Here is an 88,038-nt window from a genome sequence, read left to right on the forward strand (position 1 = left end):
TCAATTCTACTTGACGCTGACAATGATGCAACTTGTAAATATTTATTATATGATTCATGGGATGAATCTAATAAAGAAGAGCATTTCACAAATTTACTGATAAAAAGTGATTTAGAAAATGATCGTGCGGTAAATTTAGCTGTTTCTTTAAATGATAAAGTAATCGGTGTATTTCATGCATGGTTTACAGAAATGAAACAAATGATTGAAGTGGGATTTAGTTTTTCAAAAGAATTTGATGGTAAAGGATATGCCACAGAATCGTTATTCGCCATGCTTGAATATTTATTTAAAAACTATGAGGTGCATAGAATTCAAGCAGTCTGTGATGATAGAAATATTGCTTCTGAGAAATTATGTTTACGAGTAGGCATGAGAAAAGAGGCCCATTTCATCAAAGATTATTGGAGTAGAGGCGAATGGACAAGTAGCTTCGTTTTCGGCATGGTAAAATCGGAAATGCCTGCAGAGTAAGGAAAATAATGTTTTTTTCACAAAGTTGAAGCGTGTCCCGTTCAAATATCAATTTAATGATTATTCCTATCACAATTAACGAAAGTACTTTTTTCACAATAACGCCATGTTTTGCTTGCATATACCCTTACATGGTGGTATTATTTGGGCAAGGTAAGAAATAGATTACCTGCAAATTTAAACATATAAGAACAGGCGGTAGGTTCGAAAGGATTTATGCAGCCGGGCTACAATAGTAGCAGCAAAACATGAACTATACATTTATAGGGCATACTTGTGAGACAGTTAAACACTGTCCATGAGTATGCCCTTTTTCTTTACCCAGAAAAGGAGTGAATCTGATGAAAAGACCGCAATGCCAACCATAATCCAGAATTCTCAACAATTTAGCTCATCTCAAAATTTCATTTATAGAAAAGGAGTACTACCATGAAAGACTATATTTTACACAACCGCCAAGGACAATTTGTTGTCATTGGGACGATCTTTTTACTACTAGGTTTCGCAACAGCAAACTTTAACGGCGGCCTGTCTACCGGAGCTTACTATATTTCAATGTTCTTCCTGGGTTTTTATGCCGCTAAAAATGCGGTGGTTGAAACGATCAACGAAAAGTCACCAAATGTTGACCTGCTGATGATCTTGGCGGCAGTTGGTGCAGCCTTAATCCAATACGAATCTGAAGGGGCGGCGCTTCTATTTGTTTTCGCGGTTGCTGAAGTCTTGGAAGATTATGCGACCAATAAATCTACCGCTGCTATTTCTGAATTGATGTCTCAAGTCCCAGAAAAGGCTAAAGTGCTACAAGCCAATGGGGAAGTGGTCGAAGTCTTAACCGATGACTTGCAAAAAGAGGACGTCGTTGTCGTGGCACGTGGGGAACAAATTCCTATCGACGGTTACGTTGACCGACATGTGCTAGTCAACGAATCTGCCTTGACGGGTGAATCTATCCCTGTCAGCAAAGATATTGATGAAGAAGTATTCGCCGGTACCATCAATGAAGGCAATGCCTTCCATATCCGTGTCAGCAAATTAGCCAGCGAAACAGTTTTCTCAAATATCATTCGTATGGTGGAAGAGGCCCAAAATCGTCCGTCTAAAATTTCAAAATTTATCGACCGTATCGAAAGTAAATACGTGATTTCAGTCTTGATTGCGGTGCCGATTTTCATCTTCATCTTGATGCAATTCCAAGGCTACAGCTTCGACGTTGCCTTCTATCGTGGCATGGTGCTGCTTACTGTAGCGAGTCCGTGTGCCTTGGTGGCTAGTGCGACGCCTGCGACACTTGCGGCGATTTCTAATGCAGCGAAAAATGGGATTCTCTTCAAGGGTGGGGCAGCCATGGAAGCCTTGTCTACCATGGATACCTTGTATACCGACAAAACGGGTACCCTTACCTATGGCGATTTCCAAGTCGTTAGCTACCAAGTCGATGATGATTTACTCAAAGAAGTTGTCTACATGGAACAACAATCCAGTCATCCAATCGGTGGCGCGATTGTCCAAGCCTTCAAAGATATCGATTTGACCCGTGTTGATCACAGTGAAGCCGTTGAGGAAATTGCGGGTAAAGGTGTGAAAAAAGGGGCCATTACAGTCGGCAAACCTTCTGCTTTTGACACCTACACAGACCCTCAAAATTTCAGAAGCCTTTTACATGCGGCGAATACCACGGTTTTTGTGGGGAACGACCACGAGATTCTTGGCTATATTTCGCTGGCTGACCAAGTGCGACCACAATCTGCATACGCCATCAAAGCCTTCCAAAACGACGGCGTGGATGTGGTGCTCTTGACTGGCGATAATGAGGCGGTGGCTAAGGAAGTTGCGAGCGAATTGCATATTGACCACTACAAAGCGGGTATGTTGCCTGAGGACAAGATTGCTTTCGTGCTTGAGAGCCAAGATAAGGACCAAGTGGCGGGCATGATTGGGGACGGGATTAACGATGCGCCGGCCTTGGCTAATGCGGATATTGGGATTGCGATGGGTTCTGGTGCGTCAGTGGCCATGGAATCTTCAGATATTGTAATCGTGAAGAATAATCTGGCAAAATTGTACTTCTCATATGAACTCAGCAAAAAGTTAAATCAATTGATTCTACAAAATGTGATTTTCGCCGTGGGAGTGATTATCACGCTGGTTTTATTGAACCTTTTCGGTGTTCTAGGCTTGCCGTTAGCGGTTTTATGCCACGAAGGGTCTACGATTTTGGTTATTCTGAATGGTTTACGTTTGTTGCGCTATAAAGATGCCAATATTGTAAATTCCGAAGAATCTGTCAAAGTAGCGCAAGCGGAATTGAATTAAGGTGCATCGTTTCGTGCCGGGATTTTGGGTGACCTGTGCTAAAATTAAACTACTATTCAGCAAATTGGAGGCTATACAATGTCCGTACTATCAACGATTCTCATCACTTTGGTTGCCCTTGAATTCTTCTATATCATGTATCTGGAAACTTTCGCGACCACATCAGCCGCAACTCAGCGCGTCTTCAAGATGAGCGAAGCCGAGCTCAAAGGCAAGTCGCTCAACACCTTGTTCAAAAATCAAGGTATCTACAACGGTTTGATCGGCGTTGGCTTGCTATATGCAGCCTATTTTTCTAGCGCCCCAACCGAAATCAGCCGTCTGCTCCTGATTTACATCATTCTCGTTGCTATTTATGGCGGTCTGACTAGTGATAAAAAGATCATCCTAACCCAAGGCGGATTAGCCATTATCGCGCTGATCACCACCTTCTTCTAGTAGTCCTCAACTCGCCAACCACTAGTGGCCTTGGTATTCAAAAGCATCCTCATTGAGAGGGTGCTTTTTGATTTTCGCCAAAACAGATGGCATCAGTTTGTGTTAGTGGATTTGGATTTTTGGGTGCTATAATGGGCATTATCAAGATTTGAGGAGGATCGCATGTATATTGAAAAATTAAAGTACTTTATTGACCTCTATGAATGTGGCAATTTTACGGAAACAGCGCGGAAAAACTTTATTTCCCAAGCATCTGTTAGCCAATATATTACGGCTTTGGAAAATGAGTTTCAGACCAGTTTATTTAACCGGCATGTAACGCCAATTCAACCGACAGAACAAGGTAAGTATTTTTATGAACAGGCACAGATTTTACTGCACCAGTATCAGAATATGCAGCAAAAAATGGCTGATTTCTCGACGAATACTTTACCCACGTTAAAATTGGCCTATACTTCATATGAAGATTTGAGCCAACTCATTTCCTTTATGTCCTATCTGAAAGAAAAGGAATCTCCGCTACGGTTTGAACTGGTTAAAATCTCTTGTAAAGACGTGGATTATTTTGTGCAAAATGAAGTCTGTGACATGGCTTTATCGTTTTTAGATGAATTCCAATCTAAGGATTTATCAACTTTTACGATTACGAAAGGACAGTACCAAGCGGTTGTGCCAAAAGGACACCCCTTATTCGAAAACGAAGTGATTGCTTTATCAGACTTATATGAATATCCTTTGGTCTTATTGAGTGAAGAACGTATGGGACCAAACACATTTGCTCTAATGCAAGAACGGTCACAAAGGGATGGCTATAAAGCGCAAATAGCTAAAACGATTGAAGATTTTGAATCTGCATTTTTCTATGTGATTGCTGAAAACTTGATTGGCTTTGTGACAGAAGAATATGACATGAGTCGCTACGGTGATCAATTAAAGAAAATCCCATTAGCAAGTTCCAATCATACCTATGAAATTGTGTTGGGTTACCGGACCGATACCCAAAATCCTGCTATTCATTACTTTATCCAAGAATTAACCAGCTATCACAAAATCTAATAGGTCATTTGATTTCTTAATTATACAAGTGAAGTATTTCACAATATAATTAACTTGTAAATCAGAAAGCGAGGTAATTCAAATGACAAAAGTATTATTAACAGGTGTTGACGGCAATTTAGGTGGCTACGCAGCAGATTTCTTATTGAACTTAACTGAGCAAGCAAATATCGTACTGGGTGGTTATAGCGAACCAGCATTAGCAAAATATACGGATCGAGGTATTGAAACCCGCCAAATGAATTTCAATCATGCCGAAGGTTTGGCAGAAAAATTTGCCGGTATTGATACTGTGGCTTTGATTTCCATGCCATTCGTTGGTGCAAAACGTCAAGCTGCCCACCGAAATGTTGTGGATGCGGCGAAGGCAGCAGGTATAAAGAAAATCATCTATACGTCTTTAGTTAATGCTGCTGACCCTACCAATCCATCCGTTGAAAAGATTGATCATGCCTATACAGAAGCATACATCGAAGCATCAGGACTAGATTACATCTTCCTACGCAATTCACAATACGCAGAAGCTATGATCACTAACTACTTTACCTTTGTACATATGAATGCGCCTTTATCTAATAGTCAAGGTGATGGGAAAATGGCATACATCTCTAGAAAAGACTGTGCCAAAGCTGTCGCACATGCACTAGTTGCTGACGACATCCACCATTCTATCCAAAACATCAACGGCCCTGAATTGTTAACCATGGCTGAATTCGTCGAAATTGGTAACCAAGTAACAGGAAACAACATCACATACAAAGCCATTACTGATGAAGAAAACTATGCCATTTTTGACGCAATGGGTGTACCTCGTACAACTGAAGGGGAATTCAAGAAAGATTCAGAAGCCCCATATTCATCAGATGGGATGGTAACCTTCGCCCAAGCCATTCGTGAAGGCAAGATGGATACCTTCACCGACGACTTTGAAAAACTAACAGGCGACAAAGCATTAACTGTTCGTTACATGTTTGAACATAGCGACGACTTCCAAGTAGGCGAACGCCACTCAGAAGATCACTAGTACTTTTAACGAAGAGACAAGGACAATTGGTCCTTGTCTCTTTTCGTTAGATTGTGTATTTTTAAATCGATATAAGCAAAATCTGGATACTTGAAGGGGCTGTGTGAACTTTTATGAGAAAAAATGGTTCACAAAACGGCTTGTGTGATTCGTCTTCAAAAAAGAGGTTCACACAGCCCTCTGTGTGACGCAAAATTGCTCATTTTGAACACTTCAGGGCCCTGAAGTGTTCAAATAGCGGTTATTTAATATCCAATAAATACAATCCTCACCAAGCCGGACAAATTGCGCTTCCGAAGCACAGCTCAAAACATCAAAATGAAAAGAGGGCCGAGCCCTCTTTTTTCATCATAGAAAAGGCTCAGCAGCCGCGTTTCTTCCATACAAAAAACGAAACGCCGCGCTATTTAACTCCCCTCCAACCACCAACAAAAAAAGCCAAGGCTGTGAGTACAAAACCCACCAGACCTTGGCTTGCATAATGCCGTTTAATTAGGCATTACGGTATTTTTTCATATAAAGTAATTGCAATAGGATACCCAAGATTGCCATACCGATAACGATCACGAAGGCTGTTGAGTAAGTACCTGTTGCGTCTAGGATCAATGAACCGATTGTTGGTCCGAAGACTGCGGCCACACCGTAAGCTGTAAACATCCAACCGTAGTTAGTTCCGGCATTCTTCACGCCCCAGTTTTCTGCGGTAATACCTGGGAATGAACCTAGGAAACCACCGAACGAAAGGCCAACCATCATCAAGCCAGCTGTACCAGCAAGGGCACCTAGGCTAGGGCTAGAAATTGCTAGGAATAGACCAAGGGCAACAACGACGAACATTGCCACAACGGTTTGGTAACGACCAATTTTATCAGAAACGCTACCCCAGAAGATACGACCGAATGTATTGGCAATCGAAACTGCCATAACGATTGTTACAGGATCACCTAAAGCGTAGTTGGTTGCGATTGATGCACCAGATGAAATGATCATCATACCACCAGTAGCCCCAAGCGTATACACTGCCCATAGAATCCAGAACTTCGGCTCGCGCATCATTTCCTTGTAAGTCTTACCTTCCGCAACTGCGGCCGCACCAGTAGCTTCAACAGCCGGCGCTTTACGCATAAATGTAGAAGCCAAGCAGATAACGATTAACAAGATTACACCCAAAATTTTGAATACAGTGTAAATATCGTAGTTGGTTAACATTGAACGTACAACGGGTGCGAAAATTAGTGGACCAAGTCCAAAACCAGCAGCAGTTAAACCACCAGCCAAACCTTTTTTATCAGGGAACCATTTGGCCGCAACAGAAGTTGACGCACCGTAAGCAGCACCAATACCTAAACCTAGGATTAAACCGTAAGTGATGTACAACATGAAAACTGAATTTACGAATCCAGTTAGGAACATACCTACACCGAATAGAATCCCACCAATAAAGACGAAACGACGAGGGCCAAGCTCATCCAATTTTGGACCGAAGATAATCATACCCAGTGGCACCATAGCGAATGAAATAGAATATGCAATAGCAGTTTGTGTTTGTGCCCAATCAGGGTTTGCTTCTAGCAAGGCCGCTTGGAATACCGACCAGGCATAGCCTGCACCTAAACATAAGTTGGTCACCACTGCCGCGAGCAAGATGACCCAACGATTTACTTTTTTCTCCATTAATATATACCTCACAAAAAAATTTATTCTATGTATCTGCTAGATGATCAAGTTGCCCAACAAACGGACCTCCTTTCGCATCAATTTTTGACGACCTAGCAATATCACGAATAAAGCATACCGGTTTACTGAAACCGTTTACAACCATGAGAAACTTATCGTTTAATAAGTTCACTTTATGCTGAATCCGAGAAATAGCCCAAAAGCCCCATATTGTACGTTTTTTGTTCTTGTGGCAAAAAGGAAAAAGCGGGTCAAGCTGACGAATTTTCGATTAAAAAGACAAAATTTCGGCTAATTGGCCGACCAAAGAGATACAAAAAAACACGGATTGTACTCAAAATGCAGAAAACTTGTCTAATAATAGGGCGCTTTTATCGGTTTTTCAAGCCATGCTAGAGATTGAACAAATCCCAAAAATATAAACATGTGATAAAAAGCAGAGTTTTCATTTTTTACGGTCATTTACGCGAAAAGATTCGCTCAAAACCTTGAAATATAAATAATAAAGAGTATATTTTAATATAGGGTTTTATCCCTAATTTGGACAATTTCAGGCAAATAAGCGTTTGCGAATAATTGTGCAAAGTTGTATACAATTGAATAAAAGGAGGAAGAAAGATGGATATTGTAACCTTAGCCCGGTTTCAATTTGGAATGACAACAATCTTTCACTTCTTTTTCGTGCCATTCTCTATCGGTACAGCCTTAGCTGTAGCCATTATGGAGACTACATACGTGGTAACGAAGAATGAAGCATATAAGAAAATGGCTAAATTTTGGGGGAATATTTTCCTACTAAGTTTTGCTGTTGGTGTTGTTACAGGTATTATTCAAGAATTCCAATTTGGGATGAACTGGTCTGACTATTCACGCTTTGTTGGTGACATCTTCGGTGCACCGTTAGCGATTGAAGCCTTGTTAGCGTTCTTCATGGAATCAACATTCCTAGGTTTATGGATGTTTACTTGGAATAAAGTAAGCCCTAAATTGCATGCGGTATTTTTCTGGTTAGTATTTTTAGGTTCCATGTTCTCTGCATTCTGGATTTTGGCAGCCAATGCCTTTATGCAACATCCAGTTGGTTACGAAATTGTCGATGGCCACGCAGTCATGAACGATTTCAGCGCTTTAGTCACAAACCCACAATTGTGGTATGAGTTCACACACGTTATCGCAGCTGCAATTACCATGGGTGGTATTGTTGTTGCCGGACTATCTGCATACCGTTTGATCAAAACAAACAAAGACTTCGATTTCTTCAAGAAATCAATGAAACTTGGTTTGGTGATTTCATTAGTAGGTTCCATCGCCGTTATGGGTGCTGGTGACTTCCAAATGAAGGCCTTAGTTGAAGATCAAAAAATGAAATTCGCGGCAATGGAAGGTATCTATGAAGATACAACTGACCCTGCGCCATGGACTTTAATTGCATGGGCCGATGAACAAGAAGGAAAACGTATTTTCGGAATTGAAATTCCATATATGTTATCAATCTTGTCTTATAACTCACTTGAAGGTTCTGTACAAGGTATGGACTCTATTCAAGAAGAAATGGTGGCAGAATATGGTGAGGATAACTACTATCCACCAGTAAACTTATTATTCTGGTCTTTCCGTATCATGGCAGGTTTCGGTACCCTAATGTTAGGTGTATCTGTACTTGGTTTATGGTTGTCACGTGAAAAAAATCCATTGCTATTTAAACACAAATGGATGTTATGGATTGTTGCACTAACAACAGTAACGCCATTTATAGCCAACTCAGCGGGTTGGATTATCACTGAAATGGGTCGTCAACCTTGGACTGTTTATGGTTTGTTTAAAACAGAAGACTCTATTTCACCAAACGTAACAGTTGCTTCTTTATTAACATCAAATATCGTTTACTTCATCTTATTTGCAGGCTTGGGTGCTGTAATGGTTTACCTAGTCCTACGTGAAATGGACAAAGGTCCTAACTACATCGAAGAACATGCAATCGAAGATGATAATGTAGACCCATTTGCGAAGGAGGCTTTTGAATAATGTCTGATTTACAGTTATTTTGGTTTATCTTAATCGGCGTTTTATTCGCAGGCTTCTTCTTCCTTGAAGGTTTCGACTTCGGGGTAGGTATGGCTGTTCAAACCATTACCAATAACGAAGAAGAAAAAGATCAAATCGTAGAAACCATCGGACCTGTTTGGGACGGTAACGAAGTGTGGTTAATCACTGCTGGTGGTGCCATGTTCGCATCATTCCCAATGTGGTATGCAACCTTATTCTCAGGTTACTACTTATTACTATTATTAGTCTTAGTCGGTTTAATCATTCGTGGGGTATCATTTGAGTTCCGTGAAAAAATGCCAGCTGACAAGAAGAACATCTGGAACTGGACTTTAACAATCGGTTCATTCATGGTGCCATTCTTCTTTGGTGTTATCTTTGTCTCAATGATTCAAGGGATGCCATTAGACGCTGAAGGTAACATTTTCGCTAGCTTTACTGACTACATCAATGTCTTTTCTATTGTAGGTGGTATCGCAGTCGTATTACTTTCATTCTTACACGGTATGAACTACATTTCCTTGAAGACAACTGGCCCAATTCGCTACCGTGCGAAAAACTACGCTATGTTTGCTTACTGGGTGTTATATGTTGGTTTAATCCTATTCGCAATTTTACTATTCTTCCAAACAAACTTCTTTGAAACACATCCTGTGTCAACAATTAGCTTGTTAGTTGTAATGGTTGTATTGACTGTTGTTGCCCACTACGGTGTCGCAACCAACAAAGAAATGCTTGCATTCTTGGCAAGTGGGTTTACCTTAATTGCCTTAGTTGCTTTGATTTTCTCAGGCATCTTCCCATACGTCATGATTTCTTCTGGTGATCCTGCCAACTCTATGTTGATTGCAGAAGCATCATCAAGTCCATATACTTTGTCATTAATGACAAAATTGTCACTAGGTCTATTACCATTCGTATTGGCTTACTTTAGCTACTCATACTGGGTATTCCGTAAACGTATTAAACATACAGATGTTGAAGGCGCAACGGAGGGTTATTAATGCTTGATAAGGAACTTTTTAAGCTTCCAGGCATCAAGCAAATCATGATATTGCTTGCAGGACTTGCGTTCCTGCAAGCTCTATTTATAAATATACAAGCTTGGTCCCTAGTGAAGGCAATTTCAGGTCTATGGCATGGCCAAAGTCTGGATGCGCAAATTCCCTGGATCATTACTTTTTTCATCGTTTTCGTATTGAAACAAGTGGTCCAATACTACCGAGATCAAAAATTAGATACCTTTGCCTATGACCGGTCACAAGAAATCCGTGAAGCATTATTAGAAAAAGTCTTCAGATTAGGACCGCAAGTCGTGCAAAAATATGGTACCGGTAACGTTACAACCATGACCCTTGATGGGATTAATCAGGTTGAAAACTACTTAAAACTAATTCTGGCCAAAGTCGTGAATATGATGATTGTGCCATGGATTATCTTACTAGTACTCCTTTACCTAGACCTATCATCAGGTCTTATTTTATTTTCAATCTATCCATTGATCATTCTCTTTATGATCATTCTTGGATTTGCAGCCCAAGCCAAAGCTGACCGTCAATATGCCTCATATCAATTGTTATCTAACCATTTCATTGATTCCTTGCGTGGTATTGACACCTTAAAACTATTCGGTATGAGTAAAATCTACGGAAATAGTATTTTTAAAACCAGCGAACGCTTCCGTAGAGCAACCGTGGATACCTTGAAAATTGCCATTTTATCAACCTTCGCCTTAGACTTCTTCACCACCTTGTCGATTGCCATCGTGGCAGTTTTACTAGGGGTTCGCCTAATCAACGGTGAAGCAGAACTATTCCCAGCCTTGACCGTATTAACCTTGGCGCCGGACTACTTCTTGCCTATCCGTGATTTCGCTAGCGATTATCACGCGACTTTAGACGGTAAGAACGCCATGACGGCCATCATGACCATCTTAAATCAAGATGAACTGGAAGAAGGGCAAACGCCGATTCAAAACTGGAACGAGACCAGCAGTCTATATTTAGACCAAGTCGACTTCAGTTACGACGTTGAAGAAGAAAAATTGGCGCTGAACCAAGTCAATATCGCAGCGACTGGCTTCCAAAAAATCGGTTTGATTGGGATGTCAGGTTCAGGGAAATCAACCCTGATCAACATGTTGAGTGGTTTTACCAAACCCGACCAAGGCAGTATCACTGTTGACGGGCAAACGGTTGACCACCTCTTCCAAAGCGATTGGCAAGAACAAATTATCTATATTCCGCAATCGCCATATATTTTCCAATTATCCTTGCGTGATAATATTCGTTTTTATGCGAAAAACGCTAGCGACGCTCAAGTGCAAGAAGCTGTGGTTGTGGTAGGTCTAGAAGATCTGGTTAGCCAACTACCCGACGGATTGGATACCATCCTCGGTGATGGGGGACGGTCATTAAGTGGGGGCCAGGCCCAACGTATCGCTTTGGCGCGTGCGTTCTTGGACAAATCACGACGGATTCTCTTGTTTGATGAGCCGACCGCCCATTTGGACATTGAAACCGAAATTGAGCTGAAAGAACGGATGTTACCATTAATGGAAGATCGTCTTGTGATTTTCGCTACCCACCGGATGCATTGGATGGAAAATATGGACCAAATTTATGTGATGGACCAAGGGCAAATCGTAGCGTCAGGTACTTTAGATGACTTGATTGCCGACACTAATGGGCCATTTATGACATTAGCACAAGGAATGCGGGGTGATTTGCATGCCTAATATCAAAATATTAGAAGTTTTCAAAAATGATACTTGGGTGAAGCCTTTTTTTACCAAGTATAAGACAACCCTATTCTGGGCCTTGTTCTTAGGCTTCATGACCCTTTTCTCTGCAACAGCCTTGATGTTTGTGTCGGGTTATTTGATTAGTCGCTCAGCATCAAATCCCTATAATATCTTGGAAGTCTATGTGCCAGTAGTGCTGACACGTGCCTTTGGGATTGCGAGACCTTCATTCAATTATGCAGAACGATTAGTGAGTCACAACTGGGTCTTGAAAATGACATCCCGCTTACGATTAAAACTGTATGAAGTGATGGAATCAGATGCCATTTTCTTCAAACGCCATTACCGTACAGGGGATATCCTAGGGCTATTGGCAGAAGATATTAACTATATTCAAAACTTGTACTTACGAACAATCTTCCCAACGATTATTGCTTGGCTGTTATATGCCTTTGTCATCATTGGTTTGGGTTTCTTCTCTTGGACCTTTGCCTTAGTCATGCTCTTTTTATTAGGGGTTGAAGTTGTGGTAGTGCCATACTGGTCTGTTGTCATTAATGGGGCACGAAGAGAACGCCAGAAAGCCATCCGTAACGATTTATACAATCGCCTAACGGATAATATTCTAGGTGTTTCTGACTGGATTTTCAGTCGTCAAGGTGCGGAATACGTGACCTTACATGAGGAAACCGAGAAGGAATGGCGCCAGGTCAATGAAAAGATGAATGCGGAAAACCGCAAACGTGATTTTATCGTGCAAGTGCTCTTCGGTGTGATTGCAGTGCTGACACTAATCTGGGCTAGCCAACGATTTGTAGGTGTTGAAGGTGATGATGCCAACTGGATTGCAGCCTTTGTCTTGGCTGTTTTCCCACTAGCAGATGCCTTCACACCATTATCTGATGCTGCTGAAGAAACCAATACCTATGGCGATTCTATCGTCCGTTTGAATAGCTTGGAAAGTAAACCACAAGTAACACCAACAGACCAGGTCTTAGAAGGGCCAATAACGATTGACATCAAGGACCTAACTTATACCTATGATGCGGCAGCAGGACCCGTCCTAGACCACTTAAATTTAACCTTTAAAGCCGGCGAGAAAATAGCTGTACTTGGTCGAAGTGGCTCAGGTAAGTCAACCCTACTGAATCTTTTACGCGGGGATTTAAGCCCTCAATCTGGAGCCATTGAAATGAATGGCATTCCAGTGACACAATTTGGCGATGATATTGCCAAATACATTGGTGTGTTACAACAAACGCCATATCTTTTCCATACGAGTATTTTGAACAATTTACATATTGGTAACCAAGATGCTACGGAAGAGGAAGCCTGGGACGCCTTAGAACGCGTTGGATTAAAGGATTTAGTAGCGGCCCTACCGGAAGGATTAGAAACCATGATTGACGAAGCCGGCTTGCGTTTTTCCGGTGGTGAACGCCATCGTTTAGCACTGGCGCGATTGATTTTGCAAGATGCACCAATTATTTTGCTGGATGAGCCAACTGTTGGACTAGACCCAATCACGGAACAAGCCTTGATTCAAACTTTCTTCTCGACTTTATCCGACAAGACCATCATTTGGGTAACCCACCATTTACAAGGTGTCCAAATGGCTGACCGTGTGATTTTTATTGAAGACGGTCACTTGACCATGTCAGGTAATCCAGAAGCATTAGCGGCAACCAATGATCATTATCAAAAACTGATGACCATCGATGCAGGAGCCTTTTTGGATCGATAATTTATAAAATCCTTTCAGTGTACGTTCCTTATGAGCCGTGGCACCCTCTGGAGCCAAGGTCTCCAGACTTGAAATTGAGCCAAGGTCTCGATTTCATGCTAATTCACGGCTAAAGGACTGCACTACCAGTCCTTTAAGATGGTGAGAAACGGATTGCTTTCAAGGTTTTATTGTTAGAAAGAAAAATCCTTGTGAACGAAATTTATTTTAAAATAAACGAAAAAAACTAGGACGTCGTGTCCTAGTTTTTATGCGTCATTAGTATGAGCGTTCCAATAATTCTTTGGTTACGCCTTGTAAGACTTTTTTGGCTTTGATGTCAGGCAATTGTGCGATAGCATCAAGGGCAGCATCAGTATAAGAGTTGGCGTAGGCTTTGGCTTTAGTGACGCCGTCATATTGATCGACTAATTGAGCAATCGTCTTGGCATCATCATCGGTGATGTGCTGTCTTTTTCCCAAAATAGGTGCGAAGGCTTCAGGTGCTTGTGCCTTTGCTAGAAGCAGTGGTAGGGTATAAATCCCTTGGGTTAAGTCTTCAAGGACTGGTTTTTTGAGGGTTTCAGTGTCTGAAACGTAATCTAAAATATCATCCAGTACTTGGAAGGCCATGCCGATGTTTTTCCCAATTGAACCAGCAAGCTTGGTGACGTCATCGCGAGTGCCGCCGAAATGGGCACCTTCCATGGCCGCTAGCCAGAAGAGTTCAGCTGTTTTTCCAGTAATATTCTCTAAATATTCTTCCACGGTTTCGGCTTGATCAAAGCGTTTATACATTTGGTTAAGCTCGCCGAGAAGGATGCGCTCCATGGTTTGCGCGTTGATATTTAGGTATTCGCGGTCATCAACGTTATCGATGATGAGGTCGAAGAATTGGGTAAAAAGGAAATCGCCCGTATAAACGGCCACATCTTTGCCGTACTGTGATTGAATCGTTACTTGGCCACGGCGCAAGGGTGAATCGTCAATCACGTCGTCATGGATTAAGGTTGCCATGTGCAGGATTTCCAGTGATGCTGCGATATTGTTTAAACGGTCTTGGTCTTGTTTCGTTTTATCACCAAATTGGGTGAATAGTAAAAACATGGCAGGACGTAACATTTTACCGCCAGATTTTGTTAGACTAAGTAGGGCTTCCTGAACGTCAGGATTTGACACTACCATATGGTCGCTCAAAATTTGGGTAACAGCTTTTAATTGTTTATGTAGTTTGGGATATTGGATCCAGTATTGTAACATTTGTTTATTCCTTTCAGGCATCAATCATATCCACTATTTTACATGAAAAGCTTGTGATTTACTTGTTTTAGCTATAAAGATTTTTAGAAAAGAGGATGAAAAACAAAAATGACGATTCCAATATTTTTAGAACTCGTTGAAATGAAAGCCAAAACGGCGAGTATTTTCCCATTTTTCTTGGGAGTGTGTATTGCCTGGTATAACTTTGGCTCTATGCATACTGGCTACACCATAGCCTTCTTCATCGCCATGTTTATCTTTAATATGGCTGTTGATATTTTAGACAACTACAACGACTACCGTCATGCGACAAGTGTTCATGACTACAAAGAAAAGACCAATATTATCGGTCGCGAAAACCTAGATATCAACAAAATCTTTATTTTGATGGTATCAATGATTGTGGTTTCAGCGCTGATTGGTATTGTGTTAGCCTACTTTGTAGGTTGGCCACTATTGGTTATGGGTTTGTATTGTTATTTAGTAGGTATCTTCTATTCATCAGGTCCACGTCCTTTGTCTAGTTTACCAGTAGGGGAATTCTTCTCTGGATCTACCATGGGTTTTATGATCACTTTGATTAGTGTATACTTAAATACTTTTGATACAGAACCTTTTACTTTGACCATTATTTTTGACGTATTTATCGTTTCTTTACCGGTGTCACTATGGATTGCCAACTTGATGTTAGCCAATAATACCAGTGATTTAGAGGAAGACGAGTTAAATGAAAGATACACGATTGTACATTACTTAACTAAGTCTGGTGCATTGAAATTATTTGTGACAAATAATGTGATCGCATTCATTTCGGTGGTTATCGCTGTTTTGATGGGCTTAGCGCCATGGACAATGTTGTTCACATTTTTAGTTTTTCCATATATTTGGAAACAACAGGATATGTTTTTACAAAAACAGGTGAAAAGTGTAACATTTATATGTGCAGTTAAAATTCTAGCAGTAGGATCTTTAGCGCAAGTGGTTACTTATTTCATCGGTTTGTTTATTGCGATGTAGTAAGAAAAAAGAAAGATAAAAGGAGAGCGTATTAACAATGAATGAAGTCGTAATTTTAGGGGCAGGCTATGCGGGGCTTAGAGCGTTAAAAAAATTACAAGGAAACAATGGGGATTTCCATATCACTTTAGTTGATAAAAATCCATACCACTTTGAAGCGACAGATCTACACGAGGTAGCAGCAGGTACTCAACCTCGTGAAAAAATTACATATGAAATTGAAGCAGTAGTTAACCCTAAGAAAACTACCTTCAAACAAGCAGAAGTTGCGAAAATCGATCGTGAAAATTCTCAAGTTATCTTCACAGATGGCTCAAGTTTACACTACGACTACGTAATCGTTGCTTTAGGTTTCGAATCTGAATCATTCGGTATCGAAGGTGTTGAAGAATTCGCAATGGAAATGGTATCTGTTGATTCAGCAGAAAACATCAACAAACATATCCATGCTAAAATGGCTGAATACCGTACAACTCAAGATCCAAACGCTTTGAAAATCGTTGTTTGTGGTGCAGGTTTCACCGGTGTTGAATTATTAGGTGCCCTTGTAGAAGGTCGCGATGAATTCGCAGAAGAAGCAGGCGTATCAGCAGATCAAATCGAAATCTACTGTATCGAAGCTGTAACTCGTTTATTACCAATGTTCGACGAAAAATTATCTGAATGGGGTATCAACCACTTGAAAAACTGGGGCGTACAACTTTTAACGGGTAAACCAATCAAAGCAATCAAAGAAGGCGCAGTTGTATATCAAGACAACGCTGAAACTGGTGAAACAGCTGAACTTGAAGCAGGTACAATCATCTGGACAACAGGTGTATCTGGTTCACACGTAATCACTGATTCAGGCTACGAAGCTCGTCGTAACCGTGTAAGTGTTAACGCTGATTTACGTGACCCAGAATACGACAACGTATACGTAATCGGTGACGTTTCTGCAGTTATGGACCGAGAATCTAACCGTCCATGGCCAACAACAGCTCAAATCGCTACTAAAATGGGTGAATTTGCAGCGAAAAACCTTGTGAAACAAATGAATGGTCAGGCTACTGAAAACTTTAGCTTCAAATCATTAGGTTCAGTTGCCTCAATCGGTAACACACATGCCTTTGGTTTAGTATTCGACAAACCAGTTAAAGGTTACCCAGCATCATTCATCAAAAAATCTATCATGGATAAATCATTACTTGAAACAGGTGGCGTGAAACAAATGATCTCTAAAGGTCGTTGGGATTTATACCACTAGAGACTAGTGTGCGATGGAAAGCTGTTTGATTTAACGGTTTGAAGACGCAAATGATTATCAAGTTGAAAAGAGTTGACGCTTCGGCGTGGGCTCTTTTTTGTATTGGGGGGATATTGTTATGGTGGTGCGGATGACTGGTTAGTGGAATTTGGTTCCAATTGAGTTATTTTATATGTATTTGGATAAAAATACGATATTTGATTTATGTATGTAGATATAAGCGAAAAATGGACACATTGAGGGGCTGTTATAACCTTTATGAGAAAAAAGGCTCTTATAAGGCCTGGTTTGCGCCACCTTAAAAAAAGGGGTATAACGGCCCTCTGTATGAACCAAATTTTCTCATTTTTGATAGAATCACTGCCTGATGTGTCCAATTAAGATATATTATAATAAGAATAAATGCAATCAACTCTCAACAACCATGACAGAACGAAATTGCCTCACTTAGCTTCACGTGCATGCAAATGAAATGAGAATAACCTAGTAAATACCTCTAAATACACAATTGCACTATTTTTCACAACATACTTGTTCTCAATTCGTACAATCCACTAAAAATATGATATTATGCAACGAATTATTTGAAATATATTTCACAAATAAAAAATAAGTTGTAATATTTAAGCATACAAAATCACATGTACATCTTATTAGGAGGAACAAATTATGGTTAAAATTTCTGGTATTGTCGGTAGTGTCAACGAACATTCAGTGTCTCGTAAAGTATTACAAAAAACAGAAAAATATTTCTCAGACGAAGTAACTTTGGAAGAAATCGAATACACACAAGTACCATTATTCTCTGTAAATAATGAATACCCTGCACCGGATGCCGTGGTAAAAGTACGTGAAGCCATCAAAGAAAGCGACGGTTTGATTTTTATCGTGCCAGAATATAACTTATCATTTTCAGGGGTCCTAAAAAATCTGATCGACTGGATTTCTCGTCCAGAAATCATGGGCGATCCAAAACCAATTCTAGACAAACCAATCTTGGTTATCTCAACCAGCGCTGGCATTAGCGGCGGAATGGTAGCCCAAGAAGAAGTTCGCTCAATCTTAAATTACTTGGGCGCAAGTCTACTATCTCAACCACGCGTATCATTCGCCAACGTCTACTCATTACTAGACGAACGCCAACACCTAACACTAGATCCAGCAAGTGCCGGCTACCTAAAAGACACCGTCGAAGCATTCGAACAATTCGTAAATCATTTCCATACAAAATAAAATCATTTCAAATATCTTTTGAAAAAATGGTCAGCGCACCGATGTTAGGATGACTGGAAAAATCGCCAGCCCAATCAATCCGAGACTTCTCCACCTGACCAACCACTGGTATACCAGGGAATCTCATTCGTGTGACCAACTCGACTATAATCAAAGAACTCAAGATGAAAAGAGGGCTGGGCCCTCTTTTTTTCATTATCGAAAACTAATCACCAAGTTTAGTAGGACATTGAAAAGCTGATGCAAGTTTTCGCAGATTAGGCCAAGCATTTCTTGAAAAGACTAAAACTCATTTTTTTATTTATAAAAACTCATAAAGGCAAAAAACGGACACATTAATTGGCTGTTATAACATTTATGAGAAAAAAGGCTCAAAGAAATCCTTGTTTGAGTCTCCTTCAAAAAAAGGGATATAACAGCCCTATGAATGACCCAAATTTTATCATTTTTGATAAAACTACCGCCGGATATGTCCATTTTTCGCTTATTTAATATTCGATATATACAATCGTTCAAAAGCTAATGCCCTTCGAAATGAAGTGTCGTTTCCTTTAGGTATTTGATTTCTTCGGGTGTGGAGGCACGGGCAAGAACGTCGTTGCGGTGCGGATACCGACCGAAGGCTTCCAACATTTGATAATGTAATTTTTCCGCCTCTAAGAAAGATTCCATGCCTGGCTTTGAGAAATATTCGACGGCCTTCTGGTGAATTTTCAGCGACTCGGAATGCATGAAGGGCATGTAAATAAAGGCGCGTTGCACGGTAGGCAATTCGTGAATCTCCGCCTGCAAGCAGGCTTCCTGCGCCAATACCAACGCCATCCCGTCATAAGCATAGGCACGCGGATCGTTGCGGAACAAATTGCGCGAAAATTGATCAAGCACGATAATTTCAGCCAAACGACCTTGAATCGTCGCCCGCCAAGCGTAGGTTTCACCCTTCGTTACCGCCGCGTGCATATCCCCAAAATGCGCCGCAATATAAGCATCCAACTGCACATCTTTTGTAAACCATTGCGCTGACGTCAAGTCTTCAAACCAAAAGTCTAAGATATCTTGGTATTCCATGAATAACATCCTTTCCGAAAAGGCTTTATATAAGATAAGTTTAGCATATTCTTTTTGGAAAAGGACATGCGCCATCAAGACATTGCCATTTGTCTTTCAATAGCTTATATTGTGGAGGAAAAGGTTATCTTTACCCACCCACTACAGTATTTCAAGAAAAAGGTGACAATATGAATTTTGAACAACTACTTTATGCAGAAGTCCTGGCGCAACACCGTTCCATGCAGAAGGCAGCGGATGTACTTCATATCAGCAAATCGGGCTTGTCGACGGCCATCGCCCAACTCGAAAGTGAACTTGGTGTGGAAATTTTCGACAAGTCATCATCAGGAACTGTATTAACCGACGACGGTCGCCAACTATTAGCGAGCATTTCCGATATCCTACGCTATAAAAATGGTTTGGAAAAGGCAGCAGCCAAAATTGCAAATCCAAGCCAGCATCAAAAATTTACGATTCACTATATGAATACCATGCTGCGCCCGTTCATCAATAGCTTTGTGGAAAATTACGATAAAAAATATCGACCTATCCAACTCAATATTTCCTGTCATGAATTTGAGACCATCGTGAGTCAGGTTCGGGATCAAGCAATAGAAGCTGGCTTCATTGCAATCAACAATTCAAAAAATGATGCGATCAAGCATTTAAATTTCACGCCAATCTGCGATTCTAAATTGGTACTTTTGTGTGGACCGGAAAATGACTTAGCTCATCTTGAGCGGCCAATCACATTAGAAGATTTGAAAAACCAACACTTCAGCATTTTTAATGACCAATTTCATGATGACATATTTGAACGATTACAATTCCAATGTGGTCCCTTAGATTTAGTTTTACGGGTTGATGACGCATGGGCGATGGAACAGGCAATCTTGCGGTTGAATACAGTATGTTTTGGGCGCACATTGCAAAGTCAATTAGCAAGCCATACTGATTTTTCCAAACTTGTTGCAGTTGACATCGGTCATCTAATTGATGAAAATTTCAAGCTAGGATGGTTAACCAATCCTAATACCATGCTATCACCAACCATGACTTTAATTTTGGAGGATATGTCAGCCCAAATAAAAAGAGATGCCCAATCAATAGGCATCCCTCATTAAAACAGTAATTATTTCGTCCCGTCATGTGTTACAACATCATCTAATTCAATATTTGTGAGTGATTTCAAGTATTCGATACCTGGCATATCAAAGTAGCCAGTATTTGCTAGTAGCTCGATTAGACCAGGAGTTAGGTGAGATGCAGAGACAGATTCTTCGCTGAATGCTAAGTAAATTTCATCTTCTTTACCAGTCTTAATCTTTTCTGCAATTTGTGGATCAATCAATGTTGGACGACCTAGACTAACGATGTCCACATAGTTCAAGGCGTCGTTCATTTTTTCAACCGTATGAATACCCCCTGCAATCATCAAAAGTGTAGGTGCTGGAACGGCTTCACCTAATAGCTCTGCGTAATTCTTGTCAGAATCTTCAGGTGTTTGTGTATAGTCGTTTGTTGAAATATGAATGTAGTCGAAATCAAAGTCAGCAGTTAACTTGGCAACCAATTGTTGAGATTCATGCCATGTATAGCCTACGTTATCGCCGTGCACTTCTTCAGGACTGATACGATAGCCGATGATAAAATCTTTTGGCGCATATTCCGCTGCAACTTTGAAGACTTCACGAGCAGTTTCAACAGCAAAATTCATGCGTTTGTCTAAATTACCACCCCAGAAATCGGTACGAAGGTTTGAGAAGGCTGAAAAGAATTGTTGATGTAAGTAATGGTTGGCACCGTGGATTTCAACACCGTCAAAACCAGCTTCAATCGCACGTTTCGTTGCGCGACCAAAGTCACGAACAATTTCCCAAACTTCTTCTTCTGTTAATTCATATACAGGGTAGTCAATCCAGCCAAAATCCATTTGAGACGGTACTTCTACACGACCACCTAATTGATGACGATACTCAGCTTCACGACCTGAATGCACTAATTGTAAGATGGCTTTGTTGCCATCTTTTTTAAGACCAGCAGCAACTTGTTTGAAGCCAGGAATAAAATCGTCTTTATGAATTGCTAATTGTTCACGATTTGGTGCCCAAGAACGAGATGGACCACCGTTAAGACTTACGCTAGTGTATTCTACAATGACCATACCAGCTGATTTTGAACGTGCACTATAGTATTTGATTGTATCTTCGGTAACTTTTTCATCCAAACCAGAGTTTGTTAACATTGGCGATTGTACCGTACGTGTATCGATTGTAGCTCCATGTCTAAATGTGACTTTGTCGGTTAATTTTTTCATTTAAAAACGCCTCCTATTTGTTTATGGCATTAGTATATCACTTCACAAAGTTTTGCATATTTCTAAAATGCGGATGGGGTGTCCATTAAAACCGAACACTAAAAAGGTTGTTTTAATTGTTTTTTAAAGGGTGTTTACTTCATTTTGTTATCAATGTCTATATGTTATATAAATCACAATATATGTGTTAAAAACAATATCGTTTCTATCGCAATGTATTTTTTGTCGAAAAAAAGTAATAAATCTGATTTTTTAAGCAATCGGTTGCGAAAGCGTTGAAACCCTTTGAATACGTTTTCATAAAAGACTATACTACAGGTGTAAAAACTTATAAATTCTAAACAGAAAGAGGTTAGTATTATGGTAAAAGTTGCGATTGTCACAGGTGCAGGTCAAGGGATTGGTTTAGCGATTGCGAAACGTCTACATGCAGATGGCTTTAAAATTGGTATCGTTGATTATAATGCAGAAACAGCCAAAGCTGCAGTAGCAGAATTCCCAGAAGGCGACGCTTTTGCGGCAGGTGCAGATGTATCTAAACGCGATCAATTAAATGAAGCATTCGATAAAATCGTTGAACACTTCGGTGACTTACATGTTGTTGTAAACAACGCCGGTGTAGCACCAGCAACACCATTAGATACAATCACGCCAGAACAATTTGAACAAGTTTACGGAATTAATGTTGGTGGTGTGCTTTGGGGATCTCAAGCAGCACATAAATACTTCAAACAATTTGGTCATGGTGGTAAAATCATTAACGCTACTTCTCAAGCCGGCGTTTTAGGTAACCCAGAATTAGCTTTATATTCGGGATCTAAATTCGCTGTACGCGGTATCACACAAGTATTAGCACGTGACTTAGCAGATGAAGGCATCACAGTAACTGCTTATGCACCAGGTATCGTGAAAACACCAATGATGTATGGTATCGCTCACGAAGTTGCTGTAAACGCTGGTAAAGACGATGATTGGGGAATGGATCAATTCGCTAAAAACATTACTTTGAAACGTCTATCAGAAGCAGAAGACGTAGCAAACGTAGTCGGATTCCTAGCTGGACCAGACTCAGACTACATCACTGGACAAACAATCGTAGTTGATGGTGGTATGGTATTCCACTAATCTTCAAAATTTTGGTATTTGAAAACACCCTCCGAGAAATCGGAGGGTGTTTTTTTTTACCAAATATTTAGTAGACCATTCAAATTGTCTGTTACACAATATAATAAATACAATTATATTTCCGCAACTATTACAATTTCTTTTAGGTACTGTTACAAAAACAATAATGAAAGGGCATACATAATGATTAAAGTTATAACTATAATAAGTTCATGGGAGGGGATATCGTGAATGAACGTATACGAAATATTCTCACACATTTAATAATGAGTCCAAATATTAAAATGGCTCAATTAAGTAAGGAGATGGGATTAACTAGGAGACAAATTAATTATGCAATAAATCAATTCAATGATGAATTACTGGAGAAAGAGTTTCCTCAGATTGAGCGAAATCATAATGGAGATTTCATAGTGTCATTGGAAATAGTTAAATTACTTTCACCTAATCAATTTACCCTTTCAGCTAAAGGTGAAGATACTGTTTACACAGAATTTGAACGTAGATCATTAATCATTATATTTTTGATAACTAACACAACATATATAAGTTTAGATCATTTGACGGATCTGCTAAATGTTAGCAAAAGTACGGTTATGGAAGATATGAAGAGAGTAGAAGCATACGTAAGAAATTACGGATTATTAATTTCTTATAATCGGAATGAAGGGTACCAGGTAAGCGGTTCGGAACATAGAGTTTTACAACTATTATCTGATCTGATAAAAAATGAATCACTTTTCTATCAGCATAATATAAAGAACATCATGGCACCAAATGTTTTAGAAGAAGAAACTCTACATTTAATTCATAATATGGAACAAATGTTACATGTTAATTATTCCGACAAATCTATCGAATATTTGCAGTCTGCCGTTAGATTCTTAATTCAACGTGGATTGGATCTTTCAAACAAGAAATCCAATTTTTTTAAAGGTCAAGTTAGAGATTCACCAGAGTTTAAGTTCTTAAGAGTATTGCTTGATGATTACCCGTGGAAATTAAATACTAGTTATTTAGAATGGTTAGCGTTATTATTTCTTTCTTCAAATATTAATGAGCGTAAAACTACTCAGGTTTATGATTCAGACAATACATTAATTTCACTGATTACCAAAATGGTAGATAGTTTTGAATCACAAACGCTTATAAAAATTAATGAAAGAGATGCTTTTGAAAGAAGAATTTTAAACCATTTACGTCCAGCATGTTTTCGAATTAAATTTAATTTGAATTTAGGGGTATATTCTGAAAGCGCAATTTACGAAGCAAATTATATTGTTTTGAATGATTTGATGAAGGAATTAATTGTTCCCATTGAAAATTGGCTTGGAAAGGCGTTTCCAAATGATGAATTGGAGCTATTATCTTATTATTTTGGATTTCAATTAACGAATCCTAGTGAATTAAATCATACCAAGCCAAGAGCGGTTGTTGTTTGTACAAATGGTGTGATAGTTTCTAAATTAATGAGAGAAAATCTTGATAAATTATTTCCTGAGTTGCACTTTTTAGCATCATTTTCAGTGCGAAATTTTTATAAATTTGAAGATGACTACGATGTTGTTTTTACAACAACACCTCTACAAAGCAACATTTTACAATACATAATCAATCCAATTATGACATTAAAGGAACAAGTTAACCTGAAATATAGAGTTTTAAAAGATTTAGGAATAAATGAGATAGACAGTTCAGTTGAAGATTTGTTAGAGATTATTCGTGAGCATGCATTGGTAAATGATACGAAAGACTTGCGAAAAGATTTGGAATATTTTTTATTGAAAATAAAGCAAGGTTTTCCGCTTGATGATCTAAACTCATTACCAAGTCTTACACACTATTTAAAACCTCACTTTATTACTTTAACTAATGAGGATTTAAGTTGGGAGGAAGCTATTTCTCTTTCATGTAAACCTCTTATGGAAGAACAAATAATCGATGAAAAATTTATAAATGATTGCATCCAGCAGGTCAGAGATAAAAACTATAGTAGTTTTCTAGGAATGAGGACATGTATACCACATACTACTGTTGAAAATGGTGTACTAAAAGATGGGATAAGCATTCTTATTTCAAAAAAACCTATTGAATTTCCAAATGGAAGAAGGATTAATTTTATTTTCCCGCTATCATTTTATGACTTAACAATGCATTTAAAGACGGTAAATCAAATAGCAGATATTAGTAATAATGTCCCTTTATTAGATAGCTTATTAGAGGAGTCTGATGAGAAAGAGATTTATCAAATTCTTAGAAAAATTACGTAAGGAGGCAATAAAGTGATATTAGAAGACTACCCTCAATTTACTATAATAATGCGAGGCAATACATACGAAGAGGCAGAGGCAATTTTAACGTCTATGAAGGGGTATGAAAATAAATTTGCAGTTGAGATGACATTAAATACCCCAAAAGCTTTAGAAAATATTACTCGTTTGAAAAATAAATTTGGAAATAAGATTAAAATTGGTGCGGGAACCGTTAGATCGCTAGAGGATGTAGAAAATTGTATTAGTGTAGGGGCGGAATTTATTCTTGGTCCACATACATTTTCTGAGCAAATGATTGAATTAGCACATGAACATCACCTGTTAGCAATTCCAGCTGCTATGACCCCTTCAGAAATCGATAAAATGTTTTCGTATAGTGCTGATATAGTGAAAGTTTTCCCGGCAGCAGTCGTGTCCCCAAGATTTTTTAAGGATGTGCAGGCACCATTAGGTAAGTTACCTCTGATGGGAGTGGGAGGTATTTCAGCAAAAAATGCTAAAGATTATTTAGATAATGGCGCAAGTTATTTAGGATTGGGATCTGGTATGTTCAATTTGGAAGATGTAAAAGATCTAAATATTGAAAATCTGAAGAAATCATTCCAAGACTTTATGGATATGTAGGGAGGAAGATAGATGGATAAATTTCTTAATAAAGATGTTATTTTTAGAAATTTAGAGTTTGAAAATAGTGCACAAGTTATTTCATTTCTTGCGGATAAATTACTTGAAGCTGGTTATGTAAAAGAAGGTTATAAAGAAGCAATTTTAGAAAGGGAGTTAGAGTATCCTACAGGATTACCGTCAAACGCCCCAGGCATAGCGATTCCACATGCCAATCATGAATTAGTGAACACTACTACATTAGGAATAGCTACACTAAAGAACCCAGTTTCTTTTCAAAATATGGAAGATACTAAAAGCGCAGTTGAAATTCAGATTGTAATTATGTTAGCTATTGATGAGCCTCATGGACACATAGAAATGTTACAAAAAATTGTAGGTATTATTCAGGATGAAGCAACCAGAAAAAATATTTTGGCTGCTGAATCAGATAATCAATTATTTAGTTTATTAGAAAAATCATTAATTTAATTTAGTAGGAGGAATTTATTATGAAAAGAATTTTAGTAGCTTGTGGGAACGGTATTGCAACGTCAACGGTAGTAGCAACAAAAGTTAAAGAATATTTAGCAAACCACGGAGTGGAAGCGGATACAACTCAAACTAAGTTAATGGAAGTTCCAAGTAAGGTTCAAGATTATGATTTATTAGTGACAACTGGTCAATTTGAAGGACAAACAGGTAACGTTCCTGTTGTAAGAGGTCTTTCCATTTTAACGGGTATCGGTGCAGAACAGACTTTTGAACAAATTTTAGAATACTTAAAATAAGGAGATTAGCTATGAGTGTAGTAATGAGCGTATTTCAATTTTTTATAGATGCTGGTCCTACAGTAATGTTACCCGTAATTATTACTGTAATTGGTATGATTTTTGGACTCAAAATTAATAGGGCTTTCAAATCTGGTTTAACTTTAGGTATTGGTTTTGCAGGTATTAAATTAATCCTTGATTATATGACAACAAACGTTGGACCAGCTGCTAAAGCAATGGTAGAACGTACGGGTGTTTCATTGGATGCATTAGACGTTGGATGGGGATCAATCGCAGCTATTACTTGGGCATCTCCAATTATTGCAATCTTAATTTTTTCAATACTGTTAGTAAATATTATTTTATTAGTATTGAAAATGACACACACTTTAGATGTAGATATTTGGAATTACCATCATATGGCTATAGTAGGTGTCATGGTGTATTTTGTGACTAAAAATATCTTTTTGGGTGTAGGTGCTTCAATTATCATGGCTGTGATTACATTCAAATTATCTGACTGGTCACAACCACTGGTTGAAGATTTCTTCGGTATTCCAGGGGTATCTTTACCAACAGTTTCAGCCTTATCTTCACTAGTAATTGCTTGGCCATTAAACTGGTTATTGGATAAAATTCCGTTCTTCAGAAATTCTAAGTTTACTATTAAAGATGCTCAAAAATATTTAGGTTTCTTCGGGGACTCCATGATTATGGGTGGTGTTATCGGTATTGCAATTGGTGCATTAGCTGGATTTGACATTAAAGAAGTACTGAAACTAGGTGTAAGTATGTCCGCAGTTTTAGTATTAATTCCTAAAATGACATCGTTATTTATGGAAGGGTTAATGCCAATTTCTGATGCTGCTCAAAAATGGTCTCAAGAGAAATTTAAAGGGCGCAAATTATTTATTGGTTTGGATGCTGCAGTAGTTGTAGGGAACCCAGATGTTATTACGACAGCTTTAATCATCATCCCGTTAACTATTGCTACAGCCTTGGTATTACCAGGTAACCGTGTTTTACCATTTGCCGATTTGGCAGTAGTTCCTTTTAGAGTTGCTATGGTAGTTGCATTAACACGTGGTAACTTACTTAAGAATATTGTAATTGGACTTGCCGTAACTGCTTCATTATTATGGTGTGGTACTGCAACAGCACCAGTATTAACTGCGATTGCTAAAGAAGTTGGTATTAATTTAGGAGCTAGTTCAATGTTAATTTCATCATTTGCTGCTACCGCAATGATCCAAAGTTATTTAGTATTTCTAGCTTTCACTTATAAACCATTGATTAGTATTCCAATTTTATTAGTAGTATTTGCAGCAAGCTGGTACTATTTTGACTTCTACAAAAAAGTAAATCATGAAATTGAAGAACAAAATCAAAGTGCAAACTAAGGAGAAAAATATAAAATGAAAATTACTGATATTAAAGTGTATAAAGTAAAACCACGCTGGATTTTTGTCAAAGTTTCTACTGATGAAGGTATTGAGGGTTGGGGTGAGATGATTTCTGGAACAAAAACAGAAACTGTCGTAGCAGGTGCATATGAAATTGGGGAAAGGTTTTTAATTGGTGAGAATCCATTTGAAATTGAGCGATTATTTCAAGTGATGCACCGATCATTCTTCCGTGGTGGTCCGATTCACGGCACTATTGTTTCTGGATTTGAAATGGCTTTATGGGATATCAAAGGGAAAGCTTTGAATTTACCAATCTATGAGTTATTGGGAGGTGCTGCACGAGATAAAATTAAGGTTTATTCTTGGATTGGTGGAGACCGACCTAACGAAGTGGTAGAACAAGCACAAGATAGATTTGATCGTGGTTTTACAGCAGTAAAAATGAATGCAACTGAAGAATTACATTACATTGATAGTTATGAAAAAATTGAAGAGGTAGTGGAACGTGTTGCTTCGATTCGCGAAAAGTTTGGAAATAAACTAGATATCGCAGTAGATTTTCATGGTAGAGTTCATAAACCGATGGCAAAGGTATTAGCAAAAGCTTTAGAGCCATACCACCCAATGTTTCTAGAAGAAGTTGTATTACCTGAAAATGAAGAGTATTTTAAAGATATAGCAAATTCAGTAGCAGTTCCATTAGCAACCGGAGAACGATTATATACTAGATGGGCGTTTAAAAATATTTTCCAACAAGGTGCCATAGATGTTATCCAACCTGATGTAGCACTCTGTGGTGGAATCTTAGAGATGAGAAAAATCGCTGCAATGGCAGAAGCGTATGATATTGCTGTAGCACCACATGCACCATATGGTCCAATAGCATTAGCGGCTACATTACAGGTCGATTCATGTACACCAAATGTATTTATTCAAGAGCAAAGTCTAGGTATTCATTATAATAAAGGCTTTGATTTATTAGATTTCGTGAAAAATAAAGAAATTTTTCAGTATAAAGATGGATATGTTGATTTGCCTTCAAAACCTGGACTAGGTCTTGAAATAGACGAAGATAAAGTTAAAGAAATTTCAGAAGAAGGTTTAGTGTGGACAAATCCTAAGTGGAAAAATTATGATGGCACAATTGCTGAATGGTAATTGCTTATGAGTAACTTAATTGAATCAATTGTAATGTGTTTATTTATACTTCTCCTATTAGTTCACCAAATAAAAGAACAACAACAAATCATTTTATACTCTAATATGAGTATTATGAGAAGAATACTAGCCGTTGGATTAGGGATTACAATTTTATATGTTTTTTGGCAAAATGATACACCAGACCTAATCAAGTTGGTTGGTTTAGTTGTACTTTTGATATTTAGTATTTTCTCTAAGGAAGGCCTTGGAAAAGATGGCTTTGTTAAGTTTGGTATCTTCTCGGGAGATTATAAAAAATACAAAACTATAGAAATTGAAGAATTCTCAGAAAATAAGACATTAGTCATTTTCAACCAAAGTAAAAATCAAAGACATACGATATTTTTTGATATTCCAGTGAAAGAAGTGATTGAATTCTTATCGGATAAGAATCTAGATATACATTTAAATACAGCGGAGTAATTTTCTATCAGAAAAACATGATATGACTTGGACGTTGACGTTTGATCATTTTTACACCTTCAATCATTTCCTATCAAAAAAACCAGCCACTCAATTGGCTGGTTTTTTCTATTTATAAATCTATTTTATCAACCGACAGATGCTTTCCGTGGTTCGTTGGATGTTTTCTTTTCCATGTGCCAATAGTGTTTGTAGGTCGCTGGCTTGGGGGATAGTGCCGAAGACGCCGTCGAAGTCTTCTTCGCATAGAACTTCTATATTTTCTCCGATGCTACCAGCAATGGCAACGACTTTGATGTTTTGATCGACGGCTTTGGCGGTTTTCATGACGCCATATGGTGTTTTGCCGAATTTGGTTTGGAAGTCAATTTGTCCTTCGCCGGTGAAACAATAGTCAGCGCCTTGGAGTTTTTCTTTTAGACCAGTGTATGCAATGACTAGGTCAATGCCGGTTTCTAAATGGCTATTGGTGAAGACGAGTAGGCCGGCACCTAAACCGCCTGCGGCACCTGATCCAGGGATTTGCCCTACACTTTTGTGGACGTCACGTTGAATAATTTTGTCGTAGTGTTGTAAGTTTTTGTCTAGTTTGGCAACCATTTCGGGTGTGGCGCCTTTTTGCGGACCGAAGACGGCTGCAGCACCGTTTTCGCCACATAATGGATTGGAAACATCGGAGGCAATGGCAATTTCGCAATCAGCTAATCCTGGATGGACACCAGAAAGGTCGATGCTAGCAAGTTTATCAAGGTGACCGCCACCTTCAGGGATATCCTTGCCGTCTGCGTCTAAAAACCGGATGCCGAGTGCTCTGGCCATGCCACTACCGCCATCGTTGGTGGCAGATCCGCCAATACCTAGGATAATCTTTTTAATGCCGTTATCTAGGCAGGCTTTGATAAGTTGACCGGTCCCGTAAGTGCTTGTGACTAAGGGGTTGCGTTCTTCTTTTTTTACTAAATGGATACCGCTGGCACTGGCCATTTCGATGACTGCGGTTTGGCCATCACCAAGGATGCCGAGGTCGGCTACAACTGGATTGCCAAGTGGGCCAGTGACTTCTTTTTTCACCATATGACCACCGGTAGCATCGACTAGGGCTTGGGTTGTGCCTTCACCACCGTCGGCCATGGGGACTTCGACGATTTCGGCGTCGGGGAAGACGCGGGTGATGCCGGCAGCCATGGCTTGGCAGGCTTCGAGGGCAGTGCAGGATTCTTTGAATGAGTCTGGGGCGAGTACGAATTTTAAGGGCATAGTTGACCTCCTTTTGGCTGTTGGTTGACTTGTGGGTGTTTAGTTTAGGATAACAGAAATGATGGTTATAGTAAAAGGTGCGCCTAGTAAGCATCTCATTTTTAGAGTACTTTAGTTGAAAATTCACTAATCACTATAAAATAAGCTGAAATATAAGAAATTTATATGATCCTCAGATATCCTTACATTTTATCGTTTATAATTTACGGTATAATAAAGAGTAAATATACAAATTTGATTTTGAGGAAGGAATCTCAATGACAAACCAGTTTTATTCAAATAATCAAAAATACACTGAAATTGAGCAGACGGTATTAGACTACATTGCTGAGCATCAAGAAAATTTGAAACAGATTACTATTCAAAAATTGGCTGATGAAACATTTACTTCAAAATCTACAATCTTTAGACTAGCTAAAAAATTGGGCTTTGATGGCTTTACGGATATGATTTATCATTTAAGTAAAAACCAATCTATAGATGATGACGGTATGTTAGAAACTTATACTCAAGGTCTATCATCAAATGTTCAAAAGATATTTAAACAAAATGAGGCAAACTTGCAACAGTTTATCCGTCAAATTGATAAAGAAGAGTGCTTCATTTATGTAATTGGAACGGGGTATTCAGGTATTATTGGTGAATACTTATATAAGAAAGTTTTAGGTAAAGGGGAATTGGTTTACTATTCCAATGGAGCTGATTCAAATGCCTTATTTTTAAGTAATATTCAACGGATTACGGATATTATTTGTATTTCTAAAAGCGGTGAAACTGATTTAGTGAATAGCAAGGCTAAACTGGCGAAGGAAAATAAAATAGGGGTGATTTCATTTACCCATTCGCCTGATAATTCATTGGCTAAGTTATCTGACATTCCATTTATTATTGATGATAACCAAATACTAGATCGTAATAACATCAATCCAACGCAGTTTTACTCCATGTTGCTTCTATATTTAGAATATTTAATTGAAAAGTCTTTCTAGCAATTAGAAAAACTTTTCTTTTTTTTGGAAAAAATTCCATTAAGGGTTCAACGTATATAAATGTAAGCGTTTTAATGATAAAGTGAACTTACAAGAAAATCAAAGGGGGTTCATTTTATGAACAAGGGAAGCAACATTATGGATGTTATGCAGCGTTTTTCAAAAGCGATGTTCATTCCAGTATTAATTTTACCAATTGCAGGTTTGTTGATTGCGATTGGGAATATTTTAACTAATGCTAATTTATTGGCAGTATTTCCGTTTTTGGATAATCCAATTACAGTTGGATTTGGGACAATTATTTCAGGTTCGTTAGTAACCATTTTACAAAACTTAGGTCTAATTTTCTGTGTGGGTATTGCAGTAGGTTTGGCTGACAAGAAAAAAGGTGAAGCTGGATTTACGGCTATGCTAGCATTCTTAGTATTTATCAATGCAATGAACAAATTTATGACTTTGAAAGAGATGCTTGCAGATCCTGAGAATTTGCGTGGTACAGGTCAAGCAATGGTCCTAGGAGTCCAAGTGTTAGATATGGGTGTGTTTGCAGGTATTTTACTTGGTATCATCATTGCCGTTATCTTTAATCGTTTCGCAGATATAGAATTTAATAATGCCTTTAATATCTACGGTGGAACACGTTTTGCTTTTATCGTCTTAATTCCGGTGGTTGTAATTTTTGCTATTTTAATGACTTACATTTGGCCATTCTTCCAACAAGGTATTAACTCGTTAGGTGGTTGGATTCAAAATGCAGGTAATTTCGGTATTTTTGTCTACGGTGCACTAGAACGTTTATTAATTCCAACTGGATTACATCACTTAGTATATACGCCTTTCTTATATACATCATTAGGTGGGACAGAAATTATTAATGATGTTGTATACGAGGGTTCACGTAATATCTACTATGCAGAAATGGTAGAACCAGCAATTCGACAATTATCAGCTAGTGTTATCTGGGATGCCCGTGGTATTTCAAAAATGTTCGGTTTGATTGGTGCCTGCTTAGCAATGTATGTAACAGCGGATCCAGATAAGAAACAAAAAGCACGTGCGATTTTAATCCCTGCAGCGTTTACTTCATTCATTGCCGGGGTGACAGAACCAATCGAATTTTCATTCATGTTTATCGCACCAGTATTGTATGTAGTTCATGCGGCTTTAAGTGGATTAAGTATGGTTGTATTAAATGTCTTCAATGTCCGTTCAATCGGACCAAATGGTTTCATCGATTTCTTAATGATGAATGTACCTTTAGGTATCGAGAAGACAGGTTGGCCGATGTATATCCTAATTGGACTAGTATTCTTCGTCATTTACTTCGTTATCTTCCGTGTGTTAATTCAATTAATGAATTTAAAAACAATTGGTCGTGAAGATGAGGGTGCTGAAACAAGATTATATTCTAAGAAAGACTACCTAGATAAAAAATCAGGAGCATATGCGTCTGAATATACGGCTGCAACTTCAGAGTCTAATACAGGCAGCATTGGTATGACTGTTGTGGATCTGCTAGGTGGTAAAGAAAATATTGAATCAGTTACAAACTGTTACTCACGTTTAAGAACAGTATTAAAAAATCCAGATTTGGTCGACCAAGAAGCCTTAAAAAATGAGACCCAAGCTAGTGGTGTCGTTGTGAAAGACAATAATGTTCAGGTTGTGTATGGGGTTCAAGTTGGCTCAATTCGTAAATCGGTAGACCAAGTTTTAGGCTTTAGCTCTGAAGAGTAGGAATGGAAGGAAGTATAATAATGAAAAAATTCTCAGTAGTAATTGCAGGTGGCGGTAGTACATTTACACCTGGTATCGTCAGAATGTTAGTAGAGAACTTGGGTCGGTTTCCATTAGAAAGATTATATTTATACGATAATGATGGTGAACGCCAAGCAATTTTAGGTGAAGCAATCGAAATTATGTTAAGCGAAGAAGCACCAGATATTGATTTTGCATATACTACAGATCCTAAAAAAGCATTTACTGGTATGGATTTCTGCATGGCTCATATTCGAGTAGGGAAATATGCCATGCGTGAATTAGACGAAAAAATCCCTTTAAAACATGATTTAATCGGTCAAGAAACATGCGGACCAGGTGGTATGGCTTATGGTATGCGTAGTATCGGTGGCATGATGGAATTAATAGATTTAATGGAACAATATGCACCAGAATGTTGGATGTTAAACTATTCGAATCCAGCTGCAATTGTTGCAGAGGCGTGTCGTGTGTTAAGACCTGACTCTAAAGTTTTAAATATTTGTGATATGCCAGTAGGTACACTTCGCCGTATGTCTCAAATTCTTGGTACAACACCTGACCAACTAGAAGTAGATTATTTTGGTTTGAATCATTTCGGATGGTGGACATCTATTCGAGGTAAAGACGGTACAGATTATACTGAGCAAGTAAAAGCATATGTAAAAGAGAATGGATATTTAAATCAAGTTGAAATTGATACGCAACATACTGATCCAAGTTGGCAAGAAACGCACAAAAAAGCCAAAGACCTATTCGCTGTTGAACCAAGATTTTTACCAAATACATATTTACAATACTACCTTTTCCCTGAAGACATGGTGGCACATTCAAATCCAGAATATACTCGTGCGAATGAAGTAATGGGTGGACGTGAAAAAGAAGTGTTTGATACAGCACGCCGTATTATCGCAAATGGAACTGCAAAAGAAAATGGCTTCCATATTGATAGTCATGCTTCGTTTATTGTAGATCTTGCTAGAGCAATTGCGTTCAATACACATGAAAGAATGATTATGATTGTAGAGAATAATGGTGCGATTGCTAACTTCCCGGATGATGCAATGGTTGAAGTACCATGTATTGTTGGATCTAAGGGGCCTGAGCCAATTGCTCAAGGAAAAATTCCTAATTTTGAGCAGGCTTTAATGTTCCAACAAGTAACATCTGAAAAGTTATTAGTGGAAGGTTTCATTGAAGGAAGTTATCAAAAAGTATGGCAAGCATTTACTTTATCAAGAACAATTCCAACTGCTACTAAAGCACGAGAAGTTTTAGATGATTTAATTGTGGCGAATGGTGATTTTTGGCCAGAGTTAAAATAATAATGATGATATAAAACGCTGTGTTTCACAGCGTTTTTTCTAAGAAAGCAGAGGTTTTTATGCAAATTACAGTTATTGGTCTAGGTAAAATGGGTTTGTCTTTGGCTAAACAATTAACTAGAAAGGGGCATGTCATTCAAGGTTATGATGTAAATCCCAAAATATCAGATGATTATGTCCACGAAAATATGACTTATATAAGTGATTTATCAACCTTGAAAGAGGCAAGTGAGAAGAATGTTGTATTTTTATTACTTCCAGCGGGGAATCCAACTAATGAAAGCATTGACCGACTTTCCAGATTATTACATTCAGAGGATATTGTAGTTGATTTTTCTAATTCCTATTATCAAGATTCTATTAAAAATTATGATAGGTTAGAAACGATGAATATTCATTACTATGATTGTGGTTTATCTGGGGGTGTTTCAGGAGCATTAAATGGTGCTTGTATGATGTTGGGTGGTGATGATAATTTGGATCCACAAATTATATCTATATTACAATCTTTATGTGTTGAAGATGGATTTAATTATTATGGACAACCAGGAAGTGGACACTACCTAAAAATGGTACATAATGGTATTGAATATGGGATGATGCAAGCAATTGCCGAAGGATTGGAATTATTACACGCTCAGAAGAGATACACGTTTAATTTAGAAAAGGTGACAAGTAATTGGTCTAATGGATCTATTATTACCTCAGCACTTATGGATAACATACACGAAGAGCTACATGCAGATAATCAGCTATCTCAATTTCAACAAAAAGTGCATGCATCTGGTGAAGCTAAATGGATGGTTAGTGAAGCATTAAAAGAAGAAGTTCCTGTTCCAACAGTTGCCTTGTCCTTGATGAAACGTAATGCATCATTAACAGAACAACAATTTTCTAATCAAGTATTATCAGCTATGCGCTACAATTTTGGCGGTCATAAAGAATATTGATAGTGAAGAAATAACGCTTGTACGGCAGGCGTTATTTTTTGTCTAGTTTTTTGGTTCACAGATAGTATATTTCCCTGTGCTATTCAGCTACATCCCAAAGAATTTAGTCACTCTAAATGCTATAATAATGAAAATATATGCGCGAAGGAGAACAACATGGACCTACTATTTACGCTCGACGAAGGCTATCTGAGCCATTTAAAAGTCACCTTGCTATCGATTCGACAAGCCAATCCCCACACTGATTTCCGCATTTGGCTCGTCCACGAAAGTATTTCTTCTGATGGTTTGAAAAAATTACGGACGCTGACAGACCACTTAGCTTTTGATTTACAAGAAATTCAAGTAGATGGCAGCCAGTGGAATAACGCCAAAACGGAGGAACGCTATCCAAAAGAAATGTACTTTCGACTACTGGCCGGCGAGATTTTACCGGCAGATATCCATAAGGTACTCTATCTAGACCCGGACATTTTGGTCATCAACCCACTCGATGATTTATGGGATATGGATTTAGGCGACGAATTGTTGGCGGCAGCTACCCACACAGGTTTAACCGAGATGTCGACACGATTGAATAAAGTGCGACTGGATTTAGACCACGTCTATTACAACTCGGGGGTTATGTTGATGAATCTGGACCGTGCCCGCCAAGTTATTAAATGGGCGGATATCCAAGAGACCATCGACAAGTATAATAACCTCTTGATTTTGCCAGACCAGGATATACTGAACCACCTATACGGTAAATATGCCGTCGAAATTCCTGAAGAAATCTGGAACTATGATACCCGTAAATATATGCGCTATCTGACGAAGAGTCTAGCACAACATGACATTCATTGGGTCATGGCCAATACGGCGATTCTGCATTTCTGTGGTGGACCAAAACCTTGGGACGAAAAACACGACAACCGTTTCACCAGCGTGTACCTGGACTATCAGAACAAATTGGACCGGTTGGAAGGAGAACTAAGTTAAATAAAAGGTAAGTCTTTTAAAGAGGAGGACTTAGATTTATAGCATTGAGTTTTTACGACATAAAATAGATGAAAACTGGAAACCAGAAGGGGTTCTGCTTATATTTATGAGGAAAATTTAAAAGTAAATAGCCTTGAACTTTTCACTTCCAAAAGAAGTGAAAGTTCAGCCACTTGTGTGACGCGTTTTTTCTCATTTTGTAAACCAGAATCCCCTGAGAGTTCCATTTTTTTGGTTATTTGGGATTTTATATATACAATCCCTAGAAAAGGCAAAAAAATATGGTTGTTCAGTGTGATGCTCGGCCAAAAATGGCATAAAAATCAAAATAAAAAGAGGGTCGGGCCCTCTTTTTTCATTACAGAAAAGTAAATCGTACCCCTTGTGAAGGATGGACATATGTCAGTTTTACCATCATGCCTGGTAATTCAAGTGTTTTAGTTCAAAAGGAGCATAATTCTTTGCAGTTTGTATTTGGGTGGTATATCATTTTTAGTGTGTAACTTACTATTAGAAACTAAGGTAGAGGAATGAGGGATTGGATGTTAACAAAAGAGGAATTGCCAGTTTGCCCAGTCGCAACAACGGTTGATTTGATTGGAAACAAATGGAAATTGTTAATCATGCGTGAATTGTTGAAGGGTACGAAACGTTTTAACGAATTACACAAAGCGATTGATGGTATTAGCCAAAAGGTTTTAACTGAAAATCTGAAAAAAATGGAAGCTGACGGTATTATTGTGCGTAAGGCTTATCCAGTAGTACCACCGAAAGTGGAATATTCCCTAAGTGAATTAGGGGATTCGTTGCGTCCGATTATTGATGCCATGAGCGATTGGGGTACCAATTATATTAAAGAGAATTTGATGTAAATGCTGAATAAAAAATCAGACTGGAATAGTTCCAGCCTGATTTTTTGATTTACATAGATGATTATTTTAAGGAGTCAAAGTATTCTTTGGCTACTGCTTGGTAATCTTCACCATCGATATCTACTTTGGCATTCAATTCGATAACAGTATCAGTTGTTAAGTCTTTGTTGATGTTGTTTAATGTTTCAGCAATTTCTGGGTTCGCATCTAACACTTCTTGACGAACAACTGGCACCAAGTTATATGGAGGCCAGAAGTTTTTGTCATCTTCTAAGACAGTGAATGATTCTTTATCTGATAATTGACCTTCAGTTGTGTAGGCTGGTGTTGCATCAGCTTCGTCGCTCTTCAATACTTGGTATTTCAAGCTGTTGTCGTAAACTGTTGAAGATTTGAAGTTGAATGGACCGTAAACTTCAGCAAGACCTGCTAAACCATCTTCACGTTCATCGAATTCACCTTGAGAAGCAAAACGAATTTGTTCAGCGTTTGCTTGTAGGTCACTGATAGTAGTGATGCCTAAATCTTCAGAAACACTAGTTTTGATTGCGATACCTTGTGCATCGTTTGCAGGTGCGTAATCAAGTGTTGTTAATTCGCCACCTTCTTCATAAGCTGCACGTACAGTTTCGGCAACTGTATCAGGGTCAGTTTCCATTGGTAATTGGAAAATTGATAAAAGTGCTGTACCTGTGTATTCAGGGTATAAATCAATTTCGCCACTTTCAATAGATTCTGGAATAACTGAACTTGCGATGTTAGGCACGCGTTCAACTGTTAAACCTTGATCTTCTAATGCTAATGCATAAATTTCACTCACAACTAGGCTTTCAGTAAAGTCTTTAGACCCAATTTTGATGGGCTCACTTGAAGCGCTAGAAGAACAACCCGCTAAAACCAAAGCAACTACGGCTGAAATTCCAGCCAATAATTTTTTCTTCTTCATTTAAAAATCCCCCTTTTTTGATGCCTTAATTGTAATGGTTTTATCTTAAAAATGATAGTAGATACCTTTTTGTTAGGTACTTACTTTTAGGTAACTATCAAACAAAAAAGTGCCTACTATGTATCGGGGCATAATTATATATATAATATATATATGGAGGAGTGTGGTTTTGATGGATGCGCTAGAAATTTTCCAGTCTATGGTAAATCATCCCGTAAAAATTGCAATTTTAAAGCATATGAACGAAAATAACTATACACCTAAATCAGTGAGCGAATTGCGCTTATTATTCGTGAAAGATGACGATTTAGCAGATAGGGTAACCTTTATCACGACTATTTGGGAGATGTATAACGATCATTTGATCAGCAAAGTGGAAAATGAACACGGTGTTCTTTTTACCCTAACTGATCAAGGACGAGAATTGAATAAAATCATGTCAGATCTTGACTCCTGGTCTGCTGAACATGAATTTTTTGGAGGGATTTAGTTTGATTCAAGATATCATAACCTATTTTAGTGAGGATGGCGGACAATATGTTTCATATTTGATTCAGCATCTTCGCCTAAGTTTGATTGCCTTGGTGATTGCCATGATTATTGGTATACCGCTGGGCTATATTAGTTATAAACATGAGAAAGTAGCTGAGTTTTTCACCACCACATCACAATTATTGCGGATTATCCCTAGTCTAGCAATCTTGTTTATTTTAATTCCAATCATTGGGGTAGGTGAAGTACCTGCGTTAATTGCCTTGGTATTCCTTGGTGTACCACCAATTTTGGTCAATACCATTCTTGGCTTTAATGAAATACCAGCCGTAACCAAAGAAGTAGCAATCGGTATTGGTATGAATGAAATTCAATTGCGTAAACGTATTGAATTTCCATTGGCCATGCCGTTTATTTTAAATGGGGTTAAATTGTCACTTGTGGAAATCATTGCCTCTGCAACGCTAGCTACCTATATTGGTGCTGGTGGTTTAGGTACCTTGATTTTTACGGGACTAGGCCTATACCGTATGGACTTGTTGGTCATCGGTGGTGGGACAGTAACAATATTGTCCCTATTAAGCATGTTTATCCTAGACTTTATCATTAGAAAGGTGTCTGAAAATAGTGTCGAAATCAGTAATTAAATTTAAAAACGTAGCCAAACACTTTGGCTCGCAAACCATCATTGAGGATTTATCGTTTGATGTAGCTGCTGGAGAGTTTATTACCATTCTTGGTTCTTCTGGTTCTGGTAAAACAACAACATTGAAAATGATTAACCGTCTGATTGAACCAGATGCGGGGACAATCGAAATTAACGATGAAAATATCGAAAATATTGATTTAATCGAGTTGCGTCGTAACATTGGTTACGTTGTACAACAGATTGGTCTTTTCCCCCATATGACGATTGAAAAAAATATCGCCACAGTGCCAGAGTTACTAGAATGGGATCTTAAAGATATTAAAGCACGTGTGATTGAATTGATGGATTTGGTGAAACTACCTTACGACCAATACGGTCAACGTTTCCCTAAACAATTATCTGGTGGACAACAACAACGTGTTGGGGTAGCGCGTGCGCTTGCGGCCAACCCGCAAATTATGTTGTTGGATGAGCCATTTGGTGCCGTTGATGCCATTACACGTAAAGAATTACAAAAACAAATTAAGGCGATCCATGAAGAGTTAGCAGGAAAAACCTTCTTATTTGTCACCCATGATATCAATGAAGCCTTCTATTTGGGGAATAAAGTCATGATCATGGATGAAGGAAAAATCTCGCAATACGATACACCAGAAAACATCGTAAAAGCACCAAAAACAGCCTTTGTTCAAGAATTGTTAGATACAGTCTATGAAGAAGGCGCTTTGTGGGGGGCCTTGAAATGATTGAATACTGGAGTTATTACCATAGCAAATTAATCAATGCCACTTTGGATCATTTGCAATTGGTGACCATCTCTATCATCTTGGCATTAGTACTTGCCATGGCCATTATTTATGTGTGCATCAATAAGGCCAAATGGTTAGATGTACTCATCTACTTTTTCTCAGCTTTGTATGCTGTACCAAGTTATGCCTTTTTCGCCTTATTAATCCCATTAACCGGACTAGGTAGCACAACGGCCGTTATCGTACTGACTTTATATAGCGAGTACGTTCTATTGCGTACCTTCACGACAGGGATTCGTCAAATTGATCCATTGATTGTGGAATCTGCGCGGGCTATGGGTATGACGGATAAGCAAGTCTTCTTCCGCATTCAGTTACCATTAGCGGCTAAGTCTATCTTCTCAGGAATTCGTTTAGCTTTGACGTCAATTATCGGGATTGCAACAATCGCTGCAACCATTAATGCAGGCGGGTTAGGTACCATTCTATTTGACGGCTTGCGTACGCAAAGTGTCGAAACGATGATTTGGGGTGCTAGCTTGACGGTTCTCCTATGTATTTTTGTCAATTACGTCTTGAAATGGATTGAAAAATTTGCCTTACGCAATATGGCGTTAGACTAAGAAAGGCGGTCACTTATGAAAGCTGCAGTAATATATGAAGCGGGTGGACCAGAGTAATTAGTTGTGACAGAAGTGCCTAAACCTAGTGTGAAAAAGGGTTGGTCCCTCGTTAAAGTCATGGGCTTTGGGATTAACCACTCCGAAATCTTTACACGGGAGGGCTTATCGCCAACGGCAAGTTTCCCGCGAATTCTAGGTATCGAATGTGTGGGCGTCGTTGAGGAAACGACTGACCCGGACAAGTTATCAGTGGGGCAAAAAGTCATCTCCATTATGAGGGAAATGGGGCGTGCTTTTGACGGCTATTACGCTGAATATGCCTTACTACCCAATGAACAAATTTATTCTGTTGAAACGCATTTAGATTGACCAACCTTGGCGGCGATTCCTGAAACTTACTATACGGCTTACGGTTCGCTGAAAAACATGCGTGTTGAAACGAGTGATACTGTCTTGGTACGTGGTGCTACGTCCGGGGTAGGTGTTGCCTTTTTACACTTACTAAAAAGTGAATTTCCACAGGTTCGTGTGGATGGCACTAGCCGTAGCCTTACTAAGGAAGCGCAATTGCTAGCTGTCGGTTTCGACGGAGTGGTTGAAGACCGTGATGGACAACTGCAAACGAACACGGCCTACGATAAGATGTTTGAGTTAATCGGTCCAGCGACGGTTAAGGACAGCTTCTTGCATTTAAATGAAGGCGGAATAGTATGTTCAACTGGAAAACTTGGCGGGCAATGGTATTTGGAAGACTTTGATCCGATTTTTGATATCAAAGCCAATAGTTATCTAACGTCATTTTATTCTGGGAATGTCGATGACGACAAATTGAATGAAATGTTGGCTTATATTGAGGCGAATGATACGCCAGTGAAACCGGAGAAAGTTTTCAGTTTAGATGAGATTCAGGATGCCCACCGTTACCTTGACAGCAGTCATAGTTTCGGGAAAGTAGTTGTCGTGAATCATCAGTAGTGTTGAAAGAGAGGTCCGAATATGGACTATCAAGTGAATGGCCATGTGATGATGTTGCGCGTTGATAGGGGCGAAGAGGTCCTAGCTGCGATAACTGAGGTGTGCCAAAAGGAAGGTATTCAAGCTGGTTCTTTCCAAGGAATTGGCGCATGTGGCGATGTCATTGTGTCGACGTATATTGCGTCGGAAAATGATTTTACTGACCATGAAAAGACTGGTATGTTGGAATTGGTATCTTTAATGGGGAATATTACCCGTGATGAAACAGATGCACCTGAACTGCATGCCCATGCAAGTTTTTCTTATTTGAATGATGAAGGCGAAACGGCTGTATTATCGGGACATTTAACCAAAGCCGTTGTTTTATATACTGTGGAACTTGTCCTAACGCCATACCCTAACAAGGTGAATCGGGCATTTGACGAGGAAACAGGTATTCGTTTGTGGCAAATTAATCGTTAATTTTTGGGGAGGTTTGTATTGATGTCAGAACAATTTGAAACAGTTGATTTAACCATAGATGATTTGACCGAAAACCTAGCGCATGCGTCCTTGGATTTAATTGATGGCGCTGAAGTTGTTCGTGTCGTCAAAGACAAGTCCGTTGAGGCATTTGATGAAGCAACATTCGCACGCATCAATGATGTCCATTTTCATAATGGGGTAATTAAGGTAAAAGTACTAAGCCGTTTATTACCGGATGCACCTGATTTTTCACGCGGCTTTATCGGCATTGCCTTTCGTATCAACGACAGTAACGACCAGTTTGAAGGATTGTATATTCGACCAACCAATGGCCGTTGTGATGACCAATCACGTCGTAACTCAGCAACACAATATTTCTCATATCCAGACTACAAATTTGACCGTTTCCGTGCAGAAAATCCGAAAAAATATGAATCTTACGCCGATATGGGCTTAGATGAATGGATCGATTTGAAGATTGAAGTTGATGAGGACCATGCCAAATTCTTCGTTAACCAAGCAGAGCAACCCGTTTTAATCGTCAATGATTTAAAACTAGGACCAAATGCTGAAGGTGGCGTTGGTTTATGGGTTGACGTTGGGGCAGAAGGCTTCTTCAAAGACCTACAAATTGAACATTATTACTAATATTGATAGAGGCTGGGATTTATGAATCCTAGCCTTTTTGCGTCGACAAGATATGTCTTGAGAGGAGGGGGGCTTATTTTGATGCTATTGTGTTTACTCAACTTGAAATAGACGAAAAATGGGTCAAACAAGTTCTTGTTTGAACATTTATAAGAAAAATGGCCACAACAACGACTTGATTGAACCAACTACAAAAAAATGTCTCATACCTCCATCTGTATGAGCCATTTTTTCTCATTTTTGATAATAGAGGCCCCTGATGTGTCCAAAAAACGTTTATTTCGTTTTAATACATACAATACTTGGGGAAGCAGAAAAATATGGTTGTTCAGTGTGATGCTCAACCATGTATGGCTTAAAAATCAAAATGAAAAGAGGGCCTAAGCCCTCTTTTTTCATTATGGAAAACAACCACCAATGTTGGCAGCAAATTCGCAAACAAATAGGATTATTTTAGCTTATACACAGCTCCTATGCCGGCACTCTCGACTTTTTTGACACAGCAAATTATTTGTTTAGGTGTGCCTGGAAGAATTGTACTTGGTCTAAATTGCAGGCTTTGGCGATGGCTGATTTTTGGTCGATGTGGAATACGTGACCGAGCTCACTGGCATCTTGGTTGCTGTAGACTTTGAAGTGGGTTTCAATGCTTTTAGAAACTAAGTATTGCCCCATTTGTAGTCCCTCCGTGTTGAGGAAGTCGTGGCTAGCTGTCATGACGAAGGCCGGCGGAAAGGCACTGGTGATGTAGTCTTCAACCGGGAATGTCTTTTTCACAGAGGCACTAGGTGTTTCGCCGAAGTAGTAAGGGAAGCTAGCTTCGATGGGCTTTTCGGTACCCAGGAAGTAGGCCCCACAGTTGAGTCCGACGGCGTTGAATTGGACGGGTGCGATTTCGAAATCGAATAGGGCTACGTAGTCGGGATTTGTTGTCAGTGCAGCGTATTGCTCGGTCAGCTGACCACCTGCTGAGTCGCCCAATAGAAAGAGATTGTTAAGGTCGATATAGTATTCAGCTGCATGGTCGACGATCCAATGCATAAGATCGTTGGTGTCTTCAAGCGGCGCTGGGTATTGATGTTTGGGTGCAAGGCGGTAGTTGAAGTTGACAACAGTAAAGCCTTGGCTGGCAAGGAACATGGTGTAGAAGCGGTAGAGTTCTTTGTCGCCATAGAAGAAACCACCGCCGTGAATGTGGATCAAGGTCGGTAGGGCTTGCTTGGTGCCTTTTGGATAGTAGATATCAAAGGTATTGTCGATGCCGTGTGGTCCATAGGATAGGTCGCGGATTTTTTCGACGGTATCCGGTTCAGTTAGGCCTTGGTCACGGATGGCATCACCTTTTTGAAATTCTGCGCGCATTTTTTCAACATCAATTTGAATCACGAGATTACCTCCTTAAGCGGTTACAAGTTTTATTGATTTGATTGTACATGATAGTGGTGATTTTTGGTTCAAAAAAACTTACTTTTTGTAAGTAAGAAGTGTAGCTATTTGAAAATGACGGTGGTATGATTAAGGCGACCGCGACAGTTGAGAAGAAGTGGTCGCTTATAAAGCCTATTAGAATGCATGCTTACCATTATGTAAGTAACTAATAAAAAAGTGCCTACTTTTTGTAAGTGATTATTCGTGGTTTAATGTAGTCAGTAACAAAATAGAAATGTCACTCAAAGGTTTAATTTAGAAAGTGGGAAAATAAAAATGGCAAATATTACTATTTTTGGTAAAGGTAACATGGGTACTGCAATCGGTGGATTGTTTGAAGAAGCTGGCAACCAAGTAACTTACATTGGTTCACAAGATGACAAAAAAGAATTAGGCGACATCGTTGTTTTAGCAGTTATGTACCCAGTTGTTGACTCAATCTTAGAAAAATACGAAGGCGAATTTGCTGGTAAAGTTATCGTTGATATCACTAACCCAGTTAACTTCGAAACATTCGACGGTTTAGTTGTACCTGCAGATTCTTCAGCAGCACAAGTAATCCAAGATAAAGTAGCAGATGCTAAAGTTATCAAAGCTTTCAACACTACTTTTGGTGGCACTTTATCATCTAAAAAAGTTGCTGACACAGTCCCTACTACAGTTTTAGTAGCTGGTGAAGCAGAAGCTAAAGAAACATTCAAAGCTGCTTTCGATGGTGCTGGTATTGATGTAATCGATGCTGGTGAATTGAAACGTGCTCGTGAATTAGAAGCATTTGGTTTCTTACAAATCACTTTAGCAGCAGCTGAAAAAATTTCTTGGGGCGGCGGCTTCGGTATCTTAAAATAATTGAATCAAACTTATTAGTTAGAGGCCATGTATCCTGGAAAGGGTACGTGGTCTTTTTTGATGGAATTGCTTAAGATTTGACTAGCCTATTTGTGGGGCATAGTATGAAAGCAAAGACTTAATGAAATTCAGTTTTAAGGGGGAAAAGCAATGGTAAAGGGTGACAATCATGTGAAGATATTAATTGATCCATCACCTAGACGAATTAGTGTGCAATTTAATGGCCAAGTAATTGCCGATACGAAGAATGCCTTAATTGTTCATGAAAGAGGACGGGTGCCTGTTTATTATTTTCCTAGTGCAGATGTCCAAACAGACTATTTAATCCCTACTAGTTTGGCAACACAATGTGTGATTAAAGGGACAGCTTCATATTGGACGGTAACAGTAGGTAATCGTAGTGCTGAAAATGCGGCTTGGTCATATCAAACACCACTTGCAGGTAGCGAAGTGCTTGCGGGGTATATTTCTTTTGACTGGGACCAAATGGATGCCTGGTTTGAAGAAGATGAAGAGATTTTTGAACATGCGCGTGATCCTTATACACGCCTTGATGCCATTCCAAGCACACGTCATATCCAAGTCATTATCGACGGGGAAATCGTGGCTGACAGTCACCGACCTGTAATTCTCTATGAAACAGGCTTAACACCACGATACTATCTACCAGTAGAGGACATCAAGATGGATGTGCTTGTACCATCTGAAACCCATTCACGCTGTCCTTACAAAGGCTATGCTAGTTATTGGGATGTCAATATCAATGGTAATGTTCACAAAGATGTTGTCTGGGGTTATTTAGAGGCAAATCCTGAAGTAAACGAAATTCGCCATTTACTAAGTTTCTACAATGAACAAGTAGAAGCTGTAATTATTGATGGGGAAAAATGGTCACTGCATTCAAAAGCCAGATTACCTCATACCGATGTTGTCCAAAACTCATTAAAAGAGGGGACAAATTAAAAGGTCGGGTTGCTTGAATATGCGAATAAACACAAAAACTCAGGTTAGCGAGGATTCGCCAACCTGAGTTTTTTATTTGTTTAGTTGATTACCTTGTCGGGATCAAAGTCAGTGTTTGTATTGACTTCAGATGCGACTGGTTTTGTTTTGTTGTGGTTTTCTAATAAAGTCATTGCGACTGTAGTTAAGATACTAATCACGGCTGCATCATCGACGAAACCTAGTGGGCCGAAGATATCTGGTAAGACGTCAGCTGGGAAGATGGTATACAAGAGTGCCATGCCTGTAATTGCTTTAATATATGTAGGTGTTTCTTTGTTGAACAATGCTTTGATAAAAGTACTGATATTCATTTTGGATGTTTGTTTCATTTTTTCATCACCCTTCCTCATGTGTATATCTTATAGGCAAAAGGGATTTTGCGTATCCGACTTTAGTAGGATTTATTGAGAAAGTAGCCTTTATTTGGGGAAATTGCCGATTTCTATTGCGTTTTTCATAATTCTGAATATTTTCTCATAAAATTATCATTTTTATCTTGCAATCAAGTTGAAATTGAGTTACATTAGATTCATATTAGAAAACGAAAGAGGAATCTCATAATGTTAATGCAAACACAAAATAATATGAATAACGTCATTATTATTATTATTGACTCTAGGACTTAGGAAATTAGCTACTAATTTCATATGTCCTATTTGTGTTTGTGAGAACAGAATGGGACTTAAGCCTCCCATTCGCGTGGGAGGCTTTTTTCGTGTCTATGGACGATTGAAGTTTTTCAATCAAGGTTGGTTTGTTGCGTAGGTTTTATATTTGGAGGGAAAAATGAAATTCAAGAAATTATTATTATCATTAGCGTCGGTAGTTACTTTAGCAGCCTGTGGATCTGTTACATCTACAACTAGTTCATCAGATACAGCAGATAGCGAAACAATTAACATCGGTGGTAACTTTGCCTTAACAGGTAGTGCATCTGCTTATGGTTCTTACATTAACGATGGTGCTACTTTAGCATTCAACGAAATCAATGCAAATGGTGGTCTTCTAGGCAAACAAATTAACTATGTATCAACTGATAATAAATCAAATGTACAAGAAGCAGCCAATGAAGCGACACGTTTATTAGAAGATGAAAATTTATCTGTCTTATTATCTTCAGATATCGCAGCTTCAACTGAAGCATCTATCCAACCAGCACAAAATGCCAAAGTGCCTATGATCATCCCTTCAGCAACAGTAGATGATTTAACATTAGATTCTTCAGGAAATGTATTCGACTACATCTTCCAAATTGCCTTCCAAATCTCTAACCAAACAAAAGCATTAGGTGCATTTGCGGATGAAAAAGGCTGGACAACAGCAGCTGTATTACAAGATAACTCATCTGACTACGGTCAAAACTTAGCAACACAATTCGAAGAAGACTTCTCAGGTGAAGTAGTTGCCAAAGAATCATTCATCTCTGGTGATACTGACTTCAACTCAATCTTGTCTAACATCAAAGCACAAGATCCAGACGTATTATTCATCGCTGGTTACTACCCTGAAGGTGGGGCAATCGTGAAACAAGCCCGCGAAATGGGTATCGATGCTGCAATCCTTGGCCCTAATGGTTTAGGTAACGACGAGTTCTTTAAATTAGCCGGTGCAGATAACGTTGATGACTTCTACTACGCTACAATCTTTGTAACAGGTGAATACGGTACTGATGCAGCGAACGAATTCGCAGAACGTTACGAAGCTGAATTTGGTAAAGAAGCTGACTTGTTCTCAGCAGGTGGTTACGATGCAGCAATGATCGCAGCTGACGCAATCGAACGTGCTGGTTCAACTGACCCAGAAGCAATCCGTGATGCCTTAGAAACAACAACTGACTTTGAAGGTGTAACTGGTAAAATTACATTCGATGAAGACCACAACCCAGTAATGGACTCATTCGTAGTAGGATTCCAAGACGGTGAAATCTCATCAGTAGAATCAGTATCAGCAGAATAAAACAGGATGTGAGCGCGGGCGTTTAGACAGGTAGCACTGGAGGGAATATGCAGTAGCAAGCGCAGCTTGCTGCAAATATTTCCGAAGTGGAGACCTGTCTGCCCAAGCGAACTCGACTAGTAAGGATGTGAGGACCGACGATTAGAAAGCCACCGGTGGAAGATGATGACGGTGATGACGGTAGTCATCGACTAGTTCATCTGAAGCGCAGGGCTTTCTGGAGGTCCGAACTCAACTAAACAGGATGAGAGAAAAAGCGTCATGGCCCTAACCAGTGGAAGAATAGTGCCGTGTCACATGAAATGTGACGCAATATAGTCTGAAGTGGAGTCGGGTCTGCTTATTGGAGCTCAACTCCAAAATTTGGGAGAAACAGCTTTGTATCTCCATTATTTCAAAAAGTAGCATTAAAAGTGTCGCTTGACACTTTAATGCTATTTTTGTGTTTATTCCCGTTATTAGTGTAATCTTATGTTAAAATGGATATTATTTTGGGTTATTGGGTTTTAGCTTGGTGGGGAGACTTGTATGAGGGATTTTTTTGAGAAAAATAAAAAGCGAATTGTTAGTTGGTTAGTAGTGTTCTATCTAATGGTTTTTGGTTTTGGAACCTTACTGATAGATGAACATACGAGTGTTAGTCTTGTGGCGTTAGCAATTTTACTTTTTGCCATTTTATTGTTTATATACATACAAATTACACATAAAAAATTTAAGATGATTATTCTGCCTTCCATCATTGCGTTTCTATCCGCAAGTACGATGAAGGGGTTTATTGGTAACATCATATTCGATCAGTATGTCAATGTCATAGTGGTGTTGACCATATTGTTGACGAGTATCGTAGTTGTTCTTGTTGCTGAAAAAGAACTAAAGAAATCGAAGCAATAATTGGCAACATTCATATAACAAAAAGCGAGTCGATGGGAGGTCGACTCGTTTTTTAGTATTTATCTTTCGTTTGGGAGGAGAAAGATGAATGAAGAAAAGATTGTTTGGTTTGTTTATTGGGTATGAATATATAATAAGCGACACTCATGAATTAATAATGAAGAATTCGTCAAAAAATGTGCCGATTTAATGACTAAATGATTAAGGGTTTCTTTAGGGACAAATAGATTTTTGACCATAGGATGGGTTGACGGCCGCGTCAACCCGTCAATTTGGTGCTTTTTGCGCAACAAAAGTGACGACTAATTACTAATGCAAGTTGTTTGTATTGAATGGCATCTCATTCAATAGTAATTGTGAGGATTTGTATGGAATGGATGCCCATTCCATAATTTTTGGGTCATTTTGTATGGAATGGGTTCTCATTCCATAATTTTTGGCCTATTTTGTATGGAATGAATTCTCATTCCATAATCGCACCCATATTGCAGAAGCAAAACCATTTTTCAAAATCAAAAAGGAGGTCAATTAGCCTCCTTGTGTCGCATATCTATTCCTTATCTGAACTTGATGTAGCATCATCTGCCGCAACTTCTTGTAGAATTGCTTCATTAAAGAGACTTGCCGTGTCCCCTTCAGTGAGGTCGTTTTCGGTCAACAGATAAGAACCGTCATCTTGCTTGGTCACTGTATAGGTATAATTAAAATCCATATCTGGGTTGACCAAAGTCAATTGGTCGCCATCTAGTGTATAAGACCAGACCAAATCAAATTGGTCCATCAGCTGTTGCATGATGGTGGCTTTGATATCATCCTCATCATAGCCTGTATCAACTAATTTCAGGGTCATGTCAGTGTCGTCAAATGTTGCATCGAAAATCAATTCCGTATCCGCATAAGTAGCTGTTAGTGTCCAGGACTTGTCTGTCAGTTGTGTTTGTGAAAGGCCACAAGCTGCTAAGAATACCGTGAAGATAGCCGCGATAAATACTTTTTTCAAAATTGTCATGATCTTCCTCCATTAAATGTGTCGGTTGCTTCTATTATATCAAATCCGCTTCGGGCCGATGGGCAAAATCTCTAAGCTTCTTCAAAGATTTTAGGGATTCATTAAGACGATGCGGACCAATTGACGTATAATAAATAAGGAATACATCATGTAAATGATTGAATTGAAAGGACGTAAATTATGGCAAATGTAAATAAATATTATGTATATGCAGACCGTATCATTCTGGCCGATGAGGTGCTTGAAAATGCCTATCTTGAAATAATGGACGGCAAGTTCGGTTATGCGTCAATCGAAAAACCGCTGCTAGGCGACATTATCGACTATTCTGGTAAGACGATTGCGCCTGGTTTGGTGGATACGCATATTCACGGTTTCCACGGTGCTGACGTGATGGATAACGATTTTGAATCTGTGAAAACGATGTCCAAAGGTTTGGTCACTACCGGTGTGACGTCATTTTTACCGACAACTTTGACATCAGCGGCTGATTTACTGGAAGAAGTCGCAAGTAAAATAGGCGCACACTATCAAGAAGTAGAAGGTGCACGTATCCTAGGTATCTTCTTCGAAGGACCTTGGTTCACGGAAGAACACAAGGGTGCGCAAAACCCAGCCTACATGGGTGATCCTGATTTGAAACAATTCAAAAAATGGCAAGCAGCCTCAAATGACCTTATCAAGAAAATCGCGATTGCACCAGAACGTGACGGGGCAGCCGAATTTACGCGTATGGTGACAGCTTCTGGTGTTCAAGTGGCATTAGGGCATTCATCAGCAACTTACGAAGAAGCGCTTGATATCGTTGATGCAGGGGCATCTACCTTCGTACATACCTATAATGGTATGTCAGGCTTATTACACCGTAACCCAGGCATGGTAGGGGCAGCGATGGCTTCTGATGCCTATGCCGAAGTAATTTGCGATGGTTTACACGTACATCCAGGTGCTGCCAAAGCCTTAATCAAAGCAAAAGGTTGGGAGAAAACCATTTTAATCACCGATTCGATGTCTGCCGGCGGTATGCCAGAGGGTGAATACAAATTGGGCGAATTCCCAGTTATCGTGAAAGATGGCGCAGCTCGCTTAGTTTCTGGTAACCTAGCTGGGTCTGTTTTAGACTTGATGACGGCTGTTAAAAATGTTGTCAATTGGGGCATCGTACCACTAGAATTAGCGGTTCGTATGGCATCTCAAGTGCCAGCTGAATCCATTGGTATGGGTGATCAAGTAGGTACAATCGAAGCTGGACGCGTAGCTGACTTTATCGTTATCGACGAAAATCTAGATTTACAAGCTACTTATATGGCGGGACAAGCTGTTTACGAACGCTAATCATTTGCCCGTTAATTATAAAAATTAAAATATAATGAGAAAGCTCTTGAGATGTTCATTTTGTCATGTTATCCTTGAAAAAAAGACCAAGGGGTGCAAAGAATGACAGTAGAAGCAACAGGACAAGCGCTTTTTAATGCCTATAAGGCCGTTAGCGCAATCTCAGCAGAGGATTATCCACTAGACAATACCGACCAAGCCTACGCCGTACAGGATGTGGTTGTTGGTTTACGCCAAGCAGATGGGGAACTGGTGCAAGGCTACAAGATTGGCTTAGCGGCCAAAGCCTTACAAGCCAAATATGACACTGATCAACCAATTTATGGTGTGATGACCAATAAAACAGTGAAAACCACTATGTCACTAGCTGATTATATTGCGCCAGCTTTGGAATTTGAAGTCATTTTTATTGCCGATGAAGACATCAACGGTGATGATGATGTGGAGACTATTATGGCCAAATGTCATGTGGCACCTGGTTTTGAATTACCGGATGGCCGTTACAACAATTGGTTCGGCGGTATTCCGTTGACCGCTTTTGTAGCGGACGCGGGTGCAGTTGGAGCAGTCTGCATTGGTGAACCAACCAAAGCGACCTATGCGGATATCGACGGCATCTACGGGAAAGTGACCTTCAATGGCGAAGATTATAAAGAAGGTACCACTGACAAAGTCTTGGGTCACCCAGTTAATACGGTGAAATGGTTGGCACAAACCTTAGAAGCGCGTGGTCAAAAACTGTCTGCCGGTCAATTTGTGGCCTCTGGATCAGTGAACACCCCTTCGCCAATCGAAGTGGGCGAGTACGTGGGTACTTTCGATAATATTGGCACAGTGACCTTAAATGTGACTGCATAGTCCAGTCGGATATCTATTCAAATACATGTTAAAGGCATAAAACGACCTCACATGAGGAGGCGTTTTATGCCTTTTTTTCTCATTTAAATGTTCGTAAAAGGAAAATAGGATGTCAAGTTTTGTAACATGTAAACGCTATCATATTTTACGAGCATCTTTAGTCGACTGAAAGTGATAAATTTTTTTACATTCAGAAAAGGCGATAAATCAATAATATGAGATTAGTCTAAGAAAATGATTAAAAATAATGCTTGCACATCTAAATTTTCACCAATATAATCTAAGCACAAATAAGAAATCTAACATATGTATCACAAAATGTTATAAAACATAACATAACGTGTACAGATAGCAAATCGACTTTGTCAGGATAATTTATAGAGGTGAAAGATTATGGAGAATATTAATGGGGATTCAAGTCATCATGTAAACGAATATGAAGCACATACAGACCTAACCGCAATTAACACGTCACCACTTCTAGATGGTTCACATTTAGAATACGAAGATTATGCAAGCGCAACTTTTGAACATTTACACAAACACCCGGAATTATCCTTCCAAGAATACAATACGCGCAAGTTCATTGCCCAGGAGCTGAGAGACTTCGGCTATACCGATATTGAAACAGATGTTGGTGGGGGATCAGTGATTGCACGCTATGTCGGTAGCCAGCCTGGCCCGACAATCGCTTTTAGAGCAGATATGGATGCATTGCCGATTCAAGAGCAAACAAACTTACCTTATAAATCACTTGTCGATGGCGTCATGCATGCCTGTGGGCACGATGCCCATACATCTATCTTACTAACCACAGCCAAATATTTCATTGAATCAGGTGTAGATATTAAAGGCACGATCGTTTTCCTTTTCCAACACGCTGAAGAAGTGAAACCAGGTGGGGCACGTTCAGTCGTTGCATCCGGTGCCCTAGACGATGTCGATAAAATATTTGGCCTTCACGTTTCGGGACATGAACAGTTCAATGGTCATATCAATTACCGATACGGTCTAGCAACCGCCAATTCCGATACCTTCTATGTCAAAGTACACGGTAAAGGTGGCCACGCCGCAGCACCTCATAGAGCGGTGGATGCCACTTTAGTCACAGCCTACATTATTCAACAATTACAATCCGTTATGAGTCGTCACAAGAACCCAATGGACGCCGGAGTACTCACAATCGGTAATTTCCATGCAGGTTCAGGCGCAGCCAATGTCATTAGTGACTTAGCTGAAATTAACGGTACTATTCGATCTTATAATCCAGCCTTACGCGCACGAGCTAAACAAGATTTGATTTCCTTAGCAGAGGATATCGCACAAGCTCACGGCGCAGCAGCTGAAGTTGATTTTATTGATGGCTATCCAGCCCTATATAATCATCCAGCTGAAACCCAAACCGCAGTTGATGTATTCGCTGCAAGATTTGGGGAGGACCACTTAAAAGAAACCCCACCAAGCATGGGTGGTGAAGACTTTGCTTTCTATGTAGAAAAGATTCCAGGATCCTTCTACTACTTACCAGCAGGAGCGCATCCGAAGGGTGAGAATTACCCACATCACCATCCAAAATTTGAAATTGATCAGCAGGTACTCATGCTAGGAGTTGAAACAACATTAACCTTGATGAGTCACTATTTAGTAGAAAGTGAGGTTGGCGCGTATGTTACAAACGGAAAGAGCCATAAGTGATGCAATATCAAGCGTTACTGATGAAAAAATGACTGCTATTTTAGCCAAATGGTTAGATCACGCAGCAAGTTTAGAAGAAGAAACAATCACCGTCAGAAGACATCTACATCGACACCCAGAATTGTCATTCGAAGAGAAAGCAACAGCCAACTTCGTTTACCTCGAACTCTTGAGTGCGAAAATCTTCGATATCCAACGTAACGTCGGATCAGGATACGGTATTGTCGCTAAGATTCACGGTGCAGCACCTGGCCCAACTATCGCCTTACGTGCAGACATGGATGCCTTACCAATCAACGAAGAAACCGACTTACCTTTCAAATCAGAAACACCAGGCGTCATGCATGCCTGTGGTCATGATATCCATACCGCCGCACTACTAGGTGTCGCACAAGTCTTACAAGCCAACCGAGCTGATTTTGCTGGAACAGTCCTCTTGATTTTCCAACATGCAGAAGAAGTGAAACCAGGTGGTGCCAAATCAATCGTTGAAGCAGGCCACTTAGATGACGTCGATTTAGTTTTCGGTCTTCATGTGAACCCTAGCCAAGCTGTTGGTACAGTTGGTTACTCACTGAAATACGGTTCAGCCGATTCAGATACCTTCATCATCGACATTCAAGGGTCTGGTGGTCACGCTTCATCACCACATAAAACCGTCGATTCAGTGGTTGTAGCAGCCGAAACCATTTCAAACCTACAAACACTCGTTTCTCGCTTATCTAACCCAATGGATCCGATAGTTGTTACTGTTTCCTCAGTAGACGCCGGTGGTGGTGCACCAAACATTATTGCTGACACCGCTCGTATCATCGGAACCGTTCGTTCGTCATCCGCTAAGGGTCGCGAAAAGGTCAAGGAACATTTAATTCAAATTGCGAAAATGACAGCCATCATGAATGGCGCAGAGGCTAGTGTCGATTACCACGACGGCTACCCAGCAATTGTGAATACGAAATCGGTTGTGGAAGCTTCACTAGAAGCAATTGAAACATCTGGAGTCTTCACCCAAACCATCGAAAGTAACGCCGCAAATGGTGCCATGATGAATGGCGAAGACTTTGCTTACTACTTGCAAAAAGTACCAGGCGCATATTTTACAGTTGGCGTTGGACCTGATGCTACTAGCGATGGTCACACAGCAACGTATCCTTTACACAACAGTCACTTTGTTGCGAATGAAGCGGGTATATTATCCGCAATGAAATTGTTTCTCGTTGTCCTAAGCAAACATTTAAAGGTGGTGCCACATGATTAAATATATCGGTAAACGGCTTTTGGTAATTATTCCAGTACTTTTTGTAATCTCGATTTTGGCCTTTGTAATGGTGCAAATGGCGCCAGGTGATATAGCAGATTTATATCAATCACCAGATGCAACACCAGAACAAATCGAAATGATTCGTGAAAACTTAGGTTTGAATGATTCAATCGTAGTGCAATACCTACGTTGGTTAGGCAACTTAGTAACAGGCGATTTAGGCTTCTCATTTAGAACACGTACAAGTGTTGTTGGTCTAGTTGGACAAGCATTAACACCAACAGTTCAATTAATGTTAACAACTTTGGTTGTAGCCTACATTGTGGCAATTCCTTTAGGGATTTACGCAGCCAACCACAAAAACACATGGGTTGATAACTTAATCACTACTTTCTCTTTTGCAGGTGTGTCTATTCCAAACTTCTTCCTAGGTATGTTAATGATCTACTTCTTCTCAGTTGAATTAGGTTGGTTCCCAATTGGTGGACGTGAAAACTTATCTGGTGAAATGGACTTCTGGCAAAGTATTTCCTACTATGTATTGCCTTCAATCGTATTAGGAACTGCCTACTGTGCCAATATGACGCGTTATGTACGTTCAACAATTATTGGGATTAACGAACAAAACTATGTACGTACTGCAGTTGCCAAAGGTTTGACAGAAGAAAAAATTATTAACGGTCATACCTTACCAAATGCCTTGGTACCAATCTTAACTGTTATCGGTTCAGATATTCCACGTTTAATCGGTGGTGCCGTAGTAACAGAGCAAGTATTCCGTTGGCCTGGTATTGGTTCACTAATGATGGCATCAATTAATGCACGTGATTATCCAGTAATCATGGCCATCATCTTATTCTCAGCATTCGCAGTTTTAGCATGTAATTTATTGGTTGACGTTTCATACGCTTATGTAGATCCACGCATTCGCTACGAATAAGCAACACTTATCTGACACGACATGGGCAAGTATTTAGGAGGGGTTATATGGCTGAAGAAAATTTATTCAAGGTTGTTTATGCGGATGCAGAGGACTTTGCAACGCAACATTTGGTTGAGGAAGCAAGTTTAAAAGCAACTTCAGAGAAGAAAGAAGCAGGTTACTGGGCAGTCATTTTCAAACGATTTGCCCGTAACAAAGCTGCCGTTTTTGGTTTAGTATGTTTTGCAATTTTATTAGCAGCTACAGCTTTTGCAAATGTTATCGCTCCTTATAATCCGGATGAAATTGTAGGGGATTTCCTACAAGCACCAACAATGGCGCATTGGCTAGGCACAGATGAAATCGGGCGTGATGTATTTTCTCGGGTTTTATATGGTGGTCAAGTTTCTATGTTTGTTGGGATTACTTCCGTTTTAATTTATGCAGCAATCGGCACGACTTTAGGTTTGATCTCAGGTTTCTTAGGTGGCGTATGGGATTTCGTGATCATGCGTTTAACAGAAGTTATCATGTCATTCCCGTATTTCTTAGTGGTATTAGTAGTTGTTGGTATCCTTGGTCCATCAATCTGGAATGTAACCATCGTAATTGGTTTGTTTGGTTGGGCGCCACTATGTCGCTTGGTTCGTGCTGAAGTAATGAAATTACGTGAAGCAGACTATATTCAAGCAGCCGTAGCATCTGGTTACTCAACAAGCAACATTGCTTTCAAACAAATTGTGCCAAACATCCTTTCACCAATTTTGGTAAACATGACATTTGGTATCTCTACTTCAATTATTACTGAAGCTTCTCTATCTTTCCTAGGTGTAGGTGTTGTACCACCGACTTCATCATGGGGGAACTTGCTAACAGCAGCGCAATCTCTATCCGTACTAACCATGCAACCATGGCGTTGGGTACCAGTTGGACTTGCTATCTTCTTAGCGGTTCTTTCTATCAACTTCATTGGTGAAGGTTTACGTGGCGCAGTGGAAGGTGAAATCTAACCTAGTTAGGGAGAGCGGAGGAATACTTATGAAAGAAAAACTACTAGCTTTATTGACTGTAGCAACGCTTGCCCTTGCAGGGTGCGGCGCAAATGCTTCAATTGAAACAACCGGGACTGCTAATGCCCAAGAAGTATCAAATTTGGATACAACACTTGATATTGGTACAACCAATACGATTTCAGGATTTAACGTATTTAATACAACCGACGTTGCGGGTCAATGGATTCAACGTTTTATGTATCCATCCATGTTGGATCAACCTGAAGCAGGTGTATTCCAACCGAATGTTGCGACCATGACGACTGAAGACAATCAAACCTATACCATTACAGTGGGTGACGATGTGACTTGGTCAGATGGCGTACCTTTTACCGCAGACGATATCGCTTATAACTTCAGTATCATTGCCAATCCAGATATTGAAACATCATCTAGTTCTTTAATTAAAGCAATCCAAGGTTTAGACGGTACAGGTAAATTGGAAGAGGGCGCTGAAACAATTTCTGGTGTGAATGTGATCGATGATAAGACATTGACCATTACTTTGAAAACCCCAATGGATCCAGCATATGTATATGAAAACATTGGTTTCAAATTGATGATTGCACCGAAACATGTTGTGGAAAAAGAAGATATCTACAATTTAGGTTCTTCTACTTTTGCAACAGCACCAACAGTTTTTGCAGGACCTTACAAGTTCGTTGAATATGCGAGCGGTTCATACGTAAAATTAGCCGCAAATGAAAGCTACCACAAAGGCGAACCAAAAATTCCAAACGTGATTGTGCATATTATGGACTCTACAGGTATGGTAATTGCCTTACAAGCTGGTGAATTAGACATGACTGCCGGTGGTGGTATTGCCCTAATTCCAATTTCAGATGTGAAATTCTTACAAGAGAATGAAGATATCCACGTTGAATCTAACTATGGTACTTCTGTTCAGTTTATGAATATCAATAACGAAAAATTCGATAATGCTACTTTTAGATTGGCTTTACTAACAGCAATCAACCGTGACCGTATGGCAGATGGTTTGCTACAAGGTGAAGGGGAAGTTATTCCGACTACTTATACATCAGTGAGTCCGTATAAAGATCCAGACTTAGCGCCAGTTGCTTATGATCCTGAAGAAGCTAAACGATTACTTGAAGAATCAGGATTTGATACAAGCCAAACAATTAAATTGGCTGTACCAACTGGTAACGTAACACGTATGAATGCAGCCAACTTAATTGAACAAGACTTAGAAGCAATCGGTTTAGATATTGTTCAAACGTCAGCTGACTTTACGACCCATGCAGCAAATGTTGCAGCTGGTGATTATGATTTAGCGATGATGGGACAAGCCTTGAACGTTGACCCTGACCAATCTTCATACTGGGCTTCAACTGGTTCAAATACCTTAAATATCGATGACCCTGTCTTAGATGAATTAATTACAGAAGGCTCTACCTTAACTAGCTTCGAAGATCGTTACGCTGTTTACCAAGAAATTCAACAACGTTTCCAAGAACAAGCTTACCTAGTACCACTTTACTCAGATTACCAATTCATTATTGAAAACAAACAACTAGATGGCGGTATTACACCATTCTGGTTCGGTTCATTAACGGATGCCCAAGATTGGACATTGAACAACGCATACTAACCCGCCTAAGGGAAACGGAAAGGATTTGACGACAATGAACTTTATGAAAGAAAAAAACATCTTAGAAGTCAACCACTTGAAAATCTCATTTAAAACCTTAGATGGTAATGTCCAAGCAATTCGCGACGTGTCTTTCTCCTTGAAAAAAGGAGAAACACTAGCCATTGTTGGGGAATCCGGTTCAGGGAAATCAGTATCAACGAAAGCAATCACAGGCTTACTGCCAAAAAACTTAACCAATATTGAAGATGGTGAAATTCTTTTTAACGGCAAAGATTTATTGAAAGCCAGCAATAAAGAACTTACTAAGGTACGTGGTTCTGAAATTGCCATGATCTTCCAAGATCCAATGACTTCGTTAAACCCAGTGATGACTGTAGGTATGCAAATTGCTGAAGCGATTATGGCGCATACACGTTTGGATAAAAAGACGGCCCTTGATCGTGCCATTAAATTAATGGAAAAAGTAGAAATCAAGGATGCCGCGAAAAAAGCCTATCAATATCCACACCAATTCTCAGGTGGTATGCGTCAACGTATCATGATTGCGATGGCCCTTGCATGTAAACCCAAAATTCTGATTGCCGACGAACCGACAACAGCCCTTGATGTATCTGTTCAAGCGCGCATCATCGAGTTAATCAATGAATTAAAAGACGAATTCGATACGTCAGTTATTTTCATTACCCATGATTTAGGTGTGGTAGCCAATGTCGCCGACCGTGTTGCTGTAATGTATGCTGGTCGTGTGATTGAAGCAGGTACAACAAACGAAATCTTCTATCATCCACAACATCCATATACATGGGGATTATTGGAAGCAACACCGACCTTATCAACAGAGGACGACCAATTGTATACCATTCCTGGTAACCCACCAAACATGGCAAACTTGAAACCTGGTGATCCTTTTGCACCAAGAAATCCATATGCATTAGGTATTGATTTCGTAACTGAACCACCAATGTTTAGAGTGACTGAAACGCATTCAGCTGCAACGTGGTTGTTGGATGATCGTTCACCAAAAATTACGCCACCATTAGATATTCAAGCACGTTACGTGATATACGAAAATTTGATGGGTCGTGATAAGGGGGAGTCGGTAGCGGACTATAATGAAGTAGCCATTGCCGCTTTTGAAACAGCGAATGAGTTGGGGCCCAAAACCTTTGATGATGCAGTAGCTGCAGTTGAATTTTTAGAAGTATAGAGGGGGTTTGGTTATGACTGAAAACATTGTAAAAGTAGAACGTGTCAAAAAGATTTATAAGCAAAGTCGTAGCGAACAAGTCGTTGCCGTGAATGATGTTTCTTTTACCATCAAAAAAGGGGAAACCTTTGGCCTAGTTGGGGAATCTGGTTCAGGTAAATCCACAACTGGTAAATTATTGATGGGCTTAGAAGATATCACTGATGGGAAAATTACCTTCATGGGGCACGATGTTGCTGCTATTAAAGGACGTAAAGATCTACTTGCTTTCCGAAAAAATATCCAAATGATCTTCCAGGATCCATATGCTTCTCTAAATCCACGTATGACCGTAAAAGAAATTATCGGCGGGCCTATGCGTATTCACGGTTTGGTCAAAAGCCAAGGTGAACAAGACGCAGCCGTGTATGACTTAATGGAACAAGTTGGTTTGGATCCTGCATATGCGAACCGTTATGCGCGTGAGTTTTCTGGCGGTCAATGTCAACGTGTAGGGATTGCGCGTGCATTGGCTTTACAACCAAAATTAATCATCGCTGACGAAGCCATTTCTGCACTAGATGTGTCTATTCAAGCGCAAATTGTTAACTTGTTACGTGAATTGAAGAAGACAAATGATTTAACTTACCTATTCATTACCCATGATTTATCCATGGTAAAATACATCTCTGACCGTATTGGGGTAATGAGCCAAGGGCGTTTGGTTGAATTGGCGCCAGCTGATGAAATCTACAATAATCCTTTACATGATTACACAAAATCATTGTTATCCGCTATTCCAACAGCAGACCCAGAATCAGAACGAGTACGTCGTCGTATTCATTTCGATGGTTTGACATATACAGATGCAGAATATGCAGAATGTAGTTTAGTTGAAATCGCACCTGATCATTTTGTATATTGTCACCCTAGTGAAGTGGCAGATTATGAAAGAAAAGCAAATGCGGTCTTTAGCTTGGTTTAATATAAAATTGCTTATTTTTTCCTCCATTACCTAGCCGGTAGTGGAGGTTTTTTATTGATAAAATTGTCGATGATTTGACTTTTTTGCAAGGTGACAATGCGCAGAAATCCCTAAATATAGGGATTAGTAGGGTACAATTTGAAAGCGTTAACATGACCGAAGGGGTATAAAATACAATTATTGTTTTATTTTTATGCGGACAAAAAATGCATAAAAATAGACGATATTTCGTGAAAAGTTATGCGATTTTGGCGATGTAGCAAGTTTTCTATCGCACAAGTCAAAGTTGGCGATTGACGATAAAATATCGCTTTCTGCAATAAAATGTTGCACTTGATTAAACTTGTGAATTTCTTCACTACCTTTTAGAAATAAAGGTTGTAAACGTTTTCTTTTCTTCGTATAATGACCATATTGAAAGTTCGAATGTTGCAAATTATTTTTTTTAGTTAAAAATTGAAATCGTTTACATTCATTATACATTCGGACTTCTTGCTTTCGCGAAGCAAACTAGTTGGTTACTGATTACTTCTTCAATAGATGGGAGAAAAGAAAATGGCACAAAATGTAAATGCACCAGTTGAGCAATACCATAACGCAAAACAATGGGAAATTGCTTTATTCTCACTTAACAACTCTGCTTCAAACTTATATCTTTTCGCTTTTGGTTTCTTAACTTACTACGCAACAGGTGTTGTAGGTTTTGCTACTTTGACAGTTGCCTCATTATTGGGTGCAGCGCGTTTATTCGATGGTTTGATTGACCCTATGATCGGGGTTATCATGGACCACGTTGATACTAAATGGGGTCGTTTCCGTCCAATCATGTTAATTTCAAACATCGGTTTGGCATTATCATTTGCTTTATTATTCTCAACTCACTTGTTTGATGGTGGTATGAAATTTGTGATTTACTTTATCGCATTGATTTTCCACAAAATCGTGTACTCTTTCCAACAAACAGTAACGAAAGCAGCGCAACCCGTTTTAACAAACAACCCTAAACAACGTCCATTATTCTCAATTTACGATACAATCTTTTCTTCAATTGGGATCTTCTCATTAGGACAAATGCTTATTGCTAACTGGTTAGCACCTCGTCACGGGGGCGAATTTAATGCAGCATTCTTTGGTGAATTTATTACAGGTATGGTTGTCCTTTCATTTATTTTAACTGTCCTAGCAATGATTGGTATTGCCCGTAAAGATAACAAAGAATACTTTGGTTTAGGTGCAAATTCAGTTGAAACGAAATCAATCAAAGATTACTGGTCAGTTGTTAAAGGCAACCGTCCTTTACAAGTATTAGCATTAACTTCAGCTTTAGTTAAATTCTTATCTACTGCTATCGGGGACCAAGTATTCTTAGTATTAATCTTTGGTATTGTTTTAGGTAACTATGGTATTTCAGGTACCTTAGGTTTGATCCAAATTGTTCCTAACTTGTTATTAGTTGCAGCATTCTCAATTTTAGCTTCTCGTACTTCATTGAAAAATGCTTACATGGCTTCATTAACCTTGTTAATTATTTCAGTTTCAACAATGGGATTAATCCTATATACATCACCAGACACAACTCAAATTTTTGCTAACGGTGGTTTAGCAATGTACGCATTCTCAGCTGGTTACATCGGCTTCAAGATTGCAGCAAGTTACCCAACTTCAATCGTATTAACAATGGCTGCAGATATTTCGGACTACGAAACTGCACGTTCAGGTCGTTTCGTATCTGGTTTAATCGGTACAGTATTCTCACTAACTGACTCAATCTCAACATCATTAGCACCAATTATGATTGGTTGGTTGATGATTGGTATCGGCTTCACAGATGCTTACCCAGGTCCAGATGAACCACTTTCAGATGGTTTATTCTCAGCCGCAACAACGTTATTAGTTATCCTACCTGTTGTTATTTCAATCATCGCAATGTTCTTGATGACTCGCTACCCATTAAACAGACAAAAAATGGAAGAAATTCAAGAAAAAATTGCAGAACGTAAAGCAGCATAGAAAATATTCCACCTCAAAGAAATTTTTCAACATGCAGTACCAAACGTTCTAATATGAAAAATAGCCTCTTCGTGCACGAAGAGGCTATTTTTTTGGACATCTGGAATAGAAGTAAACTAGACCCTAAGAATTGGACCATGAGCCTTTTAAATATAAAGTTTCATATTTGAAAAAGATGGCTACTATCCAACTATGAGATCCTGTAGTAGAAAATAGGCACTATCAAAAATTATTTGAATAGTAAATAAACGGGAGTATTTATTTTAGCCACAGGCTCTAGAAAAATTCCGTCAACACGGCATTTTCAATGGATATTTCCAAAAAAAGTTATTTTTTATTAAAATATAGTGATATTTTTGTTGACAACTACTCAGAAATATTCTAATATAAATTTAATCAAATATTCATAAATGAAGAGTAAAGACAAAGAGATAGGGAATTCATTTCGAGAGAGTCTGTGGATGCTGCGAACAGATAATGCCCCCTATGAAGACACAGCTTTATGCATTGACCTAAAGTCCGGTGGTACCGATATAACCAGAGTTACACTATAGGTGTAGACTCAATGAGGTTGCAAGTGTGAACTTGTAACAAATTAAGGTGGGAACACGTTCAGACGTCCTTAGTCCAGAAATGGATTAAGGGCGTTTTTTGTATCTAAAATGAGAAAATTCGGATTTATAAAGGAGGAACAACATGGCCACATCCAACGTGCTACAACGTATCAGCTTAGCGAAAGAATATCTAGAAACAGTCTCTGCCGCAGGTTTTCGACTGATAGACCTCAACATGGTTGAACCATTCAATACGGAAAATAAAGCCGATTATCCACAAAACATTGTCTTTGAAAAGGATGATCAAATTTATGCCATCCGGTCTGATTGGACACGATCTATCTTGAATTATAAGAATGCCTACCACTTAGACCAAGATAACTTTGGCTACTACGGACCCATGATTCGCAATCATGAATCCTCTTATCAAGCTGGCGTTGAATTGGTAGAACCAAGTCCAGAACAAATGGCGAAAACAATTGAATTGCACTTGGATTTTGTGGAACGCATGAGTGAACGACCTTTTAACATCATCGTGGTCAACAACGAAGACCTCTTGGATATGTATATTGAAAAATTTGCCTTTAGCCAAGAAATCAAAGCCTACGTCGTTGAGAAAAACCTGTCAGCCTTAGCCAACATCCTTGGTCGTGACCATTATTTTTACAAACTAATGACCTTACCAGTTTCGCAACAATATGAGTTGGTGAACCAAGACTTCGGTGACACCAAAGCAATGGAAGTTGTCCATCTGCTGCAAGAGCGCTTAGCCAATCGCCCAACGAAAATTGTCTTAGACTTATCGTTCCGGTCACCGCAAGCATACTACAACGGCTTTTACTTCCAAGCATTTTTAGAAAATAACGCCAAACCTGTTTTCTCAGGTGGTCAATATGCATCCGGTTGGTTTGGCATCGGGTTGAACTTATCAAAAGGAGGATTTCTATGATTACGATTGCCTTGGCAAAGGGCCGCGTCTACAAGGCCTTTAATGAATTTTTGGCAGACAAAGACCTAGCTGGATATGCCGACGGCTTACAAGAAGGCGGACGCGACTTATTCCGCGTGGTGGGTGACGTCAAATTTATCTTCGCAAAGGGTAAGGACGTCCCAACCTATGTCGAGCAAGGTGTTGCGGATCTTGGTGTAGTTGGTTCAGATACCATTACGGAAAAAACGTATAACGTCTTGAACGTATCGGAATTGCCTTTTGGGCAGTGTCGTCTGGCCATTGCGGGGCCAACTGCCCTGGACGAATCAGACATCAAAGTGGTCGCGACTTCTTTTCCCAACCTGACCCGCCAATACTTCAACCAAAACAAGCAAGACGTAGACATTGTCTTCCTCAATGGTTCGGTTGAATTGGCACCAATTCTTGGTTTGTCAGACGCCATCGTGGATATCGTGCAAACTGGTACGACACTCAAGGAAAATGATTTACGCGAGTATAAAACGATTTTACCGGTCCAGGCGCGACTGATTGCCAATAAACAGTCATTTTATATTAAAGAAGAGGGCATTTATCAATTCATGCAAGAGATAGGAGTGGTGTAAGTGGACGTTGCAAGTTTTCGTGCAATTATTAAAGCGCAAAAGGCAGCCGGTTTAGATGTTGAGCGCATGCTGGCGGTGCAAAATATTATCAATGACGTACGTAGCCAAGGTGATGCGGCAGTGGTCGACTACACGAATCGTTTCGATGGCCAAAACTATACAAATGCCGAAGCATTCAGGGTTTCGCCAGATCGTTTGAAAGCATCTTGGGACGAATTAAGTCCAGAGCTGCAAGCTAGTCTAAAAACCACTAAAGCCCGTATCGAAGCTTATGAGCGATCCATTTTGTATCAGGACATGATTGGCGAGGAAATCTCTTACGTCTATCATCCACTAGAAGTGGCGGGTTTCTACATACCCGGTGGGAAAGCCCTCTATCCATCGACCGTTTTGATGACGGTTGTGCCGGCGCTAGTGGCGGGCGTGACCAACTTTGTGGTGACCACACCCGTTTTCGCTGACACATCTATCACCTTCGCAGCCTTGTATCTATGTGGCGTAACGGACAACGTATTTGCTATCGGTGGCGCCCAAGCAATCGCAGCTATGGCATACGGGACTGAAACGATTCCGCAAGTCGACAAGATTTGTGGCCCCGGAAACGCCTTTGTGGCTATGGCCAAGCGCCTAGTCAATGGGGATGTGGCCATCGACGCCATCGCCGGACCGAGCGAAATCCTCCTATACGTTGACGACTCAATTCCTGTAGACGCCATCGTGTACGACATTTTCGCCCAAGCCGAGCATGACCAAGCAGCCAGAACCTTCCTGTTATGTGAATCTCAAAGCTTTGCTGATAAAATTGCAGCCCGCATCGAGGCACTATTGCCAACACAAAAAAGACGCGACATTATACAAGCATCTATCACCAACAACCACTACAGTATCGTGGACACAAGAGAGCATTTGATTGCTATCCTCAACGAGATTGCGGCCGAACACGTATCTATTCAACACCGTGACCAAGATGAGATTGTGGCGCAAGTGCAATATGCAGGGGCCGTATTCAAAGGTTACTATGCTATGGAAGCTATCGGCGATTATGTTGCCGGACCATCCCATGTTTTACCAACGGGTGGGACTGCACGTTTTAGCCACGGCTTAACATCTAACGATTTCAGAACGGCCAACGCGGTCATCAACATTCAACACGCAACTTATGATCAAATCGCACCAGCTGGCGAATTACTGGCTGAAGCTGAAGGGTTATATGCCCACCAAGCATCCATTGCCATTCGAAAGGCGGAATCACCATATGACGAAAAATGATTACCTCAATCAAATTGCCAGTATCGACAATGATACGCAAACGATTATGAACCGCAACACTTCACCTATACGACCATTATCAGACCAAGCCATCATCGAAGTGGTCTTGGATACACCTTACAACCAATATCCTGAAGACCAGGAAGCAAATTTCAAACAAGCGTATGCGGATTACAATGGCTTCAATGTCCAAAACGTAGCTGTAGCCAATGGGTCAGATGAATGGATTCAAAAACTGATCATTCAATTTGGTAAGGATGGCGTGTTGGCCGATGCCCCTGATTTTTACATGTATGAAGATTATTCTAGACAATTAGGCTATCCATTTAACACTGTATCAGCCAATGAAAACTATGAATTTTCAGCATCTGCCATTATTCAAGGGCTCGACCAATATAAACCGTCCATTTTGTTCATCTCTAATCCACATAATCCAACAGGCCAACAATTCTCAAGTTTGTTTCTGCAAAATATTGCGGATGCCTGCCAAGCACGAGACGTGATTTTTGTCATCGATGAAGCTTATGTGGAATTTGCCGATGATTATGATCGTCCGAAAAACGCCAATGTCGTCTATATCCGGACCCTATCTAAGATTTACGGAATTGCTGGATTACGAGTGGGGATTGCCTTAGCCAAAGGACCTATTTTTGACAAATTAGTGGACATTAACCATCCCTACCCAATCAACAGTTTATCCTTAAATTTAGCTAGCAAGTTGTTTGAAGATACGGCGAAATTAGATGATTGGATTGACTATCAAAAAGACTTACAAGTCCAATTGGTGGCAGCCTTTGACCAAGTGGCTGATATCGTAAATATCATTCCTTCAAAGACCAACTTCGTATATATGTATGGGGAAAATGTAGATGCATTTGCCAAATTCATGACGGCAAAAGGTTATATCGGCCGAACTTACGAAACAGACGGCATCATCACAGCCGCACGTTATTCGATTATCGATAAGAAAGATTATCCACAATTAGCAGCAACCATCAAAGAATGGAGGGACCAATTTACCAATGAGTAATAGTCAAGAATTTAAAACAAATCCAATTAAAGAACGTGAAACCAAAGAAACCAGCATCAAATTGGCTTTAAGCAAAAAAGATGGGACCCAAGAAGCCGGGGCATCAACCATCAAAACAGGGGTTGGTTTCCTAGACCATATGCTCACTTTGTTTGCCTTCCATTCAGGTTTAGATTTGTATGTGGAAGCCAATGGGGATACTTGGGTTGACGATCATCATACAACGGAAGATATCGGTATTCTACTAGGTGAGGCGATTCGGGATTTATATACGAGCTTACCGTCTTATGAACGTTACGGCTTTTATTTCCTACCCATGGATGAGACCTTGAGCCGCGTGGTGCTTGATTTATCCGGACGTCCGGTCTGCAGCTTTAATGCCGCGTTTTCAAGAGAAAAAGTAGGTACTTTTGATACGGAGCTTGTGGCGGAATTCTTTTATGCAGTAGCCATGAATAGCCGCATGACCTTGCATATCGATTTACTGAAAAATGGTAATACCCATCATGAGATTGAAGGTATTTTCAAAGGCTTTGCCAGAGCGTTGGCGATTGCCTTGGCCCCAACTGAGGGTGGGGTACCATCGACAAAAGGGCTTATTCAATAGGCGTTAAGTACTTTTCACATAAATAGTAGGAAAGGAGCTAGGACATGGACATTATTCCAGCGATTGATTTGATTGGCGGCAAGAGCGTGCGATTGAGTCAGGGCGATTATGATCAACAGATTGATATGCCGATGTCGGTGACGGAGGCGTTGGCTTATTATAGCCAGTTTCCGCAGGTGCGCCGGATTCACGTGGTGGATTTGATTGGGGCGGCTGAGCAGATGGCGATGGAGACGTCGACGATTAGTGAGATTAAGGCGGTGAGTCAGCTACCTTTGGAATTGGGTGGTGGCTTGCGTGACCAGGCGACGCTTGAGACTTATGACAAGCTTGGTATTGATTACTTTATTCTCGGTTCTCGGGCCATTATGGATGTGCCTTGGCTGAGAGAGATGGTAGCTTTGTATCCCAACCGGATTTTTGTCGGCATCGATTGTAAGGATGAAGATATTTATATTAATGGTTGGAAGGAAAATTCTGGTCGCCAGATTGATGAATATGTGGCGGAGATTGAGGATTTACCGATAGCAGGTATTATTTATACGGATATTTATAAAGATGGGATGAAGCAGGGCCCAAATGTTGAACGAACAGGTAAGTTGCAAGAGATTACTCACCACGATGTGATTGCAAGTGGTGGGGTGCGGAGTCGACATGACTTGGACGCACTTGAAGCTGTTGGTATTGGACAAGCGATTGTGGGCAAGGCTGCTCAGGATCCGGCATTTTGGAAAGGACTATAAAAATGAAAAAAATTATCCCATGTTTAGATACGAAAGACGGTAAATTGGTAAAAGGCGTAAACTTTGTCAACGTGAAAGAATTAGGTGACCCAGTTGAATTCGCCAAAGGTTATTCAGATGATGGTGCAGATGAATTAGTCATCCTAGATATCACGAAAACATCAGAAGGACACGCGCTACGTACTGAAATGATCCGCCAAGTAGCAGATGCCATTGATATTCCATTAACTGTTGGTGGTGGTATCGCAACATTACAAGATATCCAAGATGCATTAGACGCAGGTGCCAGCAAAGTTGGTATCAACTCAGCTGCTGCGAAAAATCCAGACTTTATCAACGAAGCAGTTGCTGCTTATGGTTCAGATAAAATTACCATCGCTGTCGACATGGCTTACGATGACGAAAAAGAAGGCTACTTCTTATATACTAACGCCGGCCAAACGCAAGAAGACGTGGACGCTTTAGAATGGTGTAAAGAATGTGAAGCCCGCGGTGCAGGTGCTTTACTAATTACCTCAATTGATACTGATGGTGCTTATACAGGTTTCGACATTCCATTCTTGAAATTAGCTAGTGAAGCTGTCAACATTCCAATCATCGCTTCAGGTGGTGCGGGATCAATCAGCGACTTCATTGAATTATTTGAAGAAACTACCATTGAAGCTGGTTTAGCGGCATCTATTTTCCACAAAAAAGAAGTAACTGTTAGCGAATTGAAAACGGCGCTAGCGAATGAAGGGATTGAAGTAGCAAATGGCTAATATTGATTTTGACAAGAATGGTGGCCTAGTGCCAGCAATTTTGCAAAACGCCAACACGAAGCAAGTCTTGATGATGGGCTATATGAACCGCGAAGCCTATGACTTAACTGTCAAGGAAGGTGTCGCTTGGTTTTACTCACGGTCTAAAGGGCGTTTGTGGAAAAAAGGGGAAACTTCTGGCAACGTGCAATATGTCGTAAAAATTGAGGAAGACTGCGATAACGACACATTATTATTGCAGGTCAACCCAGCTGGCCCTACCTGTCATTTAGGCACTAACTCATGTTTTGGGGATAACTATTTTAACTTGAATGTATTAGAACGTACCATTGGGGACAAGATTGCGAATCCTGTGGAAGGTTCATATACCAATTACTTGGTGACTGAAGGCTTGGATAAAATCCTTAAAAAATGCGGTGAGGAAATGACAGAAGTGGTGATTGCGGCGAAAAATCAGGCTGCTGGTCATGGCAAGGAAGAACTCTTAAATGAGACGTCCGATCTTTTTTACCACGTATTAGTCTTATTACAAAATCAAGGGATTGCTTTGAGTGAAGTGGAGGCTGTATTAGGTCAACGCCATGGTCAAAGTCACGATTATTCCGTTCGAAAAGAGATCAAAAATTACTAAAAAATAACTGATATAGCATGTATTATGAGGGTTCTGCGAACTTTTATTAAAATTAAATGAAAATTAGTGTTGACACTTATCATAAAACTTTATATACTAAGGTCAGTAAATAAAACAAGTTGATGCGATGAGAAGTAGAAGTAAACGAGATGTCTTGTGCACAGAAAGTACCGGTTGTTGAGAAGGTATGACAGGGACTCGTTGAAAAGTAGACTTTGAGCTGTAGGTGCGATCCATCCTCTGTAAAGAGGTCGGTTGAGTGTTTACCGGGTGCTGCCGTTATAAAGCCAGTTGATCGGAAGTAATTCCCGTCGACCTGAGTCTGATTTTCTAACCAATTATCAGAAAAATTAAAGGTGGTACCGCGCAGAAGCGCCCTTTGACTTAACAGTCAGAGGGCGCTTTTTTTATTTACAATTATAAAAATGTTTAGCAACTAGGCACAATAAAGATAAGACTAAATCCATTTGTCACTAGTCGCAAAAATTATTAGGAGGAAAATTGATGACCTTACTCGAAGACTTACAGCAGCTAACCACTGCGATTATCCCAGCATGTGGGGATGGCCATAGCTTCAAGCTTTTAAGCCAAAGCCAAGCACCAGCAATCTTTCTTTCTGGTCAACTAACCACTGACCATCTGATTGCGGAAGGCGACCAAGGCTTGCTATCCATCACGGAATACAAAAACTATGCCTTTAGCCTGAGCCTGAAAAAACAACAACCACTTATTCTGGATTTACAGTCCGGGTTCGGCAATCCCCTGAATGCTTACTATGCGGCCAAGGAATTGGAACGATCAGGTGCAGATATTATGATCCTAAGTGATCAAACCTATCCTGCCCACAATACAGACCAACCGGCAACGACGACAGCGCAAGATTTTATCGGCAAGATTCGCGCAGCCTTAGATGGCATCGAAAATCCAGCCATTCAAATTTGGGCACGTCTTGAAGGTTTGCACAATTACGGTAACGATGGCTTTTATGACCGTGCCCAATATGCAGCGAATGCAGGGGCATCGGCGATCATCTTAGACCACTATACCGACGAAGATTTAACGACTTTGCTAGCAGAAGATTTGCCACTTCCCTTGTTGGCAACTTTGAAGCCAGACCAAAAGCCAGCAGCTATTGACCATGAGAACTTCTATGGTTATCTAGATTTGGGTTACTTAGATGCCCAAGCTGACAAAGCCTTACAAGCCGCACTGAACACACTCTTAGAGGAGGAATTGACCTATGCTGAAAAATGAGCGCATGCGCAAGAAATTTAAAGACCATATTTATTCAGGTAAGGCCCTCATGTTGCCAGTTGCGCCGGATGCCTTAGCAGCAAAAATTGCGGAGAAACTTGGCTTTGACGCCGTATTCTCAGCGGGTTATGCAACCAGTGCCTCGGCATTCGCCATGCCTGATAGAGGGGTAACCGATTTTGGTAAGTCCCTTGAACGTACCCGCGATATTATCAACGCCGTGAACATTCCCGTTTTCGCCGATGCAGATACCGGATATGGCGATTTAGCCAATGTTCGTCGTACGGTTGAAAATTACGAGGCTATCGGTGCTGCCGGCATCTTCATCGAAGACCAAGTTTGGCCCAAACGCTGTGGCCACATGTCTGGTAAACAAGTAGAGCCAACGGAAACACTAGAAGAAAAAATCAAAGCTGCGGTTGCAGCTCGTAAGAGTCCAGACTTCTTGATTATGTCACGGACCGATGCCCGTACAGTCTACGATTTAGAAGAAGCAATTGAACGTAGCCGTCGCTACAAAGCAGCCGGTGCGGACTTGATTTTCATTGAAGCACCTCGTAGTTTTGAAGAATTTGAAACCATTCATGAAGCCTTCCCAGATACCTATATGATGGCCAATATGATTGAGGGTGGTTTAACACCATTAACGAAAACAGAGGAACTTGAAAAACTTGGTTTCAACATTATCGTATATCCAACAGCATTGACTTACGCTCAAGCCTATACCGAAAAAGAGTTGTTACAAACTTTATTAGATGAAGGTACAACTGCTTCTTACCAAGATAAAATGATTACCTTCGGCGAATTCAATGAGTTTATCGGACTTGATGATGTGAATGCCCTAGATCAAAAATATGCCCCAGAAAACATGCTGCAATTTATGTAGCAACTTGATTTGACGGGTTGAGTGGAAAGACGAAACAAAAATATTTTATGGAAATGAGGGAAATAGATGAATTACATGTTGTTAATTATAGGGGCTATTATCTTAGCTATCTTTTTAGGTGAAAAATTCGAAGTCAATGCGGGGATCATAGGTGTCGTCTTTGCTTACCTCATTGGTTCATTTATGATTGGCCTTAGTCCAGATGAGATTTTTGCTTTGTGGCCGGTTGAATTGTTCATGGTAATTTTTGGGGTATCTTTCTTCTTCAACTTTGCCAATGAAAATGGGACGCTTGAAATTATCGGGCGCCATTTAATTTACGCCTTCCGTAACCACTTGTTCTGGTTGCCATTTGGTTTCTTCTTAGCATCTGCTTTGATTTCTGGTCTAGGTGGTTCCATCTGGGGTGCAGTGCCTATCGTTGGTTTCTTAGCCTTGAATATTGCGAAAGAGAACAACTTGGATACCCGAATTATTTCCATCGCCGTTATTGAAGGCGCACTTGCTGGTGGTTTATTCCCATTCGGTCCCTTAGGTGCGATTGTTCAAGGATTGATTGCTTCAACTGGTTTTGCAGAAAATGCAGGTAATATTGCTTGGGAATTATTCCTAGCATCAACGATTTACCCAATCTTGTTGTTATTATTCTTAATGTTCTTAGACCGTAAGAACGATGCCTACAAGGATGTTGTGTTAAAAGAACCAGCGCCATTTAACAAGATGCAAAAACGTACGGTAACACTGATGAGTACTTTTATTGGGATTATGCTCTTTTTCCCAATCGCAGACAATTTAACGAATGGAAATATTGCGATTATCTCAACGATTAATGAAGCTTTAAACCTTGGTTTAATGGGGATTGTGTTCGGTTTGCTTGCCTACATTTTGAAGTTGGCAGATGGACAAACAGTGTTACACCGCACGCCATGGTCAGTAATTTGGATGACTTGTGGGATTTCGTTATTGATTGGGGTTGGGACGCAAGTAGGGATTACTGAGGCTTTGGCGCAGTTGATTGCTTACGTACCAACACCAGTTATCCCGGTTACAATTGCTTTGTTATGTGGTTGTATGTCTATTTTCTCTTCTACAATTGGGGTTATCGCACCCTTGTTCTTCACAACGCTTCCTGCTTTGTTCTTGGCAACTGGCTGGAACCCAGCGATTATGGCGATTTGTATTATCATCGGTGGTTTTGCCGCAACGGTAACACCGTTCTCTGATGGTGGTTCCTTGTTACTCGCTTCTTCAGGTTATGATGGTGAAGATCAGAAGAAACTATACAATACTTTGTTGTTTAAGGTTACGCCATTTACGGTTGGTTCAGCAGCATTGACTGCGCTGTTCCTGTCTATTCTTCATCAAATGTAGGTTTAGTTATGGTTTGTAGCCCACGGCTTGTCGTGTATTGTCCTTTAAAAGCCGTGGGACCTTTAGGATGTGACAATATGCGTTTAGACCCGAACACTGGAGGACTATAGTAGTGACACACGCAGTGTGACGCAATATAGTCTGAAGTGGAGTTGGGTCTGCTTATTGGAGCTCAACTTCTGGAGCCATGGTCTCCAGACTTGAAATCGAGCCAAGGTCTCGATTTCATCCTCTTTCACGGCTAAAGGACATACACTTCCGCCTATGGCTATAGCTATTCGGTTCTGTTGATTGTTGTATTCAATCAATACTACAAATTCAAATATAGAGTATCATTCACGAAAATAGGTGAAAGTTTCAACTACGGGCTTTCGTGCTAGATAAATTTTGGTGGAAATTCAAATATGAATTTCCATATTTGATCAGGTGAAAATAGCCGTCAAGTATGGGTGTTCATATTTGAAAGAAAGCTGAAATATTCTAGTATGGAAATAGATAGTAGATAAAATTAGCTTTTTTTCAAGAATGGCTTGTCCAGATTAGATTGTTGCTGCTGTTTGTTATGCTTCTCCCCAGAACTAGATTGCAGGCAATAATATAATGGTGTCGACAGACAAAAACGCGGTTGAGATTTAGGTCTCAACCGCGTTTTCTTCTATATATTATTAATAACGATATTGGTAGTTAGTACCTTGGATGAAGAATTGTGTTTCTTCATAATGGTAGGTGATTTTTGAGTAGTCAAATGGTTTCCCATTGTGCAGGTGGAATATGGACTCCGTGCGCAAGGTTGGATCACCTTCGTTTAATTGTAACTGGTCTGCTTCGTCTGCTTTTAATCTACCTACGCGTAGGAAGTGGTCGCCGTAACCAATTGGGATTTCCAAGTCTTCGGTGATGTAATCAAAGATTGAGGCAGAGGCAATATCTTCACTTAAGTAAGGGATAATGTCTTTGTCAAAGTATGATTCTTCAATACCGAAGGGGCGACCTTCGATGTAGCGAATGCGGACAACGTGATAAACTTTCGTTTTATCGGGTTGTTCGATTTTCAAGTTTTCGATGGCTTCTTCATTTGGTTCCACTAGTTCAAGGGTCAAAATTTTGGATTCAATTTTGAATTGACTTAGGGTGGAATTGAAGCCACCAATATTTAAGAGGTTAATGTAACCTTTCCGGGTATTCCCGCGTACATATACCCCAGAGCCGCGTACTTGATAAATTAAACCTTGTCGCTCAAGGTCGTTTAATGCGGATAGGACTGTATTTTTACTCACATTATAATGATCAACCATTTCTTGGATGCTGGGTAATTTGTCGTCAGCTTCCAGTTCGTGGTCGTGGATGTAGCGAATGAGGTCGCTTGCCACTTCTTCGTATTTTGCCATAATATCATAAACCTTCCCTTTATGTATTTGGTCTATTATAACATGAAAACACTTACAAATACAAATTGTTAGGGTATGCTTTTTGAAGACACCATATAATAAAAGTATCTCAATTTGTTGACTGAGAAGGTGATTTGATTGGCATTTTTGACTAAGAAGCGTATCATTCTTAGTAACAGGTGATGTCATGCACGTAATGGCCACATAAAGGAGTATAGATATGACAGTTTACGATTACAATGTGAAAAATGCAGCCGGTGAACCGGTAGCGATGTCCGAATTTCAAGGTGACTTATTATTGATAGTAAACACGGCGACCAAGTGCGGGTTGGCGCCACAATTGGAAGGTCTTGAGGCCCTTTATCAAAAGTACCAAGACCAAGGTTTTAAGGTGCTTGGTTTTCCGTCTAACTCATTTTTACAGGAGCCAGAGGATGGTAAGGGTGCTGCCCAAGCTTGTGCCATGAAGTTTGGTACGTCTTTCCCCATGTTTGATAAGGTTGCTGTGAATGGTCCAAAAACTGATCCGTTATTTACTTATTTGAAGGATGCTTCAGGTAATGGTGTGGTCAAATGGAATTACACCAAGTTTTTGGTTGATCGCGATGGCAATTTTGTGAAACGCTTTGCCCCAACCACAGAACCAGCTGATATTGAAGAATCTATTCAAGCATATCTTTAATTTGTGAAAAAGACATCCAGTTTCATGCTGGGTGTTTTTTTGTTTGGTCGACTTGTCGCAACCTAAAGTTGATCTAGGCCCTTACAACCTAAAGTTGAGCTCGAAAAAGCAACCCAAATAATACCTTGAAATCTAAGTTTTGCGAACACCTATAGGATTAGCTTGAAATAATATTGAAAAAAACATTTATTCATTTATCGAAATGAATAAATGTGGATATTGATCACTTCAAGGGGCTGTGTGAGCATTTATGAGAAAAAAAGGTTCACAAAACTATCTGTGTGATTCGACTTCAAAAAGGAAATCACACAGCCCTCTGTGTGACGCGAATTTTCTCATTTTGAACACTTCAGCGCCCTGAAGTGTTCAAATAGCGGTTATTTTAAATTTAATAAATACAATCCTCCAAAAGCCGGATAAAATCCTAAATTATCAGTGTAAAATCCACTGAATCACATGTAAAAATCAAAATGAAAAGAGGGCCATGTAGCCCTCTTTACTTATCATCCTGTGAAGTTGAGCTCGGACCTCGCATCCTGAAGTTGAGCTCGAAAAAGCAACCCTCTGCCCACTTCAGATGTATTTGTCGATGACTACCGTCATCGTCGGCATACATCTTCCACTGGTTGAGGGCTAACCGCTTTTTCTCACATCCTGTTTTTAATGGCTCATCATTTCTTGGGCGATTTCGATGCCGCTCATGTTTGATGGGTAGTAGGTTGGCCAATGGTCGACTTCTTCTAGTAGGCTTTCTTGGGATTCGCCACCCCAGTATATATGGTAGTGACCGGTTTGGACGGGGGCGATGTTATGGTCTGAGAATTGGACGTATTTGTATTGGCCAGCATCTGGGTCGGTGCTTTCGAATAGGTAACGGACACCGCGGTTGCCTTTGGCGTAGGTTAGGATTTCATAGCCTACGTATTTGTATTCGTATTTTTGACTTTGACCATCATTTATAAATTCGATGGTATTTCCGTCAATATTGATATTGTCGACATCTGTTTGGTAGCCGGTTGTGTAGTAGTCTTTGTATGCTTCAGCGGTCATGTCGCCTTTGAGTTTGGCTTTGTAGTCAAAGACTTGGTCTAGGGTGCCATCTTCAAGATATGGATACACAGATTGCCATGTGCCGGCATAGTCGGCTAGGCTACGGTCTTTGACGTCAGCATCTTTGAAATAACCGTTGTAGACAGTTTTTTCGGTTTCTTCTGTGGCCGTCGTTTCACTAGCTTCATCATTTTTTGCAGGTAGCTTGGTTGTTAGTTGTAGGGCTTCAAGGTTGTCCTCCATGACTGAGATATAGTTGGCGCCTGCGTTGATGGCGTCCTGAGTCAAGTTTTCTAAAGGATTGAGGACGGCGGTTTGAACCCCGACTTCTTCGGCTAAGGTTTTGGCTAGTTTGTCAGAACTTGCTTCTTCATAGTAGATGTATGAGATGTCGTTCTTTTTCACATAATCGGCTAATTCGGCTAAGCGCTCAGCGGACGGTTCGGCGTGGGGCGTCAGGCCGGCGATACCGATTTGATTTAGGCCGTAGTCGACTGCAAGGTACTTAAAGGCGGTGTGTGCAGTGACGAAATCGGTCCGACTAGCATTGGTTAGGGACTCAGTATAGGCATCGTCTAGGGCTTCAAGTTCATCAATATAGGCGTCGGCGTTGGCTTGGAAGGTGTCAGCCATGTCAGGGTATAATTCCTTTAGCTGGTCAGTGATGGATGCAACTTCCATGATGGCGCGGTGGGGTGAGACCCAAGTATGCGGATCATAGGTATGACTGTGGTCTTCGTGACCTGACCCGCTTTCCGCTTCATTTTCCGCTTCATGATCATGCCCATCTTCTTCACCAGGCAGTAAAACCATGCCTTCGGTCGCTTTGACGACATTGACGTCGTCCTTCAAGCTTGCGGCTGTATCTGCAACCCATGTTTCCATATTTTCGTTGTGGTAAATGAGGGCATCGGCTTCATTAAGTTGCGCGATTGCTCTGGCTGATGGTTCATAATCATGGGCTTCCGTCCCAGCTGGCAATAGTAGTGAGACTTCGGCTGCATCTCCAACGATTTCTTTGGTAAATTCGTAAACCGGGTAGATGGTCGTCGCAATTTGTAATTTCCCGTTGGTGTCGGCAGTATTTTCACTTTGCCCACATGCGGCTAGTAGCGCAAGACTAGCGAAAAGTACGGCACTTGTTTGAATCATTTTCTTCATTCTGCTTACCTCTCTTACGTTTCATTTTGTGATTCGTTAAGAAGTGAAAAGGGTACCCAATAGACCACTAATTGCCTTAGCTAGGGGCAGGGTCTACTTCTTTTGAGTGCAAATCGTAATCGTTACGATTTAACAGAAGCTAATTTATCATGCAGGATTGACTGAGGTCAAGGCTTTTTTACATGAAATATGATTCATACAGTCATATAACCGCAAAATAATCACATTTCTGGTCAATAAGGTTTTAATTTGTATACAAATAAATTATAATAATATTAGAAAAAATTAAGGAGTGAGTTACATGAAGGTGGCAATCGTTCAAACCGCTTTGATTCAAGGTCAAGTGGCTGAAAATATGCAAATAATCCAAGATGCTTTGACCGAGGCGGCTTCGGCGAACCCTGATGTCATTGTCTTGCCCGAGTTGTGGAATACCTCATTTTTACCCGAAAACGTCTATGAAATCGCGGATGTCGACGGTAAAGAAACACGCGCACTGTTAAGTTCTTTTGCGAAAAATAATCACGTGAATATTGTTGGCGGATCTGTGGCGAATATCAGAGAAGACGCCTTATTTAACACGGTGTTTGTCTACGACCGAGATGGCTCAGAAATCGCATCTTATGACAAGGCGCACTTATTCTCACCAGCTGGCGAGGATGATTATTTTGCGGCAGGTAAAGACAGTGTAACTTTCGAATTAGACGGCGTTACTTGTGGCGTGGTGACTTGTTATGATTTACGTTTCCCTGAATGGGTACGTGAATTGGCTTTGGCCGATGCCCAAGTGGTCTTTGTACCAGCGGCTTGGCCAGCAACCCGAAATGTGCATTGGGATATCTTGAACCGTGCGCGTGCTATTGAAAATCAAATGTATGTGGTAGCTGTGAATAGTGTTGGCTTGGTCAATCCGAAAGGTGATGTCTATGGTGGTCACTCTGTGATTATTGATCCATGGGGTTCTTATATTGTTGAGCCAGATGACGATCATGAGATTAAAGTGGGCGAGATTGATTTTGATGTCATTGACGGCATTCGTTCTAAGATTAATGTCTTCAATGACCGCCGTCCGGATATTTACGATATCTAGTGGTTGATGGGTATGCGAATCAATAGTATTTATGCGGAATCTTTTCTATAATAGAATGAAGAATGAATGAGTGGCGTATTTTTGCCATAAGAAAAGGGGAAGCGTAATGACTTTGCATTTGAATATGACTGAGTTTGGGCCTGAGGCTGTGAATGAGCATGGGGATAATTGGGCGTTGGATAAGACGAATGGTTTTTCGCCTTTGAATACGTTTGTGTTATCGGTTGCGGCGTGTTCGTCTGGTGTGTATCGTGATATTTTGGTGAATTCTAAAATTGAACATGAGATTCATGATGTGACGATTGATTTTGATCGTGCTGAAGAGGCGCCAAGACCGGTGACGGCGATTGAGATTACCTTCCACGTGACGGTGCCTGAGGAAGATCGTGGCCGTGCGGAACGTGCGACGAAGATGATTCATAAGTATTGCCCAGTGGTTCAAAGTATTGACCCGAATATCGTTGTGACTGAGACAGTAGTTTTCCAATAGAAGGAGCGTTTATATGGAGTTTGTAACATTAAATAATGGGGTTGAAATGCCCGTTTTAGGTACTGGTACCAACACTTTTGGTAAAGTGAATGGTGATTATTTCGGTGATATCAATGATGATACGACTGAATTACTAGCTGCGATTAAAGCAGGTTACCGTTCAATCGATACTGCGATTGCTTACCGTAATGAATCAGTGGTTGGTAAGGCAATTAAAGAGTCAGGTTTACCACGTGAAGAATTTTTCATCACGTCTAAAATTCCTGGTGACGAAGAGCATTCGGGTACGGCAGAAAAAGTAGAGGCTTCATTAAACGCTTCGCTTGAGGCCCTACAAACTGACTACATCGACTTATACTTAATTCACCACCCTTGGGATGATGAAAATGAAATGTTACAAACTTGGTATGCCTTAGAAAATGCCTACAATGATGGCAAAATCAAGGCTATCGGTGTTTCTAACTTTGATCAAGATCAATTAGATATCATTATCGACAATGCGCGTATCCAACCAATGGTCAACCAAGTGGAATCTCACGTTGGTAACTGGAACGATGAGATTGTTGCTTACAGCTTGGAAAATGATGTTATCCCAACAGCTTGGGGTCCAATGAAGGGTACAGACGACGCAAGCCGTGCAGTTCTAACTGAAATTGGGGACCAATACGGTAAAACTTGGGGACAAGTTGTGTTACGTTACCAAATCGAACGCGGCGTAATTGTGATTCCTAAATCACACAATGCTGGCCGTCAAGCCGATAACTTCAACGTCTTCGACTTTGAATTATCAGATGCAGACAAAGAAAAAATCAAAGCTTTATAATTATTTTGATTGGAAGGTTGGTGCCACGGCACCAACCTTTTTTGATTACTTTGTTTTAGTGATTGCATTTACTTTGAGTCTTTGGCTTGTCGTGTATTGTCCTTTAAAAGCCGTGGCACCGGCGAGATGAAACAATACCAATTTTCTTTGCTAGCAGCTGTCTGCAAGTTTGTATATGTGCATATTAAAATATGCGAAAACTGGAAACTTGAAGCCGGTTTGGTTTCATAAATGAGAAAAAATGCATCGCAGAAAGGTCTGAAGTTTCCTCATTTCCTAAAGCGCGTCGCAAAAGGTCATCAAGTTTCCTAAATGAGAAAAAATGAGTCACAAAAATCCCTGTGGTTTCCATTTTTTGATTATATATAGACATATAAATACAATCCAACATAGACGAGCAATTTCCCCCACAGCAACACCACTATGCAAATTTTTAAATTTCCCCCAGACGACTTAATTTGATCAATAATTTGCTATAATAAATGGACGAATATCTAGAGGAGGATAAGATGCGGATTTTAAAACAATTAACCGAGCGCGTATATTATATGCCCGCGGATGGTGAGATCGATCGACCAGTCTTAGGTTATATCAAGGGTGACAAATTTTCATTGCGTATCGATGCAGGTAACTCAGCATCGCATGTTGCCAACTTTGACCAAGAAGTCGAACGCCTTGGCTTGGTACAACCAGCAGCCACACTCATCACACACTGGCATTGGGACCATACATACGGCATGCATGCCATCAAAACCCCAATCATCGCCAACGAACAAACAAACGCACGACTACAAACGATGTCCACTTGGTCATGGACACCGGATGCTATGGCAGCCCGCCTAGAAACTGGTGAAGAATGTGCTTTTTGCGACGAATACATACGCAAAGAGTATGACGATCCACAAGGACAAATCAAAGTAGTTACCGCTGATGTTACATTTAAGGATAAGCTAACAATAGATTTAGGTGGCATTGAACTTGAGATTTTCCAAGTTACCAACCCACATTCTGAAGACGGCATGATTATCTATATTCCAAGCGAGCGCGTAGCTTTCATCGGTGATACGATCACCGAAGACTTCTACAACAACTCTTATATGGATTGGGAAAAAATGGCTACACTTCGCCAAACACTCAGCCAATTGGACGCCGACTACTACTTGCATGGGCATCTTGAGCCACTATCTTTTGAACAACTAGACGAATTTATGCAACCAAGTTAATTTTTCAGATGGCACGACCATCATTAAGGAGCTAACCATGATTCATAAAACACGCGTAATGCTTTACTCAACGGACGTTGCTGGGGCCAGTGATTTTTGGCTAAACACAGTAGGTGCCGTGTTGATCGAAACGATGGCCCTACCTGAAGGCTTTGAAGCCAAGGTCATCGCGCTAAACGAAACAAACGAGATTGCTATTTTTCCAAAAGAATTTATTGAAAAGTATTCGCCAGAAGTGGCGGATAATGTGCCGTCATTGATGTTTTTTGTGGATGATTTCGATGCTTATTACGACCGAATTCCGACACACGGGGAGATTTTTGACAACGGGGGAACACGTACGTTCAATTTTTCGACACCGGATGGACTATATTTTGTCTTTGCGGAAGCTAAATAAGATTTGAAATGGAGAATAGAATGAAGAATTTGACTAAAGACCTAGTAATTCGCGCATTGATTGCTTTTGTGGGCTGTGTGTTTATTGCAATCGGGATTTCCTTATCGGGTGCTGTAAATATGGGGATGGACCCATTCTCTGCGCTTTGGGTTGCTGTATCGAAGATTATGGGTGTCGGTTTGGGTAACTTGATGCTTGTGGTCAACTTGATTATTTTTGCGGTGATTTTCTTAATTGACCGTTCAAAATTTGGTTTAGGAACCTTTATTAACTGGATTTTTACCGGGTATATGATCCAATTTTTTGGTGACTATTTTATCTCAATTGGCTTAGGGGACGACTATAACTTGTTGGTTCGCGTTGTTTTAACCCTAGTCAGTGTGTCGGTTTTATTATTTGGGGCAGCTTTATACATGTCAGCAGGGCTTGGCATGGCACCACTTGATGCGATTGCGCCAGTGATTGAAGAGAAAACTAAATTATCTTATGTGCAAGGACGTATGATTCATGAGATTTTATGTTTAGTTTTAGCATTCTTCTTAGGTGGACCAGTTGGTTTAATGACTATTTACATGGGCTTCTTCGCGGGACCAATGATTGCCATGTTCCGAGCTAAATTGGCTGAGCCTTTAGTCAAACGTTTGACGGGTGAAACACTTTACCAATAAAATGTAGCGCTAGGTAGGAATTGAGGAGGAGATTTGGGTATGAATTATACAGAAGTCATGACCGAACTTGAAAGCTTAGGAACTGAACGGACCAAGAAACGTTATCTATCCGAAGGGGCGGTCGAACCAGTTTTTGGTGTGGCAACTGGGGCCATGAAACCCATGCGCAAAGTTATCAAAAAAGACCAAGCCTTAGCCGAAGAATTATATGCATCAGGCAACTTTGACGCCATGTATTTTGCGGGTGTGATTGCGGATGCCAATGCCATGACCGAAGCGGATTATGACCGTTGGATGGACCAAGCATACTGCTATATGATTTCAGATTGGATTATCGCCGTTACTCTATCTGAAGCTGATATCGCCCAAGAAGTCGCTGATAAATGGATTGATTCCGGTGAAGAATTGCGCATGTCAGGTGGTTGGTATACCTACTGCTGGCTATTAGGCCGTTTGAAGGACGATAAATTCGACACTGACAAACTGTCTGCCATGTTGGACCGTGTCCAAGCGACCATCCATGACCAGCCAGACCGCGCCAAACATGCCATGAACTACTTCGCCTATACCGTTGGTTTGTCATACGTCGCTTTAAGCGAAAAAGCACAGGCAGTGGCTAAAGCCATTGGTGAGGTAACTGTTGTTCGTGAACACAAAGAGCCTCAAGTTTTGAACGCATATGAAACCTTACAAAAGGATCTAGACAAAGGTCGCCTTGGTTTTAAACGTAAATATGTGAGATGTTAATGATAATAATAAAAAAAAAGCGTGAAATCCTCGCAGATTTCACGCTTTTTTTCGTATATATATTATAGTGCCTTGATAGCCTCATCAATCGCTGTATCACCGTTGACCACTTCGAATTCTTTACCAATCGTAGAATCATTTTCTAAAACGGTAATCAATGTACGGGCAATGTCTTGACGAGAAACGTCATTCATTTGTGGTTGTGGTACGGTAGTGATTTTACCAGTTCCCGGAATATCTTGTAATAAACCAGGGTGAACGATGGTCCAATCAAGGTTGGTACGAGATTTCAACCATTCATCAGCATAAGTTTTACCAGTTGTGTATACTCTGATGTAGTTCTTTTCAATTTCTTCGCGACCAGTTCTGAATGTAGAAACAATGACGAATCGCTTTACACCAGCTGCTTCGGTTGCTTGCATTGTTTTAATGGCACCATCAAGGTTAACCATCATAATAATGTCATCACCAGATCCACCAGCACCAGCTGAGAAAATCACGCTATCGATATCATTATCTTTGATAATTTTTTCAATATCTTCTTGGGTGTGTTTGGTTAAATCTAAGTATACAGTTTGAATACCACGTTCTTCAAAGAATGGTGTTTGGTCCATATTTCTAATGGCTGCGACTTCTTCAATATTGTCATTATCTTTGATTAAATCAGCGAATTGACGAGAAACGCCACCATTTGCACCTACAACTAATACTTTCATGAATGAAAATCTCCTTTCGTTTTGCTTTCCTTACTACAATTCATATTATATAAGTTATTAGATAGGCTTTCAAAGTATTTGCTTGCGGAAAAAATACAATCACAAAAAAGGTTGAAACATTTGCGTGTTTCAACCTTTAGCGAATACTTATAATGCTTTAATTGCTTCGTCAACTGGTGTTTCGCCGTTGACTACTTCAAATTCTTTACCAATGGTGCTGTCATTTTCTAAAACAGCTACTAGGGTACGGGCAACGTCTTGACGAGAAACTTCGAGCGGCTTATCTTGAGGCACGGTCGTAATTTTTCCAGTGCCAGCATCATTGACCAGGATTCCTGGGTGAACGATTGTCCAATCTAGATTGGTACGTGATTTTAACCATTCATCTGCATAAGTTTTGGCAGTAGTGTAAACACGAAGATAGCCTTTTTCAATTTCTTCGCGACCAGTTCTGAAGGTTGAAACAATCACAAAGCGTTTCAAACCGGCAGCTTCGGTTGCTTGCATTGATTTGATGGCACCATCTAAGTCAACCATCATGACGATATCGTCACCAGATCCACCAGCACCAGCTGAGAAAATCACACTATCAATGTTGTTATCTTTAATGATTTTTTCGATATCTTGTTGGGTATGTTTGGTTAAGTCTAGGTAAACGGTTTGAATGCCACGTTCTTCAAAGAAGGGTGCTTGATCCATATTACGAATAGCCGCAACTTCTTCAATATTGTCATGATCTTTTACAAAATCAGCGAAGTGACGAGAAACATTACCATTTGCACCGATGACTAATACTTTCATATATAAAAACTCCTTCTAAAATCCACTACTTTATAACTATATTGTAGAGGTATAAAGTCATAGCTTCAAAGAATTGGCTTATAGAAGCAAAATTGCATATATATGATTGACTTTTCATATAGAAGTTCTATAATAAGTTTATGAATATGAATGAACATTCATATAACTTACGCAAAGTAAGTGACAACTTAAAGGGAGTGTTTCTTATGTCAGACAAAATTGAACATGTACATACGGAAGAACATCATCACCCAGACCATAACCATGAACATCATCATGATCACGATCATGGACATGATACAAAATTAGCCAGTCGCTTATACTTGGCAGGTCTTATCATTTTTATTATTGCATTAATTTTAGGTAACTGGTGACCAATTTTCAGCAATATCCTAATGATTGCTGTTGTATTCTTATCAGGTTACCATGTGTTAGGTGAAGGCTTCGGTGACACTATTCGTGACTCGAAAGCAGCCAAAAAATTTGAACCAAATATTCATTTATTGATGGGATTAGCCGCTTTTGGGGCAATCTTAATAGGCTCATTCTACGAAGCGGCATTATTGATTTTAATTTTTGCTGGTGCCCACTTCTTGGAAGATTATGCTGAAGGGCGATCACGTAAGGAAATCACTGAGTTGATGAACTTAAATCCTACTGAAGCCAATCTTTTGCAAGCTGATGGTACAGTGGTGAAAATAGCAGCCCATGATTTAAAAATTGGTGACCGTGTAAAAGTCCTTAACGGCGGTCAAATCCCAAGTGACGGTATCATCGTTGAAGGGACAACTGTTATCAACGAATCTTCTATTAACGGTGAATCCATGCCTAAGGAAAAAACTGTTGGTGACCCAGTCTTTGGGGCAACTATCAACGGAAATTATGCCATCGTCGTTGAAGTAACCAAAAATCCGGAAGATACTGTTTTCGCAAAAATTTTAACGATGGTGCGTGCGTCACAAGAAAACTTGACACCAGCAGCATCTAAGATCAAAAAAATCGAGCCCGTGTATGTCAAAATCGTGTTGGCCATTTTCCCATTTGTCTTATTATTAGGTCCCTTTGTCTTCGGGTGGACTTGGGGTGAAGCTTGGTACCGTGCCTTGGTATTCTTGATTTCAGCATCACCATGTGCCTGGGCTGCATCTGCCGTGCCAGCAACTTTATCTGGTATTTCAAATCTTGCACGCCACGGTATCTTGTTCAAAGGTGGGGCATTCCTATCAAATTTAGCTGACTTAAAAGCCATTGCTTTTGATAAAACAGGTACCTTAACCAAGGGACAACCAGCCGTAACCGATTATTACTTGGTTGATGGCGTGGATGACCTACAAATCCTACCAGTGGTTGTAGCCATGGAGGAACAAGCCAATCATCCACTTGCGAGTGCCATTTTACGGGAATTCCAACCCTATGTTGCGCCATTGCAAGCTGATATCACAGTTGAAAATACGCTAGGCAAGGGCTTGAGTGCCCATGTCGAAGGCAAAACCTATCAAATTGGAAAGCCGTCCATTTTCACAAATGTAGACACAAATATTACAGCCCAAACTGACGCATTATCTGCAGAGGGCAAAACGCTGGTATATATCGCTGAAAACGGCGCGGTTATCGGCTACATCGCCATGATGGATGAAGCCAATGAAAATGCGAAAGTAGCAATTGACTACCTACATGAAGCCGGCGTCCAAACGATTATGATCACAGGAGACAACGAAGTAACGGCTCAAGCTGTTGGGCAAAAGGTCGGCATTGACCAAGTCATTGCCAATGTCTTGCCAGAGGAAAAAGCCCAAGTGATTACGTCTTTATAATCAACATATGGTGACGTTGGTATGACTGGTGACGGGGTCAACGATGCACCTGCTTTGGCTCAAGCAGACATCGGATTTGCTATGGGCGATGGGACTGACGTGGCGATTGAAGTTGCGGATGTCGTGGTTATGGACAATGACTTGTCTAAATTGGCCTACGCTCACCAAATGTCAAAACGATTGAATGCGATTATTTGGCAAAATATGGCTTTCTCAATGTTAGTTGTTGCAATTTTAGTCATCTTAAACTTTATGGGTATTTCCAATATTACCTTTGGGGTCTTCTTCCATGAGGGTTCTACGATTTTAGTTATTTTGAATGGTTTGCGACTTTTGCGCGATAGAAAATAATGCACAAGCTGGAGTCTTCTGCCTTGCATGAGGTGTGGGTAACGTATATACTTGGAACAGTTACAAAAAGTAAGTGTAACAATTAGGTATATAAATTTTACACATGAGGAGTTTTTATAAATGAAAATTACAGTAGTCGGCGCAACAGGTATGGCTGGTAGCGAAATCGTTAAAGAAGCATTGTCTCGCGGACATGAAGTAACAGCAATCGCTCGTAACGAAGAAAAATTAGCAGCTTTAGGTACTGCAGACAACTTAACTGTTGTGGCAAAAGATGCTTTTGACTTAACAAAAGAAGAATTGGCAACTGCTGATGTAGTGGTACATGCACTTTCTATGGCACCAGACAAAGCTTATTTACAAACTGATTTAGCTGCACGTTGGGTATCATACTTCCGTGAAACTGAATCTCCACGTTTGTTCTTTATCTTAGGTGCAGGTTCATTGGTAACTGGCGAAGATAAACACTTTGTGATTGAAGACATCCGTCCATTACCAGATTCTGATGCTTGGATCGCTATTCCTCAAAACCAATTCTATGAATTAAACTTCTTACGTGATGTTCATAATGTTGACTGGGTAGGGGTTTCTCCTGGATTTATCTTCCAACCTGGTGACAAAGAAGAATACATCCTTGGTGAAGACGAATTATTATTCTCTGAAAACGGCGAATCTGTCACAGATGCTCGTGCAATGGGTATCGCTATTGTTGACGAAATCGAAAACCGTAAATTCGTAAATACTCGTTTCCACGTAGTAAATAAATAAATTAAGTATGTAAAAAGCGTTGGCTGAGTATAGTGGACCCAAAAAGTTAG

80 protein-coding genes, 2 pseudogenes and 1 riboswitch are annotated in these 88,038 nt (G+C 40.0%); of the genes and pseudogenes, 69 read left to right on the top strand and 13 right to left on the bottom strand.

The genetic code is table 11. From position 1 onward, the window contains the following. The 5 genes from EF384_RS02765 to EF384_RS02785 form a co-directional block, all read left to right on the top strand. Positions 1–474: GNAT family N-acetyltransferase (locus tag EF384_RS02765; RefSeq protein WP_148076696.1), on the top strand; the 474-nt coding region annotated here is incomplete at its 5' end. 177 nt (positions 475–651) lie between these two features. Continuing rightward, a riboswitch (NiCo riboswitch) is annotated at positions 652–748 on the top strand. Positions 749–903: 155 nt separating this feature from the next. Next, positions 904–2,790 carry a heavy metal translocating P-type ATPase gene (locus tag EF384_RS02770; RefSeq protein ID WP_123779469.1) on the top strand — a complete coding sequence of 629 codons (1,887 nt, stop codon included), beginning with the start codon at positions 904–906 and terminating at the stop codon, positions 2,788–2,790. A gap of 78 nt (positions 2,791–2,868) precedes the next feature. Continuing rightward, a complete protein-coding gene (locus EF384_RS02775) occupies positions 2,869–3,228 on the top strand; it encodes a DUF1304 domain-containing protein (protein WP_123779470.1) in 360 nt (119 codons plus the stop codon). A 162-nt stretch (positions 3,229–3,390) separates the two neighbouring features. Next, complete coding sequence (locus EF384_RS02780) at positions 3,391–4,284, top strand: LysR family transcriptional regulator (RefSeq protein WP_123779471.1); 894 nt, start codon at positions 3,391–3,393, stop codon at positions 4,282–4,284. An 82-nt stretch (positions 4,285–4,366) separates the two neighbouring features. Beyond that, positions 4,367–5,308 carry an NmrA family NAD(P)-binding protein gene (locus EF384_RS02785; protein ID WP_123779472.1) on the top strand — a complete coding sequence of 314 codons (942 nt, stop codon included), beginning with the start codon at positions 4,367–4,369 and terminating at the stop codon, positions 5,306–5,308. A 492-nt stretch (positions 5,309–5,800) separates the two neighbouring features. Here the strand turns inward: EF384_RS02785 and EF384_RS02790 are convergent, their stop codons facing one another. Beyond that, on the bottom strand, positions 5,801–6,982 hold the full coding sequence (locus tag EF384_RS02790; RefSeq protein ID WP_123779473.1) for an L-lactate MFS transporter: 1,182 nt from the start codon (positions 6,980–6,982) through the stop codon (positions 5,801–5,803). A gap of 621 nt (positions 6,983–7,603) precedes the next feature. On the opposite strand from EF384_RS02790, the gene EF384_RS02795 reads away from it, so the two are divergent. Genes EF384_RS02795 through cydC form a run of 4 tightly spaced genes read left to right on the top strand, consistent with a single transcriptional unit; the run spans position 7,604 to position 13,518 of the window. Next, a complete protein-coding gene (locus EF384_RS02795; RefSeq protein WP_123779474.1) occupies positions 7,604–9,010 on the top strand; it encodes a cytochrome ubiquinol oxidase subunit I in 1,407 nt (468 codons plus the stop codon). Further along, positions 9,010–10,035 (top strand): cytochrome d ubiquinol oxidase subunit II, encoded by a 1,026-nt coding sequence (gene cydB / locus EF384_RS02800; RefSeq protein WP_123779475.1) that lies wholly within the window; start codon positions 9,010–9,012, stop codon positions 10,033–10,035. The genes EF384_RS02795 and cydB overlap by 1 nt, the downstream gene beginning before the upstream one ends. Beyond that, complete coding sequence (gene cydD, locus EF384_RS02805; RefSeq protein ID WP_123779476.1) at positions 10,035–11,768, top strand: thiol reductant ABC exporter subunit CydD; 1,734 nt, start codon at positions 10,035–10,037, stop codon at positions 11,766–11,768. Before cydB ends, cydD begins: the two co-directional genes overlap by 1 nt. After that, on the top strand, positions 11,761–13,518 hold the full coding sequence (gene cydC, locus EF384_RS02810; RefSeq protein ID WP_123779477.1) for a thiol reductant ABC exporter subunit CydC: 1,758 nt from the start codon (positions 11,761–11,763) through the stop codon (positions 13,516–13,518). Before cydD ends, cydC begins: the two co-directional genes overlap by 8 nt. Before the next feature lie 258 nt (positions 13,519–13,776). On the opposite strand, the gene EF384_RS02815 is transcribed toward cydC, so the two are convergent. Then, positions 13,777–14,757, bottom strand: a complete 981-nt coding sequence (locus EF384_RS02815) for a polyprenyl synthetase family protein (protein ID WP_123779478.1) — start codon at positions 14,755–14,757, stop codon at positions 13,777–13,779. Positions 14,758–14,865: 108 nt separating this feature from the next. On the opposite strand from EF384_RS02815, the gene EF384_RS02820 reads away from it, so the two are divergent. From EF384_RS02820 to EF384_RS02830, 3 genes are all read left to right on the top strand, one after another. Further along, a complete protein-coding gene (locus EF384_RS02820) occupies positions 14,866–15,774 on the top strand; it encodes a prenyltransferase (RefSeq protein WP_123779479.1) in 909 nt (302 codons plus the stop codon). Positions 15,775–15,811: 37 nt separating this feature from the next. Then, the gene (locus EF384_RS02825; RefSeq protein ID WP_123779480.1) at positions 15,812–17,020 is read left to right on the top strand and encodes an NAD(P)/FAD-dependent oxidoreductase; all 1,209 of its coding nucleotides are present in this window, start codon (positions 15,812–15,814) and stop codon (positions 17,018–17,020) included. 669 nt (positions 17,021–17,689) lie between these two features. Further along, entirely contained in the window at positions 17,690–18,253 is a 564-nt protein-coding gene (locus EF384_RS02830) for an NADPH-dependent FMN reductase (RefSeq protein WP_123779481.1), read from the top strand. A 519-nt stretch (positions 18,254–18,772) separates the two neighbouring features. Here the strand turns inward: EF384_RS02830 and EF384_RS02835 are convergent. Beyond that, positions 18,773–19,321, bottom strand: coding sequence for a DUF924 family protein (locus EF384_RS02835; RefSeq protein ID WP_123779482.1), 549 nt, complete (start codon positions 19,319–19,321; stop codon positions 18,773–18,775). 170 nt (positions 19,322–19,491) lie between these two features. Between EF384_RS02835 and EF384_RS02840 the strand changes: the two genes are divergently transcribed. After that, positions 19,492–20,427 (top strand): LysR family transcriptional regulator, encoded by a 936-nt coding sequence (locus EF384_RS02840; RefSeq protein WP_123779483.1) that lies wholly within the window; start codon positions 19,492–19,494, stop codon positions 20,425–20,427. Positions 20,428–20,435: 8 nt separating this feature from the next. Here EF384_RS02840 and EF384_RS02845 read toward each other — a convergent pair whose 3' ends face one another. Further along, complete coding sequence (locus EF384_RS02845) at positions 20,436–21,620, bottom strand: oxidoreductase (protein ID WP_123779484.1); 1,185 nt, start codon at positions 21,618–21,620, stop codon at positions 20,436–20,438. 360 nt (positions 21,621–21,980) lie between these two features. On the opposite strand from EF384_RS02845, the gene EF384_RS02850 reads away from it, so the two are divergent. The 8 genes from EF384_RS02850 (at position 21,981) to EF384_RS02885 (ending at position 29,423) form a co-directional block, all read left to right on the top strand. Continuing rightward, complete coding sequence (locus EF384_RS02850) at positions 21,981–22,745, top strand: (S)-acetoin forming diacetyl reductase (RefSeq protein WP_123779485.1); 765 nt, start codon at positions 21,981–21,983, stop codon at positions 22,743–22,745. Positions 22,746–22,972: 227 nt separating this feature from the next. Continuing rightward, a complete protein-coding gene (locus tag EF384_RS02855) occupies positions 22,973–25,015 on the top strand; it encodes a BglG family transcription antiterminator (protein ID WP_123779486.1) in 2,043 nt (680 codons plus the stop codon). A gap of 12 nt (positions 25,016–25,027) precedes the next feature. Then, positions 25,028–25,642: a bifunctional 4-hydroxy-2-oxoglutarate aldolase/2-dehydro-3-deoxy-phosphogluconate aldolase gene (locus EF384_RS02860; RefSeq protein WP_123779487.1), complete on the top strand. Its 615-nt coding sequence runs from the start codon at positions 25,028–25,030 to the stop codon at positions 25,640–25,642. A 12-nt stretch (positions 25,643–25,654) separates the two neighbouring features. Next, positions 25,655–26,113, top strand: a complete 459-nt coding sequence (locus tag EF384_RS02865) for a PTS sugar transporter subunit IIA (RefSeq protein ID WP_123779488.1) — start codon at positions 25,655–25,657, stop codon at positions 26,111–26,113. Between the two features lie 20 nt (positions 26,114–26,133). Then, positions 26,134–26,412: a PTS sugar transporter subunit IIB gene (locus EF384_RS02870; RefSeq protein ID WP_123779489.1), complete on the top strand. Its 279-nt coding sequence runs from the start codon at positions 26,134–26,136 to the stop codon at positions 26,410–26,412. Positions 26,413–26,423: 11 nt separating this feature from the next. Continuing rightward, on the top strand, positions 26,424–27,794 hold the full coding sequence (locus EF384_RS02875; RefSeq protein ID WP_123779490.1) for a PTS galactitol transporter subunit IIC: 1,371 nt from the start codon (positions 26,424–26,426) through the stop codon (positions 27,792–27,794). A gap of 15 nt (positions 27,795–27,809) precedes the next feature. After that, the gene (gene dgoD, locus EF384_RS02880) at positions 27,810–28,958 is read left to right on the top strand and encodes a galactonate dehydratase (RefSeq protein ID WP_123779491.1); all 1,149 of its coding nucleotides are present in this window, start codon (positions 27,810–27,812) and stop codon (positions 28,956–28,958) included. Positions 28,959–28,964: 6 nt separating this feature from the next. After that, positions 28,965–29,423, top strand: a complete 459-nt coding sequence (locus EF384_RS02885) for a hypothetical protein (RefSeq protein ID WP_123779492.1) — start codon at positions 28,965–28,967, stop codon at positions 29,421–29,423. Between the two features lie 120 nt (positions 29,424–29,543). On the opposite strand, the gene EF384_RS02890 is transcribed toward EF384_RS02885, so the two are convergent. Beyond that, complete coding sequence (locus tag EF384_RS02890) at positions 29,544–30,680, bottom strand: glycerate kinase (protein WP_123779493.1); 1,137 nt, start codon at positions 30,678–30,680, stop codon at positions 29,544–29,546. A gap of 257 nt (positions 30,681–30,937) precedes the next feature. Between EF384_RS02890 and EF384_RS02895 the strand changes: the two genes are divergently transcribed. The 6 genes from EF384_RS02895 (at position 30,938) to EF384_RS02920 (ending at position 37,555) form a co-directional block, all read left to right on the top strand. After that, complete coding sequence (locus tag EF384_RS02895) at positions 30,938–31,669, top strand: MurR/RpiR family transcriptional regulator (protein WP_123779494.1); 732 nt, start codon at positions 30,938–30,940, stop codon at positions 31,667–31,669. Positions 31,670–31,786: 117 nt separating this feature from the next. Next, positions 31,787–33,406: a PTS transporter subunit EIIC gene (locus EF384_RS02900; protein ID WP_233570018.1), complete on the top strand. Its 1,620-nt coding sequence runs from the start codon at positions 31,787–31,789 to the stop codon at positions 33,404–33,406. 20 nt (positions 33,407–33,426) lie between these two features. Continuing rightward, on the top strand, positions 33,427–34,752 hold the full coding sequence (locus EF384_RS02905; protein WP_123779495.1) for a 6-phospho-alpha-glucosidase: 1,326 nt from the start codon (positions 33,427–33,429) through the stop codon (positions 34,750–34,752). 59 nt (positions 34,753–34,811) lie between these two features. Then, a complete protein-coding gene (gnd, locus tag EF384_RS02910; RefSeq protein ID WP_123779496.1) occupies positions 34,812–35,702 on the top strand; it encodes a phosphogluconate dehydrogenase (NAD(+)-dependent, decarboxylating) in 891 nt (296 codons plus the stop codon). Between the two features lie 156 nt (positions 35,703–35,858). Then, positions 35,859–36,683: a glycosyltransferase family 8 protein gene (locus tag EF384_RS02915; protein WP_123779497.1), complete on the top strand. Its 825-nt coding sequence runs from the start codon at positions 35,859–35,861 to the stop codon at positions 36,681–36,683. Positions 36,684–37,225: 542 nt separating this feature from the next. Next, entirely contained in the window at positions 37,226–37,555 is a 330-nt protein-coding gene (locus EF384_RS02920; RefSeq protein WP_123779498.1) for a winged helix-turn-helix transcriptional regulator, read from the top strand. A 61-nt stretch (positions 37,556–37,616) separates the two neighbouring features. Here the strand turns inward: EF384_RS02920 and EF384_RS02925 are convergent, their stop codons facing one another. Beyond that, positions 37,617–38,501 carry a glycine betaine ABC transporter substrate-binding protein gene (locus tag EF384_RS02925; protein ID WP_123779499.1) on the bottom strand — a complete coding sequence of 295 codons (885 nt, stop codon included), beginning with the start codon at positions 38,499–38,501 and terminating at the stop codon, positions 37,617–37,619. Between the two features lie 172 nt (positions 38,502–38,673). Between EF384_RS02925 and EF384_RS02930 the strand changes: the two genes are divergently transcribed. The 7 genes and pseudogenes from EF384_RS02930 to EF384_RS02960 all read left to right on the top strand — a co-directional run bounded on the left by EF384_RS02930 (position 38,674) and on the right by EF384_RS02960 (position 43,102). Next, complete coding sequence (locus EF384_RS02930; RefSeq protein WP_123779500.1) at positions 38,674–38,991, top strand: hypothetical protein; 318 nt, start codon at positions 38,674–38,676, stop codon at positions 38,989–38,991. Position 38,992: 1 nt separating this feature from the next. After that, the gene (locus EF384_RS02935; RefSeq protein WP_123779501.1) at positions 38,993–39,640 is read left to right on the top strand and encodes an ABC transporter permease; all 648 of its coding nucleotides are present in this window, start codon (positions 38,993–38,995) and stop codon (positions 39,638–39,640) included. Further along, the gene (locus tag EF384_RS02940) at positions 39,621–40,388 is read left to right on the top strand and encodes an ABC transporter ATP-binding protein (RefSeq protein WP_123779502.1); all 768 of its coding nucleotides are present in this window, start codon (positions 39,621–39,623) and stop codon (positions 40,386–40,388) included. The genes EF384_RS02935 and EF384_RS02940 overlap by 20 nt, the downstream gene beginning before the upstream one ends. Beyond that, entirely contained in the window at positions 40,385–41,014 is a 630-nt protein-coding gene (locus EF384_RS02945) for an ABC transporter permease (RefSeq protein WP_123779503.1), read from the top strand. Before EF384_RS02940 ends, EF384_RS02945 begins: the two co-directional genes overlap by 4 nt. A 63-nt stretch (positions 41,015–41,077) precedes the next feature. Next, positions 41,078–41,989 (top strand): annotated as a pseudogene (locus EF384_RS02950) (zinc-binding dehydrogenase). Positions 41,990–42,010: 21 nt separating this feature from the next. After that, entirely contained in the window at positions 42,011–42,451 is a 441-nt protein-coding gene (locus EF384_RS02955) for a PPC domain-containing DNA-binding protein (RefSeq protein ID WP_123779504.1), read from the top strand. A 21-nt stretch (positions 42,452–42,472) separates the two neighbouring features. Further along, positions 42,473–43,102, top strand: a complete 630-nt coding sequence (locus EF384_RS02960) for a hypothetical protein (RefSeq protein WP_233570019.1) — start codon at positions 42,473–42,475, stop codon at positions 43,100–43,102. Positions 43,103–43,609: 507 nt separating this feature from the next. On the opposite strand, the gene EF384_RS02965 is transcribed toward EF384_RS02960, so the two are convergent. Beyond that, entirely contained in the window at positions 43,610–44,488 is an 879-nt protein-coding gene (locus tag EF384_RS02965; RefSeq protein ID WP_123779505.1) for an alpha/beta hydrolase, read from the bottom strand. 318 nt (positions 44,489–44,806) lie between these two features. On the opposite strand from EF384_RS02965, the gene EF384_RS02970 reads away from it, so the two are divergent. Beyond that, positions 44,807–45,379, top strand: a complete 573-nt coding sequence (locus EF384_RS02970) for an NADPH-dependent F420 reductase (RefSeq protein ID WP_123779506.1) — start codon at positions 44,807–44,809, stop codon at positions 45,377–45,379. Between the two features lie 150 nt (positions 45,380–45,529). Beyond that, positions 45,530–46,342 carry a DUF427 domain-containing protein gene (locus EF384_RS02975; protein ID WP_123779507.1) on the top strand — a complete coding sequence of 271 codons (813 nt, stop codon included), beginning with the start codon at positions 45,530–45,532 and terminating at the stop codon, positions 46,340–46,342. Positions 46,343–46,422: 80 nt separating this feature from the next. On the opposite strand, the gene EF384_RS02980 is transcribed toward EF384_RS02975, so the two are convergent. Continuing rightward, positions 46,423–46,713 (bottom strand): YkvA family protein, encoded by a 291-nt coding sequence (locus tag EF384_RS02980; protein ID WP_123779508.1) that lies wholly within the window; start codon positions 46,711–46,713, stop codon positions 46,423–46,425. A 457-nt stretch (positions 46,714–47,170) separates the two neighbouring features. Here EF384_RS02980 and EF384_RS02985 point away from each other — a divergent pair, with 457 nt between their 5' ends. Then, positions 47,171–48,340, top strand: a complete 1,170-nt coding sequence (locus EF384_RS02985; protein ID WP_123779509.1) for an ABC transporter substrate-binding protein — start codon at positions 47,171–47,173, stop codon at positions 48,338–48,340. Positions 48,341–48,868: 528 nt separating this feature from the next. Then, a complete protein-coding gene (locus EF384_RS02990; protein ID WP_123779510.1) occupies positions 48,869–49,231 on the top strand; it encodes a hypothetical protein in 363 nt (120 codons plus the stop codon). A gap of 550 nt (positions 49,232–49,781) precedes the next feature. On the opposite strand, the gene EF384_RS02995 is transcribed toward EF384_RS02990, so the two are convergent. Continuing rightward, on the bottom strand, positions 49,782–50,240 hold the full coding sequence (locus tag EF384_RS02995) for a hypothetical protein (protein WP_123779511.1): 459 nt from the start codon (positions 50,238–50,240) through the stop codon (positions 49,782–49,784). A 180-nt stretch (positions 50,241–50,420) separates the two neighbouring features. Here EF384_RS02995 and nagA point away from each other — a divergent pair, with 180 nt between their 5' ends. From nagA to EF384_RS03100, 21 genes are all read left to right on the top strand, one after another. Next, positions 50,421–51,575: an N-acetylglucosamine-6-phosphate deacetylase gene (nagA, locus tag EF384_RS03000; RefSeq protein WP_123779512.1), complete on the top strand. Its 1,155-nt coding sequence runs from the start codon at positions 50,421–50,423 to the stop codon at positions 51,573–51,575. A 102-nt stretch (positions 51,576–51,677) separates the two neighbouring features. Further along, positions 51,678–52,433: a 2-keto-4-pentenoate hydratase gene (locus EF384_RS03005; protein WP_123779513.1), complete on the top strand. Its 756-nt coding sequence runs from the start codon at positions 51,678–51,680 to the stop codon at positions 52,431–52,433. Positions 52,434–52,826: 393 nt separating this feature from the next. Next, entirely contained in the window at positions 52,827–54,128 is a 1,302-nt protein-coding gene (locus EF384_RS03010; protein ID WP_123779514.1) for a M20 metallopeptidase family protein, read from the top strand. Next, positions 54,100–55,386: a M20 metallopeptidase family protein gene (locus tag EF384_RS03015; RefSeq protein ID WP_123779515.1), complete on the top strand. Its 1,287-nt coding sequence runs from the start codon at positions 54,100–54,102 to the stop codon at positions 55,384–55,386. Before EF384_RS03010 ends, EF384_RS03015 begins: the two co-directional genes overlap by 29 nt. Continuing rightward, positions 55,379–56,329, top strand: a complete 951-nt coding sequence (locus tag EF384_RS03020; RefSeq protein WP_123779516.1) for an ABC transporter permease — start codon at positions 55,379–55,381, stop codon at positions 56,327–56,329. The genes EF384_RS03015 and EF384_RS03020 overlap by 8 nt, the downstream gene beginning before the upstream one ends. 47 nt (positions 56,330–56,376) lie before the next feature. After that, positions 56,377–57,321, top strand: coding sequence for an ABC transporter permease (locus tag EF384_RS03025; protein ID WP_123779517.1), 945 nt, complete (start codon positions 56,377–56,379; stop codon positions 57,319–57,321). Positions 57,322–57,349: 28 nt separating this feature from the next. Continuing rightward, a complete protein-coding gene (locus tag EF384_RS03030; RefSeq protein ID WP_123779518.1) occupies positions 57,350–58,975 on the top strand; it encodes an ABC transporter substrate-binding protein in 1,626 nt (541 codons plus the stop codon). 43 nt (positions 58,976–59,018) lie between these two features. Beyond that, positions 59,019–60,185: an ABC transporter ATP-binding protein gene (locus tag EF384_RS03035; protein WP_123779519.1), complete on the top strand. Its 1,167-nt coding sequence runs from the start codon at positions 59,019–59,021 to the stop codon at positions 60,183–60,185. Positions 60,186–60,198: 13 nt separating this feature from the next. Beyond that, entirely contained in the window at positions 60,199–61,149 is a 951-nt protein-coding gene (locus EF384_RS03040) for an ABC transporter ATP-binding protein (RefSeq protein WP_123779520.1), read from the top strand. Between the two features lie 555 nt (positions 61,150–61,704). Continuing rightward, positions 61,705–63,159, top strand: a complete 1,455-nt coding sequence (locus EF384_RS03045) for an MFS transporter (protein WP_158607400.1) — start codon at positions 61,705–61,707, stop codon at positions 63,157–63,159. 696 nt (positions 63,160–63,855) lie between these two features. Further along, positions 63,856–64,662, top strand: a complete 807-nt coding sequence (locus EF384_RS03050) for an ATP phosphoribosyltransferase regulatory subunit (RefSeq protein WP_123779522.1) — start codon at positions 63,856–63,858, stop codon at positions 64,660–64,662. Next, positions 64,659–65,267, top strand: coding sequence for an ATP phosphoribosyltransferase (hisG, locus tag EF384_RS03055; protein WP_123779523.1), 609 nt, complete (start codon positions 64,659–64,661; stop codon positions 65,265–65,267). Before EF384_RS03050 ends, hisG begins: the two co-directional genes overlap by 4 nt. Continuing rightward, entirely contained in the window at positions 65,268–66,536 is a 1,269-nt protein-coding gene (gene hisD / locus EF384_RS03060; RefSeq protein WP_233570020.1) for a histidinol dehydrogenase, read from the top strand. Continuing rightward, complete coding sequence (locus EF384_RS03065) at positions 66,523–67,566, top strand: aminotransferase class I/II-fold pyridoxal phosphate-dependent enzyme (RefSeq protein ID WP_123779524.1); 1,044 nt, start codon at positions 66,523–66,525, stop codon at positions 67,564–67,566. The genes hisD and EF384_RS03065 overlap by 14 nt, the downstream gene beginning before the upstream one ends. Next, on the top strand, positions 67,559–68,173 hold the full coding sequence (gene hisB, locus EF384_RS03070) for an imidazoleglycerol-phosphate dehydratase HisB (protein WP_123779525.1): 615 nt from the start codon (positions 67,559–67,561) through the stop codon (positions 68,171–68,173). The genes EF384_RS03065 and hisB overlap by 8 nt, the downstream gene beginning before the upstream one ends. 44 nt (positions 68,174–68,217) lie before the next feature. Continuing rightward, the gene (locus tag EF384_RS03075) at positions 68,218–68,916 is read left to right on the top strand and encodes a HisA/HisF-related TIM barrel protein (RefSeq protein ID WP_123779526.1); all 699 of its coding nucleotides are present in this window, start codon (positions 68,218–68,220) and stop codon (positions 68,914–68,916) included. A 2-nt stretch (positions 68,917–68,918) separates the two neighbouring features. Beyond that, complete coding sequence (gene hisF, locus EF384_RS03080; protein ID WP_123779527.1) at positions 68,919–69,677, top strand: imidazole glycerol phosphate synthase subunit HisF; 759 nt, start codon at positions 68,919–68,921, stop codon at positions 69,675–69,677. Then, positions 69,670–70,308: a bifunctional phosphoribosyl-AMP cyclohydrolase/phosphoribosyl-ATP diphosphatase HisIE gene (gene hisIE, locus EF384_RS03085; protein WP_123779528.1), complete on the top strand. Its 639-nt coding sequence runs from the start codon at positions 69,670–69,672 to the stop codon at positions 70,306–70,308. Before hisF ends, hisIE begins: the two co-directional genes overlap by 8 nt. Before the next feature lie 504 nt (positions 70,309–70,812). Next, complete coding sequence (locus EF384_RS03090; RefSeq protein WP_123779529.1) at positions 70,813–71,562, top strand: isocitrate lyase/phosphoenolpyruvate mutase family protein; 750 nt, start codon at positions 70,813–70,815, stop codon at positions 71,560–71,562. Then, positions 71,549–72,448 (top strand): isocitrate lyase/PEP mutase family protein, encoded by a 900-nt coding sequence (locus EF384_RS03095; RefSeq protein WP_199729705.1) that lies wholly within the window; start codon positions 71,549–71,551, stop codon positions 72,446–72,448. Before EF384_RS03090 ends, EF384_RS03095 begins: the two co-directional genes overlap by 14 nt. A gap of 66 nt (positions 72,449–72,514) precedes the next feature. Next, complete coding sequence (locus EF384_RS03100; protein ID WP_123779530.1) at positions 72,515–73,819, top strand: SLC13 family permease; 1,305 nt, start codon at positions 72,515–72,517, stop codon at positions 73,817–73,819. A 665-nt stretch (positions 73,820–74,484) separates the two neighbouring features. Here EF384_RS03100 and EF384_RS03105 read toward each other — a convergent pair. Next, positions 74,485–75,207, bottom strand: a complete 723-nt coding sequence (locus tag EF384_RS03105) for a GntR family transcriptional regulator (RefSeq protein WP_123779531.1) — start codon at positions 75,205–75,207, stop codon at positions 74,485–74,487. Positions 75,208–75,427: 220 nt separating this feature from the next. On the opposite strand from EF384_RS03105, the gene EF384_RS03110 reads away from it, so the two are divergent. Next, positions 75,428–75,889: a glutathione peroxidase gene (locus EF384_RS03110; RefSeq protein ID WP_123779532.1), complete on the top strand. Its 462-nt coding sequence runs from the start codon at positions 75,428–75,430 to the stop codon at positions 75,887–75,889. A 660-nt stretch (positions 75,890–76,549) separates the two neighbouring features. On the opposite strand, the gene EF384_RS03115 is transcribed toward EF384_RS03110, so the two are convergent. After that, positions 76,550–78,100 (bottom strand): metal ABC transporter solute-binding protein, Zn/Mn family, encoded by a 1,551-nt coding sequence (locus EF384_RS03115; RefSeq protein WP_123779533.1) that lies wholly within the window; start codon positions 78,098–78,100, stop codon positions 76,550–76,552. 301 nt (positions 78,101–78,401) lie between these two features. On the opposite strand from EF384_RS03115, the gene EF384_RS03120 reads away from it, so the two are divergent. The 7 genes from EF384_RS03120 (at position 78,402) to EF384_RS03150 (ending at position 83,538) form a co-directional block, all read left to right on the top strand. Then, the gene (locus EF384_RS03120) at positions 78,402–79,190 is read left to right on the top strand and encodes a carbon-nitrogen family hydrolase (protein WP_123779534.1); all 789 of its coding nucleotides are present in this window, start codon (positions 78,402–78,404) and stop codon (positions 79,188–79,190) included. Between the two features lie 106 nt (positions 79,191–79,296). After that, on the top strand, positions 79,297–79,680 hold the full coding sequence (locus EF384_RS03125; protein ID WP_123779535.1) for an OsmC family protein: 384 nt from the start codon (positions 79,297–79,299) through the stop codon (positions 79,678–79,680). Positions 79,681–79,693: 13 nt separating this feature from the next. Continuing rightward, on the top strand, positions 79,694–80,503 hold the full coding sequence (locus tag EF384_RS03130) for an aldo/keto reductase (protein ID WP_123779536.1): 810 nt from the start codon (positions 79,694–79,696) through the stop codon (positions 80,501–80,503). Positions 80,504–81,012: 509 nt separating this feature from the next. Continuing rightward, a complete protein-coding gene (locus EF384_RS03135; RefSeq protein WP_123779537.1) occupies positions 81,013–81,726 on the top strand; it encodes an MBL fold metallo-hydrolase in 714 nt (237 codons plus the stop codon). Between the two features lie 37 nt (positions 81,727–81,763). Further along, entirely contained in the window at positions 81,764–82,123 is a 360-nt protein-coding gene (locus EF384_RS03140) for a VOC family protein (protein WP_123779538.1), read from the top strand. A gap of 20 nt (positions 82,124–82,143) precedes the next feature. After that, entirely contained in the window at positions 82,144–82,791 is a 648-nt protein-coding gene (locus EF384_RS03145) for a YczE/YyaS/YitT family protein (protein ID WP_123779539.1), read from the top strand. A 39-nt stretch (positions 82,792–82,830) separates the two neighbouring features. Beyond that, positions 82,831–83,538, top strand: coding sequence for a DNA alkylation repair protein (locus EF384_RS03150; protein WP_123779540.1), 708 nt, complete (start codon positions 82,831–82,833; stop codon positions 83,536–83,538). A 62-nt stretch (positions 83,539–83,600) separates the two neighbouring features. On the opposite strand, the gene EF384_RS03155 is transcribed toward EF384_RS03150, so the two are convergent. Beyond that, entirely contained in the window at positions 83,601–84,254 is a 654-nt protein-coding gene (locus tag EF384_RS03155) for an SDR family oxidoreductase (protein ID WP_123779541.1), read from the bottom strand. Positions 84,255–84,401: 147 nt separating this feature from the next. Continuing rightward, complete coding sequence (locus EF384_RS03160) at positions 84,402–85,055, bottom strand: SDR family oxidoreductase (protein WP_123779542.1); 654 nt, start codon at positions 85,053–85,055, stop codon at positions 84,402–84,404. Between the two features lie 206 nt (positions 85,056–85,261). Between EF384_RS03160 and EF384_RS03165 the strand changes: the two are divergent. Continuing rightward, positions 85,262–87,220 (top strand): annotated as a pseudogene (locus EF384_RS03165) (heavy metal translocating P-type ATPase). A gap of 120 nt (positions 87,221–87,340) precedes the next feature. Beyond that, complete coding sequence (locus tag EF384_RS03170) at positions 87,341–87,988, top strand: NAD(P)-dependent oxidoreductase (protein WP_123779543.1); 648 nt, start codon at positions 87,341–87,343, stop codon at positions 87,986–87,988. Positions 87,989–88,038: the final 50 nt, after the last annotated feature.

The sequence above is a fragment of the Aerococcus agrisoli genome, assembly GCF_003797145.1.
GTDB lineage: Bacteria > Bacillota > Bacilli > Lactobacillales > Aerococcaceae > Aerococcus > Aerococcus agrisoli.

Bases quoted from the DNA above. Each gene is read 5' to 3' on its own strand.
- EF384_RS02770 (WP_123779469.1), top strand. From the start codon at position 904: ATGAAAGACTATATTTTACACAACCGCCAAGGACAATTTGTTGTCATT.
- EF384_RS02775 (WP_123779470.1), top strand. From the start codon at position 2,869: ATGTCCGTACTATCAACGATTCTCATCACTTTGGTTGCCCTTGAATTC.
- EF384_RS02780 (WP_123779471.1), top strand. From the start codon at position 3,391: ATGTATATTGAAAAATTAAAGTACTTTATTGACCTCTATGAATGTGGC.
- EF384_RS02785 (WP_123779472.1), top strand. From the start codon at position 4,367: ATGACAAAAGTATTATTAACAGGTGTTGACGGCAATTTAGGTGGCTAC.
- EF384_RS02790 (WP_123779473.1), bottom strand. From the start codon at position 6,982: ATGGAGAAAAAAGTAAATCGTTGGGTCATCTTGCTCGCGGCAGTGGTG.
- EF384_RS02795 (WP_123779474.1), top strand. From the start codon at position 7,604: ATGGATATTGTAACCTTAGCCCGGTTTCAATTTGGAATGACAACAATC.
- cydB (WP_123779475.1), top strand. From the start codon at position 9,010: ATGTCTGATTTACAGTTATTTTGGTTTATCTTAATCGGCGTTTTATTC.
- cydD (WP_123779476.1), top strand. From the start codon at position 10,035: ATGCTTGATAAGGAACTTTTTAAGCTTCCAGGCATCAAGCAAATCATG.
- cydC (WP_123779477.1), top strand. From the start codon at position 11,761: ATGCCTAATATCAAAATATTAGAAGTTTTCAAAAATGATACTTGGGTG.
- EF384_RS02815 (WP_123779478.1), bottom strand. From the start codon at position 14,757: ATGTTACAATACTGGATCCAATATCCCAAACTACATAAACAATTAAAA.
- EF384_RS02820 (WP_123779479.1), top strand. From the start codon at position 14,866: ATGACGATTCCAATATTTTTAGAACTCGTTGAAATGAAAGCCAAAACG.
- EF384_RS02825 (WP_123779480.1), top strand. From the start codon at position 15,812: ATGAATGAAGTCGTAATTTTAGGGGCAGGCTATGCGGGGCTTAGAGCG.
- EF384_RS02830 (WP_123779481.1), top strand. From the start codon at position 17,690: ATGGTTAAAATTTCTGGTATTGTCGGTAGTGTCAACGAACATTCAGTG.
- EF384_RS02835 (WP_123779482.1), bottom strand. From the start codon at position 19,321: ATGGAATACCAAGATATCTTAGACTTTTGGTTTGAAGACTTGACGTCA.
- EF384_RS02840 (WP_123779483.1), top strand. From the start codon at position 19,492: ATGAATTTTGAACAACTACTTTATGCAGAAGTCCTGGCGCAACACCGT.
- EF384_RS02845 (WP_123779484.1), bottom strand. From the start codon at position 21,620: ATGAAAAAATTAACCGACAAAGTCACATTTAGACATGGAGCTACAATC.
- EF384_RS02850 (WP_123779485.1), top strand. From the start codon at position 21,981: ATGGTAAAAGTTGCGATTGTCACAGGTGCAGGTCAAGGGATTGGTTTA.
- EF384_RS02865 (WP_123779488.1), top strand. From the start codon at position 25,655: ATGGATAAATTTCTTAATAAAGATGTTATTTTTAGAAATTTAGAGTTT.
- EF384_RS02870 (WP_123779489.1), top strand. From the start codon at position 26,134: ATGAAAAGAATTTTAGTAGCTTGTGGGAACGGTATTGCAACGTCAACG.
- EF384_RS02875 (WP_123779490.1), top strand. From the start codon at position 26,424: ATGAGTGTAGTAATGAGCGTATTTCAATTTTTTATAGATGCTGGTCCT.
- dgoD (WP_123779491.1), top strand. From the start codon at position 27,810: ATGAAAATTACTGATATTAAAGTGTATAAAGTAAAACCACGCTGGATT.
- EF384_RS02885 (WP_123779492.1), top strand. From the start codon at position 28,965: ATGAGTAACTTAATTGAATCAATTGTAATGTGTTTATTTATACTTCTC.
- EF384_RS02890 (WP_123779493.1), bottom strand. From the start codon at position 30,680: ATGCCCTTAAAATTCGTACTCGCCCCAGACTCATTCAAAGAATCCTGC.
- EF384_RS02895 (WP_123779494.1), top strand. From the start codon at position 30,938: ATGACAAACCAGTTTTATTCAAATAATCAAAAATACACTGAAATTGAG.
- EF384_RS02900 (WP_233570018.1), top strand. From the start codon at position 31,787: ATGAACAAGGGAAGCAACATTATGGATGTTATGCAGCGTTTTTCAAAA.
- EF384_RS02905 (WP_123779495.1), top strand. From the start codon at position 33,427: ATGAAAAAATTCTCAGTAGTAATTGCAGGTGGCGGTAGTACATTTACA.
- gnd (WP_123779496.1), top strand. From the start codon at position 34,812: ATGCAAATTACAGTTATTGGTCTAGGTAAAATGGGTTTGTCTTTGGCT.
- EF384_RS02915 (WP_123779497.1), top strand. From the start codon at position 35,859: ATGGACCTACTATTTACGCTCGACGAAGGCTATCTGAGCCATTTAAAA.
- EF384_RS02920 (WP_123779498.1), top strand. From the start codon at position 37,226: ATGTTAACAAAAGAGGAATTGCCAGTTTGCCCAGTCGCAACAACGGTT.
- EF384_RS02925 (WP_123779499.1), bottom strand. From the start codon at position 38,501: ATGAAGAAGAAAAAATTATTGGCTGGAATTTCAGCCGTAGTTGCTTTG.
- EF384_RS02930 (WP_123779500.1), top strand. From the start codon at position 38,674: ATGGATGCGCTAGAAATTTTCCAGTCTATGGTAAATCATCCCGTAAAA.
- EF384_RS02945 (WP_123779503.1), top strand. From the start codon at position 40,385: ATGATTGAATACTGGAGTTATTACCATAGCAAATTAATCAATGCCACT.
- EF384_RS02955 (WP_123779504.1), top strand. From the start codon at position 42,011: ATGGACTATCAAGTGAATGGCCATGTGATGATGTTGCGCGTTGATAGG.
- EF384_RS02960 (WP_233570019.1), top strand. From the start codon at position 42,473: ATGTCAGAACAATTTGAAACAGTTGATTTAACCATAGATGATTTGACC.
- EF384_RS02970 (WP_123779506.1), top strand. From the start codon at position 44,807: ATGGCAAATATTACTATTTTTGGTAAAGGTAACATGGGTACTGCAATC.
- EF384_RS02975 (WP_123779507.1), top strand. From the start codon at position 45,530: ATGGTAAAGGGTGACAATCATGTGAAGATATTAATTGATCCATCACCT.
- EF384_RS02980 (WP_123779508.1), bottom strand. From the start codon at position 46,713: ATGAAACAAACATCCAAAATGAATATCAGTACTTTTATCAAAGCATTG.
- EF384_RS02985 (WP_123779509.1), top strand. From the start codon at position 47,171: ATGAAATTCAAGAAATTATTATTATCATTAGCGTCGGTAGTTACTTTA.
- EF384_RS02990 (WP_123779510.1), top strand. From the start codon at position 48,869: ATGAGGGATTTTTTTGAGAAAAATAAAAAGCGAATTGTTAGTTGGTTA.
- EF384_RS02995 (WP_123779511.1), bottom strand. From the start codon at position 50,240: ATGACAATTTTGAAAAAAGTATTTATCGCGGCTATCTTCACGGTATTC.
- nagA (WP_123779512.1), top strand. From the start codon at position 50,421: ATGGCAAATGTAAATAAATATTATGTATATGCAGACCGTATCATTCTG.
- EF384_RS03005 (WP_123779513.1), top strand. From the start codon at position 51,678: ATGACAGTAGAAGCAACAGGACAAGCGCTTTTTAATGCCTATAAGGCC.
- EF384_RS03010 (WP_123779514.1), top strand. From the start codon at position 52,827: ATGGAGAATATTAATGGGGATTCAAGTCATCATGTAAACGAATATGAA.
- EF384_RS03015 (WP_123779515.1), top strand. From the start codon at position 54,100: ATGTTACAAACGGAAAGAGCCATAAGTGATGCAATATCAAGCGTTACT.
- EF384_RS03020 (WP_123779516.1), top strand. From the start codon at position 55,379: ATGATTAAATATATCGGTAAACGGCTTTTGGTAATTATTCCAGTACTT.
- EF384_RS03025 (WP_123779517.1), top strand. From the start codon at position 56,377: ATGGCTGAAGAAAATTTATTCAAGGTTGTTTATGCGGATGCAGAGGAC.
- EF384_RS03030 (WP_123779518.1), top strand. From the start codon at position 57,350: ATGAAAGAAAAACTACTAGCTTTATTGACTGTAGCAACGCTTGCCCTT.
- EF384_RS03035 (WP_123779519.1), top strand. From the start codon at position 59,019: ATGAAAGAAAAAAACATCTTAGAAGTCAACCACTTGAAAATCTCATTT.
- EF384_RS03040 (WP_123779520.1), top strand. From the start codon at position 60,199: ATGACTGAAAACATTGTAAAAGTAGAACGTGTCAAAAAGATTTATAAG.
- EF384_RS03045 (WP_158607400.1), top strand. From the start codon at position 61,705: ATGGCACAAAATGTAAATGCACCAGTTGAGCAATACCATAACGCAAAA.
- EF384_RS03050 (WP_123779522.1), top strand. From the start codon at position 63,856: ATGGCCACATCCAACGTGCTACAACGTATCAGCTTAGCGAAAGAATAT.
- hisG (WP_123779523.1), top strand. From the start codon at position 64,659: ATGATTACGATTGCCTTGGCAAAGGGCCGCGTCTACAAGGCCTTTAAT.
- EF384_RS03065 (WP_123779524.1), top strand. From the start codon at position 66,523: ATGACGAAAAATGATTACCTCAATCAAATTGCCAGTATCGACAATGAT.
- hisB (WP_123779525.1), top strand. From the start codon at position 67,559: ATGAGTAATAGTCAAGAATTTAAAACAAATCCAATTAAAGAACGTGAA.
- EF384_RS03075 (WP_123779526.1), top strand. From the start codon at position 68,218: ATGGACATTATTCCAGCGATTGATTTGATTGGCGGCAAGAGCGTGCGA.
- hisF (WP_123779527.1), top strand. From the start codon at position 68,919: ATGAAAAAAATTATCCCATGTTTAGATACGAAAGACGGTAAATTGGTA.
- hisIE (WP_123779528.1), top strand. From the start codon at position 69,670: ATGGCTAATATTGATTTTGACAAGAATGGTGGCCTAGTGCCAGCAATT.
- EF384_RS03090 (WP_123779529.1), top strand. From the start codon at position 70,813: ATGACCTTACTCGAAGACTTACAGCAGCTAACCACTGCGATTATCCCA.
- EF384_RS03095 (WP_199729705.1), top strand. From the start codon at position 71,549: ATGCTGAAAAATGAGCGCATGCGCAAGAAATTTAAAGACCATATTTAT.
- EF384_RS03100 (WP_123779530.1), top strand. From the start codon at position 72,515: ATGAATTACATGTTGTTAATTATAGGGGCTATTATCTTAGCTATCTTT.
- EF384_RS03105 (WP_123779531.1), bottom strand. From the start codon at position 75,207: ATGGCAAAATACGAAGAAGTGGCAAGCGACCTCATTCGCTACATCCAC.
- EF384_RS03110 (WP_123779532.1), top strand. From the start codon at position 75,428: ATGACAGTTTACGATTACAATGTGAAAAATGCAGCCGGTGAACCGGTA.
- EF384_RS03115 (WP_123779533.1), bottom strand. From the start codon at position 78,100: ATGAAGAAAATGATTCAAACAAGTGCCGTACTTTTCGCTAGTCTTGCG.
- EF384_RS03120 (WP_123779534.1), top strand. From the start codon at position 78,402: ATGAAGGTGGCAATCGTTCAAACCGCTTTGATTCAAGGTCAAGTGGCT.
- EF384_RS03125 (WP_123779535.1), top strand. From the start codon at position 79,297: ATGACTTTGCATTTGAATATGACTGAGTTTGGGCCTGAGGCTGTGAAT.
- EF384_RS03130 (WP_123779536.1), top strand. From the start codon at position 79,694: ATGGAGTTTGTAACATTAAATAATGGGGTTGAAATGCCCGTTTTAGGT.
- EF384_RS03135 (WP_123779537.1), top strand. From the start codon at position 81,013: ATGCGGATTTTAAAACAATTAACCGAGCGCGTATATTATATGCCCGCG.
- EF384_RS03140 (WP_123779538.1), top strand. From the start codon at position 81,764: ATGATTCATAAAACACGCGTAATGCTTTACTCAACGGACGTTGCTGGG.
- EF384_RS03145 (WP_123779539.1), top strand. From the start codon at position 82,144: ATGAAGAATTTGACTAAAGACCTAGTAATTCGCGCATTGATTGCTTTT.
- EF384_RS03150 (WP_123779540.1), top strand. From the start codon at position 82,831: ATGAATTATACAGAAGTCATGACCGAACTTGAAAGCTTAGGAACTGAA.
- EF384_RS03155 (WP_123779541.1), bottom strand. From the start codon at position 84,254: ATGAAAGTATTAGTTGTAGGTGCAAATGGTGGCGTTTCTCGTCAATTC.
- EF384_RS03160 (WP_123779542.1), bottom strand. From the start codon at position 85,055: ATGAAAGTATTAGTCATCGGTGCAAATGGTAATGTTTCTCGTCACTTC.
- EF384_RS03170 (WP_123779543.1), top strand. From the start codon at position 87,341: ATGAAAATTACAGTAGTCGGCGCAACAGGTATGGCTGGTAGCGAAATC.